The 115,343-nt window shown below is 61.8% G+C and carries 95 protein-coding genes (2 of these 95 only partly in view); 41 read left to right on the top strand and 54 right to left on the bottom strand.

Translation table 11 applies throughout. From position 1 onward, the window contains the following. The 3 genes in view from hpaD to hpaH are tightly spaced (each overlapping or abutting the next) and all read left to right on the top strand, a layout consistent with a single transcriptional unit that may run on beyond the window. Nucleotides 1-190, top strand: partial view of a 3,4-dihydroxyphenylacetate 2,3-dioxygenase gene (gene hpaD, locus VWZ81_RS19020; protein ID WP_416540817.1) — the final stretch only. It extends 794 nt beyond the left edge of the window; only the last 190 of its 984 coding nucleotides appear in the window; its start codon lies off the left edge, out of view; its stop codon occupies nt 188-190. Further along, the gene (locus tag VWZ81_RS19015) at nt 187-1,041 is read left to right on the top strand and encodes a fumarylacetoacetate hydrolase family protein (protein WP_416537620.1); all 855 of its coding nucleotides are present in this window, start codon (nt 187-189) and stop codon (nt 1,039-1,041) included. The genes hpaD and VWZ81_RS19015 overlap by 4 nt, the downstream gene beginning before the upstream one ends. Continuing rightward, nucleotides 1,038-1,838, top strand: coding sequence for a 2-oxo-hept-4-ene-1,7-dioate hydratase (gene hpaH, locus VWZ81_RS19010; protein ID WP_416543046.1), 801 nt, complete (start codon nt 1,038-1,040; stop codon nt 1,836-1,838). Before VWZ81_RS19015 ends, hpaH begins: the two co-directional genes overlap by 4 nt. Nucleotides 1,839-1,860: 22 nt before the next feature. Here hpaH and VWZ81_RS19005 read toward each other — a convergent pair whose 3' ends face one another. The 3 genes from VWZ81_RS19005 to VWZ81_RS18995 form a co-directional block, all read right to left on the bottom strand. Then, nucleotides 1,861-2,850, bottom strand: coding sequence for a Hint domain-containing protein (locus VWZ81_RS19005; protein ID WP_416543045.1), 990 nt, complete (start codon nt 2,848-2,850; stop codon nt 1,861-1,863). Beyond that, nucleotides 2,851-3,048, bottom strand: coding sequence for a hypothetical protein (locus VWZ81_RS19000; RefSeq protein ID WP_416543044.1), 198 nt, complete (start codon nt 3,046-3,048; stop codon nt 2,851-2,853). Between the two features lie 165 nt (nt 3,049-3,213). Then, the gene (locus tag VWZ81_RS18995; protein WP_416543043.1) at nt 3,214-4,128 is read right to left on the bottom strand and encodes a rhodanese-related sulfurtransferase; all 915 of its coding nucleotides are present in this window, start codon (nt 4,126-4,128) and stop codon (nt 3,214-3,216) included. A gap of 121 nt (nt 4,129-4,249) precedes the next feature. Here VWZ81_RS18995 and pncA point away from each other — a divergent pair, with 121 nt between their 5' ends. From pncA to pncB, 3 genes are all read left to right on the top strand, one after another. Then, entirely contained in the window at nt 4,250-4,855 is a 606-nt protein-coding gene (pncA, locus tag VWZ81_RS18990) for a bifunctional nicotinamidase/pyrazinamidase (protein WP_416540822.1), read from the top strand. A gap of 58 nt (nt 4,856-4,913) precedes the next feature. Continuing rightward, nucleotides 4,914-7,178, top strand: coding sequence for an ATP-binding protein (locus VWZ81_RS18985; RefSeq protein WP_416543042.1), 2,265 nt, complete (start codon nt 4,914-4,916; stop codon nt 7,176-7,178). 64 nt (nt 7,179-7,242) lie between these two features. After that, nucleotides 7,243-8,532, top strand: a complete 1,290-nt coding sequence (pncB, locus tag VWZ81_RS18980) for a nicotinate phosphoribosyltransferase (RefSeq protein WP_416543041.1) — start codon at nt 7,243-7,245, stop codon at nt 8,530-8,532. 126 nt (nt 8,533-8,658) lie between these two features. Here the strand turns inward: pncB and VWZ81_RS18975 are convergent, their stop codons facing one another. The 5 genes from VWZ81_RS18975 to VWZ81_RS18955 form a co-directional block, all read right to left on the bottom strand. Beyond that, on the bottom strand, nt 8,659-10,116 hold the full coding sequence (locus VWZ81_RS18975; protein WP_416543040.1) for an aldehyde dehydrogenase family protein: 1,458 nt from the start codon (nt 10,114-10,116) through the stop codon (nt 8,659-8,661). Then, complete coding sequence (locus VWZ81_RS18970) at nt 10,109-10,582, bottom strand: GNAT family N-acetyltransferase (RefSeq protein WP_260078801.1); 474 nt, start codon at nt 10,580-10,582, stop codon at nt 10,109-10,111. Before VWZ81_RS18970 ends, VWZ81_RS18975 begins: the two co-directional genes overlap by 8 nt. Then, complete coding sequence (locus VWZ81_RS18965; protein WP_416543039.1) at nt 10,579-12,186, bottom strand: ABC transporter ATP-binding protein; 1,608 nt, start codon at nt 12,184-12,186, stop codon at nt 10,579-10,581. The genes VWZ81_RS18970 and VWZ81_RS18965 overlap by 4 nt, the downstream gene beginning before the upstream one ends. Further along, nucleotides 12,183-12,998 (bottom strand): ABC transporter permease, encoded by an 816-nt coding sequence (locus tag VWZ81_RS18960; protein ID WP_340546385.1) that lies wholly within the window; start codon nt 12,996-12,998, stop codon nt 12,183-12,185. The genes VWZ81_RS18965 and VWZ81_RS18960 overlap by 4 nt, the downstream gene beginning before the upstream one ends. Nucleotides 12,999-13,119: 121 nt before the next feature. Then, nucleotides 13,120-14,067 carry an ABC transporter permease gene (locus tag VWZ81_RS18955; protein ID WP_416543038.1) on the bottom strand — a complete coding sequence of 316 codons (948 nt, stop codon included), beginning with the start codon at nt 14,065-14,067 and terminating at the stop codon, nt 13,120-13,122. A 195-nt stretch (nt 14,068-14,262) separates the two neighbouring features. Here VWZ81_RS18955 and VWZ81_RS18950 point away from each other — a divergent pair, with 195 nt between their 5' ends. Next, nucleotides 14,263-15,447 (top strand): acetoin utilization protein AcuC, encoded by a 1,185-nt coding sequence (locus VWZ81_RS18950; protein WP_416543037.1) that lies wholly within the window; start codon nt 14,263-14,265, stop codon nt 15,445-15,447. 71 nt (nt 15,448-15,518) lie between these two features. Here the strand turns inward: VWZ81_RS18950 and VWZ81_RS18945 are convergent, their stop codons facing one another. After that, nucleotides 15,519-16,997: an ABC transporter substrate-binding protein gene (locus tag VWZ81_RS18945; RefSeq protein ID WP_416537629.1), complete on the bottom strand. Its 1,479-nt coding sequence runs from the start codon at nt 16,995-16,997 to the stop codon at nt 15,519-15,521. A gap of 161 nt (nt 16,998-17,158) precedes the next feature. Here VWZ81_RS18945 and panB point away from each other — a divergent pair, with 161 nt between their 5' ends. The 3 genes from panB (at nt 17,159) to glpK (ending at nt 20,439) form a co-directional block, all read left to right on the top strand. Then, nucleotides 17,159-18,022, top strand: coding sequence for a 3-methyl-2-oxobutanoate hydroxymethyltransferase (panB, locus tag VWZ81_RS18940; RefSeq protein WP_416543036.1), 864 nt, complete (start codon nt 17,159-17,161; stop codon nt 18,020-18,022). A 7-nt stretch (nt 18,023-18,029) separates the two neighbouring features. Continuing rightward, complete coding sequence (panC, locus tag VWZ81_RS18935) at nt 18,030-18,887, top strand: pantoate--beta-alanine ligase (RefSeq protein ID WP_416543035.1); 858 nt, start codon at nt 18,030-18,032, stop codon at nt 18,885-18,887. Between the two features lie 67 nt (nt 18,888-18,954). Further along, nucleotides 18,955-20,439 carry a glycerol kinase GlpK gene (gene glpK / locus VWZ81_RS18930; RefSeq protein ID WP_340546391.1) on the top strand — a complete coding sequence of 495 codons (1,485 nt, stop codon included), beginning with the start codon at nt 18,955-18,957 and terminating at the stop codon, nt 20,437-20,439. Between the two features lie 99 nt (nt 20,440-20,538). Here the strand turns inward: glpK and VWZ81_RS18925 are convergent, their stop codons facing one another. The 11 genes from VWZ81_RS18925 to VWZ81_RS18875 all read right to left on the bottom strand — a co-directional run bounded on the left by VWZ81_RS18925 (nt 20,539) and on the right by VWZ81_RS18875 (nt 30,740). Continuing rightward, nucleotides 20,539-21,795, bottom strand: a complete 1,257-nt coding sequence (locus VWZ81_RS18925; RefSeq protein ID WP_416549263.1) for a flavin-dependent oxidoreductase — start codon at nt 21,793-21,795, stop codon at nt 20,539-20,541. Between the two features lie 108 nt (nt 21,796-21,903). Then, the gene (idi, locus tag VWZ81_RS18920) at nt 21,904-22,452 is read right to left on the bottom strand and encodes an isopentenyl-diphosphate Delta-isomerase (RefSeq protein WP_416538259.1); all 549 of its coding nucleotides are present in this window, start codon (nt 22,450-22,452) and stop codon (nt 21,904-21,906) included. Between the two features lie 231 nt (nt 22,453-22,683). Then, on the bottom strand, nt 22,684-23,148 hold the full coding sequence (locus tag VWZ81_RS18915; RefSeq protein WP_340546394.1) for a c-type cytochrome: 465 nt from the start codon (nt 23,146-23,148) through the stop codon (nt 22,684-22,686). 150 nt (nt 23,149-23,298) lie between these two features. Next, nucleotides 23,299-24,336, bottom strand: a complete 1,038-nt coding sequence (locus VWZ81_RS18910; protein ID WP_416543535.1) for a P1 family peptidase — start codon at nt 24,334-24,336, stop codon at nt 23,299-23,301. Between the two features lie 129 nt (nt 24,337-24,465). Beyond that, complete coding sequence (locus VWZ81_RS18905; protein ID WP_416543534.1) at nt 24,466-25,227, bottom strand: SDR family oxidoreductase; 762 nt, start codon at nt 25,225-25,227, stop codon at nt 24,466-24,468. Nucleotides 25,228-25,294: 67 nt separating this feature from the next. Then, nucleotides 25,295-25,714 (bottom strand): alternative ribosome rescue aminoacyl-tRNA hydrolase ArfB, encoded by a 420-nt coding sequence (arfB, locus tag VWZ81_RS18900; protein WP_416543533.1) that lies wholly within the window; start codon nt 25,712-25,714, stop codon nt 25,295-25,297. 326 nt (nt 25,715-26,040) lie between these two features. Continuing rightward, complete coding sequence (locus VWZ81_RS18895; RefSeq protein WP_416543532.1) at nt 26,041-26,673, bottom strand: queuosine precursor transporter; 633 nt, start codon at nt 26,671-26,673, stop codon at nt 26,041-26,043. A 133-nt stretch (nt 26,674-26,806) separates the two neighbouring features. Next, a complete protein-coding gene (locus VWZ81_RS18890) occupies nt 26,807-27,736 on the bottom strand; it encodes an esterase-like activity of phytase family protein (RefSeq protein ID WP_416534576.1) in 930 nt (309 codons plus the stop codon). Then, nucleotides 27,709-28,632, bottom strand: a complete 924-nt coding sequence (mepA, locus tag VWZ81_RS18885) for a penicillin-insensitive murein endopeptidase (RefSeq protein WP_416543531.1) — start codon at nt 28,630-28,632, stop codon at nt 27,709-27,711. The genes VWZ81_RS18890 and mepA overlap by 28 nt, the downstream gene beginning before the upstream one ends. Further along, nucleotides 28,629-30,050 (bottom strand): MFS transporter, encoded by a 1,422-nt coding sequence (locus VWZ81_RS18880; RefSeq protein WP_416543539.1) that lies wholly within the window; start codon nt 30,048-30,050, stop codon nt 28,629-28,631. The genes mepA and VWZ81_RS18880 overlap by 4 nt, the downstream gene beginning before the upstream one ends. Before the next feature lie 111 nt (nt 30,051-30,161). Beyond that, nucleotides 30,162-30,740: an acyl-CoA thioesterase gene (locus tag VWZ81_RS18875; protein ID WP_340546401.1), complete on the bottom strand. Its 579-nt coding sequence runs from the start codon at nt 30,738-30,740 to the stop codon at nt 30,162-30,164. Nucleotides 30,741-30,874: 134 nt separating this feature from the next. On the opposite strand from VWZ81_RS18875, the gene VWZ81_RS18870 reads away from it, so the two are divergent. From VWZ81_RS18870 to yaaA, 3 genes are all read left to right on the top strand, one after another. After that, nucleotides 30,875-31,162: a YggT family protein gene (locus tag VWZ81_RS18870; RefSeq protein WP_014873231.1), complete on the top strand. Its 288-nt coding sequence runs from the start codon at nt 30,875-30,877 to the stop codon at nt 31,160-31,162. A gap of 200 nt (nt 31,163-31,362) precedes the next feature. Next, a complete protein-coding gene (recQ, locus tag VWZ81_RS18865; RefSeq protein WP_416540838.1) occupies nt 31,363-33,477 on the top strand; it encodes a DNA helicase RecQ in 2,115 nt (704 codons plus the stop codon). A gap of 29 nt (nt 33,478-33,506) precedes the next feature. After that, nucleotides 33,507-34,271 carry a peroxide stress protein YaaA gene (gene yaaA / locus VWZ81_RS18860; RefSeq protein WP_416534572.1) on the top strand — a complete coding sequence of 255 codons (765 nt, stop codon included), beginning with the start codon at nt 33,507-33,509 and terminating at the stop codon, nt 34,269-34,271. Nucleotides 34,272-34,287: 16 nt separating this feature from the next. Here yaaA and VWZ81_RS18855 read toward each other — a convergent pair whose 3' ends face one another. Then, on the bottom strand, nt 34,288-36,618 hold the full coding sequence (locus tag VWZ81_RS18855) for a response regulator (protein ID WP_416543530.1): 2,331 nt from the start codon (nt 36,616-36,618) through the stop codon (nt 34,288-34,290). A gap of 307 nt (nt 36,619-36,925) precedes the next feature. On the opposite strand from VWZ81_RS18855, the gene VWZ81_RS18850 reads away from it, so the two are divergent. Beyond that, nucleotides 36,926-42,235, top strand: a complete 5,310-nt coding sequence (locus VWZ81_RS18850; protein WP_416543529.1) for an alpha-2-macroglobulin family protein — start codon at nt 36,926-36,928, stop codon at nt 42,233-42,235. A gap of 86 nt (nt 42,236-42,321) precedes the next feature. Next, nucleotides 42,322-44,319, top strand: coding sequence for a penicillin-binding protein 1C (gene pbpC / locus VWZ81_RS18845; RefSeq protein WP_416543538.1), 1,998 nt, complete (start codon nt 42,322-42,324; stop codon nt 44,317-44,319). A 31-nt stretch (nt 44,320-44,350) separates the two neighbouring features. Here the strand turns inward: pbpC and VWZ81_RS18840 are convergent, their stop codons facing one another. The 4 genes from VWZ81_RS18840 to VWZ81_RS18825 are packed head-to-tail and all read right to left on the bottom strand — an operon-like array spanning nt 44,351 to nt 51,248. Beyond that, nucleotides 44,351-46,411 carry a hypothetical protein gene (locus tag VWZ81_RS18840; protein WP_416543528.1) on the bottom strand — a complete coding sequence of 687 codons (2,061 nt, stop codon included), beginning with the start codon at nt 46,409-46,411 and terminating at the stop codon, nt 44,351-44,353. Between the two features lie 15 nt (nt 46,412-46,426). Then, entirely contained in the window at nt 46,427-49,321 is a 2,895-nt protein-coding gene (locus tag VWZ81_RS18835; protein ID WP_416543527.1) for a DUF4159 domain-containing protein, read from the bottom strand. Continuing rightward, nucleotides 49,318-50,244 (bottom strand): DUF58 domain-containing protein, encoded by a 927-nt coding sequence (locus tag VWZ81_RS18830; protein ID WP_416543526.1) that lies wholly within the window; start codon nt 50,242-50,244, stop codon nt 49,318-49,320. Before VWZ81_RS18830 ends, VWZ81_RS18835 begins: the two co-directional genes overlap by 4 nt. Continuing rightward, nucleotides 50,241-51,248, bottom strand: coding sequence for an AAA family ATPase (locus VWZ81_RS18825; RefSeq protein WP_416534565.1), 1,008 nt, complete (start codon nt 51,246-51,248; stop codon nt 50,241-50,243). The genes VWZ81_RS18830 and VWZ81_RS18825 overlap by 4 nt, the downstream gene beginning before the upstream one ends. A gap of 64 nt (nt 51,249-51,312) precedes the next feature. On the opposite strand from VWZ81_RS18825, the gene VWZ81_RS18820 reads away from it, so the two are divergent. The 3 genes from VWZ81_RS18820 to VWZ81_RS18810 all read left to right on the top strand — a co-directional run bounded on the left by VWZ81_RS18820 (nt 51,313) and on the right by VWZ81_RS18810 (nt 53,386). Beyond that, a complete protein-coding gene (locus VWZ81_RS18820) occupies nt 51,313-51,930 on the top strand; it encodes a DUF1285 domain-containing protein (RefSeq protein WP_416534564.1) in 618 nt (205 codons plus the stop codon). 278 nt (nt 51,931-52,208) lie between these two features. Further along, complete coding sequence (locus VWZ81_RS18815) at nt 52,209-52,961, top strand: hydroxypyruvate isomerase family protein (RefSeq protein WP_340546410.1); 753 nt, start codon at nt 52,209-52,211, stop codon at nt 52,959-52,961. Nucleotides 52,962-53,113: 152 nt separating this feature from the next. Then, nucleotides 53,114-53,386 (top strand): DUF2798 domain-containing protein, encoded by a 273-nt coding sequence (locus VWZ81_RS18810; protein WP_340546411.1) that lies wholly within the window; start codon nt 53,114-53,116, stop codon nt 53,384-53,386. A 203-nt stretch (nt 53,387-53,589) separates the two neighbouring features. On the opposite strand, the gene polA is transcribed toward VWZ81_RS18810, so the two are convergent. The 3 genes from polA to VWZ81_RS18795 form a co-directional block, all read right to left on the bottom strand. After that, on the bottom strand, nt 53,590-56,403 hold the full coding sequence (gene polA / locus VWZ81_RS18805) for a DNA polymerase I (RefSeq protein WP_416543525.1): 2,814 nt from the start codon (nt 56,401-56,403) through the stop codon (nt 53,590-53,592). Between the two features lie 97 nt (nt 56,404-56,500). Beyond that, nucleotides 56,501-58,552, bottom strand: a complete 2,052-nt coding sequence (locus VWZ81_RS18800) for an EAL domain-containing protein (RefSeq protein WP_416543524.1) — start codon at nt 58,550-58,552, stop codon at nt 56,501-56,503. A gap of 209 nt (nt 58,553-58,761) precedes the next feature. After that, nucleotides 58,762-58,944 carry a zinc-finger domain-containing protein gene (locus tag VWZ81_RS18795; protein ID WP_340546414.1) on the bottom strand — a complete coding sequence of 61 codons (183 nt, stop codon included), beginning with the start codon at nt 58,942-58,944 and terminating at the stop codon, nt 58,762-58,764. Between the two features lie 71 nt (nt 58,945-59,015). Here VWZ81_RS18795 and VWZ81_RS18790 point away from each other — a divergent pair, with 71 nt between their 5' ends. Beyond that, nucleotides 59,016-59,960, top strand: coding sequence for an ATP-binding cassette domain-containing protein (locus VWZ81_RS18790; RefSeq protein ID WP_416543523.1), 945 nt, complete (start codon nt 59,016-59,018; stop codon nt 59,958-59,960). A gap of 76 nt (nt 59,961-60,036) precedes the next feature. On the opposite strand, the gene VWZ81_RS18785 is transcribed toward VWZ81_RS18790, so the two are convergent. From VWZ81_RS18785 to VWZ81_RS18775, 3 genes are all read right to left on the bottom strand, one after another. Continuing rightward, on the bottom strand, nt 60,037-60,414 hold the full coding sequence (locus VWZ81_RS18785) for a hypothetical protein (protein ID WP_416534559.1): 378 nt from the start codon (nt 60,412-60,414) through the stop codon (nt 60,037-60,039). Between the two features lie 21 nt (nt 60,415-60,435). After that, the gene (locus VWZ81_RS18780; RefSeq protein WP_340546417.1) at nt 60,436-61,197 is read right to left on the bottom strand and encodes a DUF6478 family protein; all 762 of its coding nucleotides are present in this window, start codon (nt 61,195-61,197) and stop codon (nt 60,436-60,438) included. Nucleotides 61,198-61,386: 189 nt separating this feature from the next. Further along, complete coding sequence (locus tag VWZ81_RS18775) at nt 61,387-62,022, bottom strand: hypothetical protein (protein ID WP_416543522.1); 636 nt, start codon at nt 62,020-62,022, stop codon at nt 61,387-61,389. Nucleotides 62,023-62,378: 356 nt separating this feature from the next. Between VWZ81_RS18775 and VWZ81_RS18770 the strand changes: the two genes are divergently transcribed. The 4 genes from VWZ81_RS18770 (at nt 62,379) to VWZ81_RS18755 (ending at nt 68,784) form a co-directional block, all read left to right on the top strand. Then, complete coding sequence (locus VWZ81_RS18770; protein ID WP_416543521.1) at nt 62,379-65,507, top strand: ABC transporter transmembrane domain-containing protein; 3,129 nt, start codon at nt 62,379-62,381, stop codon at nt 65,505-65,507. Then, entirely contained in the window at nt 65,497-66,417 is a 921-nt protein-coding gene (locus tag VWZ81_RS18765; RefSeq protein WP_416543520.1) for a CPBP family intramembrane glutamic endopeptidase, read from the top strand. The genes VWZ81_RS18770 and VWZ81_RS18765 overlap by 11 nt, the downstream gene beginning before the upstream one ends. 62 nt (nt 66,418-66,479) lie before the next feature. Then, complete coding sequence (gene accD, locus VWZ81_RS18760) at nt 66,480-67,424, top strand: acetyl-CoA carboxylase, carboxyltransferase subunit beta (protein WP_340546421.1); 945 nt, start codon at nt 66,480-66,482, stop codon at nt 67,422-67,424. A 91-nt stretch (nt 67,425-67,515) separates the two neighbouring features. Then, nucleotides 67,516-68,784, top strand: a complete 1,269-nt coding sequence (locus VWZ81_RS18755) for a bifunctional folylpolyglutamate synthase/dihydrofolate synthase (RefSeq protein ID WP_416543519.1) — start codon at nt 67,516-67,518, stop codon at nt 68,782-68,784. A gap of 102 nt (nt 68,785-68,886) precedes the next feature. Here VWZ81_RS18755 and zapE read toward each other — a convergent pair whose 3' ends face one another. Next, on the bottom strand, nt 68,887-69,957 hold the full coding sequence (zapE, locus tag VWZ81_RS18750; RefSeq protein ID WP_416538278.1) for a cell division protein ZapE: 1,071 nt from the start codon (nt 69,955-69,957) through the stop codon (nt 68,887-68,889). A gap of 224 nt (nt 69,958-70,181) precedes the next feature. Here zapE and VWZ81_RS18745 point away from each other — a divergent pair, with 224 nt between their 5' ends. Then, nucleotides 70,182-71,423 (top strand): MFS transporter, encoded by a 1,242-nt coding sequence (locus VWZ81_RS18745; RefSeq protein ID WP_416543518.1) that lies wholly within the window; start codon nt 70,182-70,184, stop codon nt 71,421-71,423. Between the two features lie 17 nt (nt 71,424-71,440). On the opposite strand, the gene VWZ81_RS18740 is transcribed toward VWZ81_RS18745, so the two are convergent. From VWZ81_RS18740 to VWZ81_RS18710, 7 genes are all read right to left on the bottom strand, one after another. Continuing rightward, nucleotides 71,441-72,361 (bottom strand): ornithine cyclodeaminase family protein, encoded by a 921-nt coding sequence (locus tag VWZ81_RS18740; RefSeq protein WP_416543517.1) that lies wholly within the window; start codon nt 72,359-72,361, stop codon nt 71,441-71,443. Next, nucleotides 72,358-72,978, bottom strand: a complete 621-nt coding sequence (locus tag VWZ81_RS18735; RefSeq protein ID WP_416543516.1) for an HAD family hydrolase — start codon at nt 72,976-72,978, stop codon at nt 72,358-72,360. The genes VWZ81_RS18740 and VWZ81_RS18735 overlap by 4 nt, the downstream gene beginning before the upstream one ends. Nucleotides 72,979-72,990: 12 nt before the next feature. Then, a complete protein-coding gene (locus tag VWZ81_RS18730) occupies nt 72,991-73,956 on the bottom strand; it encodes a DMT family transporter (protein WP_340546427.1) in 966 nt (321 codons plus the stop codon). A gap of 82 nt (nt 73,957-74,038) precedes the next feature. Then, on the bottom strand, nt 74,039-74,494 hold the full coding sequence (locus tag VWZ81_RS18725; protein WP_340546428.1) for a YaiI/YqxD family protein: 456 nt from the start codon (nt 74,492-74,494) through the stop codon (nt 74,039-74,041). Continuing rightward, nucleotides 74,491-75,984: a Si-specific NAD(P)(+) transhydrogenase gene (sthA, locus tag VWZ81_RS18720; protein ID WP_416534551.1), complete on the bottom strand. Its 1,494-nt coding sequence runs from the start codon at nt 75,982-75,984 to the stop codon at nt 74,491-74,493. Before sthA ends, VWZ81_RS18725 begins: the two co-directional genes overlap by 4 nt. Nucleotides 75,985-75,987: 3 nt before the next feature. After that, nucleotides 75,988-76,821, bottom strand: a complete 834-nt coding sequence (fghA, locus tag VWZ81_RS18715) for an S-formylglutathione hydrolase (protein ID WP_340546430.1) — start codon at nt 76,819-76,821, stop codon at nt 75,988-75,990. 175 nt (nt 76,822-76,996) lie between these two features. Continuing rightward, the gene (locus tag VWZ81_RS18710; protein ID WP_416534550.1) at nt 76,997-77,935 is read right to left on the bottom strand and encodes an AEC family transporter; all 939 of its coding nucleotides are present in this window, start codon (nt 77,933-77,935) and stop codon (nt 76,997-76,999) included. Nucleotides 77,936-78,357: 422 nt separating this feature from the next. On the opposite strand from VWZ81_RS18710, the gene VWZ81_RS18705 reads away from it, so the two are divergent. Beyond that, on the top strand, nt 78,358-79,002 hold the full coding sequence (locus VWZ81_RS18705; protein ID WP_416543515.1) for a TetR/AcrR family transcriptional regulator: 645 nt from the start codon (nt 78,358-78,360) through the stop codon (nt 79,000-79,002). A gap of 31 nt (nt 79,003-79,033) precedes the next feature. Here the strand turns inward: VWZ81_RS18705 and VWZ81_RS18700 are convergent, their stop codons facing one another. Continuing rightward, nucleotides 79,034-79,582, bottom strand: coding sequence for a cytochrome c (locus VWZ81_RS18700; RefSeq protein ID WP_416543514.1), 549 nt, complete (start codon nt 79,580-79,582; stop codon nt 79,034-79,036). Nucleotides 79,583-79,745: 163 nt separating this feature from the next. On the opposite strand from VWZ81_RS18700, the gene VWZ81_RS18695 reads away from it, so the two are divergent. After that, nucleotides 79,746-80,447, top strand: coding sequence for an ArsR/SmtB family transcription factor (locus VWZ81_RS18695; RefSeq protein ID WP_340546434.1), 702 nt, complete (start codon nt 79,746-79,748; stop codon nt 80,445-80,447). 69 nt (nt 80,448-80,516) lie between these two features. Further along, on the top strand, nt 80,517-80,861 hold the full coding sequence (locus VWZ81_RS18690; protein WP_340546435.1) for a DUF2794 domain-containing protein: 345 nt from the start codon (nt 80,517-80,519) through the stop codon (nt 80,859-80,861). Between the two features lie 48 nt (nt 80,862-80,909). Here the strand turns inward: VWZ81_RS18690 and VWZ81_RS18685 are convergent, their stop codons facing one another. The 3 genes from VWZ81_RS18685 to VWZ81_RS18675 all read right to left on the bottom strand — a co-directional run bounded on the left by VWZ81_RS18685 (nt 80,910) and on the right by VWZ81_RS18675 (nt 83,884). Further along, complete coding sequence (locus VWZ81_RS18685; protein WP_416543513.1) at nt 80,910-81,758, bottom strand: C40 family peptidase; 849 nt, start codon at nt 81,756-81,758, stop codon at nt 80,910-80,912. A gap of 8 nt (nt 81,759-81,766) precedes the next feature. Then, the gene (locus tag VWZ81_RS18680) at nt 81,767-83,185 is read right to left on the bottom strand and encodes a leucyl aminopeptidase family protein (protein ID WP_416543512.1); all 1,419 of its coding nucleotides are present in this window, start codon (nt 83,183-83,185) and stop codon (nt 81,767-81,769) included. 294 nt (nt 83,186-83,479) lie between these two features. After that, nucleotides 83,480-83,884, bottom strand: a complete 405-nt coding sequence (locus VWZ81_RS18675) for a hypothetical protein (RefSeq protein WP_340546438.1) — start codon at nt 83,882-83,884, stop codon at nt 83,480-83,482. Nucleotides 83,885-84,014: 130 nt separating this feature from the next. Between VWZ81_RS18675 and VWZ81_RS18670 the strand changes: the two genes are divergently transcribed. Beyond that, nucleotides 84,015-84,665, top strand: coding sequence for a carbonic anhydrase (locus VWZ81_RS18670; protein WP_340546439.1), 651 nt, complete (start codon nt 84,015-84,017; stop codon nt 84,663-84,665). A 40-nt stretch (nt 84,666-84,705) separates the two neighbouring features. Here VWZ81_RS18670 and VWZ81_RS18665 read toward each other — a convergent pair whose 3' ends face one another. Next, entirely contained in the window at nt 84,706-85,863 is a 1,158-nt protein-coding gene (locus VWZ81_RS18665; protein ID WP_416543511.1) for a DUF3095 domain-containing protein, read from the bottom strand. Nucleotides 85,864-86,040: 177 nt separating this feature from the next. Here VWZ81_RS18665 and VWZ81_RS18660 point away from each other — a divergent pair, with 177 nt between their 5' ends. From VWZ81_RS18660 to VWZ81_RS18645, 4 genes are all read left to right on the top strand, one after another. Then, the gene (locus VWZ81_RS18660) at nt 86,041-87,219 is read left to right on the top strand and encodes an MFS transporter (RefSeq protein WP_416543510.1); all 1,179 of its coding nucleotides are present in this window, start codon (nt 86,041-86,043) and stop codon (nt 87,217-87,219) included. Between the two features lie 78 nt (nt 87,220-87,297). Further along, nucleotides 87,298-88,320: an aspartate-semialdehyde dehydrogenase gene (locus tag VWZ81_RS18655; protein ID WP_340546442.1), complete on the top strand. Its 1,023-nt coding sequence runs from the start codon at nt 87,298-87,300 to the stop codon at nt 88,318-88,320. 130 nt (nt 88,321-88,450) lie between these two features. Next, entirely contained in the window at nt 88,451-88,795 is a 345-nt protein-coding gene (locus VWZ81_RS18650) for a hypothetical protein (RefSeq protein ID WP_340546443.1), read from the top strand. A gap of 118 nt (nt 88,796-88,913) precedes the next feature. Next, nucleotides 88,914-90,587: a DUF4139 domain-containing protein gene (locus VWZ81_RS18645; RefSeq protein WP_416543509.1), complete on the top strand. Its 1,674-nt coding sequence runs from the start codon at nt 88,914-88,916 to the stop codon at nt 90,585-90,587. A 24-nt stretch (nt 90,588-90,611) separates the two neighbouring features. Here VWZ81_RS18645 and VWZ81_RS18640 read toward each other — a convergent pair whose 3' ends face one another. The 7 genes from VWZ81_RS18640 to VWZ81_RS18610 form a co-directional block, all read right to left on the bottom strand. Further along, a complete protein-coding gene (locus tag VWZ81_RS18640; protein ID WP_416543508.1) occupies nt 90,612-91,682 on the bottom strand; it encodes a branched-chain amino acid ABC transporter permease in 1,071 nt (356 codons plus the stop codon). Continuing rightward, complete coding sequence (locus tag VWZ81_RS18635) at nt 91,679-92,710, bottom strand: branched-chain amino acid ABC transporter permease (RefSeq protein WP_416534541.1); 1,032 nt, start codon at nt 92,708-92,710, stop codon at nt 91,679-91,681. Before VWZ81_RS18635 ends, VWZ81_RS18640 begins: the two co-directional genes overlap by 4 nt. Before the next feature lie 58 nt (nt 92,711-92,768). Beyond that, the gene (locus VWZ81_RS18630; protein ID WP_416534540.1) at nt 92,769-93,512 is read right to left on the bottom strand and encodes an ABC transporter ATP-binding protein; all 744 of its coding nucleotides are present in this window, start codon (nt 93,510-93,512) and stop codon (nt 92,769-92,771) included. Beyond that, nucleotides 93,505-94,281, bottom strand: a complete 777-nt coding sequence (locus VWZ81_RS18625) for an ABC transporter ATP-binding protein (protein ID WP_340546448.1) — start codon at nt 94,279-94,281, stop codon at nt 93,505-93,507. The genes VWZ81_RS18630 and VWZ81_RS18625 overlap by 8 nt, the downstream gene beginning before the upstream one ends. Nucleotides 94,282-94,394: 113 nt before the next feature. Further along, entirely contained in the window at nt 94,395-95,579 is a 1,185-nt protein-coding gene (locus VWZ81_RS18620; protein ID WP_340546449.1) for a substrate-binding domain-containing protein, read from the bottom strand. A gap of 142 nt (nt 95,580-95,721) precedes the next feature. Then, nucleotides 95,722-96,492, bottom strand: coding sequence for an HpcH/HpaI aldolase family protein (locus VWZ81_RS18615; RefSeq protein ID WP_416534539.1), 771 nt, complete (start codon nt 96,490-96,492; stop codon nt 95,722-95,724). Nucleotides 96,493-96,536: 44 nt separating this feature from the next. Next, nucleotides 96,537-97,955 (bottom strand): pyridoxal phosphate-dependent decarboxylase family protein, encoded by a 1,419-nt coding sequence (locus tag VWZ81_RS18610; RefSeq protein WP_416543507.1) that lies wholly within the window; start codon nt 97,953-97,955, stop codon nt 96,537-96,539. A gap of 229 nt (nt 97,956-98,184) precedes the next feature. On the opposite strand from VWZ81_RS18610, the gene hpaR reads away from it, so the two are divergent. Beyond that, the gene (gene hpaR / locus VWZ81_RS18605) at nt 98,185-98,619 is read left to right on the top strand and encodes a homoprotocatechuate degradation operon regulator HpaR (protein WP_340546452.1); all 435 of its coding nucleotides are present in this window, start codon (nt 98,185-98,187) and stop codon (nt 98,617-98,619) included. Between the two features lie 15 nt (nt 98,620-98,634). Here hpaR and VWZ81_RS18600 read toward each other — a convergent pair whose 3' ends face one another. Continuing rightward, nucleotides 98,635-99,909 carry a glycerate kinase type-2 family protein gene (locus VWZ81_RS18600; RefSeq protein WP_416543506.1) on the bottom strand — a complete coding sequence of 425 codons (1,275 nt, stop codon included), beginning with the start codon at nt 99,907-99,909 and terminating at the stop codon, nt 98,635-98,637. Next, on the bottom strand, nt 99,902-101,479 hold the full coding sequence (locus VWZ81_RS18595) for a sulfatase-like hydrolase/transferase (protein WP_416543505.1): 1,578 nt from the start codon (nt 101,477-101,479) through the stop codon (nt 99,902-99,904). Before VWZ81_RS18595 ends, VWZ81_RS18600 begins: the two co-directional genes overlap by 8 nt. A 186-nt stretch (nt 101,480-101,665) precedes the next feature. On the opposite strand from VWZ81_RS18595, the gene VWZ81_RS18590 reads away from it, so the two are divergent. The 7 genes from VWZ81_RS18590 to VWZ81_RS18560 all read left to right on the top strand — a co-directional run bounded on the left by VWZ81_RS18590 (nt 101,666) and on the right by VWZ81_RS18560 (nt 110,100). Next, nucleotides 101,666-102,493 carry a DeoR/GlpR family DNA-binding transcription regulator gene (locus VWZ81_RS18590; RefSeq protein ID WP_416543504.1) on the top strand — a complete coding sequence of 276 codons (828 nt, stop codon included), beginning with the start codon at nt 101,666-101,668 and terminating at the stop codon, nt 102,491-102,493. Nucleotides 102,494-102,603: 110 nt separating this feature from the next. Further along, on the top strand, nt 102,604-104,280 hold the full coding sequence (locus VWZ81_RS18585) for a Na/Pi cotransporter family protein (protein ID WP_416543503.1): 1,677 nt from the start codon (nt 102,604-102,606) through the stop codon (nt 104,278-104,280). 38 nt (nt 104,281-104,318) lie between these two features. After that, on the top strand, nt 104,319-105,158 hold the full coding sequence (locus tag VWZ81_RS18580; RefSeq protein WP_416534534.1) for a hypothetical protein: 840 nt from the start codon (nt 104,319-104,321) through the stop codon (nt 105,156-105,158). Between the two features lie 305 nt (nt 105,159-105,463). Next, the gene (locus tag VWZ81_RS18575) at nt 105,464-106,588 is read left to right on the top strand and encodes an extracellular solute-binding protein (RefSeq protein WP_340546458.1); all 1,125 of its coding nucleotides are present in this window, start codon (nt 105,464-105,466) and stop codon (nt 106,586-106,588) included. A 152-nt stretch (nt 106,589-106,740) separates the two neighbouring features. Then, nucleotides 106,741-107,853, top strand: a complete 1,113-nt coding sequence (locus VWZ81_RS18570) for an ABC transporter ATP-binding protein (RefSeq protein WP_340546459.1) — start codon at nt 106,741-106,743, stop codon at nt 107,851-107,853. 13 nt (nt 107,854-107,866) lie between these two features. Continuing rightward, nucleotides 107,867-108,787, top strand: coding sequence for an ABC transporter permease (locus VWZ81_RS18565; protein ID WP_416543502.1), 921 nt, complete (start codon nt 107,867-107,869; stop codon nt 108,785-108,787). Continuing rightward, entirely contained in the window at nt 108,784-110,100 is a 1,317-nt protein-coding gene (locus VWZ81_RS18560) for an ABC transporter permease (protein ID WP_416543501.1), read from the top strand. The genes VWZ81_RS18565 and VWZ81_RS18560 overlap by 4 nt, the downstream gene beginning before the upstream one ends. A gap of 174 nt (nt 110,101-110,274) precedes the next feature. On the opposite strand, the gene VWZ81_RS18555 is transcribed toward VWZ81_RS18560, so the two are convergent. After that, a complete protein-coding gene (locus VWZ81_RS18555; protein WP_416543500.1) occupies nt 110,275-113,685 on the bottom strand; it encodes a glycosyltransferase in 3,411 nt (1,136 codons plus the stop codon). Nucleotides 113,686-114,422: 737 nt separating this feature from the next. On the opposite strand from VWZ81_RS18555, the gene VWZ81_RS18550 reads away from it, so the two are divergent. Beyond that, nucleotides 114,423-115,343, top strand: partial view of a DUF3131 domain-containing protein gene (locus VWZ81_RS18550; RefSeq protein WP_416543499.1) — the beginning only. Its footprint extends 1,065 nt past the window's final position; only the first 921 of its 1,986 coding nucleotides appear in the window; its start codon is at nt 114,423-114,425; the stop codon falls past the right edge of the window.

Genomic DNA, 115,343 nt, shown 5'->3' with positions numbered 1-115,343 from the left:
AATCTACTGTTCCGATTATCAGACCGTTGATCCCGACCTCGAACCGATCAAATGGGACCTGAAGGATCCGCAGCGCCAGACGCTCTGGGGGGCGCCGGCCCCGGAAAGCTGGTTCAAACATGGCAGCCGTTTCACCGGGGTCACGCCAAAGGACTCCGATCTGCAAGCCAGCCCGATCATCGCGCCATGAAGTTTGCAAGTTACAGCGCAGCCGGGCAGGCTTTCTACGGGGCCGCAACCGATGACGGGATGATCGCGCTTAGCCCGGACTTCCCGCAATGGCCGACCCTGCTGGATGTGGTGCGCGCGGGCGGGCTGGATCAGCTGATGGTCGCGGCCGAGGGCAGATCCGTCACCCACACAGATGTGCAGTACGACATGGTGCTGCCCAATGCGCGGCGGATCCTCTGTGTCGGCGTCAACTTCCCGGATCGCAATGCCGAATACAAAGACGGCAGCGAGCAGCCGAAATACATGTCGCTGTTCCCCCGCTTTGCCAGTGGCTTCACTGGCCACAATCGCCCGCTCATCCGCCCCCCCGAAAGCCACATGCTTGATTATGAGGGCGAGGTGGCGATTGTCATCGGCAAAGGCGGGCGGCGCATCGCACCGGCCGACGCCTATGACCATATCGCCGCGCTCACCATCTGCAACGAAGGCACCATCCGCGACTGGGTGCGCCACGCGAAATTCAACGTCACCCAGGGCAAGAACTGGGACAACTCCGGTGCCATCGGCCCCTGGTTGGTGCCGTTCCGGGACCCGGCGCAGCTGGATGAGGCGCGCATCATCACCCGTGTGAACGGAGAGGTCAGGCAGGATGATGTCCTGTCGCGCATGATGCACCCGATCCGGCGGGAGATCGAATATATCTCCACCTTCATGACGCTTGAGCCGGGCGATATTATCGTGACCGGAACCCCCACCGGGTCCGGCGCACGGCTGGATCCGCCGCAGTTCCTGAAACCCGGCGATGTGGTTGAGATCGAGGTTTCCGGCATCGGCACGCTGCGCAACACGATCGAGGACGAAGCCCCATGACACCGCAGGATCACGCGAGGGCCGCAGAGGATCTCCTGCGGGCGGAGGCAACGGGACAGCAGATCGGCCTGCTCAGCAGACGCTATCCGCAGATGGATATGGACGATGCCTATGCAATCCAGAATGCGATCTGCGAAGCCAAGCTGGCGCAGGGGCACAACGTCGTCGGCTGGAAAATCGGCCTCACCTCCAAGGCGATGCAATACGCGCTGAACATCGATATACCCGACAGCGGTATCCTGTTTGACGACATGGTGTTTTCACATGGCACGACAGTTCCCGCCGGTCGTTTCATCCAGCCGCGGATCGAGGCGGAGATCGCCTTTGTCATGAAACACGCCCTCAGTGGCGGCGATATTACCCGTGCTGCGGTGCTTGCCGCCACCGACTATGTGGCACCCGCGCTGGAGATCCTCGACACGCGCATCGCGCGCAAGGACAGGGAAACCGGCCAAAGCCGCAACGTATTCGACACCATCAGCGACAATGCGGCTAACGCAGGTGTCGTACTGGGACCGCAGCGCCACGCGGTCGACGCCTTTGATCTGCGCTGGGTCGGGGCAATCACATCGCGCAATGGCGAGGTTGAGGAAACGGGGCTTGGTGCAGGCGTGCTTAATGATCCGGTCGAAAGCGTGGTCTGGCTGGCCCGCCGCATGGCGCAATATGGCCAGCGCATCGAACCCGGTCAGATCATCCTTTCCGGCAGCTTTATCCGCCCCGTCGAATGCCCCTCCGGCACTGCGATCAGGGCTGATTTCGGCCCCTTCGGCGCGGTGGAGATCACCTTCGCCTGAGACAACTTCACCTGTGCGATGCTTATGGCACTGCGACGGCGCCGCTTGCGAGAATGGGCTTGTTGTTTTTCAGATGCCGCGCCACCAACCGGCGTTGCTGTCTGCCACTGGGTATATGGCAGGCCGTGCGGCATGCGGCCTGCGGCGCAAGCAGCTCGGGAAACAGCAGGGTGACCTCTTCATAGGCCTCCGGCGTCAGCGCCTTCAGCGCTTCGGCACCGGTAAACAGGCTCTCGGTCGGGGCACCCTCGGCAAAAATCACCTCATGCCTGTCGAACAACAGGTGGAAATACTCCACCGGCTCGCAGGTCTGCTCGATATCAATACCAGGCAGCTCGGTCAGCCGCACGGCGGCGACCAGCACATCGGCGTCGGCAAACATCCGTTCGCTGATCTTTGACGACACCAACATGCGATGCTGCCGCGACACCAGAAGATCGCGCATCGGCAGACCATGCCCCAGCGCACCGGCGGTGATCCTGACCGGGCGCAGCTTGGGGTTGGCGCGCAGCGCATCCGCCCTCAGCGCGCGGCTCATCACCATACGCAGCGGCCGGTAGCTGCCATCAGCGACCAGCACGTGATCACCGGCGGTCAGGGAGTCGACAGCCACCCGACCCCGTTCGGTTTCGATCAGGGTGCCGCGGACAAAACAGGTGATCTCGGAATAATTCCAGCCCGTGGTGTGGCTCTGGTAACTGCCAAGCGTCGCACCAACGGTGAATTCAGAACCCGGGCCGGGGACAAAATACCAGCTGCCGCCGGTGTTGAAGAAATAGAAGGTCTCGACATGGGGGGTGCCGCCGGTGTCGGTAAAGGAGACGTCAATGGCGTAAGGCTCCCCTACAGATCCGCCGAAGGCGCCCCCGTTGATGCTGATGCTCTCGTTGCCGTCGGCACCGCCCTGATAGGCCCCGTCATCGTCATCCAGCGTCGCGGTATAGGATGTATTGTACTGGGCGTTGTAGCCAGCCGCGCTCCAATTGAAGGCTGTGACGGTATACTGTGGCATCTAGCTCTGCCCCTGCGATCCGCCATCGTCTTGCGACAGCGATTTGAACAGATGGCGCAGCCCTGCCGGATTGAGCTTGTACCGTATCGCCCCGGAGCCAAGCTCAGCCTCGGCCAACTGCCGCTCCGCTGCGTCCACCTCTGTGCCGCAGCGTGTTCTTAGATCGGAACAGAAGTCTTGGTTCTTGCGCGTCGCCATCACTCACCCGGCTCACTCTTTAATCATGGTTACCAATTACTTTAGGCGAGTGTGGCGTTTCGCCAAACAGTTTTTGCGCGACTCCACGCAGCGCCGCCGAAAAGGGGCCCGTAAATGCGCAGATCAGTGGCGATGTGATCGGTATCGCGGCGGCCGACGCTGGCCTCAGCGCAGCGGCAGATGGCCCAGGTGGTCGTCGCCGCGTTCCCGCGCCAGTCTCATCTGTTTCTGCCGCTCGCGGAACCGGGCCTTGTCGGCCGCAGAGGTCTCATTGATACAGAGATGGCAGGACACCCCCTGCTCAAAGGCCGGATTGGATTTGTCCTCTGGCAGAATGGGCCTGCGGCAGCCGTTGCACAGCTCATGCGGACCTTCCAGCAACCCATGTCCGACGGACACCCGGCTGTCAAAGACGAAACATTCGCCGGTCCAGCTGCTGTCTTCCTGCGGCATCTCCTCAAGATAGCGCAGGATACCACCTTTCAGGTGATAGACATCCTCCACGCCCTGACCAATCAGGAAGTTGGTGGATTTCTCGCAGCGGATGCCACCGGTGCAGAACATCGCAACACGCTTGTTGTGGAACCGGTCCTTGTTCTGTTCCCACCAGGCCGGAAATTCGCGGAAGCTCTCGGTCTTGGGGTCGATCGCGCCTTCGAAGGTACCGATGGCAACCTCGTAGTCATTGCGGGTGTCGATCACCACGACATCGTCCGAGCGGATCAGATCGTTCCAGTCTTCCGGCTCCACGTAATGGCCGACGCGGGCACGCGGGTCGATGTCCGGCTGGCCCATGGTGACGATCTCTTTCTTCAGCCGCACCTTCATCTTGCCAAAGGGGGGCTTGTCGCTGGTGGCTTCCTTCCATTCAAGATCGCTGCAACCGGGCAGCGCCTTGATATGGGCCAGCACCGCATCAATCCCGGCGCGCGGGCCAGCGATGGTGCCGTTGATGCCTTCCTGCGCCAGCAGCAATGAGCCCCTGACCCCCTGCGCCTCGCAAAGGGCCAGAAGCGCCGGTTTCAGAGCGGCGGGATCGTCGAAACGGGTGAAGTGGTAGAGAGCGGCAATCGTATACATGGCGCCGCTCTACACCAAGCAGGCAAGGCGCTGCAAGGTCGTGGAATGCCGCATCGCCGCAGCTTTGTTGACGGGTGGGCGCAGGGGGCGTACCCCTGTCAGGCAAGACGTGGAGAAACCGATGACCAAAGCCCTGATCGTGATTGATGTTCAGCTGGATTTCTGCCCTGGCGGTGCCCTGGCGGTGCCGGACGGGGATCAGGTCGTGGCGCCGATCAATGCGATGATGCCTGATTACGACGCAGTGCTGATGACACAGGACTGGCACCCGGCCGACCACAGTTCCTTTGCTTCGCAACACCGCGACGCTGCCGCCTATGACAGCATCGACATGCCCTATGGCCCGCAGGTGCTCTGGCCCGATCACTGCGTGATCGACAGCGCCGGGGCGCAGTTCCACCCGGATCTGGACCTGCGTGGCGACCTGATTCTGCGCAAGGGTTACCGCCGTCATATCGACAGCTATTCGGCGTTCTTTGAAAACGACCAGAGCACGCCCACCGGATTGCACGGCTATCTGCAGGACCGCGGCATCCGCGATCTGACGCTGGTCGGGCTTGCCACCGATTTTTGTGTCGCATTTTCGGCACTGGATGCCGCCCGTTTGGGCTACGACGTGACAGTGGATTTGACAGCCTGCCGCGCGATTGATCTGGATGGCTCTCTGACAACCGCAGTGACGCATATGCAATCGGCAGGCGTGCGGCTGGTTGGTGCCTTTGGGTAAGTTATTAACGAATTGACGATATTCAGAGACTCGTCGTCATCAGGGACCTTGCAAAGAGATGCCGCAGGCCGATGCGCTCAACACTGGGCCGCTAGAAACCTATAGCAGGCGATACAGCCAACGCGGGCTGCTCAACCGCTATGCGGATGGGCGGTGCCGGTATTTTGCGTTCCGCCAGCTGATCATGGCAGGGCTGTCGGCGCTGATCGGTCTGCTAATATCGCCAATGGCTGGTCTCTTGGTCTTTGTGGTCGCGTTTCTCGGCGACCTGGTTGATACGCTCTACCTTATGCGGGCAACGCCGATTGCGGATAATGCCCCCTATAAGCGCGTGCTGGCCATCAGCAGCCTCACCGCTGGGGTGCAGGCGGTTTCCCTCTCCTTTCTGGCCTGTTCACCATCGTATTTCATCCACGCGGAAAACCACCTGCATCAGGCCCATGCCACGCCGCTGTTCACCGTCGGTATCCTGGTCGGGGCCGCCATCAATGCCACGGTGATCCTGCCCTATCAGATCTCTGCCGGTATCGTGCGGCTGGTGGTCTATGCGCTGACACCTCTGGTCAGCATCGCGATTGAAACCCTTGCCGATCACAGCACTGCCGTGATCGAGGTGCAGTCCTTTCAATTCGCCGGTCTGGGCGTGCTCTATGTCAGCGTCTTCTTCTTCGTCAGCTTTATCGCGGGTCGCTACCACCGCAGCCGCAAAAACACCCTGGCGATGGCCCTGCAACATAAGCAGCTGGCCAAGATCAACGCCAAGCTACAGGCCCAGCAGCTGCAATCCCAACAGCTTGCTCTGGTGGCCGAGAATGCCAACGACAGCGTCTTCCTCATGGATCAGGAGGGGCGGATCACATGGGTCAATGAGGCGTTCACCCGGATCACCGGCTACCGCTACGATGAGGCGATCGGCAGGATGCCGGGTGAGCTGCTGAACGGTGAAGACACCGATATGGCGGTGGTCAAGGCACTGGAGAAGGGGCGCGCCACCGGCAAACCGTTTCGGCTTGAGATCTGCAATCGTCGCAAGGATGGTCAGCGTCTGTGGCTGGAGACCAATCAGGTGCCGATGCTGCGCGACGACGGGACGGTGGAGACCATCATTGCCGTCGAACGTGATATCACCGCCTCCAAACAATACGAACAGCAGCTGAAGGATGCCCGCATCGCCGCGGAAGAGGGCGCGCGGGTGAAATCCGAATTCCTCGCCACCATGAGCCATGAGATCCGCACCCCGATGAACGGGGTTATCGGGATGGCGCAGATGCTGGAACGGACCAATCTGGATGACGAGCAAAAGCTCTATGCCGATACGATCCTCGGCTCGGCCCGCACTCTTTTGTCGCTGATCAACGATGTGCTTGATCTCTCGAAGATGGACGCGGGCGAGGTCATCCTGAGCGAGGTTGATTTTGATCTGCGCGCCTGTTTCCAGCAGACCTTGAAGCTGTTTGAACCGCAGGCGCAGGAGAAGGGCATCAGCCTTGATCTCGATATCGCGCCGGACGTGCCCCGGCTGATCAATGGCGACGACCGGCGCCTGCGCCAGGTCTTGCTGAATCTGGTCGGCAATGCGGTGAAATTCACCGAGACCGGCGGCGTTCGCGTCGCGGTGACCACCACGCAGGCGGGCGACCGGCTGCGCCTGCGATTCTCGGTCACCGATACAGGCATCGGCATCGCCAAGGACAAGCAGGATCAGATCTTTGAACGCTTCTCTCAGGCCGATGCGGCGATCACGCGGCGGTTTGGCGGCACCGGTCTTGGCCTCACCATATCGCGCCTCCTGTGCGAGGCGATGGGCGGTGAGATCGACGTGACCTCTGACCTTGGCAAAGGGGCCTGTTTTTCCGTCCACCTGCGCATGCAGCCTGCCACTGGCTCCGCCCTGTCCGACACCGACGGCATCATCCCGCAGGAAGAAGGCTGTTTGCAGGGGATGCGTATCCTCGTCGCTGAGGACAACAGGATCAACCGCCTCCTGGTTGAGAAATACCTTCAGGACGAACCGGTTATGCTGGAATTTGCCGTGGATGGCGCCGAGGCGGTCGAGAAAACGCCGGAGTTTGATCCCGATGTCATTCTGATGGATATGTCGATGCCGGTGATGAACGGGCTGGAGGCCACCCGCATGATCCGCGAGATGGAGATCCGCCAGCCTGTCATTGCGGCACTGACGGCCAATGCCTTTGATTCCGATCGCGAGGCCTGCCTGTCCGCCGGCATGGATGATTTCCTCAGCAAGCCGATCAACCGCGATGACCTGCTTGCGGTTCTGTGCAAACACAGCCTTCCTCAGGGTCGTCGCGCAGCAGTCTGATTTCCTTTGCTCCTGGCTGCGGCCTGTTTTATCAACCATTGAAACACGATGGATGAGGCCGCCTGTGGACATTGCAACCCGCGTCTATAACCACAAGTGGAAGATCGATCCGATCGTGCGCTCGCTGATCGACACCGATTTTTACAAACTGCTGATGTGCCAGTCGGTGTATCGCAATCGCCGCGACACCAATGTCCGCTTCTCGCTGATCAACCGATCCAAACATATCCCGCTGGCCGATCTGATCGACGAAGGCGAGCTGCGCGAACAGCTCGACCACATCCGCTCGCTATCGCTGTCGCGTGGCGAAAGCACCTGGCTGCGCGGCAATACGTTCTACGGCAAGCGCCAGATGTTCCGCTCCGATTTCATGGAGTGGTTCGAGGGGTTGCGCCTGCCGCCCTATGAGCTGGAGCGCAAGGGCGACCAATACGAACTGACGTTTGAAGGCAAATGGCCCGAGGTCATGCTCTGGGAAATCCCGGCCCTGTCGGTCCTTATGGAACTGCGCAGCCGCGCGGTGATCAACAGCATGGGCCGGTTTGAACTCCAGGTGCTCTATGCCCGCGCCATGACCCGGGTCTGGGAAAAGATTGAACAGCTGCGTGACATAGACGGCCTCAGCATCGCCGATTTCGGCACCCGCCGCCGTCATGGGTTTCTCTGGCAGGACTGGTGCGTGCAGGCGATGATGGAGGGGCTGGGCGATAAATTCACCGGTACCTCGAACTGCCTGATTGCCATGCGCCGCGAGGTCGAGGCTATTGGCACCAACGCCCATGAGCTGCCGATGGTTTATTCCGCGCTGGCCGAAGATGATGCCGCACTTGCGCAGGCCCCCTATGATGTGCTGTCCGACTGGCATGACGAGCATGAAGGCAATCTGCGCATCATCCTGCCCGATACCTATGGCACCCGGGGTTTCCTGGATCGCGCGCCGGACTGGCTGGCGGGCTGGACCGGCATCCGTATCGACAGCGGCGATCCCGCAAGCGGCGCCGAAACCGCGATCCGCTGGTGGCAGGAGCGGGGCGAGGACCCGCAGGAAAAGCGGGTGATCTTCTCCGACGGGTTGGATGTTGCCAAGATCAAGGAACTGCATGCGCAGTTTTCAGGCCGCACCAAAGTGTCCTTTGGCTGGGGCACGCTGCTGACCAATGACTTCCGCGGGCTGGTGCCGGATGACGGCCTCGCGCCGTTCTCCCTGGTGTGCAAGGCGGTGTCGGCCAATGGCCGCCCCACCGTCAAACTCTCCGACAACCCGGAAAAGGCGATGGGCCCGCAGGCTGAAATCGACCGTTACAAGCGGGTGTTTGGTGTCGGTGAACAGCAAAGCCAGGCGGTAATAGTCTAGAAATACTTCGCCCATCTGGGGGCGTTGGGCGCGGATTTCCCAATAAGTTGCGGCAATAGATCTGCCCCAATGTTTCGCACGCGAAACAATGGGTGAGTCCTGCTGACCTTGATCGCGGGCGTCGGCCTAGCCGTGATAGGCCGCAACCGTTTTCAGCTGCGAAAACCCGTAGAGCGCCTCAAAGCCTTTTTCGCGGCCATGGCCCGATTTGCCCACCCCGCCAAAGGGCAGCTCAACCCCGCCACCGGCGCCATAGTTGTTGAGGAAGACCTGACCCGCGCGCAGGCGCTTGGCCAGCCGCATCTGGCGGGCGCCGTCGCGGGTCCAGATGCCCGCAACCAGCCCGTAGGCGGTGCTGTTGGCAATCCTGACCGCCTCTGCCTCATCCTCAAATGGGATCAGCACCTGCACCGGGCCGAATACCTCGTCCTGCGCCAGCGGATGATCCGCCGCAACATCTGCAAACAGGGTTGGGCGCACATAGGCGCCTTTGTCGCTGGCCGCCTCACTCAGCACACCCTGCGCCGCAATCGTGAGGTCGGCGCCCTGCGCCAGATAACCCTCGACGATCTCTTTCTGCCGGGCGGAAATCAGCGGTCCCAGACGCAGGTCGGACAGGGCCGGCCCCACGGTCAGCCGGCTGTAGGCCTCGGCCATGGCGGCGCGCACCTGATCGTAGACGCCCCGTTGCACCAGAATGCGCGAAGCGGCGGAACAGGTCTGGCCTGCGTTCTGGATCCCTGCGTTCACCAGAAACGGCAGGGCGGCCTCCAGATCGGCATCGTCAAACACCAGCTGCGGAGACTTCCCACCCAGTTCCAGCGTGACCGGCACCACATTGGCCCCTGCCGCCTGTTGCACCAGCGCGCCGGTTCTGACCGACCCGGTGAAGGAGATATGATCAACCCCCGGATGCCGCGCCAGCGCCGCGCCAGCCTCGGCACCGATGCCCGGAACCACGTTCAGCGCGCCTGCGGGCAGCCCGGCCTCCACCGCGATATGGGCAAAGGCGAGCGCGGTCAGGCAGGCTTCCTCGGCGGGTTTCAGGACGCAGGCATTGCCCATTGCCAGCGCGGCACCGACAGAACGGCCGATGATCTGCATCGGGTAGTTCCAGGGTACGATATGACCGGTGACCCCATGGGGTTCGCGCAGGGTGTAGACGGTATAACCGGCCTGATAGGGGATGGTCTCGCCATGCAGTTTGTCCGCCGCGCCGCCGTAGAATTCCAGATACCGCGCCAGCGCCACCGCATCCGCCCGCGCCTGTGTCAGTGGCTTGCCGACGTCCAGTGCCTCCAGCTGGGCGAGGGTCTCGCAGCGCTCCAGCACCATCTGGCCCATCCGGGTCAGAAGCCGCCCGCGTTCGGTGGCGGTCATCTCTCCCCAAACACCATTCAGAGCGGTGCGGGCAGCGGCAACCGCGGCGTCAATGTCGTGGGAGTCACCACGGGCAATCTGGCAGAGGATATTGCCATCAGACGGGTTCGTGAGGGGAAGCGTTCCGCCCCCGGCAGGGGCCTGCCAGCTGCCACCGATCAGGCAGAGTGCGGGATCAAACCAAAGCGGCGCTGCGTCAGTCATTCTGGGCTCCTGCGATGTGGAAACTGTAACTCTTGATCTGATGCTCGGTAAAAGGCGCGCCTTCACGCAGCTGCTCGACCCCCTTCACGGCGCTGAGACAGGTGCCCCAGAACGCCACCGCATTGGGCGAGCCTGCGGAAATGCCCATCCGCCAATACCCCGGGAATTCGGCAAAGATCAGGCTGGCCGCGGCATGGCCGTACCCCTGCCTGCGATAGGCCGGATCAATGGCAAATTCCGACAGTTCACGGCGATCATCGGGCAGGTTAAGTACGATGGCAAACCCGATGCGGTCCTGCTCCTGGCGGATCCAGAACGCCGTCACATCCTTGCGGTGCAGCATCTGGCCTGCGCGCTCACTGGGGTCGATCCGCAGGTCCGGGGCAATTTCGGAGTAGTAGCGGGTCAGCGCCGCTGCCAGCCGCGCCCGTTCGCGCGGCAGGATCAAGGTCAGTCTAAAGCTCATGCAGCCCCCGTTTTCAGATCGGGTAGCACCGGAGCGGCTGCGATCAGAGATGTCGTATATGGATGTTGCGGATTGGCAAACAGATCTTCTGTCCTGCCGTGTTCGACGATCTGACCCTTTTGCATGACCAGACAGCGGTCGGTCATGCTGCGCACCACATGCAGGTCATGGCTGATGAACAGATAGCTGAGCCCATAGGAGGTGCAGAGCTCTGCCAGAAGGTCAAGGATCTGCGCCCGCACGGAGACATCCAGCGCCGAGACCGCTTCGTCAAACAGGATCAGCTCCGGCCGGGTGATGAGCGCGCGCGCAATGGCGATACGCTGACGTTGGCCGCCGGAAAACTGGTGGATATAGCGGCCTGCGTCCTCGGGGTTGAGGCCAACGGCACTTAGTGCCTCAGCCACGCGATCGTCCCGGTCTCGCCCACTGGGGGCGTCTGGAACGCCGTGGAAGGGTTCGGTGATCAGCCGTGCGACGCGGTGGCGGGGGTTGAAACTGCCAAAGGGATCCTGGAACACCACCTGCATCTTGCGCCGCTGCTCGGCGCTCAACCCCCTGGGCGACAGCGGGGTGCCATCCAGCAGGATCTCGCCGCCTTGCAGCGGTTCCAGCCCCAGAATGGCGCGGGTCAGGGTGGATTTCCCGCAGCCGGATTCGCCCACCAGACCCAGCCGTTCGCCACGATGCAGGGCAAAGCTGACGTGATCCACCGCGCGCATATGGTCTGTTGGCGCAAACAGGCGTTTGCGTGGCAGGGGATAGTCGCGCACCGCGTCGCGCACCTCCAGAAGGGGGGTGTCCTGCGGGTCGGTATCCACCACCGGGGGCAGGGCGGCCTGATGGTTCGAGGCGGCAAAGAGTTTCTGCGTATAGGGATGACGGCGATTGGCAAGAAGCTGCGTCGTGCTGCCGGTCTCGACCACTTCGCCTTTTCGCATGACGACGATCTGGTCGGCCATATCAGCCACCACCGCCAGATCATGGGTGATGATGATCATCCCCATACCGTAGTCGCGCACCAGATCGCGCAGCAGGTCGAGGATCTGCGCCTGTGTTGTCACATCCAGCGCGGTTGTCGGCTCATCTGCGATCAGCAGCGTCGGCCGCATGGCGATGGCCATGGCGATAACCACGCGCTGGCGCTGGCCACCGGACAGCTCGTGCGGATAGCGGCTGAGCGGGAAGCGTTCGGCGGGCAGGCCCACCCGGTCCAGCAGGCTGCGCGCCTCTGCTTCGGCTTCGGCTTTGGTCACGCTGCTGTGTAGCAGGAGGGTTTCCATCACCTGATCGCCAATGCTCTGCACCGGGTTGAGCGCGGTCATCGGCTCCTGAAATACCATGCCGATCTTGCGCCCGCGCAGATCGCACATCTGCTCTTCGCTCAGCGCCAGCAGGTCCTGGCCCTCAAGGCTCAGATGCCCGGAGAGGCGGGTGCAATTGGGCAGAAGCCGCAGGATGGTCAGCGCGGTCAGGGATTTGCCGGACCCGCTTTCGCCGGTGATGGCTAGGATCTCGCCCGGATCTACCGACAGGGAGACATCACGCAGGATCGGGAAGGTCCCGATGGAGAGCGAGAGGTTGGTGATCTCAAGCAGGGTCACGCGCGACCTCCCTGCAATTTCGGGTCCAGCCAGTCGCGCAGCCCGTCCCCCATCAGGTTTAGCCCCAGAACGGTGAGGATGATCGCGCAGCCCGGCACCAGCGCCATATGGGGGGCGAGGCTGACCATGGTCTGCGCATCGGCCAGCATCCGGCCCCAGCTGGGCACCGGCGGTTGTGCGCCAAGGCCGACGTAGCTGAGCCCCGCCTCGGCCAGAATGCCAAGCGAGAACTGGATGGTGCCCTGCACGATCAGCAGGTTGGCGACATTGGGCAGGATATGTTCGGCTGAAATTCTGGTCGCGCCCTTGCCTGCGACGCGGGCGGCCAGAATGAACTCCCGCTGCCAGAGCGACAGCGCGGCGCCACGGGTGACGCGGGCAAAGACGGGGATGTTGAAAATACCGATGGCGATGATCGCATTGATCGCACCGGCGCCAAGGATGGCGGTGATCAGGATGGCGATCACCAGCGAGGGGAAGGCAAAGACCAGATCATTGGCCCGCATGATGCCTTCGTCCAGCCAGGAGCCGCGTTTGGCTGCCGCGGCGAGGCCAAGCGGCACGCCAAGCCCCATGCCGATGCCCACCGCCACCAGTGCCACAGCAATCGAGGTGCGTGCGCCAACCATGATCATCGACAGGATATCGCGGCCAAAGTGATCGGTGCCGAGCCAGTGTATGGCGTTTGGGGCTTGCAGCTTGGCGGGGATGTTCATCGCGGTGTGGTCGTAAGGCGTCCAGATGAACGACAGCAGTGCTGCCAGCAGAACCAGTGCGGAGAGGACACCACCAAGGATGAGACTACGGGTCATCGGGGGCCTCGCGTGTCGCGGAGTGGCTTGCGTCCGACCCTGGGTGGGTGCAAAGCGCCCTTCCGGGGGGAGGGTCGGGCGCTGCCCGGCTGTGCCGGGCATGTGCGGGACATGTGGTTTGTCATCCGCGCCCCCGCAGTCTTGGGTCGACCAGCGCATAGGTCAGATCGACAAGGAAATTCACCAGGATCACCGCAAAGACCAGAAGCATCACGACGCTTTCCACCACGATCAGATCGCGGGCAGAGATCGCCTGAAACACCAGCCGCCCCAGACCCGGCAGGTAGAACACCTGTTCAATGATGATCGCGCCGGCAAGGAGGAAGGAAAACTGCAACCCGATGATGGTCAGCACCGGGATCAGCGCATTGCGCAGCCCGTGACGCCACAGAGCCTGCCGCTGGCTCAACCCTTTGGCGCGGGCGGTACGGATGAAATCCTCGCCCAGAATATCCAAGAGAGCCGAGCGCATGACGCGGGCCAGAATAGCCGCCTGCGGCAGGGCCAGCGCAATGGCGGGCAGGGTGAGGGAATGCAGCGCGGCCAGTGGCCCGGCCTCCCAGCCGACAAACCCGCCGGCACTGAACCAGCGCAGATTGATGGCAAACACCAGCACCAGCATCATCGCAAACCAGAAGTTCGGGACAGCGACCCCCAGCTGGGTTGCGCCCATCACGGCAATATCCCCTGATTTGCCCCGGCGCGCGGCGGCATAGATGCCTGCGGGCAAGGCAATCAGTGTCGAGAGTGTCAGCGCATAGACCGCAAGCGGCAGCGAGACCCAGAGCCGATCCGCAACCATCCGGGCCACCGGTGTGCGATAGGTATAGGAGGTGCCGAAATCGCCCTGCAACATGCCGGTGAACCAGCTGATGTAGCGGGCGAATTTCCCCTCGTCCAAGCCCAGTTCGCTGCGCAGGGCAGCGATCGTGTCGGGCTGTGCGTTGATTCCCAGCATGAAGGAGGCCGGATCGCCCGGTGCAATCTCGATGACGAAGAAGATCACCCAAGAGGCGATGACAAGGCTGACGATCAGCGACAGCAGGCGTTTGGCGATATAGCGTCCCATTGGCGGCAGGTTAGGGGGGCGCTGGGCGGGGGTCCAGAGCGGGCGGGCATCGACCTTGATAAATCGTCAAAGGCATTGTTTTCCAGTTGTCTGGCAGGATCGCATTAGGCGAAGGCGTGCGGCTATCGCGCAGCTGTCGCGTCGGTTGCAGATACGGGGTTTGGCGGCGCGCGGTTCCGGGCTATCTCTGGTCGCATGACACCGAGAACCGCCGCCATTTCACTGTCTGATCCTGCTCGGACAAGGTCCGTTCCAAAGGCGCTGGAGGCGCCGGTTTTTATCGGCTCGGAGATTTACCGTGGTTCCAGCTACGGGCGTGCGCATCCGTTGCGGGTGCCGCGGGTCTCAACGGTGATGGATCTGACACGGGCGCTGGGCTGGCTGCCTGCGGCGCAGTATCAGATCTCTCCCCGGGCAAAGCCTGCTGCCCTTCGGCGCTGGCACAGCGCTGAGTATATCGCTGCGCTTCAGGCTGCCGAGCAGGCGCAGGCTGTCAGCGATGAGGTCAAGGCACGCCATCACATCGGCACCATTTCCAACCCGGTGTTCCCCGAGATTTTTCGCAGGCCGGCCACGGCTGCCGGCGGATCTATTCTGGCCGGTGAGCAGCTCGCACATGGTGGGGTGATCTACAATCCGGCCGGTGGCACCCATCACGGGATGCCGGATCGGGCGAATGGGTTCTGTTATCTGAACGACCCGGTGCTGGCGATGCTGTCACTGCGCCATCACGGTGCAGAGCGGATCGCCTATGTCGATATTGATGCCCATCATGCCGATGGGGTCGAGCATGGGTTTGCGGGGGATCCCGATGTGTTGATGATCTCCACCCATGAGGAGAACCTCTGGCCGAAGACTGGTCGGCTGGACGATGACGCAGGCGGAAACGCGCTGAATCTGCCGGTGCCGCGCGGGTTCAATGACAGCGAGATGGGCTATGTGCTGGAAGAGCTGATCCTGCCGGCGGTGGCGGATTTCGCGCCTGATGCGGTGGTCCTGCAATGCGGGGCGGATGCGGTCACCGAGGATCCTTTGGCGCATCTGGATCTGTCCAACAACGCGCATTGGTCGGTGGTGGCGGCGCTGCGCCCGCTTGCGCCGCGCTATCTGGTGCTGGGTGGCGGTGGCTATAATCCATGGTCCGTCGGGCGGCTGTGGACCGGGGTCTGGGCGGTGCTGAACGGGCATCAGATCCCCGAGCGTCTGCCACCGGCGGCCGAGGGGGTGCTGCGTGGGCTGGAGTTCAAGGGGCATCGTCTGGGGCGGAACCCGCCGGAGCATTGGTTCACCACGTTGCGCGATGAACCGCGTCCCGGCCCCGTGTGCGATCAGATCCGCGAGGCTGTGACGCTGCTGCGCAGGCGGCGGGGGCTGCGCTGAGGCCTGAGCAAACGGCAACAGCGCCCCGGTCTGGGGCGCTGTTATTCAGTCTCTAACACTGGGGGAATGGTCTATTTTGCCCAGCTGACCGCCGTCAGGTCGGTGGCCTGTGTGGGGGCATTTGCCCAGAGACCTTGCAGATCCGCCTTGGCCACGCTCAGCGATGCCAGCTGGAACAGGAAGCCATTCACATAGTCGTTTGCGATGATCTCCTGCGCCTGTTGCAGCATCTTTGTCCGGGTGTCGGGATCGGTGGTGCCCGAGAGATCCGTCATCAGCTGCTGGAAGGCGGCATTGTCATACTGGAAGTAGTAATCGGGGCGGGCATAGATGCCGATATCCATCGGCTCCGTGTGGCTGACGATGGAGAGGCCAAAGCTTTTGCCCCGGAACACGGTTTCCAGCCACTGCGCCCATTCCACATTGATGATCTCTGCGGTGATGCCGACCTCAGCCAGCTGGGCGGCGATGATTTCCCCGCCCCGGCGCGCATATGAGGGCGGCGGCAGGTGCAGCGTGGTGGTGAAGCCATCGGCCAGACCCGCCTCGGCCAGGAGGGCGCGGGATTTCTCCGGGTCATAGGCGCTGCTGCCGGTCAGATCGACATAGGCGGGGTGATGTGGTGCGAAATGGCTGCCAATCGGCGTGCCGTAGCCGAACATCGCACCATCAATGATGGCCTGACGGTCGATCGCATGGGCGACGGCGGCGCGGACCTTGGGATTGTCGAAGGGCGCCTGTTTGTTGTTGATCGAAAGGATTGTCTCGCCCTCGGTGGAGCCGACAAGCACCTGAAACCGCGGGTCGGCCTCAAACTGGGGCAGGTTTTCCGGCGCGGGGAAACTGGAGAAGGCATCGACATCTTCGGCCATCATCGCCGCAAAGGCCGCCGTGGGGTCGGAGATGAATTTGAAGGTTGCTCCGTCCAGCATGGCGGGCGTGCCCCAGTAATCCGGGTTGCGCACAAGATCTATCCGGTCGCCCTGAACCCAGCCATCAAAGGCAAAAGCCCCGGTGCCGACGGGCATGGTCTTGATGCTCTCGATGCTTTCGGGGGCCACGATGACGGCATCGCCCCATGCAAGGTTGAACAGCATCATACCGTTGGGCTGCGACAGGGTCAGCCTGACGGTGAGCGGATCGACCACATCAACACTGGCGATATCTGCAAACAGCGCTTTCTGGGCATTTGTGCTATCCTCGGCGCGGGCGCGATCAAGGCTGAATTTCACATCCTCGGCGTCCATCGTGGAGCCATCGTGAAAGCGGACGTCCTTGTGCAGAGAGAAGGTGTAGGTCAGCCCATCCTCGGAGATTTCCCAGCTCTCGGCGAGACCGGGTACAACCGAGCCATCGCCCATGAAGCGGGTGAGCCCTTCAAAGACGTTGGAATAGAGCACCTGATCAATGGCCCCGGCGGCCGCGCTGGTGGGGTCCAGATGCGGTGGTTCCAGTTGTAGGGCCACGGTGACGGTCTCTCGCGCCGCAGCCGCCCCCGCCAGAATGGACAGTGCGGAACTGGCAGCAAACAGGAATGGCAATCGTGTCATTGGTGGTCTCTCCCTCTGGGTGGTGGCCGCATTTTGTGACCTTTCGGAAAACTGTTCCGCGTTTTCCGTCAGGTAATCAAGGTTAGCGGGACATTTCGCCCCCTAGAAGCGCGCAGCGTAAATTGCTAGCGGTGCGCAATGCGAACGGAGAGGACAGCATCATGAGTGCAACGGCCCGCAAAATGGCTCCCAATGCCGAGGATATCCGCGCCCGCAAAGGCGGCACCCCGCTGGTGAGCCTCACGGCCTATACCACGCCGATGGCGCAGCTGATGGACGCGCATTGCGATTTTGTGCTGGTCGGCGACAGCGTTGGCATGGTGCTGCACGGTTTGCCCTCGACGCTTGGCGTCACGATGGAGATGATGATCCTGCACGGGCAGGCGGTGGCGCGCGGATTGAAACAGGCGATGATGGTCATCGACATGCCCTTTGCCAGCTATGAGGAAGGTCCGCAGCAGGCGTTTCGCAATGCCGCAAAGCTGATGGCTGAAACCGGCGCCGGGGCGGTCAAGCTGGAGGGCGGTGTCGAGATGGCCGAGACCATCCGCTTTCTCGTGAAGCGCGGCATCCCGGTGATGGCGCATATCGGCCTCACGCCGCAGTCGATCAACACGCTGGGGGGCTACAAGGTGCAGGGCCGCGACGCGCAGGCCGATGCCGTGCTGGCGGATGCTCATGCGGTGGCGGATGCAGGGGCGTTTTCCGTGGTGCTGGAAAAGGTGCCGCAGGGGCTGGCCGATCGGATCACCGCTGAGGTGGCGATTCCGACCATCGGTATCGGGGCCAGTGCCGACTGTGACGGTCAGATTCTGGTTGTCGATGACATGCTGGGATTCTTTACCGCCTTTAAGCCCAAATTCGTGAAACGTTATGCCGATCTCGGCCCCTTGGCAGAGGCGGCGATTTCCGAGTATGCAGCCGAGGTGCGCGCGCGGAGCTTCCCGGCGGCCGAACATGTATTTGCAGACCAGGCCCCGGCACCGACGACGGCGGCACCGGCCAAGGCCCCGCAAAAGGACTGATCCCATCATGACTGCTCCGATCCTACGCCGCCTGAGCGAATTGCGTGCGCTGCATTCCGACTGGCGCCGTGAGGGCGCGCGTATCGGCCTGGTGCCCACCATGGGGGCGCTGCACGACGGTCATCTGTCACTGGTGGCGGCGGCCAAGGCGGCTTGTGACCGGGTGATCGTCACCATTTTTGTGAACCCCAAACAGTTCAACAATGCCGAGGATCTGGCCAAATATCCGCGCACTGAACTGACCGACGCGGAGAAACTGGCGCCCTACGGGGTAGATGCCATCTATGTGCCCGACCCGGATCAGATCTACCCCGAAGGCTATGCGACCACGGTGTCGGTGGCGGGGCTGACCGATGTGCTGGAGGGCGAGTTTCGTCCGGGTCATTTTGACGGGGTGGCGACGGTGGTGGCGAAGCTGTTTCTGCAAAGCGGCGCCGATCAGGCATTTTTCGGCGAGAAGGATTATCAGCAGCTGATGGTGGTCACCCGTATGGCGCGGGATCTGGATATTCCGATCACCGTGCAGGGCTGTGCCACGGTGCGCGAAGCCTCCGGGCTGGCGATGTCCTCGCGCAATATGCGCCTGTCAGCCGAGGCGCTGGGCAAGGCGGGGCAGCTTTATCCGGTGCTTAGCGAACTGGCCGGGCAGCTGCGCGGTGGGGCCGAGTTTGGCGCGCTTGTCGAGAGCGCGCGTGCGCGACTGGCCGCGGCCGGTTTTGGCGAGATCGAATATCTGGACCTGCGCTGTGCCGAGACGCTGGCCCCGCTTGTCCGCCCCGACCGCCCGGCCCGGCTGCTGGCGGCTGCCTGGCTGGATGGCATCCGGTTGATCGACAATATCGCGGTTGATCAACTAAATGATTAGTAGGGGCTGGTAGCGGTCGCAGTTTTACGTCTAATCTCTGCTCCAAACGACCCAGGGGAGGGGCAAGATGACGTATATTCTGGCGATTGATCAGGGCACGACCTCGACCAGAGCGATCCTGTTCGATGATAAGATGCAGGCGGTGGGATCCGCGCAGCAGGAATTCCCGCAGCATTTTCCGCAGGCCGGCTGGGTCGAGCATGATCCGGAGGATCTGTGGAGCACGACGCTGGATGTCTGTCGGCAGGTGATGCAGGCGCAGGACGTCAAGGCGGCGGATATTGCCGGCATCGGCATCACCAACCAGCGCGAAACCACGGTGGTCTGGGATCGCCACAGCGGCAAGGCGGTCCACAATGCCATTGTCTGGCAGGACCGCCGCACCAGCGCCATCTGCGAAGAGCTGCGCGCCGCGGGCCACGAGGACAGCGTGCGCCAGAAAACCGGGCTGCTGCTGGATCCCTATTTCTCGGGCACCAAGCTGAAGTGGATTCTGGACACTGTTCCAGATGCCCGCGCCCGGGCCGAGGCGGGAGATCTGCTGTTTGGCACTGTCGACAGCTTTCTGATCTGGCGGCTGACCGGTGGCGCCTCCCATGTGACCGATGCGACCAATGCGGCGCGGACGCTGATGTATGATATCCGCAAGGGGCGCTGGAGCAGCGAGATCTGCGGCTTTCTCGGGGTGCCGCGCGGGATGTTGCCGGAGGTCAAGGATTGTGCCGCAGATTTCGGCACCACCAAGGCAGAGTTCCTCGGCGGCGAGATCGCCATTTTGGGGGTTGCCGGCGATCAGCAGGCGGCCACCATCGGGCAGGCCTGTTTCCAGCCGGGGATGATGAAATCGACCTATGGCACGGGCTGTTTTGCGCTGCTGAACACCGGTGATACGCCGGTTGTGTCGCAGAACCGGATGCTGACCACCATTGCCTATCAGCTGGACGGCGCGCCGACCTATGCGCTGGAGGGGTCCATTTTCATCGCCGGTGCGGCGGTGCAATGGCTGCGCGACGGTCTGGGCATTATCGGCTCGGCCCAGGAGAGCGGTGCGTTGGCGCGCAATGCCGATCCCGGTCAGGACGTCATTCTGGTGCCGGCCTTTACCGGGCTTGGTGCGCCTTATTGGAAACCCGATTGCCGGGGTGGGATGTTCGGTCTGACCCGCAGCTCGGGGCCTGCGGAATTTGCCCGCGCGGCGTTGCAGAGCGTGGCCTATCAGACCCGTGACCTCTGGGAGGCGATGCGGGCGGATTGGCAAGGCGAGAGTCTGGTCACCCTGCGGGTGGATGGCGGCATGAGTGCCAGCAACTGGACCATGCAGAGCCTGGCGGATCTGTTGGGGGCGGCTGTGGATCGGCCGGTGATGCAGGAAACCACCGCGCTTGGGGCCGCCTGGCTGGCGGGGATGCGGGCCGGTGTCTATCCCGATCAGGCCGGGTTTGCCGAGACCTGGGCGCTGGATCAGCAATTCACCCCGGCGATGGATGAAGACCGGCGCAGCGCCGCCTATGGGCGCTGGAAACGCGCGGTTGAGGCAGTGATCGGCGTCTGACATTGCCGCAGGCGGGCGCTCCCGCCTGTTCCGTCACAGTCGTGGACTGTGTCTGCCCAGTTGGGGGTGGCGCCGCGCGATGCGCGGCGCCCGGTCGCCTCAGTTGATGCGGGTGCCTGCGGGTATGGTGCGGGGGCGGGCGTTCAGCTCTTCGATCGAAAACCCGGCGATGGATTTGTATTTCGCGGCATGGGCGGCGAGCTGATCCTGCGGGATCACGTCGTTGATGTCGGTGAACTCCCCGCCGCAGAGATCCTCGACCTGTTGCAACACGCCGTCGGGGCCTCCCCCTGCGCGGTTGGCCATGCCAACGGCGGTGGTGACGGGACGCAGGGCGTTTTCGTAGCGGGTGAGGGCCTCAGGTGTTGCGCCATGGGTCAGCATCTGGGCGCCAATCACGCGGGCGTCGACAATGGCCTGGCTGGCGCCGTTAGACCCGACCGGATAGGTCGGATGTGCGGCGTCGCCCATCAGGCTGACCGGACCATCCTGCCAGCATGGTAGCGGGTCGCGGTCCACCATTGGATATTCATAGACGGTTTCAGCTCCGGTGATCAGCGCGGGCACGTCGATCCAGTCAAAGCGCCAATCGGCAAAATCCGGCAGAATGTCATCTATGTCGGCAGCGCGGTTCCAGCTTTCCTTGTTCCGGGGCACACCGGGATCGAATTGTTTCTCTGCGATCCAGTTGATTACCGCCTTGCCGTCGGCGTCGGGCGCGCTGATCGGATAGGCCACCAGCCGCAGGTGGTTATGGCCGATCATTGCCATGGCCGCGCCGCCGTGGAAGGCCGGGGCCTGTGTGGTGGCGCGCCACAGGATGCGACCGTTCCAGATCGGTGCGCCCTCACCCGGATACATCTGCGCGCGGATGGCGGAATGGATGCCGTCGGCGCCGATCAGGAGATTGCCCTGCGCGCCGCGCCCGCCGTCCAGATGCAGGGTGACGCCGAGATCTGTGAGCTCATATCCCGCCGCCCGCGCGCCGGTGGTGAGGACGCTGTCGCCCGCGCGGGCGAGGAGCGCGTGATAGAGCATCATCTGCAAGGCGCCGCGATGGACGGAAAACTGCGGCCAGCTGTAGCCCGCCGCCTGGCCGCGCGGCTCCTCCCAGATGGTGTTGCCCAGTTTGGAATAAAATCCCAGCTGCCGTGTGCGGACGCCGATGGCGGAGAGCTCGGCCTCCAACCCCAGATCGAAGAGCTCGCGCACCGCATTGGGTTGCAGATTGATGCCGACGCCCATCGGTTTCAGCGTTTCGGTGGCCTCGTAGATGTGGAAGGGCACACCCAGCTCGTGCAGGGTGAGGCCAAGTGTGAGCCCCGCGATCCCGGCCCCCGCAATCATCACTGTCATCTGGCCTGTCCTCTTGTGCGCTGTCGAAATGCCGATATTAGAATCACGGCACCCGCATCGGGGCAAGGGGGGCAGATGCCTTGGTTAGAGCCTGATAGCCGCGGATGGTCAGCTGTCCTCGCTGCTGCCGAGGCTGAGGTCGGGGCCGAAGATCACGTCGGAATAGCTGTTGAGGTAGATCTTGAGCCAGGGTGTGAAGCGATCCGGGTGGCGCTTCACCTCGGCCAGAAGGTCGTGGTAATCGACCCAGCGGGTCTCCATCACCTCGTCCGGGTTGGGGGTGAGCTGCGGCGCGCGGTGGGCATGGGCGAGAAAGACATCAACCACCTCATGTTCGATCAGCCCGTTGCCGACATCGGCGCGGTATTCGAGGTGATGGCGAAACTCGGGGTAGAGGCCGGTGATGCCCAACTCCTCCTGCATCCGGCGGACCGCGCAGGCGGAGGAGGATTCATCCCATTGCGGATGGGTGCAGCAGGTGTTCGCCCACAGACCGGGGGTATGGTATTTGCCCAGAGCGCGGCGCTGCATCAGGATTTCGCCGCCCTTGACCACAAAGACCGAAACGGCCTTGTGCTTCAGCCCCTGTTCATGGGCAGCCAGCTTTTCAACCGGCGTCAGGGTGCCATTCACCCAGGCGGGGATCAGGTGGGTCATTGCAGGAGCTCGCAAGGATTGTGCAAGGGGCTGGGCTGTGCGGCCATCGGGCAGATATGGTTGTCATCGGGTGGAGGTCAATCCCGCAACCAAGGCTGGCCAGAGTTGCGGGTGCGTGGTTGCGGGTGCCGACGCGGAACGGTCAATATCCCAGCAGAAAACGAAAGGCAATTGTGCGAAAAGCCGCGGCCAGGGGCGCGCGGCTTTTGCTGTCGTGTCAGGGGACCGGGATCAGTTGGTCGCGGTCTCATCTGTGGTGGCGTCTGCGTCGCCTTCGGCGGCATCAGCGGGGCCATGCATCGCGAGGAAGGCATAGATGTCTTCGGCGCCTTTCTTCAGGCGGAAGGACATTTTGGATTTCGCTTTGGAATCATCCAGATAATCGCGCAGGAAAGCCTTGGGATCGGCGGTATAGGCGGCGAAGCTCTCTTCGTCCCATACCAGCCCCTGTTCGCCTGCGGCCACCATGTCGTCGCCGTATTTGTAGCCGTCCGCGGTGCCGGCGGTGCGGCCGACGACGCCCCAGAGGTTCGGGCCGGTTTTGCCGCCCTTGATGATCACGTCACCGCTGTCCGAGACAACCATGTGGCAGGATTTGCACTTGTTGAAGCCCGTTTCGCCCTTGTCGGCGTCGCCTTCGGCAAAGGCAGGGGCTGCAATCAGGCCAAGGGCCGCTACAGCAGTCAGAAGTTTCATGTCGCTTGCTCCAAAATTGAGTTGGCTCGATCAATACGCGCCGGATCTGCAGGAAAGTCAAACGGGCGTATTGCCGCGTTGGCTCTCGGTCGGGCGCTGCGACCGTTCACCTGTGTCAGATCGCGCCGAGGTCAAGGGGAGGCCGTGGCGTCACATGTCCTGCCAAGAGGGCAGCAGATCGCCGGGTTCGGCATGCGCGAGCGCGGCAGCGCGGGCGATGGCGCGACTGAGGCAGAGGGCGGCGGTATGTCCGATGGCGCCCAGATCAGCGCCCAGATCACCGTCGCTGATGGTCTTTGCCGGATCTGCGGTGCTGACCGCAAAAACCAGATCGCCGTCGCCGGGGGAATGTGCCGGTACGATGGCGCGTCCGATGCCGTCATGGGCGGCAATGGCGAGCCGCTGGCATTGCGATTTGCTCAGCGCCGCGTCGGTCGCGACAATGGCAATGGTGGTATTGCTGCCCTCGGTCGGCAGTTCGGTGCCCTGCGCCAGCGCCTGCATGGCGGCGATCTTGAGGCTCGGGGCGGGGGTGGTGAAGCCGGTGGTGGGATCGACGCCTGCACCGCCGAACTCCCCGTCAATTTCATAGGGAGCGGCCCAGAAATGGCGGTCTCCCGGTGTGGTGACCGAACCGAGCGGATTGGCCGCGACCAGCGCACCGACGGTGGTGCCGTCCGGCAGGACAAAGGAGGCCGATCCGAGCCCACCCTTGAGTCGTGCCGCAAGTGCTCCGGTGCCCGCCCCGACGGTGCCAAGGGCAAAGCCGTGATCAGCCGCTTCATAGGCGGCGCGACCGAGGGCGGCATAGGGGTTTTCCGACCAGTCCTTATCGCCGCCGTTCAGGAGGTCAAAGAGGATCGCACCCGGTACGATCGGCACGCGCGCAGGCCCCACGGCAAAGCCCCGCCCGGCGGCGCGCAGCCCTGCGACCACGCCGGAGCAGGCATCCAGCCCGAAGGCGGAGCCGCCGGAGAGCACCAGCGCATCAATCTGAGCGACGGATTTGTCCGGTGCCAGCAGATCGGTTTCGCGGGTGCCCGGCGCGCCGCCCATCACATGCACCCCGGCCGTAAAGGGCCGATCGGCGGTCAGCACGGTGGTGCCGGATTTCAGCCGCCGGTCTTGGGCATTGCCAACCTTGAGGCCGGGAACGTCGGTGATCAGGTTGCGCGGGCCGGGTTTCATCGGGTGTCTCCTGTTGGGGCGGGCATCTGGGGCAGATTATGGCAGGGGCGCGCTGGCGCGCGCGGCCTCCGGCGGGAGTATTTCTGGAAAGATGACATGCGGGTCGGATATTTGGTCGGGCTTGGGCGGTCAGATACAGCGCCCGCCGTCGACCTCCAGCGCGACGCCGGTCACCATGCTGGCCTCATCCGAGCAGAGGTAGCAGGCGGCATTGCCCATATCCTCCGGGGTGGAAAAGCGGCCGATTGGAATGGTGGAGAGGAATTTGGCGCGGATTTCCGGCGTATCCTCTCCCATGAAGGTTTTCAGCAGCGGAGTTTCGCCCGCGACCGGGTTGATCGCATTGACCCGCACCCCGGCGGCGGCAAGCTCAACCGCCATGGTGCGGGTTGCGGTGATCATCCAGCCCTTGGAGGCGTTGTACCAGTTGAGATTGGGACGGGGTGAGATGCCGGCGGTGGAGGCGACATTCAGGATGGCGCCGGAGTGGCGCGCCTTCATATGCGGCACCAATGCGCGGGCGGTCAGGTAGACGGATTTCATATTGACGGCAAAGACGCGGTCGAAATCCTCTTCGCTGACGTTTTCAAGCGGCGTCGGCAGGTGGCTGACACCAGCGTTGTTGACCAGAATATCGACCTGTCCGAATTGATCCAGCGCCGTGGCCGCCATCTGATCGACCGAGGCGCGGTCGGAGACATCGACGGTCTGGGCAAATGCCCGATCTGTGCCATGGCTGTTGCGGGCCTGTTCTGCGGCCTGTGCGGCGGCGTCGGCGTTGATATCGGCAATCATCACCCGCGCGCCCTCCTGCAGGAATTTGGTGACGATGCCGGCGCCAAAGCCTGACGCCCCGCCGGTTACAATGGCGCATTTCCCTGCCAGCCGCATATGTTCTCTCCCCGAATTGACTCGGCGGCAGCTTGGCGGAGACCGGGGAGCAGCGCAATCGCCTGTCTCAGTCTGGGTCGATCTTACCGCGCGTCGCCTTGATGTCGCCGCGCTGGCGTTTGGCCTCCAGACGGCGGCGTACCGAGCCGCGGGTGGGTTTGGTGGCAATGCGGCGTTTGGGGGCAATCAGGGCCTGGCGGATCAGTTCGGCCAGGCGTTCGCGCACCAGATCACGGTTGCGCTGCTGCGAGCGGGTTTCGTCGCATTGCAGGATGATCGCGCCATCCTTGGTCCAGCGGCGGCCGGCCAGCCGTTTCAGGCGCGATTTCACCGCCGGGCTGAGCGCCGGGGAGCGTGCGGCCTCGAACCGCAGTTCGACGGCGGAGGAGACCTTGTTCACGTTCTGCCCGCCGGGACCTGAGGCGCGCATAAAGCTTTCGGTCAATTCCCAGTCCTGTAGGGCGATGGTGTCGGTAATGTGCAACATGGGCGAACCATAATCTGCCGTATCGCCAAGGTCCAAGCGAAAGCCGTGGCTGGGAGGTCACCGGAGGGCATCGCGTGACGCAAAAAGGGCCGCCCCGACGGAGGCGGCCCTTTCCGAAAGTCTGTAAGAGCAAAGGCAGGTTAGGGTCTGAAACCCAGCCGGATGGCGACTGCCAGAGAGGGCTGCCTCAGAGGGCCGCCGCTCCGGTTGTTGCTACGCCTTGCTCCAATACCTTTCTTGACACTGGATCACCTCCTTTTCTCTCTGTTTCCGCTGTCTTGGATGGTGGCACGGAACCGGAAGATCTCCAAATAAAAAGACGGCTGTCAGTTAACGCTGGCCTGCGACCGTGTAAGACGTGCCACGATCAGGCGGAAGGGGACGAGCGCCAGCAGCGCCAGTGCCACTTTCACGCCCCAGTCGGCAACAGCAAGCGAGACCCAGAGCGGGGCGACGGGGCCAGTGCCGAGGATCGGCAGCATTTCACCGGCCCAGCTGACATCATTGCCGGGTTCCAGCCAGACCAGAGCGCCGGAAAAGGCGATGCTGAAGAACAGCGCGGTGTCGACCGTGGCGCCGATCAAGGTCGAGGCCAGCGGTGCCCGCCACCAGGCGCCATTGCGCAGGGCGGCAAAGATCGAGACGTCCAGCAGCTGTGCTGTGAGGAAGGCAAGGCCGGAGGCGATGGCGATGCGCAGGGTCACGAGGGGGCCGAATTCGCCCATGATCTGGGTGCCGATCAGCGAGCAGATGACGCCAACGACAAAACCGGCCAGCACCACCTTGCGAGCGGGTCTGGTGCCATAGACGCGGTTGGTCACATCGGTCACGAGGAAGGCGATGGGATAGGTGAAGGCGCCCCAGGTCAGCCATTGGCCGAACAGGAATTGCACCAGGATGTTGGAGGCCACAACAACAGCGGCCATGGCAAGAATGCCAGGAAGGTAAGAGCGTGTCATTTTGCAGTCCGTTTTTTAGACAAGGTCGCGGAGACTTGTTTCGCCGATGCGAAAGATCAGGCCCAATAGCGGAAAAGCCCCTGTTTGGGCAAGAGATTTGTCAGGTATTGCCTGCTGTCGCACCGGTGGTGGCCTAATCGGGCAGCCGGTATTCCACCAGTTCGGTGCGTTGCAGCGATTTGAAGTTGTCGTCGGAGACCATGGTGGCGCGCAGCGCGCCGCTGCTGTCGCGCCAGATCGAGACGCCCTCCAGATTGTCGTGCAGACCGAGACCGGTTTGCAGCAATGTGACCTCGCCGCTGATGCCATCGGCGGTGATGTCCCAGCGCCGCAGGCGGCTGCGAAAGCCGATGAAGCCAAAGTCGCGTTCCAGGAGGTAGAAGCGGCCGTCAGGGCCGAAATCGGCGCCCACAGGGAGGAATTTTCCCCGGCTCGGCAGATCAAAGGGACGGTCCCAGCGGCTGCCATTCCACCGCCAGACGGGGATATCTCCCGCCTCGGTCAGGGCGCGTTCCGGCAGCGTGTAGAGATGGCCCTTGCCGTCGATGGCGAGGGCCTCCAGCGCCTTGTTCAGGGGCAGGCGGCGAAAGGCCTTTGGGCGGGGCAGCACCTCGGCGCGACTGTCACCCCGGCGGTGCCGGGCCACGCGCGAGACGCCTTCAAAGGAGATGAAGAGGGTGCCGTCACGCGCGATGGCGAGGCCTTCTGCGTCGACGATCCGCCCGCGCAGGATCGCGCCGTCTGATGCGCGCAGCTTATGGGCCTCGGTCGGTGTGATGGCCTCGATGGGGTGCAGTGCCGCGGTTCCGCGCTGAATGCGGGCGGTGACGATGGTGGCCCGATCGCTGACCACGGTCATCTGCGCCCCGTCCGGCGACAGCGACAGGGCGGAGAACCCGCCGAACCATTTGGCCGGGTGGGTCCAGCGATAGGCCGCGATGAACTGCGCCCCGCCCGGCTGTGCGGCCGAGGCGACGGGCCGATAGGCCAGCAGCGCCGTCAGAGAGATGGTCAGCGCCGCTGCCAGCCCGAGGCTCAGTTTGATTGCAGAACGGCGGCGCATTGCTGAGGCAGGTCCGAAAGAGTGTATTCACGCCGGGGTTTGGGCGGCGGCGCATTGGGGTCGCGCGGTTTTGGCGGCGGCGGATTCAGGATGTCCTTCACCCACTGGCGCGCGTCATCGCAGCCGTCGCCGCGCGGGGGCGGATCCTGATCGACACAGCCGCGCGCGCCGGCCGGGCATTTCAGCCGGACGTGGAAGTGGTAGTGATGGCCATACCAGGGCCGGACCTTGCGCAGCCAGTCGCGGTTGCCCTTCTCGTCGTTGCACATCTGGACCTTGGCGCCGGGGAAAACAAAGATCCGCGCCACGCGGTCATCCTTGGCGGCGGCGCGCAGGATGGCGTGGTGCTGGGGTGACCAGCTGGAATTGGTGTAGGCACCATTGGCCCGGCGCAGGGAGATCGAGGAGATTTTCTCGCGTTCGTCGACGGAGAGGTCGAGGCGCTTGGCCGGCAGCATCCAGATATCGGCGTCCAGACCCACCTGATGACTGCGGTGCCCGGACAGCATCGGGCCGCCGCGCGGCTGGCTGATATCGCCGACATAGAGCCCGTTCCAGCCGCTCTGGCGGGCGGCAACGTGGCTCAGATCCTTGATAAAGTCGATGGTTTCGGGATGGCCCCAGTTGCGGTTGCGCGACAGGCGCATCGCCTGCCAGGTCGGGCCGGTCTGGGGCAGCTGTTCTGCCCCGGCCACGCAGCCCTTGGCGTAGGAGCCATGCGGTGCGGGTTTCTGCGCGGAGCCTGCGCGTTTGGCACCGAACAGCTGCTTTGCGGGTACGTCCGAGTTTGCAGAGCGGCTGACCACCGGATTGGCGGAGGGTGATCGGCTGTCCCCGGCGGGGGCGCAGGCTGTCAACAGGAGGGCGGTGAGGGTGATGTATCGACTGAACTTCAACTCTGGTCTCCTTCTGCATTGACCCAGCGCAGAACGATGAGCCCGATAATGAACAATAGAATAACCGGTGCAATGCCGAGGCGGGCACTGCCGGTGAGCGTGGTGGCTATTCCGATCAGGGCCGGTGCCAGAAAGGCTGTGGCGCGACCCGAAAGGCCATAAAGACCGAAGGCCTCGGTCGCGTTCTCGGGCGTGGTGTGGCGGACCATGAGGCTGCGGCTGGCGGCCTGAAGGATACCACCAAAGCCACCGATCAGCACACCGCAGGCAAAGAAGACGGCGTCAGGCAGGCCGGAGCCTTCGGAGAGAGAGAGGCCAAAGAACTGGTCGCGGGACATGTTGACGACCAGGAAACAGACGGTTGTCAGGATCAGAATTGCGGTGGTGATGACCGGTTTCGGGCCAAAGCGGCGATCTGCCAGCCCGCCGAGCCAGCTGAACAGCGCCGAGGAAATCACGGCGATGATGCCGAAGACGCCGATCAGGGTGATTTCCCAGCCCAGCACCAGCCGCGCGTAAATTCCGCCAAAGGCATAAAGCCCGTTCAGCGCATCCCGGTAGAGCATCGAGGAGATCAGATAGCCGGTCAGGCTGGCGCGATGGCGCAGACTGCGGACGGCGCGACCAACGGAACGGATGGCATCGCCAAACCGCCCGCGCGCGCCGGTGATGGCATCGTCGCGCACCCAGCGGAAATAGGGGATGATAAAGAGCGCAAACCAGATCGCTGTCAGCGGACCTGCGGCGCGGGTGCCTTCGCGGGTCTCCGCATCCAGCCCCAGAATGGGATCAATCCCGATCAGGGTTTTGCCATTCCCCTGTTCGACGAACAATGTGAGCATCAGGAAAAGCGCGATCACCCCGCCAAGGTATCCGATAGCAAAGCCGGTGCCTGAGATGGTGCCGACGTCTTCCTTGTTGCCGAGAGAGGGCAGCTGCGCATTGACAAAGATCAGCGCAAATTCCGCGCCGATAAAGCCGAAGCCAAAGCTGATGAGCATCCACCAGAGGTTTGATCCGTCTGGGTCCATGAACCACAGGCCCCAGGCGCCGGTCACATACATCAGCGAAAACATCATGATCCAGGGCATTTTGCGCCCGGAGATATCCGCAAGCGCGCCCAGAAACGGCCCGCCAAGGCCGATCATCAGGCCGGTGATGGTGAGGCACATCGACCAGACCGTCTGCGCCTGCGCCTTTGCCGCCTCATCCGCGAGACCCTGGGTCAGGTAATACTCGGCGGCAACGGCTGCGAAGAAGGGCGCAAAGACAAAGGTGACCAGCAGCGTGTGATAGGGCTGACTGGCCCAGTCAAAGGCCCACCAGCCCCAGATGCGCTTGCGCATGGATATCTGCGTCATGCCTCGTCGTCCCTCGCCCGATGCCTGTCGTGGTCTTTTGTCGTTACCTTTTGGTATGACAGGCCGGTATGGGGTTAGGCAAGCGTGTCCTGCGTTGAGCTGTGGTAGATCGCGCTGGTCCTTCGTACAGCCGTATGCTGTGCGGCCGGATGCTGCGGCGGGCCGACCCTAGCCGTTTTGGAGGGTTTCGGGCGCCGCAGGGGCTGGATCCGCCATCATCGGTGGCCAGGGGCGGCCTGCGTCCGCCTCGCACCAGGCCTTGATCCAGGCGGGCATCTCCGGGGCGAGGCTGTCGGTGCGACCGATGGTTTTGAGCACCTCCTGCGGTGCGACGATCCCCTTGGCATCGGTGATGGCGGTGCGCAGCATCACGTGGCTGGCGCAGTCGCCGTTGGATTTCCACATGGATTGTTCCAGATAGATGAAGCGATCGTCCCAGGCCACTGCCCGGCTGCGCATCTCGAACCGTTCAAAGCCGCGGATGCGGCGGCGAAACCGCACCGTGGTGCCCGCAACCGTCATGCCCCAGCGACGGCTGCGCAGGGCACCGATCAGGCCGACACGCTGGGCCAGCATGGTACGGCCCAGATCATAGAGCGTCATCGCACGGCCGTTGTTGAGCTCCATCCAGATATCCAGATCCCAGGGCCAGCAGATGTGGCGGGAAACATGGGTGTCGGTCAGATCCAGCGGCGGCATCCGGCGGGCAACCAGCAGATCCTTGATCAGGCGGACGATGGGAAACATGGGCGCGCTCTCCTGTGTGATGTGCCCGTGTTGCCATCTGTTTACAGCGCGTCAACCGCAACCTCGCGGCAGTCTTGCGATTTTGCGCGGGCGCGCTTACCTGTGGACAGGCTCCAAAAAGGGAAATCAAAGAGATGCTGTCGCTGTTTCAAATTCTGATGCTGATCCTGGACATCGTCTGGTTCTTCATCATTGCCCATGTGATCATGAGCTGGCTGATCAATTTTCAGGTTCTGAACCTCAATCAGCAATTTGTGGCGCAGGTCTGGTATGGTCTGAACCGCTTGTTAGAGCCGCTTTATGCGCCAGTGCGCCGCATTTTGCCCAATATGCAGGGCCTTGATCTGGCGCCGCTGGTGGTGCTGATCGCCGTTTATGCGCTGCGGATTATTCTGACCAACAATATCGCCATGTTCTATTGACCCAATGGGCCGAGGCGCGGCGATCGCTCTGATCGCGGCGCGGCGATTGATGCGGATGGACCGCCCAGGCATCGGCCTGCGGCGGTCTTTTCGGTGCCACTTGTCTGACGGTCGGGGGTGCGCACCCTTGTGGGTCGAATCCCGTTGTGGGATTGTAGCTGCCAAGACGAGCAGAACACAAAACGAGGCCCCCAGCCCCCATGTCCGCATTGCAGCCGGAAATGACCGCTCCGACCGGGGCGACCTCCACTGGCACATCCGTCACCGCTGCCTGTGCTACTGGCGCGACGCCGCTGTTGCGGGAAATCTTTGGCTTTGACGGGTTTCGCCCGGGGCAGGAGGAGATCGTCGACGCCGTGACCGCCGGTGAAAATGTGCTGGCGATCATGCCAACCGGCGGCGGCAAATCCCTGTGCTTCCAACTGCCTGCTCTGCTGCGTGAGGGGGTCACGGTGGTGATCTCGCCGCTGATTGCATTGATGCGCGATCAGGTGCGGGCGTTGCAGGAGGTTGGCGTGACCGCCGGGGCGCTCACCTCGGGCAATACCGACGAAGAAACCGAGGCGGTCTGGCAGTCCATCGAGGAGGGGCGGCTAAAGCTTCTGTATATGGCGCCGGAACGGCTGGCCTCCGGGGCGGCGATGGGGATGCTGCGGCGGATCGGTGTCAGCCTCATCGCGGTGGATGAGGCGCATTGCGTCAGCCAGTGGGGCCATGATTTCCGCCCCGATTACCTGCGGATTGGTGAATTGCGGCGGGCGCTGGACGTGCCGCTGGCGGCCTTTACCGCGACCGCAGATCAGGAAACCCGCGAAGAGATTGTCGAGAAGCTGTTTGATGGTGTCGCACCGCGCAGTTTCCTGCGCGGCTTTGACCGGCCCAATATCCATCTTGCCTTTGCCACCAAAGACAGCCCGCGCCGTCAGATACTCGAGTTTGCGGCCGCCCGAAAAGGTCAATCCGGCATCGTCTATTGTGGGACACGTGCCAAGACCGAAGCGCTGGCGGCGGGGCTGCGCGAGGCGGGCCACGCCGCCTGTTATTATCACGGTGGCATGGACGCCGAGGACCGGCGCGGGGTGGAGACGCGCTTTGCCCGCGAGGACGGTCTGATCGTTGTGGCCACGGTGGCCTTCGGCATGGGGATCGACAAGCCCGATATTCGCTGGGTCGCCCATGCGGATCTGCCCAAATCCATCGAGGCCTATTATCAGGAAATCGGACGCGGTGGCCGCGACGGCGCGCCTGCCGAGACGCTGACGCTGTTCGGGCCGGAAGATATTCGACTGCGTCGCAGTCAGATCGACGAGGGTCTGGCGCCGCCGGACCGCCGCAGTGCAGACCATGCCCGGCTGAATGCGCTGCTCGGACTGGCCGAAGCGCTGAAATGCCGCCGCCAGACCCTGCTGGCCTATTTCGGCGAGGCGGCTGAGCCCTGCGGCAACTGTGATCTCTGCGACCAGCCGGTGGATGTGTTCGACGGCACCACGGCGGTGCGCAAGGCGCTGTCGGCGATCCTGCGAACGAACGAGACCTATGGATCGGGACATCTGATCGACATTCTGGTGGGCAATGCGACCGACCGGGTGCGTGACAAGCGGCATGACGATCTGTCGGTCTTTGGCTGTGGCAAGGAATATGGCAAGCGACAGTGGCAGGCGGTGTTCCGGCAGATGATGGGGCATGATCTGGTGCGCCCCGATCCCGAACGCCATGGCGCGCTGCGGATGACCGAGGCGGCGCTGCCGGTTCTGCGCGGTGAACAGGACATTGCGCTGCGCCGCGACACCATCAGCTCTGCCAAGCGCAGCCCTGCGGTAAAGGCGCTGGTGTCGGATGAGGACGCGCCGCTGTTGTCGGCACTGAAAGCCAAGCGGCGCGCGCTGGCCGAGGCGCAGAAAGTGCCGGCTTATGTTATCTTTGCGGATCGCACGCTGATCGAGATGGCCGAAACCCGGCCCGATACGCTGGATAAAATGGCGCGGATCGGCGGTGTCGGGGCGAAGAAACTGGAGCGGTATGGCAGCGATTTCCTGTCGGTGATCACCGGCGAGAGCGCGGCGCTGCACCCGATGCGGCGCAAGCTGGCCGGGCGCGATGCCGGATCGGTTTATGATGCGTTGATGGCTGTGCAGGCGGAGCTGGCGCGGGGCAGCGACGGAACCGAGAAACCGCTGAGCTGTTCTGCGGCGCAGCTGGCGAAGCTGGCGCAGGTCCGTCCGCAGACTGAAATCGCCATCACAAGGCTGTTAGGCGAGCGCCGCGCGGAACGTTTTGCAGCGGCGTTTCTGGACGTCTTGCGCGGCGCGGGCTAGGTCTTGTCCAGAACAGATGGGGGCAGAATATGCTGGTAGTGACTTCTCCGGCCAAAAAGCTGGACTGGAGCGAACGCGACGTTGAGATGACATGGCCCGCCATGCACGACGCGGCGGTGGATTTGGCATCCGTGGCGCGCGATCTGTCGGTCGCCGAGCTGATGAAGCTGATGCATATCAGCGAGGATCTGGGAAAGCTGAACTACGAGAGATTTCAGAGCTTTACCGCCGATCCGGGCAGCGATGCCACGCGCCCGGCCGCGCTGGCCTTTGCGGGTGACACCTATCAGGGGCTGGAGGCGGGATCTCTGGACGCGGAGGAAATGGCCTGGGCGCAGGACCATTTCCGCATTCTGTCGGGCCTTTACGGGCTGCTGCGGCCGCTGGATGCGATGCAGGCCTACCGGCTGGAGATGGGATCGCGGCTGAAGACGGCAAAGGGCAAGAATCTCTATGACTACTGGGGGCGGGACATCTCTGATGCGCTGAATGCCCAAGGTGAGGCCGTGGGCAGCGATGTGCTGGTGAACTGCGCCAGCCAGGAGTATTTCGGCGCGGTTGATCGCGAAGCGCTGGCGCTGCGGGTCGTGACGCCTGTTTTCATGGAAGACAAGAACGGCACGCCCAAGGTGGTGAGCTTTTACGCCAAGCGGGCGCGGGGCGCGATGGCGCGCTACATCATTCAGAACCGGCTAAGCGATCCTGCGGCGTTGCTGGATTTTGACAGCGGCGGCTATCGCTACATGCCGGAGATGTCGGAGCCGGATCAGCCGGTGTTCCTGCGCGCGGGCTGAGCGGGGCCGGTGCAGATCAGGCGGCGCCGGTCTGGGTGAGGTCGTCATCCGCCAGCGGCGCCGCCTCGGCAGGCAGATAGGCGTGAATACGTTCGTGGATCAGCGCCTTGCGCAGGGGTTTGGTCAGGTAGTGATCCAGACCTGCGGCGAGAATCCCGTCTGAATCGCCGGCCATGGCATGGGCCGTGAGGGCGACAACCGGCGTGTAGATGCCGGTGCCGTGTTCCAGCGCGCGGATTTTCTGCGTTGCCTCCTTGCCGTCCATCACCGGCATCGAGATATCCATGAAAATCAGGTCAGGCTGGAAGGACTGATAGGCCTCCACCGCCTCAATCCCGTTGCTGGCAAATTGCAGATCTATGTTCAGATCTTTCACCATTTTGCGGAACACAAGCTGGTTGGTCCGGTTGTCTTCTGCTGCCAGAATCCGCATCAGCCGGGGCGTCGGGGTGGCATCGACCGCCGCGGCGATCGGGGCCGGCGCCAGGGTCGGCGCCACGGTCGGGGAGTGCGCCGGAGCCGTTGGCTGCGCTGACGGCAGCGGTGTGGCCACCGTGTCGAGCACCTGCGGTGTGGCTGCAACCGGCTCAACCATATCTGCGGCACGCGCCGCTGATCCACGCTTGGGCAGGTCGACAAGCCGCTGGAACAGCTCGTCCCGCTGGATCGGTTTCAGCAGCACGCTGTCTGTCACGGATTGGACAACCGCGTTGCTGGCTGCTGTGGGGTCGCTGCTGAGCATGAGGATCGGCACACTGGCAAAGGAGCCGGAGCGCAGTTTGCGGGCCAGTTCGACCCCATCCTGATCGGGCAGTTGCTCATCGCAGATGACCAGATCGACGTCCTCAGGCATCTGGGCAATTGCGGTGGTGCCATTGTCAAAGACCGTCACATCCAGCCCCAGCGTCGCCAGCTGTTTGCTGAGCACGTCGCGCATGACCGATTGGGACTCGATAACCACGACCTGACACAGCCCCTTGGGCAGCGTCGGGATGCTGGTTGAAGCGCCCTCTGCCAGTGGCAGCTCCATGCGGAAACCGAAACAGGACCCCTTGCCCTCCTCGCTTTCGACCCAGATTTCGCCGCCCATCAGTTCAATCAGCCGCTTTGAGATCGCAAGGCCAAGGCCGGTGCCCTCAAACTGGCGATTGCGCTCATCCTCGACCTGATTGAATTCGCCAAAGATGTCCTGCACCTTCTCTGCGGGGATACCGATGCCGGTGTCTTCGATGGTGACATGGATCGAACAGATCTTGTCGTCAGCATTGGAGATGCCGGTGATTTGCAGGGCAACATGACCTTCTGAGGTGAATTTCACCGCGTTGCCGACAAGATTGGTGAGCACCTGGCGAATGCGTCCTGGATCCCCGACGAAGCTGGTCGGAAGGAACAGATCGTAGTCCAGCAGCAGTGTCAGACCCTTGTCCCGTGCCGTGGGCTGAAGCAGCATCAGCACCTCATGCACACTGCGCTCCAGATCAAAGGGTTCAGGGTGCAGCTGCAGTTTCTGCGCCTCGATCTTGGAATAGTCGAGCACGTCATTGATGATGACCAAAAGCGCTTCGCCGGAGTTTTTGATCGTGTTGGCGTAGAGCTGTTGTTCCTCGTTCAGATTGGTGTCGCTGAGCAGCTCGGCCATGCCGACAACACCGTTCATCGGGGTGCGAATCTCATGGGACATATTGGCCAGGAAGGCGGATTTGGCACGATTTGCGGCCTCGGCCCGCTCGCGGGCGGCCTCAAGCTCCTCCTCGTATTGGACGGTGGAGGTGATATCGAGCGCCAGGCTGACCATATCGCCGCCATGGCCGCGCTGATCCAGCAGTCGCAGGTAGCGGTCGTCCCACATCCGTACGACCACAGGTTCGGGGGAGGGCGACAGCCAGCGCTCCGACATCTGGGCGCGCCAGTGATCGGGATCCTGTTCTCCGGTGTTCACCAGCCCCTCATCGGTGAGAATCTGCAGGATCCGTACGTAGGAGACGCCAGGCGCCACTTCCTCCAGCCCGTCGAACAGGTCGAGATAGGCGCCATTGGCGCCGATCAGTTTGCTGTCGGCATCAAAGAAGGCAAAGCCGTCCTGAAAGGCCTGGATGGAATGCCAAAGCCGTCGCTCGGCGCGCTCAACCTTTTCGTTGGCGGTGGACAGGTCCGATTTCACCTTGGCGTTTTCGTCGCGCACCGTCGCGACCTCGGCCTGGGTGACGCCGATCTGGCGGGTCAGTGCCAGCGCATGGCGCCCGAGTTTGCGGTTGGCTGCCGAAAGTTCCGCCTGCTTCAATTCAAGCAGGCGCTCCGCCGCGAGACGCGCGCGTCGTTCTTCCGTCAATCTGTCAGCAAGGTTCATCCCTGCGAACTCCACATAAAACCAACACGACCTGTCTGCCCTACTTTGGCGGGCAGAGATTAAATTGAGATTAGTTCATCTGTTACGTTGCGATATCTTGCTATGGCGTTAACCCCGTGCCAGCCTCTTGGCAGGTCTGGAGGGTTCTATTGTGCGTGTGCCTGTTTCATTTGTTGTACTTTTGTGCGGTTGGCTTGTTCAGCCATTAGTTGTTTTCGCTGATTCAATTTTTCCGGAAACGCGCTATGTCATTCAGCGCGACACCGATCATTTCGGGGCCGATCTTGGGCCGCTTTTTGACACCGATATGCGCAGTTGCGCGCGGGCTTGTTCGGCACAGGCCGATTGTGTCGGGTTTGCCTTCAACAGCCGATCAAACGCCTGTTTCCCAAAATCGGCGATGGATCAGCCGTCGCCCTATGACGGGGCGTTTTCAGCGCATAAGCTTCTCGCCGGTGCGGCAGAGAAGCAGGCGGCCAAACAGCGCGCCGCGGCCTTGCAGGGGCTGGAGGTTGCGGATCTAGCTGCGGTGTCCAAACAGGCAGAAAACCTTGGCCTGCGCTTTCCAACGGGTGGATCCAGCGTTGAGGATCTGATTGCTGCGGCGCAGGGGGCGCCGTCGGCAGCGGCGCTGCGGTGGGTTGCCGAGGCTGTGGTGCTGAGCGATCGCGGCGATCTGTGGCTGGACTATGCCCGCAGGCTGCTGCGTCAGGAACTCAACGGATCCGCTCAACGCCGCGCCCATGAAGAGGCCTTTGCCGCGGCGCTCAATGCCTATCTGCGCAGTTCGCAGCCGGCGGCGCAGGCGGCCGGATTGATCACCGCCGCAGAGGCGTTGGAACAGCTGGGGCGGGGACGTGCCGCGCTGGCGGTTCTGCGGCTGGCGGCAGATCGTGACACCAGCGCGAAACTGTCACTGCGTCTGGATGAGGCAATTGCCAAATATGGATTTCGTGTCACCGGGAGCCGGGTTGAGAGCGACAGCGCATCGCCCCGCATTTGTGTCGAATTTTCTGAAGATTTGGTACGCAGCGGGATCGACTACAGCGACTTTGTAAAACTTGCCGATCCGCGTCTGGTTGCCGAGTCGACCGCGCGCGAGCTGTGTATTGACGGTGTGGAGCATGGCACCCGCTACCGGGTGATGCTGCGGCGCGGGCTGCCGGCGGCAACCGGCGAGACATTGGCCAAGGATGTAACGCTGACCCACTACGTGCGGGATCGCGCCCCCAACGTGCGTTTCTCCGGGCGGTCCTATGTGCTGCCCAAGGGAGATCAGGTGGCGGTGCCGGTTGAGACGGTAAACGCGACCACGCTCGATCTGCGCCTGCGCCGTGTGAGCGATCGCAACCTGCTGCGAACCCTACAGGAGGATTATTTTGCCCGGCCGCTGTCGCAGTGGCAGGATGAACATTTCGCCAGCGATATTGCCGAGGAAATCTGGACCGGCACCGCGGAGGTCCAGCAGGATCTGAACCAATTGGTGACCACACGGCTGCCGCTTGATGAGGCGCTGGCGGATCAGCCGGTAGGTCTTTATGCGCTGAGCGCGCAGGTTCCCGGGGCCGATCCCTATGAGGCGCCTGCGGCAACCCAATGGTTCGTGCTGACCGATCTGGGTTTGAGCACCATGCTGGGCAGTGATGGGCTGCATGTGCAGGTACAGGGACTGGCAGATGCCGCGCCGCGCGCGGGCGTTCGTTTGCAGCTGATCTCCAATGCCAACGCGGTGCTGGGGACGGCAGTCAGCGACGCTGACGGCTATGCCCGTTTCGACGCGGGGTTGACCCGTGGAGAGGGGGCATCGGCTCCGGCTGTCATCATGGCGCTGAGCGGCGAGGAGGACGCGGCGGAGGTCGATTTTGCCTTTCTCTCATTGCGGGACGCCGCCTTTGATCTGTCGGACCGGGGGGTGGAGGGGCGTCTGGCGCCGGGTCCGATTGACGTGTTCCTGACCACTGATCGGGGGGCTTATCGTGCGGGTGAGGTGATTCATGCGACCGCCCTTGCCCGTGATCCGAGGGCCGAGGCGCTTCCGGGCGTGCCCTTGATCGCGGTTCTGAACCGCCCGGACGGGGTCGAATACGCCCGGGTGGTTTCCGATCAGGGGGTGCTGGGCGGCCATGTGTTCCGCCTGCCGATTGGCGATACGGCACCGCGCGGAACCTGGCGGTTGTCGATCCTGTCGGACCCCGAAGCCCCGGCGCTGGCCAGCAGGCAAATTCTGGTCGAGGATTTTCTGCCTGAACGCATTGATTTCACGCAAGAGCTGGCGGCAGGAGCCGACCAAGGTCTGCGTCCGGGCACAAGCGCCCCCTTGCGGATCGAAGCGCGGTATCTGTTTGGTGCCCCGGGCCGCGACCTGACTATCGAGGGCGAGGTGACCCTGCGCCCGGCGGAACAGGTGAGCGGTTGGACGGGCTATCGCTTTGGTCGCCATGACGAGGTCGTCGCGCCGCAGAGCCGCTATTTCGGCGGGATGAGCACCGATGCCTCGGGTCTGGGCGTGGTTACCGTGACACTGCCGGAGATTGACGCGCCGGGTCAGCCTCTGATTGCGGAGGTGACCACCCGGCTGGCCGATGGGGGCGCGCGACCCGTCGAACGGCAGATGACTGTGCCCATGCAGCCTGACGGGCCGGTGATTGGTATCAAGCCGCTTTTTGAAGAGGTCGTCGCAGAGGGCGATGCGGCGCGGTTTTCGCTGATTGCGCTGGCCCCGGACGGTAGCACGCGGGATATGCCGGTCACATGGAGTTTGAACCGGGTGGAAACCCGCTACCAGTGGTATCAGCTCTACGGCAACTGGAACTGGGAGCCGACCACCCGGCGCAGCCGGATCGCGACGGGTGAGGCAACCCTGAGCGCAGCGGCACCTCTGGTGCTGGAGCAGCCGGTAGACTGGGGCCGGTATGAGCTGGTGATCGAACATCGGGGCACGCCCTATGTGGCGGCTTCGACCGATTTCTATGCAGGGTGGTATGTGCCTGACGAGGGGGCGGATACGCCCGACCAGCTGGACGTCTTTCTTGATCGCGACAGTTACCAGCCCGGCGATACAGCGCGGTTGCGGCTGGTCACCCGCGCGGCTGGCACGGCTCTGGTTTCGGTGATGTCGAACCGGTTGATCAGCCGCCAGATGGTCGAGGTTCCCGCCGGGGAGACGGTGATTCCACTGGCAGTTGGTGCCGACTGGGGCAGCGGGGCATATGTCTCGGCGATGGTGGTGCAGCCGCTTGCTGGCAAAGCGGATCAGACCCCGACCCGCGCATTGGGGCTTGCCCATGCTCGCGTCATTCGCCCGGGCCAGGCGCTGGAGGTAACCTTGGACCTCCCCGAGGTGGCCCGCCCCCGCCGGACACAGCTGGCCCGCGTCGAGGTCGCGGGGGCCGCTCCCGGTGAAGAGGTCTGGCTGACGCTGGCGGCGGTTGATCTTGGGATATTGAACCTCACCGGGTTTCAGAGCCCGGACCCCCTGGCGCATTACTATGGCCAGCGGCGGCTCGGGATGGAGCTGCGGGATCTCTACGGTCGCCTGATCGAGAGTGGCAACGGCGCCTTGGGCCGGGTGCGCTCCGGCGGCGATGCTGGGGCGGGGATGCGACTGCAGTCGCCGCCACCGACGCAGGATCTGATGGCGGTGTTTTCCGGTCCGGTGAAGGTCAACGCCGATGGAACGGCCGAGGTGCCGATCGCGCTGCCAGCGTTTAACGGCACGGTTCGGGTGATGGCTGTCGCCTGGTCGCAAGATGCGGTTGGACAGGCGGAGCGGGACATGGTGGTGCGCGATCCGATCGTGGTGAGCGCCAATGCCCCGCGTTTTCTGGCGCCCGGAGACAGCAGCCGGGTTCTTGTGGAGCTCACTCATGCAGATGGGCTCGCAGGCCGACTGAGCCTTGCGGCGCGGGTCCTTGGCGGCGGGCTTGAGATCGGGACATTGCCGAAAGTCCTGGAGCTGGCCGATGGCGCAGATACCACCCTGATGCTGCCGGTCGAAGCGCTGGCTGTCGGAGATCCGGAGATTGAGCTCGCCGTGACGACACCGGAGGGCGAAACGCTGATCCAGACGCTGCGCCTGCCGGTGCGGGCCAATGATCCGATGGTTGCCACGACCAGACGGTTCAGGCTGGCGGCGGGGGATAGTTTTCTGTTCTCATCTGACGTCTTTACCGGGCTGCGACCGGGCGGCGCGCGGGCAGTGATGTCCGCGGGGCCGCTGGCGCGGTTCGACGTGCCGGGTCTGCTGACGGGCCTCGACCTCTACCCCTATGGCTGTACCGAGCAGATCACATCCCGGGCGCTGCCCTTGCTGTATCTGTCGTCGGTGGCACAGGCTGCCGGGTTGGGTGACGGGCCGCAGGTTGCCGCCCGGATTGACAGCGCCATTCAGCAGGTGCTGTCGCGGCAGGCCAGCAATGGCGGTTTTGGTCTGTGGCGCGCCGAAAGCGGTGATTTCTGGCTGGATGCTTATGCCAGCGATTTTCTGAGCCGCGCGCGTGTGCAGGGCTATCAGGTCGCTGACACCCGGTTCCGGCAGGCCTTGGACAACCTGCGCAACCGGGTGAATTATGCCCCCGATTTCGAGAATGGAGGTGAGGACATCGCCTATGCGCTGCTGGTGCTGGCGCGCGAGGGGGAGGCGGCGATGGGCGATCTGCGCTATTACGCCGACGTTAAGGCTGCGGATTTCGCCACACCCCTGGCCGTTGCCCAGATCGGGGCGGCGCTGGCGGCCTATGGCGATCAGCGCCGGGCCGATCAGATGTTTGCCCGGGCGGCCTCTATGTTGCAGGGGGATGATCCCGATCCGACCCTGTGGCGCGCCGACTATGGCAGCCAGCGCCGCGATCAGGCCGGTGTTCTGGCCCTGGCCAGCGAGGCCGGTTCGCAGGCGGTGGACAGCCGTCGTCTGAGCGCGGGCCTGACAGCCGATGGCCGGCTGCTGTCCACGCAGGAAAGCGCCTGGACGCTGATGGCGGCTCATGCGCTGATCGAGGGCGGTGGTGGCTCCGGTCTGTTGGTCAATGGACAGGCGACGGACGGGCCATTTGTTGAGGTCTTGGATGGAGATCAGGATCGCGATCCGATGGCGCTGACGGCGGCCTCGGGCAAGGAGGTCGATATCACCCTCACCACCCTTGGCGTTCCGCTGGTGGCGGCGCCGGCAGGGGGAACTGGTTACAGCATCGAGCGGAGCTATTACACACTGGAGGGCGAGGCACTGGCTCCGGATCAGTTCACGGTTGGCGACCGCTTTGTCACCGTGCTGCGGGTGGTCCCGTTTGAGCCGGGTGGCGCGCGGTTGATGATCAATGATCCGCTGCCTGCGGGGCTGGAGATTGATAATCCCAGCCTGCTGCGATCCGGTGATCTGAGCGGGCTAGACTGGCTGACGCTGAGCGACGCGCGACATGCAGAATTCCGTGCGGACCGGTTTCTGGCGGCTGTCGATCTGCGGAGGGGCCGCGACGACGAGGCCGGGGCGCCGGTGACGCTGGCCTATGTGGCGCGGGCGGTGACGCCCGGTCTGTTCCACCACCCGGCGGCGTCGGTTGAGGATATGTACCGGCCCGCCAGCCGGGCCCGCACCGGCACCGGGCGCGTGCAGGTCCGGTGATCCGCGCGCCAAAGATGCGGTTACGGGCGCGCTCCTCCTGGCGGCTGCTGGGAGGGGCGGCTGCCCTATGCGTGACCATTGCTGCGATGGGATTGGGGGTCGAGACCTGGATCGCCCGAACGCCGATGCCCGCAACACTGGCGGAGACAGCCACCGAGGTGCGCGACCGAAACGGCCAGTTGCTGCGGGCCTATCCGGTTGCCGATGGGATCTGGCGGATGGCGGTGCGGCCGGATCAGGTCGACGCGGGCTATCGCGCGATGTTGCTGCGCTATGAGGACAAGCGGTTCTACGACCATGGCGGCGTTGATGCGCTTGCTCTGCTGCGGGCGGCGGCGCAGGCGGTGTGGCAGCGGCGTGTGGTCTCGGGTGGCTCGACACTGACGATGCAGGTGGCGCGGCTGCTGGAGGATGGCAGCACCGGGCGCTGGGCAGGAAAACTGCGCCAGATTCGGCTGGCGCTGGCGCTGGAGCGGCGCCTGACCAAGGCGCAGATCCTTGAGCTGTATCTGGTTCACGCGCCCTTTGGTGGCAATCTGGAAGGCGTGCGGGCGGCGAGCTATGCCTGGTTCGGCAAGGAGCCGTCGCGGTTGTCTCCGGCGGAGGCGGCGCTGCTGGTCGCCTTGCCGCAGGCACCGGAGGCGCGCCGCCCGGATCGCGCTCCGAAACCTGCAGAGATGGCCCGCAACCGGGTATTGGCGCGGATGGCAGCCGCAGGCGTCTTGCCGGTGGAGGCGGCCGAGGCTGCGCAGCGGGCGCGGATCCCCCGGCAAATGCGCCCCTTCCCTCAGATGGCCGCGCATCTGGCGGATCGCGTGATAGCCGAGACGCCGGAGCTTGCGCGGATTGATCTGACGGTGGAGGCCGGATTACAGCACCGGCTGGCGCGGCTGTTGGCGCAGACCGTCGCGCGGCAGGACGCCCGGCTGTCGGCGGCGGTGCTGGTGGCCGATCACCAGAGCGGCGAGATCCTCGCCTCGGTCGGCTCAGCCGGATATCAGGATGATCTGCGACAGGGGTTTGTGGATATGACGCGCGCGGCGCGTTCGCCGGGGTCCACGCTGAAACCGCTGGTCTATGGTCTTGCCTTTGATCAGGGGCTGGCGCACCCGGAAACCATGATCCACGACGGGCCTATTGATATCGACGGGTATGCGCCACAGAATTTTGACGGAGGTTATCGCGGCGACCTGCGGATGCGGCGTGCGCTGCAGTTATCGCTGAATACGCCGGTAATACGGGTGATGCAGGCGCTGGGTCCGGCGCGGTTGATGTCAGCCCTGCGTCGCGGTGGCGCGCGACCGCAACTGCCCGGCGGCAAGCCGGGACTGGCGGTGGCGCTGGGCGGGGTGGGCCTGTCGCTGCATGATCTGATGCAGGTCTATGCCGGGCTGGCGGCGGGCGGGCAGGGGCCTCGGTTGCGGGTGCGTATGGAGGCGTCGTTTGAACGGATGCCACGCCTGTTGAGCGAGGTCTCAGCCTGGCATCTCACCGATGTTCTGCGCGATGTGCCGCCGCCAGCAGGTGCGCCTGCTGGCGTGCTGGCCTATAAGACAGGGACGTCCTACGGGCACCGCGACACCTGGGCGATTGGCTGGGATGGTCGCCATGTGGTTGGCGTCTGGCTTGGCCGGGCCGATGGCACGCCGGTGCCGGGCGCCTTTGGCGCGGAGCTGGCGGCCCCACTGTTGTTTGAGGCCTTCGGGCGGCTCGGGACCGGTTTTGCACCGCTCCCTCCGGCGCCTCGCTCGGCGTTGCGGGTGGCCACTTCGGAGCTGCCGCTGCCCTTGCAGCGCTTTGACGGCGGTCGGGCGAGTGGCCAGCCCGCTGACGCGGTGCAGCTGGCGTTTCCACCGGACGGTGCGGCGCTGATGCTGGCAGAGGATGGACAGGTCACGCTGCGGATCAAAGGCGGCGAGGCGCCGTTTCTGGTGCTGGCCAATCAAAAGCCGGTGGTGACCGGCGCCCGCCGCCGCAGCATTGATCTGCCGGGGATGGAGCGCGGATTTTCAACACTGGTGGTGGTTGATCGCAATGGTCGCTCCGATCAGGCCCGTGTGCGGATCACCCGCCCAGGTGAGTAGCGCAGATCCGGCACCCCGCAAAGGCTGATGGTCACCGCCGCCCTTCGCGCAGCCAGCCTGCGAGAATCGCCGCGCTGGCCAGCAGCAGCACCAGCCAAGCGGGAAGCAGCGGCGTCTGGTTGACCGAGACGGTGCGATAGGCGTCGCGCGGGGTCAGTCCGATCCAGCCACGTCCAGCGGCAACGCGTCCGTCGCGCACATCGCGCAGGCTCGGGATACCGTCGTGCAGCGCGCGCACGCCGCCACGGGTCTGGGCCACGGCGGCGGCCATGATATCGCCGGTGGCAATGGTCTGTTCAAATTCACGCGGCGCCGCAGGGCCGAGGCCGATGACGGTGGACTGGCTGCCTTCTTCCAGTCGGTAAAGACCGGGTTCCGGCCCCTCGTAGCGGCCTTCCCAGCGGCCGGGCGCGGTTTGGGTCATCGTGACGGTGACTGTGCTGCCATCGGGATTTGTGACCGTGACATCGCCGACATCTTCGCCCAGGCTGCGGCGCTGGATGCGCATACGCTGCCCGGTTGCCTCGGCTGACAGGACGTCCTCTTCCAGCTCGGGCTCTTTCATCATCCAATGGGCAAGGCGCCGCAGCAGCTCAAGCTGCGGGCCGCCGCCTTCGTATCCCCGGCTCCAGAGCCAGGCATGATCGGAGGCCAGCAGCGCCACGCGCCCCTCGCCGACCCGGTTCAGAACCAGCAGCGGGCGGTCATCCAGGCCGCTCATCAGGACATTGCCCTGGGGGACGTCGACTTCGATCTGCCGCAGCCAGCGGCCCCAGTCGGAGGCGCCGGTGAGATCGGCGGTAACCGGGTGGCGCTGGCCCAGATCGGTGATTTCCGGGCGATAGGCGCGCTCCAGCACCCGCGCCGAGGGGCTGGCAGGCAGGATGCTGGCCAGCGGAGAACGATAGATGCTGTCGGCGCTGGCAAAATCCGGCCCCGCCGCCACCAGAACCGCGCCGCCGCGTTCAACATAATCGGCCACATTGTCGAGGTAGATCGCCGGCAGGATGCCGCGCCGCTTGTAGCGATCAAAGATGATCAGATCGAAATCATTGATCTTTTCCAGAAACAGCTCCCGCGTTGGAAAGGCAATCAGCGACAGCTCATCGACCGGTACCCCGTCCTGTTTTTCCGGTGGGCGCAGAATGGTGAAATGCACCAGATCCACCGCGCTGTCGGATTTCAGCAGATTGCGCCAGGTGCGCCCGCCCGGATGCGGCTCGCCCGAGACCAGCAGCACGCGCAACCGATCGCGCACCCCGTTGATCTGGACCAGCGCGGCGTTGTTGCGATCGGTCAGCTCGCCCTCGGCGGTGGGGACGGTGAACTGGATCACGTTGCGCCCCCCATGTGGCAGGGTCAGTGGCAGGTCAAAATCGACACCGACAGGCAGGTTGAAGCGCTGCGGTTCGGCGCCGCCGATGGAAATCGCCAGCTCTGCCAGATTGCCGGTTGCGGGGGCCTCGCCCTGATCCTCGATCCTGAGGGTCAGGGTCACGGGTTCACCGATGATGGCAAAGCTGGGGGCGTTCTTGACGATCAGCCGCCGGTCCCAATCGCTGGGGCGACCGGTCAGCAGCAGATGCAGCGGGGCAGGCAGGGCCGGGGTCTGCGCAATGTCATGGATCTGGCCATCGCTGAGCGCGATCATCCCGGCAACCCGACCGCGCGGCACATTGGCAAGCGCCTCGGCCAGTGCGCCCATCAGCAGGGTGCCACTGTTGTCGCTGCTGCCATCACGCGGCGGGACGCTGTCGACGGCAATCCAGCGAACCTCGGTGTTCGGGCGCTGACTGAGGGCGGTCTCCAATGCGGCACGGGCGGCCCCTGTCTGGTCGGGGCGGTCGGACAGGGCCTGGCTGGCGGTCTTATCCTCAAGCACCAGAACGATGTCACTGAGCGCGGCGCGGTCTTCGATCTGGTACACCGGGCCGCTGAGGGCCGCGATCAGCACCAGAGCGGCGAGCGCACGCATCGGCCATCCCGCAAGGCGTTTCCAGACCGCCAGAGCCAGCACCGCAACCGACAGCGCCGCAAGCAGGCCGATCAGCGGCCAGGGGACCAGTGGGTCAAAGAGGATGGTCTGTGTCATCTGTCCAGCCTCATGTCATTGCCCCAGCCGATCGAGCAGGGCGGGGACATGCACCTGATCGGATTTGTAGTTGCCAGTGAGTACATGCATGACCAGATTGACCCCAAAGCGGTAGGCCAATTCGCGCTGACGCTCGCCGGTATAGCCGCGCCCCACTGGCAGCAGAGGGCGGCCGTTGTCATCCACGGCCCAGGCGGAGGCCCAGTCGTTGCCGCCGATGACAACCGGTGTGACACCATCATTGAGGTTGCGGAAGGGGATGCCTTCCACCTGCTGGGCATCGGCGGGCGCGGCTTCGACCCAGAGCGTGCCGCGGCTGTGGCGTCCGGGGAAATCCTGTAGCAGATAGAAGGCGCGGGTCAGCACATGATCTGCGGGCAGCGGTTCCAGTGGCGGCACGTCCAGCCGCAGGGCCAGTTGTTGCAGGCGCCGCCCTGCCGGGCTGCTGGCACCGGCGCGGGTCAGGTCGGCGTCGCGGGTGTCAAAGAGGATCATCCCGCCGGTGCGCAGATAGGTGTTGAGCCGGTCGTAGGCCGCACCCGAGGGCAGTGGCTGATTGGCGGTCACCGGCCAGTAGAGCAGCGGGTAGAACGCCAGCTCGTCGCGCTCCAGATCAACGCCGGCGGGGGGAGAGGGTTCAACCGATGTGCGGAATCGCAATGTGTTGGACAGCCCTTGCAAGCCGTCGCGCGCCAGCTGGTCAATCTGCGGGTTGCCGGTCAGCACATGGGCCAGCGTCAGCTCGGCCGCGCGGTCTGCGGCGAGGGCGTCTGCTGCGGGATCGGATGCGTCGGACCGGGCCGCGCTGTCGGTTTGCTCGATCACCAAGGCGTTGCCCTGGGCGTGGCTGCGCAGGTCGCTGCCGGAGCCGGTGGCCCAGATACAGGTGGCGAGGACCAGGGCCGATGCGAGGTTTTGCGCCTTGGGTGCGGTCGGTCGTGTCCGACGCGTCAGTAATCCCGACAGCAGCAGCGCGGCGATCACGTCGAGCGCCAGCAGCAGCAGGGAGAGGCTGATCAGGATGCCGCCAAGCGGGCGCTCCGGCGTGCCACCATAGCCAAGGATTGGCAGCCCGACGGGCCAGCCAATTGGCGTCAGCTGATCCTCGGCCCGCATGACATTGCGGGCAATCCGCCGATCTCCGTTCTGGTACAGCCCGGGTTGCAGGCCGGGGCCGGTCAGGGCGGCAACCAGATCAGGCCCTGCGACACCGGGCAGGGCATCGGCATCCGACAGGTCACCAAAGCCATCGAGCACCTGAAGCGGCGCCCATGTGGTGCCCTCCAGATCCTTAGCCTCGGCCGGTTTGGCACCGGAGGAAACCGCCAGCCGCTCCATCATCTGCACAAATAGGCCCGAGAGCGGCAGGGTGCTCCATTCCGCATTGGCGGTGACATGGAAGAGCACGATCTGACCATTGCCGAGCGGTTTGCGTGTCACCAGCGGCGTCCCATCGGAGAGTTCCGCAATCACCCGCTCCGCAAGGCTGGGATCGGGTTGTGCGACCACCTGTGAACTGACGGTGACGTCCTCGGGGATGGTCAGCCCGAAGAAAGGAGAGCCTTCGGCAAAGGTGGCCAGCGTCTTGGGCTCGCCCCAGCTCATGGCGCCGCCAATGCTGCGGCCTCCGATCCGCAGACGCACCGGCAGCAGCGGCTCTTCGTCGGTGCGGGCGGTATCGCTGGCGGCCAGCCGGGGACCGGCAAACCGCAGGAGCAATCCGCCTTCGTTGACCCAGTCCACCACCGCTGCCTCCTGATCGGGGGGCAGACGTGCGGTATCGGCCAGGACGATCACATCCGGGTTGGCAGGCAAGAGATCGTTCAGCCCGCCTTCCAGCAGGTCTGCGTTTGGCGCCAGCGCCTTGCGCAGATAGTGCAGGGGCGACAGCAGGGCGAGGCCTTCGTTGCCGCTCTGGCTGGAGATCAGCGCCACCTCGCGGCGGCGCAGACCGTCATCGGTAAGCGATATAGCCCCTGCGCTGCGGTGACCCTGCAGTTCGAAGAGCCGGATACGTGCGCGCAGCTCAGCGGGCAGGGACAGGCGGGCGGTGGCCTCAAGCCCGTTGGCGGCAGCGGTATCTGTATCGGCAAAATCCACCGTCGCCGCGCCCAGAGTCCGCATGGTGCCGCCCGGATCCGGCCCACGGGCAAGCACGGTGACGGTCTGGTCACTGCCGGGGGTGATCTGGGTGTGGTTGCGAGTGACCGTGATTTCCATCGCGCCGTCGACATAGACCACCGGACGCAGGGCCAGCCTTGGGGTGGGATGTTGATAGACGGTCAACTCGCCGCGCTGGCGCAGCGTCGCCATCAACGCATCGCGACCCGGATAGTCCAAGCCGTCACTGAACCACAGGCTGTCAAAGCCCCCGTCAACTGCTGCTATCTGCGCCTGTGCCGTCGTGAGCTGGTCTTGCGAGGGTTGCCAGGCCTGTGGCGTTTCGCCGATCAGCTGTCGGCGCCAGCTGACTGCGCTTTGGAATTGCGGGGGCTGAGGTGCGGTGAGCCGCAGTACGGCTACGGGTCGATTGGCGCGTCCAGCCTCGGCCAGGAGGCGGTCGATCTCCTCGCGGGTGCGCTCCCATTCCGGGGCGCCGGCCCAGCTGCCATCAAGCACCACCAGCAGCGGGCCGCGGCCCGAGGGTGCGGTGCTTGGGTTGAGCACAGGCCCGGCCAGACCAACGATGGCCGCTGCCACCGCCATCAGCCGCAGTAAGAGCAGCCACCAGGGGGTCCGATCCGAAAGACTGTCATCGTCGCGCAACCCCAGCAGCAGTGTGACCGCCGGAAACAGGCGTTTGCGCGGGGCAGGCGGGACTGCCCGCAGAAGCAGCCAGAGCAACGGCAGTGCCAGGAGTGCCAGAAGCAACCAGGGGGCCGTGAAGCCGATGCCCGCAATCGTTGTCATGTGCCGGATCTTTCCATGGCATGGTACAGCCACATCAGGGCCGCCTGTGCGCTGTCGCCGGTGTGATGGGTGCCGAGGCGCCAGCCTGCCACGCGGCAGAGGTGTTCCAACGCGTCGCGCCGTTCGGCCAGGCGATCAAGGTAGCGTTGCCTAAGCGCGCCTGCCTTCAGGGTTTCGTGCCGCAGACCGCCGCCGATGCTTTCGAATATCGTGCGCCCGTCAAAGGGGAACTCCTCCTCTGCCGGATCAAGCACCTGCATCAGCACGCCGTGCACGCCGCGATCCGCGGCCTTGGCCAGCGCCTGTTCCAGTGGCGCGAAGGGGCCCAGAAAATCCGACAGGAACAGAACCCGCGCGTTGGGTTGCATGGCGCGATCTTCCGGCGGGGCATAATCCGTGGCGTCGTCCCTGCTCAGATACTCGGCCAGTCGCAGGATCTGGGCATTGCCGCGCCGGGGTGGCAGATGCCCACCGGTCAGACCGACCCGTTCGCCGCCACGTAGCATCATCACCGACGTCGCCAGCCCCAATAGCCGCGCCCGGTCAATTTTCTGCGGCAGGGCATTGCCGGAGGCAAAGCGCATCGACGCCCCCTGATCGACCCAGAGATGCACCGTCTGCGCAATCTGCCATTCCCGCTCGCGTACGAATTGCTGATCGCCCTTGGCCGAGCGCCGGTGGTCGATCATGCGGCGGCTGTCACCGGCCTGAACCGGGCGATATTGCCAGAAATCATCGCCCAGCCCGGCACGGCGGCGACCGTGTTCGCCAATCAGCACAGATCCGGCCAGTTGTTGCGCCTGCACCAGGAGCGGCGGAAACCGGCTGGCGGCGCTTTCGGCGCGGTGGCGGAGATCCGCCGCTGCCGGCTGGAGCGCGCTGCCGGTCGGCCGGGCCGGCTGAAGGGCGCGCGGCTGTGTCACGCGGCGACACCGGGCCGGGCCATCGCCTCGGCTGTGCTTGTGATAAGAGCGCTCAGGTTCTCGCCACGGGCACGCGCGGCGAAGTTCAGCGCCATCCGGTGGCTGAGTACGGGCTGGGCCATATCCAGCACGTCGTCGGCATTGGGAGCGAGGCGCCCCTCGAGCAGGGCGCGGGCGCGCACCGCCAGCATCAGCGCCTGAGCAGCCCGTGGTCCGGGCCCCCAGGCAACGGTTTGCTGCACCTGTTCGGAGGCCGCCGGATCATCCGGGCGGAAGGCGCGCACGAGGTCGAGAATCAGTTCGACCACGCCGTCACCGACGGGCATCCTGCGCAGCAGAGTCTGCGCGGCCATCAGTTCATCGGCGGTGAAGACCTGGTAGGCGCTGCCTTCCTCAACCCCAGTTGTGGCCAGCAGGATATCGCGTTCGGTCTGCCGCGTCGGATAGGGGACATCAATCTGGAACAGGAAACGGTCCAGCTGGGCTTCGGGCAGCGGATAGGTGCCCTCCTGTTCGATGGGGTTCTGGGTGGCCAGCACGTGGAAGGGCATCCCCAGCGGTCGGTCGGCGCCCGCCACGGTCACCATACGCTCCTGCATCGCCTGCAGCAGTGCCGATTGTGTTCGTGGGCTGGCGCGGTTGATCTCATCGGCCATCAGCAGCTGGCAGAACACCGGCCCCGGCACAAAGCGAAAGGCGCGGCTGCCATCGCTGGCGGTGTCCAGGACCTCGGAGCCCAGAATATCGGCAGGCATCAGGTCCGGGGTGAACTGCACCCGGTTGCCGGCCAGCCCCATAACGGTGGACAGGGTTTCGACCAGCCGGGTCTTGCCCAGCCCGGGCAGGCCGATTAACAGCCCATGACCACCGCACAGCAGCGTGCTCAGAGTGAGATCAACCACTCTTTCCTGACCGATAAAGCGCCGGGTGATAGAGGATCTGGCCTGTGTCAGCTTGTCTTCAAGCGCTTCAATCTCGGCCAGCAGATCGTCGGGTTCGGACATGACTTTCCCTTCACGGCGAATATATAGTGTTACTGTATCGCGTTGAGAGAAAATGGCAAAAGCAATGAGCGGACAAAATCCCGTGACTTCCGGCAGCAAATCCCCTGAAACAGGATCAGAACCGCCCAGTGCCGAGGGGCTGGCGGCCGCTGCCAAGACGGCGAGCAAAGGCGGGTTGCCGCCGGTACATCTGTGGAATCCGCCGTTTTGCGGCGATCTGGACATGCGGATCGCCCGTGATGGCACCTGGTTCTACCTTGGCACGCCGATTGGCCGGTTTGAACTGGTGAAGCTGTTTTCCTCCATTCTGAAGCTGGAAGACGGCAAATACTTTCTGGTGACCCCGGTCGAGAAAGTGGGCATCACGGTCGAGGATGCGCCTTTCGTTGCGGTGGATTTCGAGGTCGAGGGCGACGGCGCCGCGCAGATTCTGCGGTTCGAGACACATGTCGGCGACAGGGTCGAAGCCGGGCCTGCGCATAAGATTCGTGTGGTAAGAGACGATGCAACCGGCGAGCCCTCGCCCTATGTGATGGTGCGCGCCGGGCTGGAGGCCTTGATTGATCGCAAGAGCTTTTATCGGCTGGTCGAGCTGGGATGCCACCGGGACGGCTGGTTCGGGCTGTGGTCGGGCGGCGAGTTTTTTGGGATGATCCCGTCGGCTGATTTGCCGGAGGGCTGACCACGCCGCATCCGACCCGGCGCTCGTCGGCAGGGGTTTGCCGGTGGCAAAGGGCAGCGGCAGGAAGTCGCTGACCCGCTTGAGTATATTGTTAAATTACCGAAAATTCTTGTGAAAACCCGCTCAAAATCGGCGGAGATATGGGGCAGATTGGGGGCGTGCAAAAACGGGCCGATCAATGGCGCAACCGGCGGGGGCCGGGACGAGCCTTTGGTGACTTTTGCCCGGAGCATGTCTGTTTGGCCGCCAATCGGGGGTGGCTCCAAAGGAGGTTTTCGATGCCGAAGTTTGCGGCCAATATTTCATTGCTGTTTGCCGAATTGCCCTATCTGGATCGTTTTCCGGCGGCGGCGCGGGCCGGATTTGAGGCGGTGGAAATCCTGTTTCCCTATGAGCTGGCTGCGAAGGAAACCCAGCGCGCCCTGCTGGCCAATGGTCTGGAACTGCTGCTGATCAATGCGCCGCCGCCAAATTATACCGGCGGGATGCCGGGCTATGCCGCGCTGCCGATGGGGTCGGATCGCTTTCAGCGCGATATTCGGCGGGTGCTGCGCTATGCGGAGGTGTTGCGGCCCGGAATGATCCACATCATGGCCGGCTACGCAAAAGGGGATGTCGCCAAGGAAACGCTGATCCGCAATCTGCAATGGGCGGCCGACTATGCGCCGGGCCAGCAGTTCACCATCGAGCCGCTGAACAGCGGTGATCAGCCGGGGTATTTTCTGGATGACTACAATCTCGCCGTAGAGGTGCTGGAGGCGGTGGATCGCAAGAACGTGGGACTGCAATACGACGCCTACCATGCGCAGTTGATCCACGGCGATGCGGTGAAGGTCTGGGAGGCCTTTGGTAACCGGGCTGTCCATGTACAGATCGGTGCGGCGCCGGGGCGTTGCGAACCGGGAACCGGGCCAGTCGATTTTGAGCAGCTGTTCGCGGCCATCGACGAGAGCGGCTATGGTGGTTGGGTCAGCGCGGAATACACCCCCAGTACCAAGCGGACAGAGGACAGTCTGGCCTGGATGGGGTGAGAGCGGGCCGAACCCTGTGAGGGGGGCTGGCGGACCCTGAGGCTTGGGGAGGGCTGCGGCCAAACGTCCAGCGGGACAGAAATACATATTCGTGAATTGAAATATGACTGAGCGCTGGGCATAAGGCAGTAAGTCGTGATCTGGAGACCTCCATGCTGCCTGCGCGTTTTGCCCCCATCCTATTTGGTCTGATTCTGTCGGGTATCATGTCGTGTATCGTCACCGGGGTGGCCACGCTGAAGGCGGTGGGCCTGAGTTCCGAAGCGCCGGGACTTTGGATGGCTGCCTGGAGTTTTGGCTGGCCGGTGGCCTTTGGCGTGGTGCTGGTTGTTGCACCCGCCGTGCGCCGCATGGTGGCATGGATGGTGAAGCCGCCGCAGGAAGCCAGCAAGGGTACGGTTTCCTCTCCCCGGCAGGATCGCTGAGCGAAGCCCCTCCGACAATGTCCTGACCGAGCAAGCGCCCCCGCCCGTCATCACAGCATCATGGATGCTATTCTTCCCGTTGGGCCGGGCGCCATGCCTAAGGCATGGCGTGCCGCTGAAATGCGAGGCGGGCGTCCGATCCGATCCGCTTCGGTCAGGTTTTGAAAGCGGCCCGGATCTTTGGCATCAAGCCTCGGCCAAAGCTAGTGAGCTTCGGCCCAGTTCCGCCCTTTGCCTGCGTCGACTACCAGCTTCACGTCGAGATGCACGGCCGGATCTGCGGCGGTTTCCATCACCCTGCGCGCGGTTTCGATGGTGTCGTCGACAGCGGCCTCGGGCACTTCGAACAGCAATTCGTCATGCACCTGTAGCAGCATCCGCGCGGGCAGATGGGCGATTGCGGCGGGCATACGGATCATGGCGCGGCGGATCACATCCGCAGCCGTGCCCTGTATCGGTGCATTGATCGCTGCGCGTTTGGCAAAACCTGCACGTGGTCCCTTGGCGGAGATTTCCGGAGTATGGATCTTGCGCCCGAACAGGGTCTGGACATGGCCGTGTTCCTTGGCAAAGGCGACGGTGTCATCCATGTAGCGGCGAATGCCGGGGAACCGCTCGAAATAGCGATCGATGAAGCCCTGCGCCTCGGCGCGCGGGATGCGCAGGTTGCGGGCCAGACCAAAGCCGGAGATCCCGTAAATCACGCCAAAGTTGATCGCTTTGGCCTGACGGCGGATTTCGGGGGTCATTTCATCCAGCGGCACGTTGAACATCTCGGACGCGGTGAGCGCATGGATGTCCTGACCTTCTGCAAAGGCCTGCTTCAGCGTATCGATCCCGGCGACATGGGCCAGGATGCGCAATTCGATCTGGCTGTAGTCAAGCGACAGCAGGACATTGCCATGCTCGGGCACGAAGGCTTCGCGGATGCGGCGCCCTTCCTCGGACCGGACCGGGATATTCTGGAGGTTGGGATCGGTTGAAGCCAGGCGGCCAGTGTTGGCACCGGTCTGCACATAGGAGGTGTGCACGCGCCCGGTTTCCGCATTTATGTGATCCTGAAGCGCGTCGGTATAGGTCGATTTGAGCTTGCTCAGCTGGCGCCAATCCAGCACCAGACCAGGCAGGGCGTGTTCCGTCGCGAGATCCTCCAGGATATCGGCACCGGTGGCATAGGCGCCGGTCTTGCCCTTTTTACCGCCTTCCAGACCGAGTTTGTCAAACAGGATTTCCCCCAGCTGCTTGGGGGATCCGACGTTGAATTCCTGGCCTGCCAACTGGTGAATTTCCGCCTCCAGCCCGGCCATTTTCTGGGCAAAGGCGTTCGACATGCGGGACAGCGTATCACGATCGACCTTGATGCCTTCGCGCTCCATCCGGGCGAGCACCGGCACCAGCGGGCGTTCCAGCGTTTCATAGACCGTGGTGACCGCTGACCGGTGCAATTGCGGTTTGAACAGCTGCCAGAGGCGCAGGGTGATATCGGCGTCTTCCGCGGCATAGGCGACCGCATCGGCAATGGGCACACGGTCGAAGGTGATCGCGGATTTTCCACTGCCCAGCAGCGGTTTGATCGGGATCGGCGTGTGGTTCAGGTAACGCTCTGACAGCGTGTCCATACCGTGCCCGTGCTGACCTGCGTGCATGGCATAAGACATCAGCATTGTATCGTCGATCGGCGCCACATCAATGCCACGGCGGGCAAAGATCTTGGCGTCATATTTCATGTTCTGGCCGATCTTGAGGATGCTGTCGTCCTCAAGCACCGGTTTCAGCAGATCGAGCGCCTCCTGCAAAGGCATCTGCCCCTCCGCCAGCTCGTCCGAGCCAAACAGATCGTCGCTATTGCCGGATTTATGGGTGAGCGGGATATAGCAGGCGGTCCCCGGCTCCACGCAGAGTGAAATGCCAACCAGATCCACCACCATTTCATCAAAGCCGGTGGTTTCCGTATCAACAGCGACCCAGCCGCGTTCGCGGATCCGGGCAATCCACCTCTTTAACGCCTCGGCATCGCGGATGCATTCATATGACGCGCTGTCAAACGGCAGGTCGGTTACGGTCGGAGCGTCCGTTGCCGCGGTATCTTTGGCCGGGGCGTCCGTGATTGTGGGTGGCTCCTTACCAAGCTGGTCCGCGATGCGTTTGGACAGGGTGCGGAATTCCATTTCGGCGAGGAAGGCCAGCAGGTGATCGGCGTCCGGATCGCGCACCTCTAGGTCATCCAGAGTGAAATCCAGCGTCATGTTGCTGTCCAGCTGAACCAGTCTCTTGGACAGTTCGATCTGCTCGCGATTTTCGATCAGGGTCTGTCGGCGCTTGGGTTGTTTGATCTCTTCGGCGCGGTCCAGCAGCTCTTCCAGGGAGCCGTATTCGTTGATCAGGAGTGCGGCGGTCTTGATCCCGATCCCGGGTGCGCCGGGCACATTGTCGACCGAGTCGCCCGCCAGCGCCTGCACGTCCACTACACGGTCCGGGCCAACCCCGAATTTCTCGACAACGCCATCGCTGTCGATCCGCCTGTTTTTCATCACATCCAGCATTTCAACACCGCCACCGACGAGCTGCATCAGATCCTTGTCGGAGGAGATGATGGTCACGCGGCCACCGGCGTCGCGGGCCTGGCAGGCGAGGGTGGCGATGATGTCATCGGCCTCGAACCCCTCCTGTTCCTTGCAGGCGATGTTGAAGGCTTCGGTCGCGATGCGGGTCAATGGAATCTGCGGCCGCAGATCCTCGGGCATGGCCTCGCGGTTGGCTTTGTATTGATCATAGAGATCGTTGCGGAAGGTATGCGACCCCTTGTCAAAGATCACCGCAACATGGGTTGGTGCATCGGGACCACCATTGCCCTCAACATAGCGCTGAAGCATGTTGCAGAAACCGGCAACCGCCCCGATTGGCAGGCCGTCGGACTTGCGGGTGAGGGGCGGCAGCGCGTGGTATGCGCGGAAAATGAATGCCGATCCGTCGATCAGGTGCAGATGGCAGCCCTTGCCAAAAGATGCGGTGGTCATGGCCGATGCTCCGGGTGTTGCGCGTTGGCCCCCGTTATCGGTGATCAGCGGAGGGAGAGCAATTGCCCATTCTCGGCCTTTGTGATGTCGGCTGGCGTCAGGCTGTTTTTGCCTGTTTGTTCGCCTCGACGATCAGGCGCATTTCGTCCCGTGCCATTGGTCGGCCAAAGTAAAACCCCTGTACGGAGGCGCATTTCTCGGTGCGCAGGAACTGCAATTCATCCTCTACCTCGACACCCTCGGCCAGGACCGGGATATTGAGTGCAGCGCCCAGGAGCAGGGTGGATCGGACAATTGCCGCCCGTTGATCGTTTTTGTGGACGTCCTGTACGAAGCTGCGGTCGATCTTGATCTTGTCAAAGGGGAAGGTTTGCAGCATCGCGAGCGACGAGTAGCCGGTGCCAAAATCATCCATGGCGATCCGCAGGCCCATGTTTTTCAGCTGTTGCATGACCTTCAGGGTATGGACCTGATCGTCGATAATGCTGGCCTCGGTGATTTCCAGTTCCAGACGTTCAGCAGCAAGGCCGGTTTCCAGCAGGATGTCGGAGACATGTTCGACGAAAGAGGGCTGCATCAGCTGCTGTGGCGCCACGTTGACCGCGATGTTGAAATGCTCGGGCCAACCACTTGCCTCACGGCAGGCCGTGCGCAGAACCCAAAGGCCGATTTCGCGGATCAGCCCGGTTTCCTCGGCGATGGGAATGAAGGTGTCGGGGGGAATGCGGCCTTTTTCCGGGTGGTTCCAGCGCAGGAGAACCTCGAACCCGATGGGAGCGAGAGAGCGCAGATCGTTCTGCAGCTGATAGGCCAGTTCGAACTGATTGCCCGCGATGCAGGCCTGCCGCAGATCGTTGACCAGTTCCAGACGGTCGCGGTTGTGTTTTTCCATCTGCGCATTGAACAGGCATATGTGCCGGTCTGCGTCCGATTTGGCACGATACATGGCCACATCCGACTTGTGCAGCAGATCGCGCAGGTCGCGGCCGTCTTCCAGGCTGGTGGCAACACCGATGGCGACACCGACGATCGCCGATGTGTTGTCAAAATCCACCGGCTCGACGGTCAAGGCGTGCAGCCGCTCGGCAAAGGCCATGACCTGATCGACCCGGCGAAACCCTTGCTTTAGAGCGACAAATTCGTCGCCGCCGACGCGCGCGATATATTCATCTTTCTCCAGAACGCTATTCAGCCGGTCGGCCACGGTCATCAGAACAGCATCCCCGGCTGCGTGACCATAAAGATCGTTGATTTCCTTAAACAGATTGAGATCAAGGGTCAGCACGGCAACGCGTTCGGTCTCGTCGCGCGCCAGCAAGTCGGTCAGACTGGCCATCTTGCGCGTCAGGGACATCCGGTTGGGCAGTCCGGTCAGGGGATCGTGCAGGGCGGCGTGCTGCAGCTGGTCGCGGGCCTCGCTTTCGACGTTTGTTTCGATGCTGAGCGCCGCAAAGCCGATCACCAGGATGATCGTCATCGTACCCAGAACAAACAGGCCAAGTGTCGCATCCGAGATCACCTCGGGCGGGACGGAATACAGTGGGCTGAGCTGTACGGTGATGGCCGACATGCCGGTGAAGTGCATCGTACAGATCGTCAGCGTCATCAGGGCGACGGCAACAAGCCAATGCCGTCCGGTGTTGAACCGGGTGAGATACTGGTAGGTCGCCATTCCGAACACCGTGCCCAGCAGAATGGATGATATGAGCGGTGTGGTCTGCCAGACGATCTCTCCTGGCAGCAGATAGCCGCTCATCCCGAGATAATGCATGGTCGAGACGCTGAGGCCAAACATCGCGCCGCTGGCCGCAACGCGGTAATTGGTCGAATGTGCAATGGCGTAGACACCGTTTGACATCAGCATACCGACAACGGCTGCACCCAGGGACAGTGCCGTGATCAGCGGATCATATCCGTGGACATATCCGGGATCAAAAGCAAGCATGGCGATGAAATGGGTGGTCCACACGGTGCCGCCGCTGATCAGGCTGGTCAGCACCAGCTGGACGATTTTGCGATTACCGACGGTCTGACCGAGCCGCTGTGTCATCAGGACGGAAAGACAGGAACCGATGACGCAGACAAGCGCAGCCACGGTCACAAGGCCGAGGCTGTGTTCTTGCGTAATGCATTGAACGACGCTGAACATCACAGTCTCCGGTAGCAGCAGATATACCTTCTATCCTGTGCATCATCATCGTAAAGAATCCGCTACCGCGACCGGATCGACGCCGTCTTGATCACTAAAATTCGCCTCAACCTCGTCGCACTTTTCACGAGCTGGCGCAGGTGTTGGCATAAACGCAAAACGCCGCCCGTTCCGGCGGCGTTTCCAATCTTGTGATTTTTTTCAGGCGGTTACGCCTGGTTCTGTGCTGCATCCTTATGGACAAACTTGCAGTCGCAATAGGGGCATTCGACAAAGCCTTCGGCTTCGGGGATTTGCAGGTAGACCCGCGGATGTCCCAGCGCACCTTCGCTGCCGTCGCAGGCGACGCGGTAGCTGTCCACGATCTTGGTTTCCGGCGCTTCGATGGTCATCTCTGGCGGTCCTCTTGGTTATCGTTTAGGGGCTTTTATGAGCCAAGGGAAAACCGGGGGCAAGAGCCGCGATGACAGAGGACGCAATCCGTATTGAAGGTTTGCAAAAAACCTACAAGGGCCGCAGGGGGCAACCCGCGAAAGCCGCGCTGAAAGGTGTGGATCTGAGCATTCCGCGTGGCTCTGTGTTTGGTCTTCTTGGTCCCAACGGTGCCGGCAAATCCACGATGATCAACATCCTGGCCGGGTTGGTTCTGAAAACCGCAGGCAAGGTCACGATCTGGGGCTTTGACCAGGATGAAAATCCGCGTCAGTCCCGGGCGGCTATCGGGGTGATGCCGCAGGAGCTGAATCTTGATCCGTTTTTCAGTCCACGTGGCGCCTTGGAAGTGCAGGCCGGGCTGTATGGTGTGCCAAAATCCGAGCGGCGCAGCGATGAGATCCTGCGTATGGTCGGGCTTGAGGACAAGGCACATGCCTATGCGCGAACCCTGTCCGGTGGAATGCAGCGGCGGCTGTTGCTGGGCAAGGCGCTGGTGCATCATCCGAATATTCTGGTGCTGGATGAGCCGACAGCAGGCGTGGATATCGAATTGCGCCAGATGCTGTGGGAGAACATCCGCAAGCTGAACGCGCAGGGCATGACAATCATCCTGACGACCCATTACCTCGAAGAGGCCGAGGAAATGTGTGATGAGATCGCAATCATCAACCAGGGCGAGCTGGTTGCCCGCGACACCACCGCAAATCTGCTGGGGCGTCTGGACGCCAAGGCGATGGTGGTGCATCCGGCGGCGGCGGTGACGGAACTGCCAGCCGGTAAGGGGATCACATCGGAGTTGCGCGGCGATGGGGCAGTGATCCTGCGCTATCATGGCAACGCAACCAGCGCCGAGGAGGTGCTCTCAGCGGTGCGCGCCGCAGGGATCTCCATCCGCGATGTGAAGACCGAGGAGGCGGATCTGGAAGACGTGTTCCTGGCGCTGACGACGTCGCGCAGCAGAGACGCGTGTTAAAGCAGTCGCGCTGTTGGCTGCAGGCAACGGGGCTCGTGTTAGAGACGATAAGTTAGCCCAGCCCGGCGTGACGCGGTTATTGCGTTTCGACGCAGTGGCGGCGAAAGGCGCGTTTCAGCATGTCCAGTTCGGCGCGCAAAAGCTCGACCTCGACCCGCAGGTCATCGCCCGTGAGTTCACCGCAGATCAGGGTGAAATCGCCGAGTTTGACATCGCTCTTGAGGTCGTAGATCACAAAACTCTGCACCCCGTCGGCGATCGCTTCGGTTGGGATCGGGATTGTCAGCGACCATTCGCCTGCGGTGTCGCTTTCGGTCAGGGCAACATCGCGAACCGGGCGATCCAGGTGCCGGACCTCAATCAGCGGGGCGGAGGCGCTGTGACCGGACCCCGTGATCCGGCCTTCCCAGAGCCCCTCGCGAAAACGAATTTTGGTCAATGTCAGTTGGCTCATGTCCGGCCTTTCGAATGTGGGTTACAGGCTGGCGCGGCGACTGCGCGACAGAGTGACATCGCGCAGGGTCACCTGGTTCATTTCCGGGGCTTCAAAGATCAGCTCCAGCCAAAGCCGCTCGACCCGTTTTTCGTTCAACTCAGCATAGGCTAGGTCGTATTCCACATGGGTGCGCTTGTCGCCCATCGGCAGTTCCCGCACCATCTGTTCGGTATTCGGGCCATGTTTGATATTGAGCCGGGCAAAGATCTCGATCGGTTTTTCCGTCTCAAGCGTGCAGTCCACCCGCAGCAGATGGTCACGGTTCAGCCCTGCGGTGACGTCTTGCGGCAACTCGATGACCAGTGACAGGAACGAGCCGTCAAACCCGAACACATCCAGACGCACACCATAAGGGGCGAGGTCTTCCTCGCGGTTGTTGCGCAGCTGGCGCAGGGTGAGTTCGGAAACGGTGCAGTCGTGAAACAGCTCCACCTCTCCGCCGAGCCGTGTTTTGCTGGCGACGGCCGAGGCACCGGGAACCGGCAGCGGGCCACGCCACAGTTCGGGCCGCCAGCCCCAGTCGGTGCCGTGAGGGCGGGGAAAAGCGTTCGAGCCCACCTGCGGCAGCGCCAGCCGACCTTCGGCGATGTGAATGAGCCGGTCCAGATGCAGGCGCAGGGTTCGGGCGCGATTGCGTTGTTCCCTCAGACGGCTGAGGGGCATTTTCGACGCCTGCTGTGCAAGCCGACGCCAACGCCTGAGAACGCGCGCGAACAGCAGTTTTTCTATTGTCCTGCCCATTGGCTCAATATCCTGTCCTGCGAGTCATGCTTTTCGGCGATGCGGCAAAGCAGCAGCGTTTCATTGTTTTCTTCGACCCTAGCCAAAGCGGTGACCGCTGACAAACTCGGAAGCGGAAATCCGTTTGGATGGTTGGTGCTTGGCAGCTCCCGTCGCCGTGTCATCGCGCCCGCCGGTCTGGCGTGGATATCACCGGGAGATACCATCGGTAGCGGGATCAAGATCGGCAGTCACCGATGCTTCGAGCGTTTTTGCGGTCAGTTCGTTCAGCAATTGTGCGCCGCGTCGACCAAGGTTGCGGCTGCCGCTGGGCGCGTAGAGCGCAACGGCCACCAGTTGGTCGTTCAGCACGAAGGCGCCGCGCCAGTGCACGGGGCTGGCGCCACGAGCGCGGTGGTCCGGCATGTTCAGCTTGACCAGCGGCAGCATCATGTCGTTGCGCTCAGCCACCAGCCGGGCGCCGGGTGCTGTCTTTAACAGATCAGCGCTGGTCAATGCCGCATCCGCTGGGCCAGCGGGTCCGACAGCGACGGTGATCAAGGCGCGGTTGCGACTGGCGGGGCCTGGACGCAGACTGGAACAGGGAACGACGATGGCAAACCCACCTTCGGCGCGATGGCCCGTCATGCGGGGATCGATGCAGAAGCCGGCTGGTGGCACCAGATGAATGGTGTCACTGGCAAAGCTCATCCGGGTGATATCCCCGGGCTGCGGCTCAGTCGTGGCCCCCACCAGCGAGAGACCTGAATCGGCGGTGCAGGCGGCCAGAGCGGCGGCGGCAAGCAGGGTCAGAGCACGCCGATACAGTCGGTGGCAGCCGGTCACCTGCAACGTCGTGCGTGCGCCATCGCAAAGCCACTGTGCAATCGCGGTAGAAAAGCAACAACCGGATAGCCGGGGTTGAGCGGACCGATACCCGTTTTCCGTTTGTGCCTCTGACTGCGTTCCATCAGAAATAGATACTATTTTTCCGTCGCTTATGATGGTCACGGTGGTCTCTGCCTGTCGTTGTCTTGCTCGATTCCGGAATAGTCCGGGGGCGCCTCTGTCGCAAGCAGCCCACGCAAAAGTCGGCCGGGTGTTGCCTTGTAATGTCAGGGGGCAGTGATTAGGGTCTGACCGCTGCAGAGCCAGCAGGCGATTTCGCGCTGACACCTTCCGACACGTAAGAGGAGCAGGGGATGCAATCCACCCTGTTTTCATTCATCTGGACCTATTCACGGCGCCAGCAGATAGGTCTGTTGGCGCTGACTATGGTCACATTCCCCTTTCTCTACGCTGCGTTGGAACTGCCCAAGCGGATCATCAATGACGCCATCGGCGCACCGATGGATCAGGTTGAGGTACTGGGCCAGGAGATTGGCCAGGTCGATTACCTGCTGCTGCTCTGTTTTGGGTTCCTTGCTGCGGTTCTGATCAGCGGGTTGCTGAAGATGCGTCTCAATACCATGAAGGGGGTTGTGGCGGAGCGACTGCTGCGACGTCTGCGCTATACGCTGATCAACCGGATGATGCGCTTTCCCACGCCCTATTTCCGCACCACGAGCCAGGGTGAACTTGTGTCGATGATCACCTCGGAGTCGGAGCCGATGGGCGGGCTGATGGGGGATGCCGTCGCCCAGCCGGTGTTTCAGGCCGGGCAGATGCTGACGATCGTCGTGTTCCTGTTCATGCAGAGTCTGTGGTTCGGTCTCGCGTCCATCGCATTGATCCCGCTACAGGCCTGGCTCATCCCGATGCTGCAACGGCAGATCAACCTGCTGAACAAGGATCGTATCCAGGAGGTGCGGGCTTTCTCGGCCGAGATCGGTGAAACGGCGGCCGGGATCAGCGATCTGCGGATCAATGGCGGACGACGCTACCGGCTGGCGCAGATTTCGACGCGTTTGGGGCGACTGTTCGATATTCGGCGACGCATCTACAGCAAGAAATACTTCATGAAGTTCCTCAACAACATGATCGGCCATCTGACGCCTTTTGTGTTCTATTCCGCCGGAGGGGTGCTGGCGATCCGCGGCGATATCACAGTGGGCGCTCTGGTGGCGGCGCTGGCAGCTTATAAGGACCTTTCCGCGCCGTGGCGGGAGTTGCTGACCTATTATAATCAGGTGCAGGACATGAGCCTGCGCTGGTCGATCATGACCGATCGTTTCTCGCCCAAGGGGATGATCCCGGAGACGCTGATCGACGGTGTGCCCGCCGATATTCCCCATCTGCGCGGGGAGATTGAGCTGCGCAATGTTTCGGTGAAGGACGCCGATGGCAATATGGTGCTTGAAGATCTGTCGCTGACCATTCCCGCCGGGGGACGTGTCGCGATCCAGAGCGGCAGCGAGGCCGAGCGCGCAGCTTTTGCCGCATTGCTGACGCGTGAGGTGATGCCGTTTCGAGGTACGGTGACCATTGCAGGCCATCGGCTGGATCAGCTGCACCAAGGCGTGATCGCGACGCGCGTCGGCTATGCCTATTCGCGGCCCTACCTATTTGACGGATCGCTCGGGGACAATGTGCTGATGCCGCTGCGTGATCAACCTCACATGCCAGCCCACACCGAGGCGCGCGGCAAAAACCGGGCGCTGACCGAAGCCTGCCGTGCGGGTAACAGCCCCGACCCGCTGACGGCGGATTGGATCAATCCGGCGCTGGCCGGGCTCGGATCGGAAAGCGAGCTGCGCGATTGGTGGTTCCAGCTGGTTGAGGCGATGGGCATTGATGAGCAGCTGTTTCGACGCACCCTGCACACGCGTTTTCAGATCGGACCGCATCTGGGGCTGGTCCAGCAGATCATCGGGTTGCGAGCTCTGGTTGCTGAACGGCTGGAGCGTGCCGGGCTGTCTGACGTCGTGCACCGTTTCGACCCGGACAGTTTCAACCCGGCGGTGCCGCTGGGCGGCAATATCCTGTTTGCCGCGCCCACGCGCGCCATCGCCCCGGAAGAGCTGATTGCCGAAGATGGGCCGATTATCAGTGCGCTGCGTGACAATGGCTTGCAGCAGGATGTGATCGCTTTTGGCCTCGGGGTTATGGAAACACTGCGGCAGACCTTTGGTCTGGCTGATACCGACCATCCGCTGTTCAAGCGGCTGGGGCTGGACGAGGCGCTCTATCAACGTATCGCTGAGGTTGCCGACCGGCAGAAGACACTGGGTGTGCCGGGATTGCGGGAGGATGAGCGGGGTCTGCTTGCATCGGTTCCGTTTCTGATTTCCGAAGAGCAGATCGGCACCGCGTTCCCGGAACGCTTCAAGCAGCAGATCCTGACGATGCGGCGTGATATGGCGCAGACCCTGCAGGCGCAATTGGGCGATCTCTTTATTTCGATCTCGCCCGACGCCTATCTTCCGCGTCTCACCGTGTTGGAGAATCTTCTATACGGGCGGCTGTCGCTGGGCGCGGGAGCAAAGGCGAAACAGGTTGAGGATCTGGTCGCCGACGTGCTGGAGGAACACGGGCTGCGCAAGCGGCTGGCGCTTATTCTCTATGATCTGCCGGCAGGTCTGGGCGGCGCGGCGCTGGAGCCGGTGTTTCAGGAGCGCGCGGCCTTTACCCGTGCAGCGATCAAACGGCCTGATGTCCTGATCCTGGATCGCGCGCTGGCGAGTCATGACAGCGCCAGTCGGCTGAAATCACGCGAGCGCCTTGCTGAGCTGATGCCAAATACCACGATGCTGTTTCTGGAAGATCAATTCAATCACCCCGAACGCTATGATATTTTTGTGAAAATTCAGAACGGGCGCATCGACGGGGTGGAAGGCGGATTGACCGACCCGATGGAGAATGCCGCGCGAAACGACCTTGGCAAACGGCTGGAGCTTATTCAAAGCACAGATCTGTTCTCGAAACTGGATGCGCGGAACCAGCGTCTGTTGGCCTTCTCGGCGCGCTGGCATGATGTGGCCAAGGGCGATTACGTGTTCCGATTTGGAGAGAGCGGCGATGCGGTGTTTCTCTGTCTGACCGGTACAGCGGAACTGTACTGGCCCGATCGAACGCCGGAGACCACGCCGATTTCCCGGGTTGAGCCGGGGCGGTTGATCGGTGATCTGGCTGTTATCCTGCGCGACACACGGCAATTGGACCTGATTGCGGTGGAAGATTGCCGTTTTCTCAGGATTGGCGCCGAAGAGTACCGTGCCGTGATCGAGGCGGATGCGGGCGTGGCCGTGCAGCTGCTCGAAACGGTCTCACGGCATCTGGTGCAGGTTGCGGGTGTTGTCCGCGCGGCGGATCAGAACGTTGCAGGCAGCCAAGCACCAGCGGCGGCTGCGACCAATACACTTGCGGAGGAGCATAGCGGCAATGTCCATTGATCCCACAATGGCGGCCTATGCTGCCCATGCGCAACTGGTCGATCCGGCCCGGCGCAGCCCGCAGATCTGGCGGCTGCTGCTTGGTATGCTGCTCGTGGCAGTACTCAGCTACGCGATGACCAATGTCGCTGTCCAGCTGCTGATTGCTGTCGCGCCGGGTGATTGGGTGAGTGATTTGCCGACGGGGGGCTCGCCTGTAGCCATGCTGGTGCTGCTGGGCAGCTTCTTACCCGTGACCGTGGCTGTTGCCTGCGTGCTGCGCCTGTTGCACCGACGCGGCCTGACCAGCCTGATCGGCCCGATACCGCAGACCTTGCGACAGTTCTGCCGGACCGGCGTTCGACTGATGGTCCTGATGATGGGGCTTGCCGTTCTGTGGTTGGTCCTGCCGGGCGGGCTGGACGGCGGTGTGATGTCGGATCTGGTGCCGAACCTGCCACCAGCGCAATGGCTGCTGTTGCTACCATTCGCGCTGATGGCGATATTCGTGCAGGTCAGCGCCGAGGAAATCCTGTTCCGGGGGTATCTCCAGCAGGCGCTTGCGGCGCGGTTTTCTCATCCGCTGGTCTGGCTTCTGGTGCCGTCGATCCTCTTTGCTGCTGGTCATTATGTGCCGGCCGATGCCGGGGGGAATGCGCCCTTCATTGCGCTCTGGGCGGGGGCGTTTGGACTGCTGATGGCGGATCTGACCGCCCGGGCGGGCACGCTAGGCCCCGCAATCGCAGTACATTTTGCCAATAATATCATTGCTATCCTCTTGTTCGGATCGCCCACCAGCCTGTCGGGATTGGCGCTATATCTGGTCCCGTTTGAGCTGTCGGATCCCGTTGTCATGCGGCAAATGCTCTGGCTGGATCTCGCGGTTGTGGGCTTCTGCTGGTTGGTTGCGCGGCTTGCCATCCGGCGCTGATTGCATTTAGACGCGCGGGGCCTTATTTGAAGGTCCAAACCGCCCCTACAAAGGCATGGCTTATGAACTGGATCACCAACTACGTCCGGCCGCGGATCAATTCGATCTTCTCGCGCCGCGAAGTTCCCGAGAACCTTTGGCGCAAATGCGACGAATGCGGCACCATGCTGTTTCACCGCGAGCTGAGCGACAATCTGAATGTCTGCAACAATTGCGGACACCACATGCACATCACGCCACGCGACCGGTTTCTGGCGCTGTTTGATGGCGGTGTCTTCACCGAAGTCAAAGTGCCTGAACCTCTGGCCGACCCGCTCAAGTTCCGTGATCAGAAACGTTATCCCGACCGGATGAAAGCGGCGCAGAAGAAGACCGCGGAGAAAGAGGCGATGCTGGTGGCTGCCGGTGAAATCGGTCGGACGCCGATCATCGCTGCGGCACAGGATTTCTCCTTCATGGGCGGCTCCATGGGCATGTTCGTAGGCAATGCGATCATCGCGGCCGCTCAGGAAGCCGTGAAGCTGAAACGCCCGCTGGTGCTATTCTCCGCCGCCGGAGGCGCACGCATGCAGGAGGGCATCCTGTCGCTGATGCAGATGCCGCGGACCACCGTTGCGGTGCAGATGCTGAAAGAGGCGGGCCTGCCCTATATCGTCGTGCTGACCCATCCGACGACCGGTGGTGTGACAGCCTCTTACGCGATGCTGGGGGATGTACATATCTCCGAACCCAATGCGCTGATCTGTTTTGCTGGCCCCCGGGTGATCGAACAGACCATTCGCGAGAAACTGCCTGAGGGCTTTCAGCGCGCCGAATACCTTCTGGATCACGGCATGTTGGACCGGGTGACCCCGCGCACAGAGATGCGTGACGAGCTGATCACCATCACCCGCATGCTGCTGGGCCTGCCGCCGCAGATTGTCGGCGACCTGCCCGCCCCGGATGCCAGCGAGCAGGCCGGGAACGACACCAAGGGTGCCGCAGATGCACCGGCCTCAGGCGGCTGATCCTGATAATCTCTGATGTTGCGGCCCGCTCGTTCTTCGGGTGGGCCGTTTGCATATCTTACCGCCTGTACCAACGCCAGTGAGCTGTAGAATGACCCAGACCTCCGACGCGATCCTTGCCCGCATGATGGCGCTGCATCCCAAGATCATCGACCTGACGCTGGACCGGGTCTGGCGGCTGCTGGAAGCGCTGGACAATCCGCAGGACAAGCTGCCGCCGGTGATCCATCTGGCCGGCACCAATGGCAAGGGCTCGACCCAGGCGATGATCCGGGCCGGGCTGGAGGGGATGGGAAAGAGCGTTCATGCCTATACCTCGCCGCATCTGGCGCGCTTTCATGAGCGGATCCGGCTGGCCGGAGAGCTGATCTCCGAGCCGCATCTGAGTGAGGTTCTGGATGAGTGCTACGCCAGGAACGGCGGCGAGAACATTACCTATTTCGAGATAACAACGGTGGCGGGGATTCTCGCCTTTTCCCGCAGGCCTGCCGACTACACGCTGCTGGAAGTGGGTCTTGGCGGGCGTCTGGATGCGACCAATGTGATCACCCCGGCGCTCAGCGTGATCACCCCGGTTTCGATCGACCATGAACAGTTCTTGGGCAACACGCTGGCGAAGATCGCAGGCGAAAAGGCGGGCATCATCAAGCGCGGGGTACCGATTGTGGTTGGCCCGCAGCCCGAGGAGGCCATGGAGGTGATCGAGGCCACCGCCGCCCGTCTTGGCGCGCCGCTGATCGCCTATGGCCAGCACTGGCATGTCTGGGAAGAGCGCGGGCGGCTGGTGTTTCAGGACGAGAACGGCCTGCTGGATTTGCCGCTGCCGGTCCTGCTTGGCGCGCATCAGGTCCAGAACGCCGGCGCCGCACTGGCGGCGCTGCGCCATCTGGGCGCCGATGAGGCGGCTTGCGAGGCGGCGATGGCGAACGCCGAATGGCCCGCCCGGATGCAACGGCTCAAAACCGGCCCGCTGATCGAGGCCGCGCCGGAGGCCGAACTCTGGCTGGACGGCGGTCATAACGCCGCGGCGGGCGTGGCGCTGGCGGATGTGCTGGCCAAGCTGCCGGAGCGCCCCACGCATCTGATCTGCGGTATGCTGAACACCAAGGACGTGCGCGGCTACATGGCACCACTGGCACCGCATGTGGCGAGTCTCACCGCGATTTCGATCCCCGATGAGGTGAACACGCTGAGCGCCGGGGAGACCGAGGTCGCGGCCAAATCCGTGGGTATCGAGGCAGGCACGGCAGACAGCACTATGGCAGCGCTGGAGGCGATTGTCGCCAAGGACCCGCAGGCACGAGTGCTGATCTGCGGCTCGCTCTATCTGGCCGGTCACATTCTGCGCGAAAACGGCTGACGACTTACGGCGCCGGTGATCGGTGCTGCCCGTCATCTTTCCAATAATACTCCGGGGGTGAGAAAGCCGTGCTTTCGAGGGGGCAGCGCCCCCTTGTTGCTCTCAGCCCTCGCGTCCCCAGTCCCGGTCCTGCATCTCACGCAGCCGGGAGGCTGTGCGCTCGAATTCAAATGTGCCTTCCCCCTCGACATAGAGCATCTCCGGCTCCGCAGCGGCTGAGCAGATGAGGCGCACCCCTGCCTCGTAAAGCGCATCAATCAGTGTCACAAAACGCTTGGCTTCATTGAAGTTGTTGCGGCTGAGACGGGGAATATCCTCAAGCACCAGAACCTTGACCACCTCGGCGATGGCCAGGTAGTCGCCGGGACCCAGCATTTTGCCGCAGAGATCATAAAATCCGGCCCGAGCGACACCGTTGCGGAAGGCAGGCAGCGTTACGTCTCGCCCTTTGACCTCTAGCGTCAGGGGAAGGGCCGGGCCGCCGGAGAGATCCTCCCAGATTTCGCGAATCTTGGCGTTTGCCTCGGCATTCACTGGCGAGAAATAGACCTGCGCTCCAGTCAGACGATCCTGACGATAATCGACCGGGCTGACCATTTCATGGACCTGCATCTGCTGCTTGATCAGGTCGATGAAGGGCAGGAACAGCTGCCGGTTCAACCCGTTCTTATAGAGATCATCCGGCACCCGGTTTGACGTTGTGATCACCGTAACACCGGCGGCGAACAGCGCCTCGAACAGGCGGCCGACAATCATTGCATCGGTGATATCGGTGATCTGCATCTCGTCGAAGGCCAGCAGCCGGACCGACCCCGCCACCTCTGCCGCAACGGGTGCCAGCGCGTCTTCGACCCCCTGCTGGCGCGCTTCGTGCATTTTGCCGTGGATTTCCTGCATGAAGGCGTGAAAGTGCACGCGCCGCGATGGAACGTCATCAAGGCTGTCGACAAACAGATCCATGAGCATCGACTTGCCCCGTCCGACCCCACCCCAGAGATAAAGGCCCTTCACCGCCTGATAGCTGGCCTTGCGAAAGAGGCCGCGTTTCACCGGCGGGGCTTTCAGGCCCGCGGCGATGCGGTCGAAATGGGGAAGCACGGCCTCCTGCGCAGGGTCGGGCTTCAACATGCCTGCGTCGATTTTCTGCTGATAAAGCGCGGTCAGATGGGTCATGTCGGAAGGGATAGCCTGAGGGCCTTCGGATGGAAAGATATCTCAGCCTATCGCGGTTTTGCAGCTGCAAGGACAGATGCGGGCGGTCGCGAAGTCTCTGTGGAAAAGGGCAGGCTGTAATACATCAAATATTCTTGCCTATAGGCGCAAAAATCCTGATTTGACCGACCCTGTTTTTTCCGTACCGTCGCCTGACCGGAGCCCCTCCGGCAAGGAGAGTGATCATGACCCGCCCCGCACCGCTGTTTACCCCCGTCCTGATTGTTGGCTGCATCATCATTATGGCAAGCTTTGCGGTGCGTGCGTCTTTTGGCGTCTTTCAGATCCCGATTGCCGAGGAATTCGGCTGGTTGCGGTCCGAATTTTCGCTGGCGATTGCCATCCAGAATCTGGCCTGGGGCATCGGGCAGCCGATTTTCGGCGCCATCGCAGAGAAGATCGGCGACCGCAAGGCGATCATCATCGGCGCGCTGGTCTATGCAGCCGGTCTGGTGCTCAGCGCCTTCGCAACCACGCCGTTTGAGATGCAGGCTTATGAATGGCTGGTGGGTTTCGGCATAGCCGGAACCGGGTTTGGTGTCGTGCTGGCCGTGGTTGGCCGGGCCAGTTCGGATGAGAACCGGTCAATGTCTCTCGCAATTGTCACTGCCGCTGGCTCTGCCGGGCAGATTTTCGGCGCGCCGACTGCCGAATGGATGCTGACGTTTTTGAGCTGGCAGAGCGTTTTTCTGGTGTTTGCGGGCGTTGTTCTGGCGCTGATCGCGACCCTGCCCCTGATGCGCGCACCGGAAGCGGCCTCCAAGGCGGAGCTGGAAGAGAGCATGGGGGCAATCCTGGTAAAGGCGTTCAAGGATCCGTCCTATACGCTGATTTTCCTCGGCTTTTTCAGCTGCGGCTATCAGCTGGCCTTTGTCACGGCGCATTTCCCTGCGTTTGTGACAGAGATGTGCGGCCCGATCCTGCCGGGAGGTGCGCTTTATTCGGTGGGGATTACCTCAACCTCGACATTGGGGGCGGTTGCGATATCGCTGATCGGCGCGGCCAATGTCGGGGGAACCCTGCTCGCCGGTTGGCTTGGCAACCGGTATTCCAAGAAATACCTGCTGGCGGCGATCTATACCGGCCGCACGATTGCGGCGGCGGCCTTTATCCTGGTGCCGATCACGCCGGTTTCGGTCATCATTTTTTCCATCGTGATGGGGTCGCTGTGGCTGGCGACGGTGCCGCTGACCTCCGGTCTTGTCGCGCATCTCTACGGGCTGCGTTACATGGGCACGCTTTATGGGATCGTGTTCTTCAGTCACCAACTGGGTAGTTTTCTGGGCGTGTGGCTGGGGGGGCGGATGTATGACATCTACGGAGATTACACGCTGGTCTGGTGGATCGGTGTCGGGATCGGCGCGTTCAGCGCCATTGTGCACCTGCCCATTCGCGAACACCCGCGGGCCCGGATGGCCGCTGCCTGAGGGCTGCGACCTGGGGGTTAGCTCCCTCCTTGCCAGCGGTCCAGAATGTGGCGGCTGGTGATCAGATCCATATGTGCGCCGCCCCCGTTTTTGAACAGGGTGATCTTGGTAGGGTCGAATTCGGGAAAGCGCTCCAGATCGTAGAAGTCCGCCAGGATTTCGTTGCGGCGGATCACGCCGTCGGCCAGCGGAATCTTGAACTCCCCAATGTGATCGATGGTGGTGTCAAAGCTGTCACAATAGATCTCGGCGCGTTGCAGAGCGGTATCATCCGCCTCGCGCATATCTGGGCGGTAGGCGCCGATCAGATTGAGATGCTGGCCGGGGTGCAACCAGTCCCCATGGATGATAGGCGTCGACGACATGGTGCAGGTCACGATGATATCCGCCGCCCGCACAGCAGTTTCCAGATCGGGTGCTGTTTTCGTATGGGGGTAGCGGTGTGCCAGCGCCTCGGCCTTTGCCAACGTACGATTCCAGATGCGGATCTGAGCTTTGGGGTAGGCGGTGCCAAAGGCCTCTATCAGCGAGGCCCCGACTGTACCGGCCCCAACGATCAGGATCTCCCGGCTGTCTGGATTGGCCAAGCGGAGCGCCCCCAGCAGGCTGTCACCCGCCGTTTTCCATTTGGTCACCAGATGGAAGTCGATCAGCGCCTCCAGCATCCCGTGTTGATCGTCGTAGAGGCACACCGCACCATTGACCATCGGCTGGCCGCAATCCGGGTTGCCGGGAAAGATCGTCGCGCTTTTCACCGCAAGACCAAGCCCATCAATCCACGCAGCGCGGTTCAGCAGCGTGTCCTTGCCCCGGTAGAGGAAACTATCGGTGACCACAGCCTTTGGCAGCCGGTGTCCTGCGGCGAGGGCATCACAGAACGATCGCCAGTCCAGATTGGCTTCGCCCTGGTCGAATGGGATTTGCAGGATCGCGCTCATTGGGCCTCCTCCGGCGACAGCAGTCCCTCTGTCACCAGGCGATCAGCCCAGGTCTGGGGATGGGTAAAGAGATGCGTCTGCCAGCCGCGTTCGGCGGCAGCCTCGATGTTTTCGGGGCGGTCGTCGGTGAACAGGAGACGCTCAGACGGTACGCCGGTATCCTGTTCAAGCTGGGCGTAAATCTCTGGCTCAGGTTTGATCGTGCGTAGATGGCCGGAGACAAATGCTTTGTCGAACTCGTCGAAGAACGGGTAGGTGGTTCTGGCCAGTTCAAAGGTGCCAATCCCAAAATTCGTGAGCGCAAAGACCGGCACAGCGCGTCGGCGCAGAGCGCGCATCAGGCGAACGGAGTGAGGAATCGCAGGGCTGGCCATCTGGAGCCAGCTGTCGTGCCAATGGCGAATCTCCTCGGCCCATTCGGGATGCTGATCGGCCAGCGCATAGACGGCGCCCTTGAAATCGTCGCCCCGGTCTATGCCCAGGTTCATTTCATGCAGGTCGACCTCGCGAAACAGCGCTTCGCGTCGCTCCTTGCCGATCTTGGCATCGTAGAAGCGTTCAGGCTCCCATTCGATCAGCACGCGGCCGATGTCAAAAACGACGGCTTGGATGGTCATCTTCAGGCTCTCCTATCCGGTCGAACGCGGTCGTGGGCGAGGGGCCGGGCGACTGCGGCGGGTTTCGCGCCAGACTGAAACAAGACCGGCGCCAATGATCAAGGTCGATCCGATCCAGACCGGGCCGTCTGGCCATTCGTCAAAGACTAATACGCCCCAAACCACGGCCATCGGCATGGCGATATATTCAAACGGAGCAACCAGACCAGCCTCGCACTGGCGATAGGCCTGGCTGACCAGATAACCGCCGACGGAGCCGGCTAGCCCCACGGTCAGAAACAGGAGCCAATCCTGAGAGGCAGGCCAGATCCAGGCGCGCAGGATGAACTGCAGACCAGCGCTGTCGGAGGTGGCGAAGCGCCCGTCACCGGCTAGCAGCCCGACAAGGGAGCTGACCAGCAGAAACCCAAGCGTCGGGTAGAAGGACAGTGTCGCCGCCTTGTCCGAACCGCCAGCCCGGCGGGTCAGGACATGCAGCGTGGCATAGCCGCAGGCACCGAGAAACGGCAGGATTGCAGCAGGCTGAAAGGTGCCGGGACCCGGGCGCATGATCATCAGAATACCGACAAAACCGATGGCAACCGCCATCCAGCGCCAAGGGCCAACCCGCTCTTTCAGAAACAGGACTGACAGGCTGGTGACAACCAGCGGCGTGGCAAAGGCAATCGCCACCGCTTCGGCGATGGGCATGATCGCGAGACCGGTAAAGAAACAGAGATTGGCAAATAGCACCGCGAGGCTGCGCAGCAGATGCAGACGGGGTTGCCGCGTGCGCAGAATGCCATAGCCGCCTTCCAGAGGGATGATCAGCGCCAGCAAGACGAACATGGCCACGACGGAGCGGAACATCACCACCTGATATAGCGGGTAATCGCCGGACAGGAATTTGAAGATGACGTCTATGATGGAGAAACAGATCGCGGCCCCGACTGCCGCAAGGACGCCAAGAATGGGGAGGCCTGCCTGTTGCTGCGTCACATCTGCTCTCCCCCTCGGTGATTGGTGCAATCAGTGACGCAACGATGGGCAAAGGGCAAGAGCAGGGGGCGACCGGACCGGTTCAGGTGGCGCTTGCGGCGCGGATCTCACGCTCGAGCGCGTCGAGAAAGCGGGATCGGTCGGCTTTGGTAAAGCCTTTGCCGCTGCCCCCGGCACCAAGCGGATTGGCGGCGCGCAGATCTGCCATCAGATCGCGCATCGCCAGTTGTTGGCCGATATTGGCCTCTGTGAAGCGTTCCCCATTGTGCCGCAACACCCGGGCGCCGGCCTCGATACATTTTGCGGCCAGCGGAATATCTCCGGTGACCACGACATCGCCGTTTCCGCAACGCTCGGCGATCCACATGTCGGCTACATCGGCGCCTTCAGATACGATCACGGTCTCTACCAGCGGGTTCTGCGAGGGGCGCAGCCCACCGTTTGAGACAACATACATCGTGACCTTGTGGCGGGTTGCCACGCGCTCTGCCTCGGCTTTGACGGGGCAGGCATCGGCGTCGATATAGAGCGCCATCACTCAGCGGCCTTGGTGGGTTTTACCTTGGCGGCGGGTTTCGCCTTGGCGGCGGTCTTGGAGGTCTCGGGGCCGGTCTTCTTCACCTTGAACTCCTCCGGGATCGGCATTCGGTTGAACGCGTCAAGGCCCGCAATCTTATAGGCCTCGGCCAGGGTCGGATAGTTGAAGGTGTTCTGGACGAAGTAATCCACCGTGCCTTTGAGGTTGAGCACCGCCTGGGCGATATGGATCAGTTCGGTTGCGCCTTCGCCGACAATCTGAACCCCGAGCACTCGGCGCGTCTTGAGAGAGAACAGCATCTTCAGCATGCCGTGTTCCAGCCCCATGATATGACCGCGAGAGGTTTCGCGGAAGCGCGCGATGCCGATTTCGTAGTGGATGCCACGTTCCTGGAGTTCTTCCTCCGACATGCCGCAGGTTGACATCTCAGGCACCGAATAGATGCCATAGGGGAACCACGGGCTTTCGGGCAGGGTCGGTGTTTCCAGCGCGTGACAGGCTGCAACCCGCCCCTGCTGCAATGAGGTCGACGCCAGGGAGGGGTGGCCGATCACATCGCCGGTGGCATAGATATGCGGCACGGCGGTCTGATAGGATTTGCGATCAACACTGAGACGGCCGCGGTGATCCGTTTCCAGACCAACAGCCTCAAGGTTCAGCGCCTCGGTATTGCCCATGCGACCAGCGGCGAACAGCAGCATGTCGCCGCGTACATGACGTCCGTTCTCCAGGCTCACCTCGATATGGCTGCCTTCGTCCTCGATCTTGGTGATGGCAGAGCCGAGACGCAAATCGACGCCGTTCTCGCGGATCTGGTGAGTGAAATCCTGAATCAATGTGCTGTCGATGAAGTCGAGGAAGGTGTCGCGCGGCTCGATCAGGGTCACACGGACATCAAGGGCAGAGAACATGGTGGCATATTCGACGCCGATCACCCCGGCTCCGACCACGACCAGCGAACGCGGGATTTCCTCCATTTCGAGGAACTCATCGCCGTCGACGACGGTTTTGCCGTTGAATGGTACATACTCCGGGCGATAGGTGCGCGTGCCGGTGGCAATCAGGAATTTCTCGCCGGTGACACGGGTGGTATCGCCTGCCTCGGTAGCGACTTCGACCTCGTTCGGGCCGACAAAACGCGCAAGGCCGGCCAGGACCTCGACGTGGTTTCGGTTGAACTGATGTTCCAGCACGTCGACCTCATGGTCGAGGGTCATGTGCAGGCGGGCCTTGAGATCCTCGGCCTGGATCTGATCCTTCACCCGATAGGCGCGGCCATAGAAACTGCGCTCGCGCCAGCCAGAGAGGTTCAGCACGGTCTCTCGCAGGGTTTTGGACGGGACGGTGCCGGTATGCACCGAGACACCGCCCAGACGATCCTTGCGGTCGATGACCAATACGCGGCGGTGCAGTTTGCCTGCCTGAATCGCTGCGGTGCGCCCGGAGGGGCCGGATCCGATAATGATGAGGTCGTAGTTGAAATCTGCCATGTATCAGCCCCGGTAGAGCGCTTCGGCATGGAAGGACACATGGTCCTCCATGAAGGTAGAGACGAAGAAATAGCTGTGGTCATATCCCGGCTGCATCCGCAGGACGGCCTGCTGGCGGCGGGCCGCCGCAGCCTCGGCCAGAGCCTCCGGTTTCAACAGGTCGAGGAATTGATCGGATGTGCCGGTGTCGATCAGGATTGGCCCGTCAAAGCCGCTCTCCTGCATCATCAGGGTGGCGTCGTGGCGCGCCCATGCGGCTTCGTCAGTGCCCAGATAGGCCGTCAGCTGCTTGCGGCCCCAGTCACTGGCCGAGGGGTTGCAGATCGGCGCGAAGGCCGACACCGACCGGAACCGGCCCGGCAGGTTCATCGCCATCGTCAGCGCGCCATGTCCGCCCATGGAATGGCCGGTGATCGACTGGCGGTCCATATCCAGTGCAAACTGCTCAGCCAGCAGGGCAGGCAGCTCCTCGGTGACGTAATCCCACATCCGGAAATGCGGCGCCCAGGGATCCTGGGTGGCGTTCACGTAGAAACCAGCCCCCTGTCCCAGATCATAGGCCTCGTCATCCGCAACCCCGTCGCCGCGCGGGGAGGTGTCCGGAAACACGATGGCGATCCCCTGTTCCGCGCACCAGGCCTGCGCGCCTGCCTTGGTCATGGCGTTTTCGTGGGTGCAGGTCAGCCCGGACAGATACCACAGCAGCGGAACCGGCCCATCGGCGACTTCCTCCGGCAGGAACAGCCCAAAGGTCATGTCGCAATTGGTGCTGCTGCTGGCATGGCGATAGACGCCTTGCACGCCTCCGAAGGCGGCATTTTCCGAGACGGTTTCCATGGGGCGACTCCTTTGTTCTATGTTGCTCTATCGCTACCTGTGGTCAGCCATAGGGTCCAGTGACTGCGCGTCTGTGGTCCCTGTTTTTGCGACATATCATTGCAAAAACCTGAAGACTGCGGACGCCGATGGCCGCGATTGATGCCAATATCGCCAGGTCAGCGGCCGGATCGGCTCAGGGCTGCGTCAATACCGAGACCCCAGCGATCACCAAGGGCAGTGTCAGGATCGAGAGTGTCGTCGATAGCAGGATGGCGGCTGAGGCCCGGTGCGGGGCGACCCCATAGTGTTGCGCCAGCATGTAGACGTTTCCGGCCACCGGCAGCGCTGCGGCGGCGATGGCGACACCGGCGGCATAGGGATCCACAGGCACCAGCACCAGCACGCAGAGCGCCACTGCGGCCGGGTGCAATACCAGCTTGGCGAAGCTGAGCCAGCTGGCAATCTGCACCCGTTCGGCAGATTTCGAGGCCAGAGACGCGCCGATCGCAAAGAGCGCGCCGGGCGTTGCGGCATCGCCCAGCAAGGCAAGAAACGCATTCGCAGGGGTCGGTATCGGCAGCGCGAGCGCCGACCAGATCAGACCTGCGCAGATCGACAGGATCATCGGGTTTCGCAGCAACCCACGACCAACCAGCCCCAGCGTGGCGCCGCTAAGGCCGCTGCCGCGCCCCAGGTTGATCAGGACGACGATCAGAGAGGAAAACACCACCAGATCGACGCTGAGAACCAGCATCATCGGCCCTACCGAGGCCGGGCCGAACAAGATGATCATCATTGGCAGGCCGAGAAATCCAACGTTGCCGATGGCCGCGCATTGCGCCTCTACTGCGGCGGTTTGCATGTCGAGGCGACGCAGCGCAGCCACCAGCGTGGTGACCCCATAAACTACCGATGTGCCCAACAGATACCCGAGCACCAGCCGGGGATCGAAGATCTCCGAAAAAGACAGATTGGCGGCAAATCGGAAGATCATTGCCGAAAGTGGGAAATAGAAGACGAACTTTGTGAGGCTGGCGGTGGCCTCTTCCGAGAAAAAGCGGCTGCGACCGGCCCAATATCCAAGACCGATGATCGCAAAAAACGGGAGTGTTCTCAGAAATATGTCGAGCATTGTGGGAATTGGTAACCTAATTTGACCAACTCGGGAAGAGCGTTTCTCACCCCGCGCGGGGCTCCCGCCCGTCATCGGATCTCGGGTGAGGTCCTCTTCCCGTTGGGCCGGGCATCGCTGACGCGCTGGCACCTATCCGTTGGCCCCCATGGCGCAACCGCAGAGCCGCCGCCATAAGCGGTTCCGGTGTGTTTCCATCCGCGCGTTTGCCTATGTCGACAAACACGTTAAGCTGATGTCATGAGTTGGACAGATCGTCGGCGCAGGCGTTTTTTTGTTCGCCGCGCAGGGCTCTGGCTCATAGACTATCACGACGCCGCAACCGTTTGTGAGGTCACGCTTGACCTTGCCGCAGAATGCCTAGATTGGGCCTGCAACCCGCGATATCCGATCACTGTGTCGCCCCTTGACCGAGAGTATTGATGAACCAGCCAACCGCTATTCCCCGCAAGGGTCGCAAATATGATCAGGTGCTCCTCGGTGCGCGGGATGTGTTTATGGCCCATGGGTTTGAGGGCGCCAGCGTGGATGATATTGCCCGACAAGCCGGGGTCTCGAAGGCAACGCTCTACAGCTACTTTCCGGACAAGCGGCTGTTGTTCATGGAAGTTGCCCGGCACGGTTGCGCGCGTCAGGCTGACACAGCGGTCAGCATTGGCGCGGGTTGCTGTGACCCTGAGATCGCGCTGCGTGAGGCGGGGCACCACGTTCTGTCGGTGATCCTGTCGGAGTTTGGCGTGAAGATGTTTCGCATCTGCGTTGCCGAGGCGGACAGGTTTCCGGATCTGGGACGCCGCTTCTACGAAAGCGGACCGGCAACCATCCGGGCGCAGCTGCGCGAGTATCTGGCAGAAGCGACCGCACGGGGCGAGCTGCGGATCGAGGATCTGGATCTGGCGGCTGATCAGTTTGCGGAACTGTGTCGCGCAGATATGTTCCTTAGGCTGCTTTTCAACATCGACGCCGATATCGGCGATGACGAGCGTGAGCGTGTGGTTGAGGCCGCGATCAAGACGTTTCTTGCCCGCTACGGGGTCGCTGGTACGGCAGGCAACAGTGCTCGCTGATCGGCCATCGGGTCGACCCGGCTAGGGCAGCTCAGTGAGTGGTGAATTCGCGCGGTGTCTCACGGTAGATCTGGTGACAGTTGTGACAGGCGGATAGCAGGCGGGGCAGGCTGCGTTTCAACCCGGCCGCCGAGCGGGTATTCAGTGCGCGTGCCGCGCGTTCGGCAGACTCCGCATGGCGTTTGAAATCAGCCCAGTTTGCCCAGATCCCGCCGCGTGCATGGGATGACAGATCGGTGACATCCTGGCGGAATTCGCGCGGAATGCGGCGCGTCGACCGGATCAGAGCGCGTCGGGCCGCGCGCGCGGCACCGCGATCGAATGCGATGTAGTCGCGGGTCATCGCTGCAAGATCCTGAACGGCCGTTTTTTGACCACCCATCAGAGCGATACGTTGGGCAACGTGTTTGTTGGTCGGTTGAGGATCGGCATCGACCTTGTCGGCCAGCAGCAGAAGTGAGGCGATCAACAGCGCGCTGCCCATGAGAAGGCAGAGGCCCCCCAGACCACGCCAGTGCTCGTCGGCTCGGGTCTGAACCCGGTCAGGTCGATGGCGTCGTTGTTTGGGGTCATGCTGCATGGTCTCTTGGCTCCAGATCCTGATCAGGCGCGATGCAAAAAAACTATGTGGTTGAGGTTAGATCCCGGTTAATGATGGGATAGACAGGCTGGCTAGAACCCTTCGGCGATGGTCGAAGGGTTTGTACTAGGCGTAATCGCGGGCGGCGGGTTATCGTCTGACCATGAGCACTCCTCGATTTGATATTCTGGGCCAGGCGCTTTCCGATGCCAGCCGCACCCGTATGTTATGCGAGCTGCTGGACGGTCGGTCCTACACCAATAAGGAGCTGGCGGCGGCGGCAGGTGTCACCGCGCCGACAGCAACAGCGCATCTGCAGCTGCTGCAATCCGCAGGCCTGGTCGTTGCTGAAAAGCGAGGGCGCTGCGTTTTTCACAGGTTGGCCAGCGCCGAGGTGGCACAGACCCTTGAGCAACTGGCTGCGATTGCGCCGTCGGATCATCTGCATCGTGCGCAGCAGCGAAAGGCGGGTGTCCTGGCACCATTGCGCAGTTGCTACGACCACTTTGCCGGTCCATTGGCGGTGGCGATGACCCGGCGGTTTCTCGATCTTGGAATTCTGGTCGAGCGCAACGGCGGGTTCGAAGTGATTCCGGCAGCAGAATGGGACCGGCTGGGAGTGACCCTGCCGACACGACCTTCACGGCAAGCCTTTGCGAAGCCCTGCATGGACTGGACGGAGCGGCGCCTTCATATCTCGGGCGAATTGGGGCGTCAGCTGTTGTCTCACGCGCTGACTTCGGGCTGGGTCAAGCGTCAGCCGGTCAAACGGGGGCTGCTGCTGACCGCCCCGGGACGTGCGGCTTTTGAGCAGACCATCGGTCTGGACACACGCTCTGTTCTGCCCGAGCTTTCGCCTTCCTGAGGACGCCAGCTGCGCCGCAAGGTGGCAATAATGCTTGATTTGCTGTCTGTTTGGCGCAACGCTGTCATTATGAGCTTTGACCAAGTGCAGCCCTTCTCATCGTTTTCCGGCCCGCAGCAGGTTGCCTTTCACCGGACCGAACTCTCGGTGATCCTGTCGTTGTATGGCCGTATGGTTGCAGCCGGGGAATGGCGGGACTACGGCATTTCGACCCTTCGGGATCTGGCCGTTTTCTCGGTGTTCCGGCGCACCGCTGAGCACCCTCTTTATCGTATCGAGAAACGTCCCAAGCTGCGTAATAGGCAGGGGCAATATGCGGTTGTCGGTATGGATGGGCAGATTCTGAAGCGCGGCCATGATCTCAAATCCGTGCTGCGTGTGCTCGAACGCAAGCTCATCCGATCCGTGACCTGACCGCCGATTGCGGCGCTGCCTGATGATCCGGGCCGCGAAGAAGCGGCTTCAGAGGTCTGGGCGCCGGTGACGAGTGATCGGTCCATCGCCCTGCACCATGATCCGCTCCACCGCATCCGCCACCGGCTCCAGTGCAACCGCCATATGATGGGCGTTTGCATGGATCATGGTTTCGTGGTCCTGCATCAGGGCGACATGGCCCTTCCAGAACAGGAGATCGCCGCGTCTGAGATCACTGGGAACCGCTGTGTTGCCGAGCGATATGTCCTGGCCCATTTCATTTTCCTGCTGGTCGCTGTCACCGGGGCAGGTGACCCCGCAGGCCAGCATCGCCGCCTGGACCAGACCCGAGCAGTCGATCCCCCAGCGGCTGTTTCCGCCCCATAGATAAGGCGTGCCGAGAAAGAGCTGTGCAACCGCGACCGGATCGGTTTCGGGCACTGAAACCGGCCGCAGATGAGACGCGGGGATGAACCCCAGATTGGTTTCCGCAAATCGATCTGTGAAAGCTAGGACGCTCACCCTGCTGCCGTGGCTGAGACTGCAGAGGTCGGCGGATTTCATATCTGCGGCGCTATAGGCATGTGTTGCCGGTGTGCAGACCCGATGGGTTGCGGGGGCGGCATCGGTTGCGAGGGCTGTGGCCGGAATATAGCCGACATAGTCATCAGCCACAGCCTGCACGAACGCCCATCCATCGCGCTCTTCGTAGATCGTGATCTCGGCGCCAAGCAGCAGTTGACGGTCGCGCGGCCCGTCCGGGCGCCGTAACAGGTTTACCACGGGCAAACGAATACAGGCGGGTTGTCCTGTCACTGCCGTGCGGTCGGGCGAGTGCTGCGCCAGATGTGCAGCGATCACGCGGTCATTGGCCGGGGTGCGGCGGGGATCGGTCATCCGGTGCCTCAGAGGTTCAGCATGGTTGGCAACGCATCGAGCAGGGCCCGAGCGCCCTGCAATGCGCCGCCCTTTGGCCGGGCCGGGGCGGCGGTCGGCGTCCAGCCATAGATGTCGAAATGGATATACCGGCTGCCGCCGGCAAAGCGGCGCAGGAACAGAGCCGCGGTGATGGATCCGGCAAAGCCGCCGCTTGGCGCGTTGTCCAGATCAGCGATCAGCGGTTCAATCATGGTCTCATAGGGCGCGTGAAAAGGCATCCTCCAGACCGGATCGGCTGAGGCAGCGGCGGCCGCGCTGAGCGCATCGGCATCGCTATCGCTATCGGTGTAAAACGGCGCCAGATCCGGACCGACCGCCACACGCGCCGCGCCCGTCAGCGTGGCCATGGAGATTAGCAGATCCGGGGCGTCTTCCGCCGCGTAGGACAGGGCATCGGCCAGGACCAGCCGACCTTCGGCATCGGTGTTGTTGATTTCGACGGTCAGACCGTTGCGCGCGGTGAGTACATCACCGGGGCGAAAGGCATTCGCCGAAACGCTGTTCTCAACCGCTGGGATCAGGACGCGGAGCTGCAAAGACAATTGCAGCGCCATGATCATCTCTGCGAGCCCCAGGACATTGGCGGCACCTCCCATATCCTTTTTCATCAGGGCCATGCTGCTGCCGGGTTTGAGATTGAGGCCGCCGGTGTCAAAACAGACGCCCTTGCCTACAAGGGTGAGCTTCGGGCCAGTATTGCCCCAGCGCATATCCAGCAGGCGGGGGCGACGATCCGAAGCGCGGCCAACGGTGTGGATCATGGGAAAGTTCTGCGTCAGAAGATCTTCATCGGCGACAACGTCAAGGGCGGCGCCATATCGATCCGCCAGCGCCTGTGTTGCCTCCTGCAAATCCTGCGGCCCCATGTCAGAGGCGGGCGTATTGATCAAGTCGCGAGTCAGATATTCCCCGGCCGCGCAGGCCTCGATCCGGGCTGCATCGACGCCCTCGGGTGCGATCAGATGGGTTTCGGAGACGCGCCCGGATTTATACCGATCAAACCTATATTGGGCGAGCAGCCAACCTAGGCACTCAGCCGGGCGATCCTCCTCGGCGATCCCTTCGACCAGGCGATAGGTTGCTCCGGGCAGCGCAGAGAGGGCGCCGGCCAGAATGAACCTGCCCCTCGCGCGGTCCTTGGCGGTGCCGTATCCCACCAACACCTGTCTGGGCGCACCGTCGCGATCCGGAATGACGAGCACCTGCCCGATGGCGCCGCGAAACCCATTGGTGCGGGCCCAGTTACTGGTCTCGCTCGGCGCATTGGCAAGCCAGTCTTCGCACTTGTCCTGATCCAGCACATGCAGATCGAGGCTGGCCGTCGCCGGGTCGGCGAAGGCCGGGCGCGCAAGGCGGCTGATGGCGGATGGCTTGGCAGAGGGCATGACAGGATACTCCGGGACCGGGGGGCGATTTCATGGTCAGAGTATCTGTCACAGCGCCGTCTGCAAGCCCTGCTGATTGTCGGTCAACATGTGGTTTCAACAGGTTGCATCCGTCACGGCCGCAGGCGCAACGCCAATAAGGGCCCCGCTAAGAGCCCGGACGCATAACCTGCGTCGCTACGAAATTGCCATTTGGTTGGCATCAAGCCTTGGTCTGACAGTTGGAGACCGGCTCCATCGGCGGCAGATCCGCTGTCAGATATATCCGAGCAAGTGTCCCCCCAGGATCACTTGTCAGACCGAAAGGTCCTGTTGCTCCCATACAGCGGTCAGGGATCGCTCGCCGATCCGCATCAGCCGGAACAGGGTCGCCGAAACTGCTGCAAAATCGTTTATGTCGATCGCGCCGGTCACGTCACGGGCAACCCGTGCCATTGCTGTCATGCCAATCTGATCGGCGATAGCGATCAGGGAACGCGCACTTTTGCGTAGGTTTGGCAAATCGTTCTGGCGCCAGAGACGTTCGCAATGAGACAGCCGCACGGCGAGTTCCTCGATCGCGCGACAAACCACATCTTCTGCCCCGGCTTCGCCGAGTTGCGTATAGAGATCCGACAGTTTGTCGGAGTCTAGGCGCACATTTTCTTTGTGTACTACAGTGAGTATTTGAGCCACCACATTAAACCCCAATTTATTCATGCCCCCACGGCACGGGCCAAACTTGCGCCTTAGAAGTTGTCAAAAGGTTTCCAGCCGGATGACCAAATCTCTCGAATTTGCTAACAATCCTTGGTAACAGACCTGCCAGAGGTCAATCGAGGAACGACACATGCAATTTGCCAAACCCCTGCCGAGCTATCTGGTGACGCGCTATCATGGGTGGAAAGCCACGACCTATAGCGAAAATCAAGGCTGGTACCGGCGGCTCGCCAGCGAAGGGCAGCGCCCGCGCGCGATGGTTATTTCCTGCTGCGACAGTCGGGTTCATGTCACCTCGATTTTCGGTGCCGATCAGGGCGAGTTCTTCATTCACCGCAATATTGCGAATCTGGTGCCGCCTTATCAGCCTGACGGCGATCACCATGGCACCAGCGCGACCGTTGAATACGCTGTTACCGTTCTGAAGGTGGCACATCTGATTGTGTTGGGGCATTCACAATGCGGTGGTGTGCAGGGATGTATCGACATGTGCAAGGGCCATGCACCAGCGCTGGATGCCAAGGAGAGCTTTGTCGGGCGTTGGATGGATATCCTGAAGCCGAAGTTTCCGCTGGTCGAAGATATCGAGGATACCGACGCGCAGGCGCGTCAGTTTGAACGGCAGGCGGTGGTTGCATCGCTCGAAAACCTGATGACCTTCCCCTTCATTGATAGCGCCGTGCGGGATGGAACATTGAGCCTGCATGGCCTTTGGACCGATATCGGCGAGGGTGGTCTGGAGTGTTATGAGCCGCGCAGCGGCAAGTTCCAGCCGGTCTGATCGGGGGCTCTCGCCAACGCAAAACGGTCCCGATCAGACCTCAGGCCGCCGCCGGATTTGAAGCGGCGGCCATTCTCAGCGCTGCCTGCGTATAGCCGCCCGCGGCCCCGTCGATGAAATGGACGTGATCGTCGCGCATCGCCGACGGTACGATGCAGGTTACCAGCGCTTCGTCCTGCTCATGCACGCCATAGCGCACCTGCCCTGCTGCCGCGGCTTTCTCCAGGATATGCGTGATCTCGTCGCGCACCTCTGCCGGACAGTCGAGTGTCAGTTTCAGGCCATCGTCGAATTTTCGAAAATCCGCGTTGGCGACGAGCATTCTGCGGTAATGCTGGGCATCAAAGCCACCAATCGGACGCTTGCGGGTGAGCGCATAGGCCGCAAAGACCGTCTGAACAAACAACTGCAGCTTTCGCAAAATCAACGCGGTTTTCCCGCGTGACATCTTTGCCTCCAGCGTCAGACCCGGCGGGGGGAAGCTGAAGCTTGGCCCGCCCTCCGGCACCGGATGACCATGGCGCTGCAACTTGTCTGCAACTGCGAGAACATCGCTGGCGATTTTGGCAAAATCCCTGGCTGAGGCCCGACTATGGGGCTGCACCACGACCGAGAGGATCATCCCGTTGCGAGCCGGTATCGTATTCCAGCGGCAGGACAGGCCTGTCAGATCCGGCGGATCGGGCAGCGGTGCGGGGTGCACTTCGAAACCTCCCAGCTTCATCTGCCGTTCCGCCCAGTTGAGGCCACCACCGGCAAACATTGCGTAGTCGGCCGCGTCTGAGACGGCATAGCGGGCAACGGCGACATCCAGGCCTTCGGCTCTGATCCAGGACACCGGCAGCAATGCGGCGCGCAGCTCGATGTCGAATTCCGCGCTGGTCCAGCTGCGCAGCCGCGCCAGCGTGTCGCGCGCGATATCGGCGTGTTCAGGGGCCACTGCAAAGGAGGCGCCGTCGCCGCCAAAGACATAGGGAAACGGCGTGCCTCCTAGGGCGTTGATCATCGCGGCAATCGCCGAGGCGCCGATGGTGTTTACCGTCTTGTAGCGCCCGGTCGCGATCAGATCGGTGGAATTGACGATATCGCAGCAGCCGACCATCCAGTCCCTCGGCAGCGGCGTAAAGGCACCAGAACGGGTCAGACCGGCAAAGTCGCGGCTGGGCGCTAGGCTTTGGTAGAAACCATCCTGTGTCATCTGCGATCCGTTCATCCTGTTGACACCATAGCCTAGCGCGACAGCAGCACACGACCAATCACGGCTAAGTGGTTTCGCACTCTTGTGAATTGGTGCGAAATCGCCACTGTGGACGGATTACGATTGCTGGTCTTGGCTGCTTGCCGGGGCAGACATCTCATTCCGGGGGGGACCAACATGCAGGCCGGGCTGGTCATATTATGTCTGGGCTATGTGCTCAGTCAGTTTTTTCGCGCATTCCTGGCGGTGCTCAGCTCCGCCTTGCAAAACGATCTGGGAGCCACGCCCGAGGATCTCGCCTTTGCCTCAGGGCTCTGGTTCCTGACCTTTGCGGCGATGCAACTGCCGGTCGGCTGGGCGCTGGATCGTGTCGGACCAAGCCGGACCGCTGCGGCACTGCTGCTGCTTGGCGGTGGCGGCGGAACGCTGGTCTTTGCGCTGGCGGCTCAGCCCTCACATATCAGCCTTGCGATGGTCCTGATCGGGATCGGCTGTTCTCCAGTGCTCATGGCGTCCTATTACATATTCGCACGCGAATATCCGCCACGCCGTTTTGCGACACTGGCGGCCGTGATGCTCGGGGTGGGCTCGCTGGGTAATCTGGTCGCGTCCTATCCAACGGCGCTGGCGGTTGAGGTCTTGGGATGGCGGGGCACGCTGTTCGGGCTTGCAGGGATCTCTACCGCAGTCGCACTGGGCATCGCGCTGACGGTAAAGGATCCGGCGCGGGTCGAGGCGGGCGAGGGGGCCAAAGGGTCTGTTGTCGATATTCTGCGCCTGCCGGTCCTCTGGCCGATATTCATCATGATGTTCGTGGCCTACGCCCCCTCTGCGGCCTTGCGGGGGCTGTGGATCGGACCCTATCTGAGCGATGTTTTTGGACTGGGGCGGGAGGCGGTCGGGTTGGCCAGCCTGGTGATGGGGGTCGCGATGATCCTTGGCACCTTTGCCTATGGTCCGATGGACCGGCTGCTGGGAACCCGCAAGGGGGTCGTGCTTGGCGGCAATCTGCTTGCCTGTGTCGCGCTGGGGGCCTTGATGCTGTGGGTGGATGGTCCCGTGTCGCTGGTGGTGGCGCTGATGGCGGCCGTTGGCTTCTTTGGCGCTGCGTTTCCGGTGATCCTGGCGCAGGGGCGTGCCTTTGTGCCGCCGCATCTGGTGGGTCGCGGTGTGACCATGCTCAACTTCTTTGGCATCGGCGGGGTGGGAATCATGCAGTTTGCCAGTGGGCGCCTGCATGCGGAAACGTCCGGTGCGGACCTTTCCTTGCCCTATTTGGCTATTTTCGGTTTCCTGCTCGCCTTTTTGCTGGCCGGATGCGCAATATATCTGCTCAGCCCAGACAGCTTGGATTGATCTAGCCTTTCCTAGCGCGGGCTTTCCCGATAAGACACCGCAGCCGGTCACGAGGCCGGACACAATTGGAGACACAAAATGGGTTATCGCGTCGTTATCGCGGGCGCCACGGGCAACGTGGGCCGTGAAATGCTGAACATTCTGGCTGAACGCCAGTTTCCTGTGGATGAGATTGCAGTTCTGGCGAGCCGCAAATCCCTCGGCACCGAAGTCACATTCGGCGACAAAACACTGAAGACCCAAGATCTCGACACCTTTGATTTCAGCGGCTGGGATATGGCGCTGTTTGCCATCGGGTCCGACGCGACCAAGAAATACGCGCCCAAGGCCGCTGGCGCCGGTTGCGTGGTTATCGATAACTCGTCGCTTTATCGTTATGATCACGATGTGCCGCTGATTGTTCCTGAGGTGAACCCGCAGGCGGTGCATGGCTATGCCAAAAAGAACATCATCGCGAACCCCAACTGCTCGACCGCACAGATGGTTGTCGCGCTGAAGCCGCTGCATGATCGCGCCAAGATCAAGCGCGTTGTGGTCTCCACCTATCAGTCGGTTTCCGGCTCCGGCAAGGAAGCGATTGATGAGCTGTGGGATCAGACCAAAGCAGTCTACAATCCGACACAGGATGTTCCGCCCTCTGTCTATACCAAGCAGATCGCTTTCAACGTGATCCCGCATATCGACGTCTTTCTTGATGATGGTTCCACCAAGGAAGAGTGGAAGATGGTTGCGGAGACCAAGAAGATCGTCGATCCGTCGATCAAGGTCACGGCGACATGCGTCCGCGTGCCGGTCTTTGTCGGCCACTCCGAATCCATCAACATCGAGTTCGAAGACTTCCTGGACGAAGATGAAGCCCGCGATATTCTGCGCGAAGCGCCGGGCATTATGGTGATCGATAAGCGCGAAGACGGCGGCTATGTGACGCCGGTCGAATGCGTCGGCGACTTCGCAACCTTTATCAGCCGGATCCGCCAGGACTCGACCATTGATAACGGCATCAACCTGTGGTGCGTCAGCGACAACCTGCGCAAGGGCGCTGCCCTGAACGCTGTCCAGATCGCAGAGCTTCTGGGGCGTGAAGTTCTAAAAAAAGGTTAAAAACCTATCCATTCAGAGAGGGGGCTGTCTCGAAAGAGACGGCCCCTTTACCGTTTGTACAACTGTTCTTGCCAGCCTTTATCCCACTAGTCTGATGGGAGTTGGATGAAGGTAACTTGGGGGTAAGACCATGATGGGAAAAACACCGACGCAGGCGCAGACACATGAGACTGTAATCAGCTCGGGGGAAACGGCTTGGGCCACAGCACGCAACGGTTCGCGCCTAGATGCCGAAATGGCGGCGCAGCTGCGGATGGTTTTGAGCGAGAGCTTTCGCACAGCAAAGAACTGGCTGGATCTGATCCGGGCTCTGCGCAGCAAGGGATTTTATCTGGAGCGCAGTGACGGGCGGACCCGTCTTCGCGATGCGCATAGCCACGTCGAAATCTGTACCTGCCGGTTTCTTGGGTTTCCTGGGAAAGAGCTGGAGGCGCGATTTGGGGCTCCATTGCCGGACAACATAAGCCAAGCCTGAGCAAGCACTGGCAGTTTGCGTCATGATGGGATGCAACGGCTGGTAACATCTCGCAACGATACGTAGATTTGATCACAGGCGGGCCGCTTGTCCGCGATTTGATCAATCGAGAGATATCATGCGACCTGTTCATTCAGTTTTTGCCATTCTTGCGGCTGCCACCGGCACAATCAGCATTGCCACATCCGCAGTTGCGGATGTGTTCCCTGTTTCTAGCCAGGTTTCCGCGGTAACGCTTTATCCGGGGCTTGCCCAAATCACCCGCACCGCGGCGGTGGACCTGCCTGTCGGGCGGCACCAGCTGATCCTGCAAAACGTGCCACAAAGCGCGCAGACCGCCAGCCTGCAGGTGCAGATCGCGGGCGGGCGCCGTATCAGCACCCTAATGCGAGAGGAGTCCGTGCCCCCTCAGGACGTGGCGACACCTGAGATTGACGCTGCTGAGGCACGTATCCGTCAGATCGAAGAACAGATCGCAGCCGTGACGGATGAAGCCGAACGTGCCCGAGCCACGGCCCGAGCCGCGCAGAGTTCAATCCAATTCCTTGAACAACTTGGCGGTAATGATGGTCTGGCGGGGGCGGATGCCTCAGCGCTGGCGGATATCGCGGTGATGATCTCAAACCGGGCTACTGCAAGCCATCGTGAGATTATTGATGCAGAGGCCGAGGCCCGCGCCAAGGAACAAGCTCTGACAGCACTCCAGGACGAATTGAAGGAGGCCCGCGCAGCACTCGCCGCCATCGCGCTGGAGGATGAGGACCGGCTCTTCATTGAGGTGGAAGTCGACGTTGCGGAGGCTGGGGGCGCCGAGGTTACACTCACCTATCTGACAGCTGGAGCGGGACATATAGGGTGGTCTCCCCATTATGAGCTGCATCTTGCGACAGGTGATGTGGCGGAGCTGACTCTGGCGCGCAGCGTGATGCTGGCGCAGGATACGGGCGAGAGCTGGCAGGACATTGCGCTGACGCTGTCGACGGCGGAACCGCTGGGGCAATCAGCGCCATCGCGCCTGTTCCCACAGCTGCGTCGGATCGAGAAACCGATGCCCGTCCCAACGCCTAAGCAGCGGCTGTCATCTGATATGGAATTGCAGCTTGCCAACGAACCGATAATCGAAGCGGCTGTGTTGGTTGATGAGCTACTTCCGCAATGGAGCGTCGACACGGGCGGCGTTGCGGCTGTCTATGGGTTTGGTGAGCCGGTCTCCATTGCCTCGGGTGCGGATGCGTTGCGGCTAGAAATGGACAGTGTCACCGCAAGCGCCGAGTTGAGAGCACAGGCGGTGCCACTGCGCAAAGAGGTCGCTTATCGCGTGGTGCGTTTCGCAAACGAATTTGGCGAGCAGTTGCTGCCTGCGACGGAGGCTGCGCATTTTTTGGACGGGAAGCTGGTCGCCGTTGCAGATTTTCCGGGCCTGGCACCTGGGGCAGAGGCAGACATCGGGTTTGGGCCGATCAAGGGGCTAACCCTGCGCCGCGATGTTCTGGATCAGAGCGAAGGTGAACAGGGGCTGATTTCGCGCAATGCGGAACAGTTTAGCCGGGTTGAGATCGAGATCGAGAACCTGACTGACCAGCCCTGGCCTTTGCGGGTTCTTGACCGTGTTCCATACTCCCAGCAGGACGACCTTAAGATACGCTGGTCTGCGCGCCCTGCGCCGACGGAAGAAAACGTCGAGAAACAGCGCGGGATATTGGCCTGGGACATGGAGATCGCTCAGGGCGCGCGTGAAGTGATCCAGATCGAGACAGAGCTGAGCTGGCCTGAAGATCAAATTCTGCGCTAGCCCTGCCGCCTGCCGGTCTCGGCGCTAGCGTTGCCCGCGCAGGCGGCCCACCACGCCGCTAGGGAAGAAGTAGACGCTAAGAATGAAAAGGACACCCAGCCACAATAGCCACCTGTCCGGGCTCAGGAGTTCGGGCAGCAACGGCAACCCTTCGGTCATGCCGGAAAGCACGCCCATCAGGTTTTGCAGGTAATTCTGCGCAAGTACAAAAACGGTCGCACCAACCGCCGCACCGTAGATCGTGCCCATACCACCGATGACGACCATCAGCAGGATATCAATCATGATGGTCATCGACAGGGTGGTGTCTGGTCCCACGTAACGTAGCCAGATCGCATAGAGAGAGCCGGACAGCGCAGCAATCGCCGCCGAGAGACAGGTGGCCGTGACGCGGTAATAAACAACGCGGTAGCCGATCGCCTCCGCCCGGAAATCATTCTCGCGGACGGCCTGCAAAACGCGACCGAACGGTGAGTTCACGATGCGCAGCAGGGCCAGAAACAGCAGCGCGCTGCCTGCGAAAATCAGGTAGTAGGTGAGCAGTCGTCCGTTGAGTTTGACGCCGAACAGTTCACCGCCAAACAGCTCCGTGCCAAATTTGAACGCAGGTCCCAACTCGCGCGGGGTCTTGAACGTCAGACCGTCTTCGCCGCCGGTCAGACCAGAGAGCTGGCTGACAAGGACGGCAACGGCGGAGGCAACCGCAAGCGTGATCATCGCAAAGAAGATGGCCCGCACCCGCAATGAAAACAGGCCAATCAACAGCGCCAGCCCAGCGGCGAGACCAGCACCGGTGAGAGAGCCGACCAGAAGCGCATCGAATCCGCGCCCCATGTGGGTGGAGGCCAGTGCCACACCATAGGCGCCCATGCCAAAGAACATCGTGTGGGCAAAGCTGACGATGCCGCCGTAGCCCAGCAGCAGATCATAGCTCGCCACCAGCACCACGAATATGCAGATGCGTGCAGCCGTATCCACTGTCCGCACGCCCGGAAACAGGAAGGGTGCGAAGGCAAGGCAAATCAGAATGACAGCCAGCAACAGGGCCAGAATGCGAGAGCGGGGCAGGTCGCCAGACAGAAGGATGTGCATCATTTTGCCTTTACCACCGGGATCATGCCCATCGGGCGCCACATCAGGATTGCGACCATCAGGGCGATATTGGAAACAAGGGCCAGTTTCGGCTCTACGAAGGCGACATAGTTCTGCAACAGCCCGACCAGCAGCGCACCGATGAAGCAGCCTTCAACCGATCCGAGACCGCCGATGATCACCACAATGAAGATCAGGATCATCGCCTGATTGCCCATATGGGCGGTGATAACTTCCTGATAGAGGCCCCACATCACACCTCCCAGGCCCGCAAGGGCTGAACCTGCGATGAACACGCCGACGAAGACGAGGCGCAGGCGATATCCGAGCGCGGCGACCATCTCGCCATTCTGTACGCCTGCGCGCACGATCAACCCGATCTTGGTCCGGCGCAGCACGAAGCGCATGGCAGCAAAGACCGCAAGGCCGACGGCGACGGTAACAAGACGGTACTTCTCGATAGCGGCGTCGCCGAGGGTCAGCGCCCCCTTCAGCGCCTCGGGACGTGTGAAGTAGATTTCTTCCGGCCCCCAAAGGACGATGATCAGCTGTTCGGCAATGATCAGCCCACCCATGGTGACCAGGATCTGGCTCAGATGATTGCCATAGACGGGTTTGACGATCACCCGTTCGAATGCCCAGCCCATGAGGGCGGTCGCCGCCATTGCGGCGAGAACGGCGGCGAGAATGGCCAGCAGGTTCAATGCCAGCGACGGCGCATTGGTCAGCTGGCCCAGTGTCAGCAAAACCGAAATTCCGATGAAGGCTCCAACAGAAACGAAGGCGCCATGGCCGAAGTTGATGACATCCATCAGCCCGAAAACAAGCGTCAGCCCGGAGGCCATGAGGAAGATCATCATTCCCATGGCCAGCCCGGAAACCGTCAGGGTCATCCAGCTTGCAGGGTTCTGCACGGCGATAAAACCGGCGATAGCCAACAGTGGAACCAGCAGCAGCGGTGCGTAGGGGGCCAGTCGGTCGCGGAGCGACGATTGAGCCATCGTTGGCGCGTGTTCGGGGGCGGCGGTCATCTGTTGATCTCCTGCCGGATAAGGCAATGGCGGGGTCTGTCTTGAACATCGGGCATGTTCAATGCGCCTCCATGCTGAGGCCCATCAGCCGCTCCTGCAAAGCGGTGTCGCCTGCCAATTCAGCCATTGCGCCTGACCAGATGACACGGCCGTCGTCCATAACGCTGGCGGTGTCGCCAAGCGCCTTGGCGACTGCAAAATTCTGTTCGACCATCAGGATCGATGCACCCTGATCTTTCAGGTCCTTGATCGCGCGTGCCATGGTGGAGATGATCGCCGGGGCCAGGCCTTTTGTCGGTTCGTCGATCAGGTATAGCTTGCGTTCTTCGATCATGGCGCGGGCAATTGACAGCATCTGTTTTTGCCCGCCGGAGAGATTTCCGGCTTCGGATTTCCAAAAGGTCTTCAGCGGCGGAAAGGCCTGAAAGATCCAGTCGAGCCGCGCCGTATCAATCGGGCCGGAAACCGCGGCGAGGACCATGTTTTCTTCAACAGTCAGATCGGCAAAGATCCCCATATCCTCGGGGACGAAGCCGATGCCCGCGCGGGCAATGCTGGCGGTGGGCGTCTGGGTGATGTCGGCTCCATCGAACAGGATGCGGCCACGATGGGTTCGCCAATGGCCGATAATGCTGCGTAGGGTCGTTGTTTTGCCGACACCGTTGCGCCCCAGCAGCATGGTGACACCGCCGCGCGGAACATCGAGGTCGACCCCCTGAAGAATATGGTACTGGGCGATCTTGGTATGGATCTCCTCAATCCGCAGAAGAGGAGGGGGGGCGGTCCGGTCGAGGTCAGACATGATCAAGGATCCCCTCCAGCCCACGGCCCATATAGGCCTCCTGCACCACGTCGGAGGCCATCACCTCCGTCGGAAGGCCATCGGCAGCCAGCGCGCCATTGTGCAGAACGATAATGCGGTCGGCTAGGGTTCGGATCACATCCATCTTATGCTCGACCAACAAGATGGTGCGGTCGGTCTGGCTTTTCAGATCCGCGATGAGATCGAGCACGACCGGCGCTTCGTCCACGCTCATCCCGGCTGTCGGCTCGTCAAACATATAGACAAGAGGATCGAGCGCGATCAGCAGAGCGACTTCCAGCTTGCGCTGATTGCCATGGGACAGCTCCGAAACCATCTGCTGACGCTCGTCCAGCAGGCGGACCTGGGCGAGAATTCTTTCGGCCTGATCAATCAGATCGGTGTGGCCTGTGACCATCGACCAAAGATTGAAGCCGCGCGCAGCCTTGGCCTGCACCACCAGCCGGACGTTTTCCAGCACAGTAAGGTCGGGAAACAGATTGGTCATCTGGAATGCGCGACCGATGCCTGCTTTGGTGCGGGCTGATACGGACTGCGTGCTGATGTCCCGCCCCATCAGCGTGACGCGACCGGCGCTGGCGGGAATCTGTCCTGAAATCAGGTTGAAATAAGTGGTCTTCCCGGCGCCATTGGGGCCGACAATGGCCGTGAGTTCGCCCGGATGAAAGTCACAAGTCACCGCATCGACGGCCACATGCCCGCCAAAGCGTACGGTGAGATCGCTGGTGGACAGTAGAGGGGCGGGCATGGGTGCATCCATCTGAAACGGGGGAGTGGCCGGGTGATCGCGGCGGGCCGCGAAATCCTATGCGACGTGCCGGGCCCGGTGGCGGTCGCCCCGGACCCGGTCGCGTTGTGTGATCAGTTGCGGATCGGAATCGGCAGATCGTCGATGCTCAGCTCGCGAACCAGTTCCGGGATCGCCCATTCGACATCGTCGTCGACACGTAGTTTGAAGTGATACATGGATTGCAGCGCCTGATGATCCTCGGCCCGGAATTTCATGGTGCCCTTCGGGGTTTGCCATTCCATGCCTTCCATCGCCGCAATCAACGCCTCGGTGTCGGTGGATCCGGCCTTCTTGATCGCTTCCACGGCGGCGATGCCAGCGGCCATTCCGCCCGCGGTGAAGAAATCGGGCGGGCTGTCGAACCGTTCAAAATGGGTCTTCACCAGCCAGTCGTTCACCGGATTGTCAGGCAGTTCGTAGTAGTAATACGTGCCACCTTCCATACCTGCGAAATCCTTGAACCCTTTCAGGGCGGCGAGGATGTTTCCAACGCCGGCAAATTCGATCCCGAAACGACCGGGATCCATTGCATTGATCTTGGCCCATGGATTGCCACCACCGGCCCAGATGATGAAAAGCTTCTTCTCGCCCTCGAGATCTTTCATCGCGTTGAAAATGCGCTCGCCCGCAGCGGTAAAGTCGGTGGTGTCGGTTGGGGCGAATTCCTCATGGACAATTTGGTGGCCCTGAGCGGCCAGGGCTTCGCGGAAGGCTGCGATACCGTCGCGGCCAAAGGCATAGTCCTGTGCCAGCGTCGCGATATGCACATTTTCACCGGCCAGGGCGATGGCGCTGGCCACCGCATCCTGCGAGGAATTGCGCGAGGTGCGGAAAATGTAACGGTTCCAATTCGCGCCCGTGATGGAATCGGCAACCGCCGGCTCCACGATCAGCAGTTTTTCGTATTCTTCGGCAACCGGCAGCATCGCCAGCGCAACGCCGGAGCTGACCGGCCCGATGGCCAAATCGACCTCGTCGTCGCCGTAGGCTTCTTCCAGAAGTGCCTTGCCATTCTCAGGCTTGAGCTGGGTGTCCTTTTCGATCACGACGATCTTTTCGCCGTTGATTTCCATAGTGCCGCCGGTGGCATATTCCAGACCCAGCATCAGCCCGTCATGGGATTGTTTCGCATAGGCCTCGAACGGGCCAGTCTTGCCGTAGACATGGGCGATTTTGATATCTGCAAAGGCGGCGGTGGCCAGCGCAGAGGTCAGCGTCAGTGCGGAGACCATCCCCGCAGCAAATGTGCGTTTCATCCTGTAGCTCCCTCGTGGCGCGCCAAGATGTTTGGCGCGGTCTCGCTCCTGTGGTGGCAGGCTAGCGGCGGGGTGTCAAACCGGTCAATTGCGCGGAAATACGTATTTTTTGGTCTCATTTTGTGAACGTGGCGTTCGGCGTCTATTTCGCAGACCATTCAGTGGCGAGGGCGCGGGCGTTATTGGCCAAGACCATCACGTCAATCCCAACTGCAAGGAACTGCGCGCCCATATCCAGATAGGCCTGTGTCGCCTCGGGGGCAGTGCCCAGAATGCCAGGCGCCCTTCCGGCAGCCTTGATCCGGGTCATGGCATCGGCGATCACTGCTCTGACCTCCGGGTGGGCGGAGTTGCCCTGATGTCCCATGTCAGTGGACAGGTCGGCAGGTCCTATAAAAATCCCGTCGACACCTTCGACCTCCAGAATGTCGTCGAGATTTTCGATGCCTTTACGGTTTTCGACCTGCAACAGGAGGCAGATTTCCTGATCGGCGGTTCGAGTATAGTCGCTGACAGAGCCGAACATCGACGCCCGCGCCGCAGTTGCGCCCACGCCACGGGTGCCGGTGGGCGGATAGTGGCAGGCTCGGACCAGCTCTCTGGCCTGTTCGGCAGTTTCGACGATAGGTATCAGGACCGTTTGCGCACCGGCGTCTAGAACCTGTTTGATAATCCATGTCTCTCCAACCGGAACGCGCACGACGGGATGACTCTTGGAGGCAGCCAGAGCCATCAGCTGATCACGAATGGACCGGATGTCGTTTGGCGCATGTTCACCGTCGATCACCAGCCAATCGAAGCCACAGGTTCCCATTACTTCGGCTACGGCACCCTCACCAAAGCTCATCCAGCACCCAATCTGGCGATCGCCCCGCGATAGAGCCTGTTTGAAGGTGTTTGTGGTGGCGGGCATTGGCAAATCTCCTGTTTGGGTCGGGTGGCGCGGGTTTGTTCTGGTCACCGGGCTTTCAGGGCGCGCGCAATCTCGGTAATAACCTCATGGGCCAGCATAACATCAGCTTCGGTTGTCTCAAACTGGCCAGCCTGGAACCGGATAACCAGCGCGCCGTCGACGCGGGTCTGGGTCAGATAGATACGACCATCGTCATTGATCGCGTTCACCAGTTGTAGATTGAGCTCATCCAGATCTTTAGCGCCCTGCGGGGCATAGCGGAACGACCAAAGCGACCACATTGGTGGTGTCACAATCTCGAAATCAGGCTCTAACTTGAGCTTATCGTGCAGCTGGTTGGACCAGATGATGTGGTTGCGCAGGCGCTGGCGCAGACCCTCCAGCCCGTAGGTGCGGATCAGGAACCAGATTTTCAGGGCCCGGAACCGGCGGCCCAGCGGAACCGACCATTCGGAATAGTTGATGATGCCGTCATGGCCGTGGGTCTTGAGGTATTCCGGACTGATGGCGAGGGTTTGCACCAGATCGTCCGGGTTCCTCACAAAATGGGCGGAGCAGTCGAACTGCACGCCCAGCCATTTGTGCGGGTTGAAGACGATGCTGTCGGCGCGTTCGACGCCGGGCCAGTAGTGGCGGTATTCCGGGCAGATCATGGCAGAGCCGGCCCAAGCGGCGTCCACATGGGTGTAAAGGCCGTATTTTTCGGCGACGTTCAGCACCTGATCCACCGGATCGGTGGCACCAACGCCGGTGCCGCCCACGCAGAGAATGACGCCCGCTGGCTGGTGACCCGCTGCGAGGTCGGATTGGATCGCCGCCTCCAGCGCGTCCGGGTCCATCCCGCGCCAATCGCCCTTGATGGGGATGCGGATCAGGTTCTGCTGGCCGATGCCCGCGACCCAGATAGCGCGGTCGATGGAGGTGTGGACCTCAGATGAACAGTAAATCCGGAGTGGCTTTTGGGCGAACAGGCCCTGCTGGTTGCCCTGCCAGTTCAGCGCCTTTTCCCGCATGATCAGGACGGCGGCAAGGGTGGCCGAGGAAGCGGAGTCCTGGATGACGCCCTGGAACTGGTCGGGCAGGTCCAGCGCCTGGCGCAGCCAGTCCATCATGCGCGTTTCCATCTCAGTTGCTGCCGGCGAGGTCTGCCACAGCATGCATTGCGGAGCGATGGCGGAGGCGAGGAACTCCGCCAGCACCGAGGGCGCGGCGGCGTTGGAGGTGAAATAGGCAAAGAAGCGCGGGTGCTGCCAATGGGTGATGCCGGGCATCACGATGTCTTCAAAATCGCGGAAGATCACCTCCATCCCCTCGCCATCCTCGGGCGGGGTTTGGGGCAGGGCGCTCAGCACCTCGCCGGGAGCCGTCTGCGCTCGCACCGGGCGGTCGCCGACGGTCAGGTGATAGTCCTGTGCCCAGTCCGCAACCTTGCTGCCCCAGTGAGAAAAATCATTCCAGTTCATCGTGTCGTCCTTGGGCTTAGCATCCGGCTACCTTAGATGAGCATATAATTAACATGTGCATTAATACCTGTCCACATGCTCAATCGTATCCGATGTCAGAGATCCGCTCAGCGTCATTCCGCCAATACAGGTATAGACCCGGTCGATTTGGATTGCCCAGCAACGTAAGTGCTAGTCACGCCGGGTACTGAGGATTTGCCTTTGCGCCCCTAGACAGCGATAATCTGGCATGACCAAGCAGTTACCAAGCACAGACCGATCCTTGCCCATTGCCCTGCTGCGCGCGCGTGAGCGCGTGATGGGCCCTATTCGCGCGTTGCTGAGCGACGCGGGGCTGACCGAACAGCAATGGCGCGTGTTGCGGGTCGTTCAGGAAACAGGTGACATTGATCCGACGCAGATTTCCGAGCGCGCGTGCCTGCTGCTTCCAAGCTTGACCCGCATCCTGCAGAAGCTGGAGGATAAGGGGCTGATCCAACGGGCAAAGGATCAGATGGATCGCCGCCGCCAGATTGTCAGTATTACCGAAGCGGGCGAACAGGTGATTGACGACAACTTGCAGGCCAGTCTCGCCGTGATCGAACGGACCCGCGCGCAGATGGGGAATGAGCGTTATGAGGCGCTTCTGGATCTGCTGAACGAACTGCACCAGCTGGAAGAGTAGCCGCAACAGGTGTCCCTAACGGGCGGGCAGAAGCATGATCTGAATATCCGCCACATTGGTGCCGGTTCCGCCGGTTACAAACAGATCATCCGCAAATCTGAGCGCCCGGTTGCTGTCGTTGTTCCTGAGCAAGGCCATCGGGTCGCCCCCCTTGTCCAGAATGCGCTGCCACGTGCCCCCATCGACAATGCCTCCTGCCGCATCCGTCGGACCGTCCCGCCCATCGGTGCCCGCTGACAGGAAAGCCCAGCTTCCGCTCAGCGTTTGTCGGCCTAAGCGCGCCACATGGAGCGCCAGTTCCTGATTGCGTCCACCGCGGCCAGTTCCGGTCAGGTTTACCGTTGTTTCCCCGCCGAAGATCAGCGCGACCAGTTGGTTTGAAACCCGTGCCTGGGCTGCGGAGATAATCCGTGCCGCGGCGGCCTCCACATCTCCGGTCAGGGCATAATCAACGATATCGGCAGACCAGCCCTTGCGTGCGGCCAGTTCCTTCATGGCGATCAGGCTGTGACGGTTAGACCCGATCAGATGTGCAGTGACGGACCCTTTATCAAAGAGGGTTTGTGCAGGGTCATCCTGTGCGGACAAATGGGCCTGAACAGCGCCCGGAAGCGAGGCCCAAAGGTCATGCGCTACAAGACAGTCGCGCGCCATGGTGCGCGATCCCAGCGGTGCCACCGTCGGACCCGAGGCTATCGCGCGCAGATCATCACCGATCACATCCGACAGAATATAGCTGAAGACCGGTGCGGGGTAGGCGGAGCGCAGGAGGCCACCTCCCTTCAGCTCAGAGAGTTGCTGACGGATCAGATTCATCTGCATGATGTCCAGTCCGGCTCCCAAAAGGAGATCGGTGACTGCGGTTTTATGGGCAAGTGTAAGCCCTGCAGCCGGCGCCACGGCGAGGGCAGAACCACCACCGGAAATCAGCGCCACCACACTGTCATTGGCAGTCAGGTCGCCGACGGCCTGACGCAGGACGGCGCCAGCCGCGAGGCTCATGTCATTGGGCACCGGATGGTCACCGGCCAGGACACTGGCTCCGGGGATCTCGGCAAGGTTTTCCGGGTTGGTGACGGCGACCGCCCTGTCGGATGGCGGGAGCATCCGCATGGCCTGTCGCATCATGGGAACGGCGGCCTTCCCCAGTGCGATAAGGATCAGGCGTCCGCCGGGGCGCGGCAGGGGTGGGGGATGCTGTCGCAAGCTTTCCGCCAAGGCCATGGCAGGGTCGGCTCGGGCGATGGCGGCGGCAAACAGATCGCCGAGGGTGCTTCGCAGGTCAGCCATGCTGGACACCGGGAGTATTCGTTGGCCTGTGGCGGGCCTGCCTGCGCGGCCCATGCGGCGTAATGGTGTCGAGAGACAGGGTGTGGTCCATGTTGCGCATCCGGTGCCGCAGCATTTGGCGGGTGAGACGGGCCAGATCGCCCTGGTGTTCGGGGTGTTCCGCGACATTGACCTTTTCGCCCTCGGCGGTGTGGTCAAACAGCAGTGGCGGCAGGTCAGCGGCAAATTCAACCAATGTAAACCGCGCGTCCCGTAGAATAGCGAGGCAGGAATTGCTGGCATCGGTTCCCAGATGGTGTTGCCAGATACTGGGGCGTTCTGGCACGCCAAAGTCCAGTTCCGAATAGCTGTAGCTGCGCCAGTCGTCTGGTGTTTCCCCGGAAACCAGTGGGAGCAAAGACCGCCCATCCATTGAGTTGGGGACCGCCTGACCGACCCAGTCGAGAATAGTCGGGGCCAGGTCGATCGACTCCGTGATGTCTTGCACGACCGCTCCGGCGCGTATGGCGTTGCCCGGTTGGCGAATGATCAACGGGGTATGATAGGCGGCATCATAGACAGAGAATTTGCCCCAGCTGTGCCGGTCACCCAGCATTTCCCCATGATCGGCGCTGAGCACGACAAGTGTATTCTCCAATTGGTCGCTGTCCTGCAGATACTGCATGACCCGGCCAATATGAGCGTCGACTTCGCTGGCGAGGCCTAGGTAGATCGCCCGCAGCGTCTGGATTACTGGGTCGCTGGGGTCCAGATCCGGAAAACCCTCGACAAAGGAGGCGGGAGACGCAGCGCGGGTGGTCGGGTCGAAAAACGGATGGACCGCGCGTTCGTCCTCTACAGTGGCGAGGCGCTGCGGCAGCGGCAGGCTGGCGGGATCGTACATCCGGTTGTAAGGCGCAGGCGCGACCAGCGGCGGATGCGGGCGGATATAGGTGAGATGTGCGAACCAGTTCTGATCGCGGTAGCCAGGCATTGTCGCCAGAAACCGGTCGGTGAGAAAGGCGGTATCGCTATCTTCGGCCCGGTACACAGCGGGGTCGTTCAGTCTAGGAGCGCCCCCGGTTGGCGAAACCGGTTTGTAGATGTCCCAGTAGCGATCGAAGGTATAGCCCTTGTTCAGCAGATGCGCGCGCCATGGATGCGACATCTCCATCCGCATTTCCAGCATCTCGTGGAAACCGGCCATCGGGTATTCGTAGGTCTGCATCGCCGGGTCGCCGGGGTGGTAGATGCGCGGGTCATGCGAGGTGTCGGTATAGCCAAACAGCATCGGCAGATAACCCGCCTTGCGCATCTCAGACGCGAGGTTTGGTGTGTCATGCCGGAGCGGTGTCCCGTTGCGAACGGATCGGTGGTTCATCGCATACTGGCCAGTCAGGATCGAGGCCCGCGACGGTCCGCAGGGATTCACGACCGTATAGTTCCTCTGGAAAGTAACGGCATCCGCCATCAAGGCGCGCAGGTTTGGCAGCGCTACGTGCTCGGCCAGGGCTCCAAACAGGCAATCCGCCCGCATCTGATCGATCAGGATAAACAGGACATTCCTGCGCTGGTCTGAAGCTTGGCTCATGTGGAATTTCCTTGCCGCAATTGCGGCCAGATAAGCCTGAAATCACGAGTATGGCAAAGGGTTTCCCTGCCATCACATTGTTGAATTTGACCGTTTGTGTGGAATTTTGTGTTTTTATGTTTGATTTTTTCGGCATCCCTGTGGTTCACTCTCCAGCGAAATCTCACTCCTTGCCAAGGCTGCCTATTGCCCGAAGACCAGAAAATCTCGCACCGCGAATTGGAGCTGCTGGAGGCCTTGCGCCGTCTGGGCGGATCGGCACGCAGCGGCGAGCTGGCCAAGGTTCTGAAGGTGTCGGAGGAAACCGTGCGTCGGACCATCAAGGCGCTTGCGAAACAGGGACTAGTGCAGCGAGTGCACGGAGGCGCCTACCTGGCGGGACCAGATGCGGCGGATAGTTTCTTCCGACGGATCTCGAAATATACGGCGGAAAAGCAAAGCATCGCTGCCAGGGCACTGGACCACGTTACCGACGGGATGGCGGTTTTTCTCGATGTCGGCTCCACCACCGCTTTTGTCGCCAAGGCGCTGCGTAGCCGCGCCGGTCTGACGGTGGTCACGAATTCCATTGGTGTGGCGCAGACGCTGGCCAATCATAACGGCAACAGGGTGCATTTCCTCGGCGGCGAAATACAGAGCAACGAACGCGGTACATTTGGACATGTCGCTGAACAGCAGGTCCAGGAGTTCGCGCTGGATGTGGCGGTGTTGTCGGCAGATGCGTTTTCTGCCAAACACGGCGCGCTTTACCAAAGTGCGACAGAAGCACAGCTGGCAGCTGTGGTGGCGCAGGTTGCCGAATGGACCATGCTGGTGGTCGCGCACCCGAAATTCGAAGGCACTGCGCCGCATCGCGGTCCGCAACCGGAACTGCTGGACCTGTTGTTGACCGATATCATGCCTGCCCGCAAATACCGCCGTGCATTGGAACTCTGGGAAATTGACCTTGAACTGGCGCCTGGTTCGAACAGCCCGGAAACAGAAGGGGGCGAGAGCAAGATCAGGAAGGGATAACCTGATTGGCGAAAGCGCCCGGAGGGCTGCGCAGCTGGGGTTTCCCATCGCGCCAAGAAAAGAGCGGTAACGTCACGACGCTGCCCAACAAAAGGACAAGACATAACTCTATGGCCATATTGAGCTTTCTGACCAGCCTTGCCGGTGCCGTCATGTTGCTGCTGTTTGCGGTACGGATGGTGCGGACCGGTATTGAACGCAGCTACGGCGCGACGTTCCAGCGGCTATTGACCGGGCAGCGCAGCCTTGTGCAGGCCAGCTTCGTGGGGATTGGCATGGCCATCGTTCTGCAAAGCTCTGCCGCGGTTGCCCTGCTGACCTCGGGATTTGCGGCAAGCGGTTTGCTGTCCTTTGCCTCTGGTCTGGCGATTGTTCTGGGTGGCGACCTTGGATCGGCGCTTATCATTCAGCTCTTGTCGTTCCAGCTCGACTGGCTGGTGCCCGTGCTGCTGGCTGTCGGTGGCTATCTTTTCGTCAAGGTCGAGGCGAAGAAGGCCCGGCAAATGGGGCGCATTCTGATGGGGATCGCCTTTATTCTGATTTCGCTGCGGTTCCTGCGCGAGGCTATGGACCCCATCCGGGAGAGCGCGTTCCTACCGGCAATCGCGGAATATCTCGCCCGGGATTACATCACGGCGTTTCTCGTGGGCGCTGCGCTGGCGTTTGTCATGCACTCTTCGGTGGCGGCCATCCTCATGTGCGTCACCCTCGTTCAGATCGATGCGATCCCTTTCGCGGCCGGGTTGTCCCTGGTCCTGGGGGCCAATTTCGGCTCGGCCTTCATTCCGGTCTGGCTGAGCCGAGGGATGCCTGCGCCAGGGCGGCGTGTGCCGCTTGCGAATTTGGGACTGCGTGGAACCTGGGCAGTGATCTGCGTCTTTGGCGCCAATATCGCTTTGCGGGCGGGTGTTCTGGGCGCACCTGAGGGCGGCCAGATGCTGGTCTATGCGCATCTTCTGTTCAACACATCGCTGTTGATCCTGGCGCTGCCGTTCTGCGGAATGCTGCATAGTGTCATGACCAGCCTGATACCAAACCCGACCCCTCTGCAGGGCAACACGCACGGGCTGCCGGTGAGCGTATTGAACACAGATGATTACCGGCAACCCAATCAGGCGATCAGCAGCCTGAAACGCGAACTGCTGCGGATGTCGGATCTGGTCGGTGCGATGTTCCGACCAATTCCCGATCTTTATCAGCACGGCGACCGTGCCCAGATCAAGGCGGTGCAGGCTCTGGATCGGGAAGTGAACAGCTGCCTGTCGGGTATCCGAAGCTACGTGGCTGGCATGCCAAGCGAAGGGTTCGGCAAAGAAAATGCCAAGGTTGCCCGAGATCTGGTTGAATATGCCATCCGGCTGGAGACGGCCGGCGACGTGGTGGATGAACGGCTCGCCGTCCTAGCTGCGTCCATGCACAAGAAGGGGGTGCGGTTCTCAAAAGAAGGCTGGGCAGAAATCACCCGTATGCACGAGGTGATCGTCGCCAATATGCAGCTTGCATCGAATGTGCTGATCTCGGACGACCTGGAAAGCGCACGCTTGCTGAGCCTTGAGAAAACCGAGGTCAAGCGGATGGAACGTGACAGCCGTAAGCGCCATCTGCGCCGATTGCAGCGCGGCGCCGCGGAAAGTTTCGAGAGCTCGGATATCCATCTCGAGACATTGCGCGCGCTGCGGGAATTCAACAGCCATATCGCCGCCATCGCCTATCCGATCCTATACCGCAACGGGCAGCTGCTGGAGACCCGTTTGATCCAGGATATGCCTGCGGACGAAATGGACTGATGTGTGTTCTGGAGCCCCGCTAGCTGTGAAAGCCTGATATGACGCCATTTGTGATTGCCATCATTCTGTCGGCCGCGTTGCTGCACGCGATCTGGAATGCCATTGTAAAGACGGCGATCGACAGGACCACGACGCTGGGTCTGGTGGCTTTGGGGCACGTCATCCCCGGGGCGGTCATGGTGGCCACGCTACCTTTGCCGGATGTGGCAAGCCTGCCCTACATCGGCGTGTCGACGGTGGTGCATTTTGGGTATTTCTACATGCTCGGTCGCGCGTATCATCACGGCGACCTGAGCGTCGTCTATCCCATTGCACGTGGCATTGTCCCAGCGTTGGTTTCGCTCTGGGCGATGATCTTTGTCGGGGAAATCCTGCCGGTGCAGGCCTGGGTGGGAATCGCGCTCATTGCTGGGGGGATTCAGCTTAGCAGTTGGAAGGCGCTGCGATCAGGGGTCGGGCAGAGCGCTTTGTGGTACGCGCTGGGCACCGGTTTTTTCATCTCACTATATTCGCTGGTTGACGGCATTGGCGTGCGTCTGTCTGGCAACACGGTCAGCTACTGGGCTTGGGGCGCGTTTCTCCATGTCTTTGTCGCGGCGTTTGTTCTTCTGCGGAAACGTGCAACACTGCCCGATGTGCCTGTCGGGGTCTGGGCTTTGGGGATCGCCGGCGGTCTGGTATCTATGTGCGCCTACGGGTTGGTTCTCTTTGCCAAGAACTTTGCGCCGCTGGGGGCTGTATCTGCCCTGCGGGAAACGTCGGTTATCTTTGCCGCGCTGATCGGGTTTCTGATCCTGAAAGAGGGCAACTGGAAACGGCGTCTTGGGGCGGCTGTGCTCATGGCGGCGGGGGTAGCGCTCATCGGCATGGCGGTTTGAGGGTTTCGGCGATTTTGTGAACACTTCCACAGTGTTGCATCGTTGACGTGAGAGGCGCCAAAGGCGCAGACTGACTGCGGTGGAACCATGTGGGAGTCGGCGTCTTCGCTGACAAACGCGCATAAGTTTCGTTCCGAATGTCTAGGGATGGAACTGAAACTGGCACCATAGATACGCCTGTAGGGCCTCTTCTGGCCTTATCGAATTCTGAATCTGTCACTGTAGCAATCGGAGTGTGTTTCGCAGAGTTCCACTACCAAAAAAGAAAAACAAAAGACCAACAGATCCATAGGGAGAAAAAGAATATGACTGCAAAGTCCAATGTAACCCGCCGCTCGATTCTGAAGAGCGCTGGTGCGGCAGCCCTGGCAGCGCCGCTCTATTCCAAGAGCGCACTGGCCTCCTCCGGCGAGATCAACATTCTGATGTGGTCCGACTATCTGCCACCTGAGTTCATCGCCGGGTTCGAGGGTAAGACCGGGATCAAGGTGAACTACACAGGTATCGGGTCGAACGAAGAAATCATCAACAAGATGAAAGCCACGAAGGGGCAAGGCTTCGACATCGTTTCGCCAACCAACAACCGCTCCTTGCAATGGGGGCCACTGGAACTTCTGAAGCCGTTTGATCTCAATAAGGTAAATGTTGACGCGGTGAACCCGGCGATGGCGAAGATTGGTACAGATGCCTGGAACTTTGGCGACAATGGCGCCCATTGGCTGCCGCATATCTGGGGCACTGAGGGAATTGCCTACCGGACTGACAAGTGGCTGCCATCCGGCGATGCGCCGTCTTACGGCGATGTCTGGAGTGAAGAGAACGCAGGCAAGACCATGGGCCGTGCCCATTCCATGATGCTGGGTGCGGGGCTCTACATGGAGGCCGCCGGCGAAATGGAACCTGGCTCGATCTGGGCGGCGTATGAAGATGAAGACACCATGCGCAAGGTCTGGGGCCAGGTCACCGACTGGTGTGTGGCGCGCAAAAACCGGATCAAGCTGATCTGGAACGATGCGGATACCCAGAAAAACGGCCTGCTGAACGAAGGTGTCGTTGTCGGGCAGACCTGGGATGGACCGCCGCTTGCGCTGAAATCCGCAGGTGAGCCTGTTCATTATCAGGCACCGGTCGAGGGGGCGATGGCCTGGGTTGACGGCATGTCGATGCCAGTCGGCGCCCAGAACGAAGAGCAGGTCTATGCCTTTATCGACTATGCTTACCAGCAGGAACCTGCGGGCAAGGCAATCGACAGCCATGGGTACAATTCGCCCGTGCTGAAAGCGGATGATTACTCCGGCGATGTCTATAAGAAGAACTTTGCCGAAGCCTATCCCGGCAACAGCCTTGCCAATCTCAACCCATGGCCAGCTGAAGCCCCCTGGTACGCAGACGTACGGACCGAATTCGTCAACAAGTTCAAGAGCGCCTGATCACCTGATCGGGCAAGTACATCTGGCTCCCGTTTCGGCGGGGGCCAGCCACACGCCTGAGGGCGTAAATTCAACATATCATCAACCGGATGCTATCTGCATCGGCCGGGGGTTCGCCTCCGAACGAACGGTTGCACCGAGGGAGAGGCCACATGAGTGCTGGGGTAGGCGTAGATCTTGAAAACCTCTGGATCCGCTTTGGAGATTTCGTCGCCGTGCGCGACGCAAATGTCAAAATCAACGGAGGCGATTTCTTTTCGTTCCTGGGCCCGTCTGGCTGTGGCAAGACGACAATCTTGCGCGCGGTTTCCGGTTTCCTGGAGCCAAGCGAAGGGAACGTCTTGATTGGCGGCAACAACATGCGCGGGATTGGCCCGAACAAGCGCCCGACCGCGCTGATCTTTCAGAACCTTGCGCTGTTCCCGCTGATGAAGGTTTGGGAAAACATCACCTTCTCCATGGAGATCAACGGCGCGTCGGCAAAGGATCGGCGCAAGCGCGCGGATGAGCTTCTGGACATGATTGCACTGCCGGGGCAGGGGGACAAACTGCCGTCGGAACTGTCTGGCGGTCAGCGTCAGCGGGTTGCCATCGCGCGCGCGCTCTGCGCTGAGCCGGATGTGCTCCTGCTGGATGAACCGCTGTCGGCACTTGATCTGAAGCTGCGTCAGCACATGCGGACCGAACTGCGCGAAATTCAGCAGCGGGTCGGCATTACGTTTATCTATATCACCCACGATCAGGGCGAGGCGCTGACCATGTCCGACAATATCGCCGTCATGCGCGCCGGCGTGATCGACCAGATCGGCAACGGCAAGGCGGTCTATAACGATCCTGCAACGGCCTTTGCCGCATCCTTTGTCGGGGAGAACAACGTGTTCCGCGGCAAGGTGAAGCGGGTAATGGGGAATGAAGCGCTCATAGCGACGAACCGGTCCGGTAATCTTGTCGCGCGGATATCTTCTGCCAATCAGGGGAAGATGAAAGAGGGCGATGATGCGATGATGTTTATTCGCCCCGAAGCTTTTGCCTTGGCGCCGCAAGGGGCCACCGGTGATCATTTTGTGACCGCCAAGGTCAACCACGAGGAATTTGAAGGCAATGCCTTCAACATCTTCATGGAGGGAGACGGCGGTAAGGAGCTGAAGGTTTCCATCCCGAACCTTGGTCAGTCGTTCGACGATCACACAGGTCAAAACATCACCCTGGAATACGAGACGAAGAATGCCGTCGTCGTGCCCGCGGGTGAGCTGGCCGCAGAATAAGGAGGGCCAGATCATGCCAAGATTCCTGAGGGAATTCTTTAATCGCAACGGCTACGGACTGGGTTCGTTGATGCTTGGTCTCGTCCTGTTTTGGACTATCGGCCTCATCATTCTGCCGCAGCTGTCGATGCTCGACTTTTCATTCCGACCGAACCTGCCTCCACCAGAGATCGGCGGGCCAAAGGACGTCTATACGCTGGAGAACTACAAATATCTGGTCTTTGGCCCCGAGGGCGGTAGCCAAGACTACAATGCAGTTGATCTGCGGGTATTCTTCCGCACGCTCGTCGCTGCGGTCTGTGTCACGGTGTTCAACCTGATCCTTTGCTATCCGATCGCCTATTATCTCGCGCAGACCAAGGGCAATCACATCCGTATTTTTGCCCTGATGCTGATCATCCCCTATTGGATCAATGAAATCCTGCGGGCCTTTGCCCTGCGCATCATTTTCGGGGAAAGCGGTGTTCTGAACACGGCCCTCGTCGGGATGGGGTTTTTCGATACGCCGTTTGATTTCATTCGCAATGATATCGCGCTCTATGCAGGGCTTGGCTATGCCTACATCCTGTTGATGATCTTTCCGATCTATAACGTGATTGAAAGCCTGGATCGCAACCAGATCGAGGCCGCTCGAGACATGGGGGCCAGCTGGGCCAAGATCCACCAACGTGTTGTAATCCCCTATGCCAAACCAGGTATCAGCTCGGGGTGCACCATGGTGTTCATGCTCTCGGCGGGCGCTCTGGCGGCGCCGCAGATCCTGGGTGGCCCCTCGTCCTTGTGGTTCACGCAGTTGATCTACCAGCAGTTCAATGACAACTCCGACTGGCCGCAGGGTGCTGCCTATGCGGTGGTACTGCTTGTGACCTGTATCCTGTTGGTTCTGGCCGTCATGCGCCTGTTCAAGGTGAATATGGGAGATATCGGCAAATGAAGAATTTCTCCTTTCTGCGCCTGAGCGTCTGGTTCTATCTGGCGATATTCTTCGCCTATCTTCTGGGGCCGCTGGTGATCATGTCGGTTACCGCCTTCAACTCGCCGGGCTTTCCGCAAGCCACGCCATGGGAGTGCCTGACATTCGAATGGTTCTCTGCCCTGTTCCAGGACGAGCGCATTCTGAATGGCATCTGGAATTCTATTCTGGTGGGCGCGGGCACGGTGGTGTTGTCGGTGGCAATGGGTCTGGCGGGCGCTTTGATGCTAACGCAGATCTGGCCGAAGCTCCGGGCGACCTATTACACCGTCATCATCGCACCGATCCTGATACCGGGCGTGGTGATCGGTATTTCGACTCTGGTGTTCTGGGATCGTATCAACCGTATGGTTGGTCTGGGGGCGGATAGTTTCCTGTCCAATGGGCTGTTCCTGACCATCATCGGCCAATCCACCTTCATCGCCAGCTATTGTATGCTGGTGCTGGTGGCGCGTCTGCAGCGTTACGACATCGCGCTGACTGAGGCGGCGCTTGATCTGGGGGCGACCCATGCGCAGGCGTTCCGCAAGGTTCTGTTGCCATTCATGAAACCGGCAATTGCGTCGGCGGCGGTTCTTGCCTTCCTTGCTAGTTTTGAGAACTACAACACCACTACTTTCACCTTCGGCGAATACCCGACCCTGACAATCGAACTGGCGCAAAAGGTGCGCTACGGTATCACTCCGGCGATCTCTGCTCTGGCATTTATCATCGTTGTGCTGACGGTTTTTGCGGCGCTGTTCAACGAGGCAACAATCCGTCGGCGTGAGTTGGTCGCGGCGGCCCGCAAGGACGCGACGGTGGAAGAGCTGGAAAGTGGCCGACTTCGGCTGCCGGGGTTCCTCAGTTCGAACTGGGCGGCTGTTGGGCTAGTTGGGGTTGCCTGCTTCACCATTGTGATTGTCGGCACGGCGACTGTTTACAGCCCAGCTCAATGTATCGCCGAAGTGAAGGAGCAGAAACGTCTGGAAACCGAGCTGCGTATTCAGGAATTGCGTCAGCGCCGTGCCGAAGACGCTGCTCGCCGAGCAGCTGAAGAAGCCGAAAACGGGAGCTCTGATGCTGGAGGCGCAACATCTGAGCCATCTGGCAGCGGTGGTAATAGCTCTGGGTTTGGGGGGGTATTTGACCCCAATGCTTTGGGTGGCGGAGACAGCGCTGCCCCTGAAGGCGAAGACGAAAGCTCGGCACCGGCAAGCGGCGGAAACTCCGCCTTCGGTGGCGCGTTCGATCCCAATGCGCTCTCGGGTGAAAGCACGTCTGACGGCAACTGAGCAACTCTGCGTGTAATACTACAAAGCCCTGCCCAAGGTTCTCTCTTGGGCAGGGCTTATTTCATGCCAGACCAGTCCAGGCTGGTGACAGATCAATCTGGTTCCTCGAACCCGTGAGAGGGGTAGGCCGCGATTTGCCCGATTCCGCAGGCCGGTTGTCATGCGGTCCGCAGGTCAGCTGAGATGCGCCCGGGCTGCAACTGTTGGCCGGACCGGCGCCTGAACGGATCCAAATCGACGTAGTTTGTGCCACCCCGTCAACCGCCCTGTCAGGATCCGCCACAGCGAGCGATAGACATTGATGATCAGCAATTGGCGATAAATGAAGCGGTTCAACAGCAACAGCAGCACCATGGCACGCGGGGTCGATGGCTCGGACCGTACGGCATAATCAGCCATGATCATTTCCAGCAGCGGTAGCGCAAGGAAAATGGCGAGCACGGCATAATCACGAACGGTGAAGGCGTCAAAGGTGGTGCCGTCAAAGCTGGACACGAACCGCACCAACATGAGCACCAGCAACAGGTCGATAATCGGGCCAAGAAGCGGCATGATCACTCCGAAGACAACCAGATCCGTAAGCCCGACCAAGCCGACAGCATGGCCCTGACGGATGGTGCCGCGATGTTTCCATGCGGATTGCAGGATCCCGATCGACCAGCGCATCCGCTGTTTCATCAGCGTTCCGACGGATGCGGGCGCCTCGGTGTAGGCATATGCACGCTCCGCGGCACGGACCTCATACCCCTTTTCGAGGAGTGAGATGGTCAGATCGGTGTCTTCTGCCAGCGTCTGGCTGCTGTAGTAGCCACATTTGCGCACGGCGTCGGTTCGCCAGGCGCCAAATGCACCGGGTACAACCATGATCGCATTGATCGTTTCATAGGCGCGGCGGTCGATGTTCTGGGCGACCGTATACTCAAGCTTTTCCAGCTTTGTCAGAAGGTTGTTAGAGTTGCCGACCATGATTTTGCCAGCCACTGCACCAACGTTGGGGTTGCGCAAGGGCTGCATCAGACGGCGGATAGCATCCGGCGCGACGATGGTATCGGCATCAATCGCAACGACAAAGTCGGTGGTGACATGCGAGAAGGCGAGATTGGATGCTTTCCACTTGCCGCCATTGGGCTGACGCAGGATCTGTACCTTCGGGTTGCCTTTGTAGGTCTTTGTCACCAGCTCATAGGTGGAGTCCGTTGACCCGTCATCCACCACCAGCACTGATAGGTTGGGGTAGTCTGACTCCAGCACGCTGTAGATCGTCTTCAGGATGCTATTCTCTTCGTTATAGGCTGGGATCACCACCGTCACCGGGGCGGAAAAATCACCTGTCCGGTGGCGTAGATCCATGCGGTCCGCACGGCGGGACCGGATCGCCATTATGAACAGGACAAGAGCGCGGATGACCCCGAGAAGCACGGCAAATGGAACCACAAATGCCACCCACGTGGCGCTGTTGCCCACACCTGTAAAGGCCAGCGCTTCGAAGGGTTCAAGGCTGGCGACCTGCCGCGTCTCGTAGGGGCTTCCAAACCCCGCCATTGCCTGTTCCAGCGTCAGAAACTGATAGCCGCGCGCTTTCAGCTCGGGCAGCAACAGGCGTAGAGCGCTGATGGTACTGCTGCGCGGACCTCCGCCATCGTGCATGAGCAGCACCTGACCGCTGCCGTCCAAGGCTCCCAGAGTGTAGTCTACCAGTTGCTTCGGGCTCAGGCTGCGCCAATCCGGTGGCACGATATCGGCACCCAGGAGGTGATAACGTTGATCGATAATGGTCTTCAGCCGCCGCGCCAGATCGCCCTCCAGCGGTCCGGGACCACGCATATAGGGCGCGCGGAAAACAACTGGTGTGCGGCCGGTCAGCCAGGAAAAGATCCTTGACTGCAAAGCCAGTTCAACCTGCACCCGCGCAGGGGAGGCGCGATTGAGCTGCGGGTGAGAGAAGGTGTGCAGCCCGAAGTCGAATTCGGCTTCGGCGAGTGCGTTGACGACGTTCTTTTGCTCAAACATCTGATTGCCGACCATGAAGAACGTCGCAGGGACGTTGGCGGCATTCAGGATATCGAGGATCTCCTGCGTGTGGTCCTGCGACGGCCCGTCATCAAAGGTCAGGAGAATGGATTTGTCTGGCAAGACCCCGTAGCGGTCCGCGATGACCGGCAAGGGCAGCGGATCGGTGATCGCATCGGTGACCATGAGCGTTTCGGAATCGCGGGTCACGTGGCGACGGCCGACGACTTCGGTTTCGCTGAACCGCAGAAATGGGCCGGTGCCACGATACGAGACAAAGCTGTTCAGATCGATATCACGCAATGTGGCAAAGGCTTCGTCCGACAGGATATCTTCCTGGGCGAGCAGAGGCCAAATGGAGGGATCCTCTTGCCCCAGCCCCCAGATCGCAACACCGTCGATGCCAGCTTCTGCGACACTCAGCAACTGGCTGTAGTGGCTTACGGCATCCAGATACCAGATCATGTTTCGCTCGCCACCAGCGTCCATATAGGAGATCAGCCCGTGACCTTTTTCGGGTGCATAGCCCGCGAAGGCGCCATATTGGTCGGCCTGGGACATTGCATCTGCATAGCTGATAAACTCCGGCGCACTCGTGCCAGTGGTCCAGTGCACACCACCAGCCGCGAGACCAATCACCAGTTTATCCTGTGGGATAGTGGTGCGCGCACGTTCGAGAACGGACTGGAACCAATCAAGCGGAGCTGGCGATTCTTCGTAGATCCCGAGACGGTAGCTGTTCTGAATGGCGGGCAGGATCACCCGCTCGGGCAATGCGCTGCCATAGCCAAGGGTTTCGATCTGGTCTGGCGCGATAACTGCACAGGTTTCCAGGTTTGCTGCCGCGAAGTCCCCTTTCACACCATCGAGATGGAGTAGAGCCTTTTGCAGGTTTTGCACCTCAAGCCGACGCATATCAAAACACAGACCGGACCACCCCTGCCGCGCCGCAAGCGCTGCGGTATTAGACCAGTGACCAGACGCCTCGCTGCTGAGCGCGCTGGCCTGCACATGGATCAGCGGCTGGATCGGACTATCGCCAAAAGGATTGGTCCGCACGACATAGGGCGTACTAAAATCCTGATTGCCGGACTGCAACCAGTCGACACCTTTGTCGCTGATGATCAGCCATTCGGGGACAAACACATTGATCGTGTTGCAGGTCCGTTGAACGGAGTTGGAAACGTCTTCGAGGTCCGCCGTTACAAAAGCGTATACTTTCGAGGGGTTATTGCTCGCACTGCGTGCCGTGCCTGTTTGGGTTTCGCAGGAACTGCCGCCCGCAATATCCGCGCTGGCGTAATCGCGGTCGAGCTGATCATTGCCCCCATCGCCTTCCAGATTGTCACTCTGCGGCAGGAAACGGCGCCAATCTTGGCTGATGTTATCCGCAGGCGCGCTGTTCTGAAACAATGGTCGCGCCAATTTGAACTCGGTGATCACATTCTGTGTCACGGCAATGATCATCGCCGCCGCCAGGGCGAGCGCAATCACAAACAACAGGACCGCCAGAAACGGCCGGGTTGCGTTGCCAGCTTTGAAGATCTGCTTCTCGGCGTCGGTCGAAAGAGCCATCTCGGCCGGCAGAATCTCAGTCGGAAATGTCTTGTGACGACGCGTTGAAGCAGCAGGAGCCTTTGCTCTGCTTTTCTTTGGACCTGGCGTCGGCCGATTATCAGTCGTCGTGTACATCACTTGCCAACCCGTTCAAATAACGTGTTACTTTTTCAATTACTCGTTTGGGGGGCAGGCGATTTTCGCCAGTCGTGCTTTCGCGCGAACCATTTCGATTCCGCGTCCGCTAATTAAGTTTTTAACAAAGTCCTAACGATAATTCAAGATGGGCATCGCGGCTCGTTCAAGTTATGGTAAACAGCGCCGAAACCAGAAAGTTGGACAGGGTAATGCGGTGGAAACGTCGTGAGTTTCTGGGGTTGGCCTCAGGTGGCCTGATAGGTGCAGCATGGCCGGCTGAAGCGCAGACAGATCACGCAGAGGGAATTCGGGCGTTTTCCATACTGCTGACAGGTGTGCATCCATCCCTGCCTGAGAACGCACTTGGCTCGCTGATCTTTGCGTTCCTGTCGCAAGGCGTTGCTTTGGCGGTTGAAGTTGAGTTCGATGACTTCGCCAGACACAGCCCGGATGCCGTTCATCCGGTCTTGTCGATGCTGAGTGACACGGCATCCAAAAACCGGACATTCGTCGAGATTGTCCCTGCCACGCGCGATCTCATGCAGAAGACGGGATATTTCAAGGCACGAGCACTCTGGAGCCTGCGATCACAGATTGATCGGCTTTTGCCGGGGTCGATGGCGGCGGCGGCCCAGCCTGCGCATTTTTCGACCGTATCCACAAATGGCATGGAGGGCGACCTGAGGCAGGATGGCTTGCGGACCGGAGGGTGCACGACCGTGATATACGATGCGGTTGCTGATGCCGAACGCGAGGCGTTGCTTGGGCCGGCCGCAGTTCTGATGTTACCTCTTAAGGCGCGTCTTGATCTGAGATCAGCCCAGCAGAAGATGACATCCGGGCTTTTCTCCCAATTGGGGGACGGGACGGTGCTGGCTATTGATGTGGCGGAACTGCCGATTGATCCGGCACGCGCTTATGAGGTCGGTCAACGTATCGCCGCGAGTGTCAATCGCGCGCGCCTTTCAGGGTATCTTCTGTCGGTCCTGCCGCGAGAACTTTACAAACGGTGTTGTGCTTTCCTGCCAAACCACTCCCGGCACTATGTCATTCTGCCCGAGTTCCCTGAGAGTGGGGAAGGCTATGACGCGTTACTGGGCCAGGCGCGGGCACGTCTCGGCGTCGACTGTGTGACTCTGGTGCGCGGCGGGGAGCGTCGCGCGGATGGTGCTTTGTTGTTGGAGACCCGTGACGGGGAGCAGCGTCGTCTGGGAGCGCCGGGCCTGGGGCCTGACGGCGAACCGGTGGAAGGCCCGCTCTTCCTTGCCGATGAGGTTGCGCCGCAGCGGGGAGACGTGCGGCATCCGGATGCTGTCTTAGTTCATAAGGTTGACGCTGTTGGCAAGCTCGCCGCCAAGATTCCGGCCGCGAATGGGATCTGCCTTAATTATCCTACAGGAATTGTTGACCCGGCGCATGAGTTGCTGCTGGAGGCGCGAGAGGCACTGCGCAGTACTGATTTGGCGCCGGAGTCGCCTGTGTTTAATGAGGCCATGATGGCCGACGCACAACTGGCCTACAGCTATCTGGAACAGGCA

It is taken from the genome of Phaeobacter sp. JH20_34, assembly GCF_048056095.1.
Taxonomy (GTDB): Bacteria; Pseudomonadota; Alphaproteobacteria; order Rhodobacterales; family Rhodobacteraceae; genus Phaeobacter; species Phaeobacter bryozoorum.
The sequence above is the reverse complement of the archived record's forward strand: the minus strand, read 5'-3'. Positions and strand labels throughout refer to the sequence as shown.

Excerpts from the sequence above, each read along its gene's own strand:
- VWZ81_RS18595 (WP_416543505.1), bottom strand. The coding sequence starts at position 101,479 with ATGAGCCAAGCTTCAGACCAGCGCAGGAATGTCCTGTTTATCCTGATC.
- VWZ81_RS19015 (WP_416537620.1), top strand. The coding sequence starts at position 187 with ATGAAGTTTGCAAGTTACAGCGCAGCCGGGCAGGCTTTCTACGGGGCC.
- VWZ81_RS18615 (WP_416534539.1), bottom strand. The coding sequence starts at position 96,492 with ATGCCCGCCACCACAAACACCTTCAAACAGGCTCTATCGCGGGGCGAT.
- VWZ81_RS18560 (WP_416543501.1), top strand. The coding sequence starts at position 108,784 with ATGAAGAATTTCTCCTTTCTGCGCCTGAGCGTCTGGTTCTATCTGGCG.
- recQ (WP_416540838.1), top strand. The coding sequence starts at position 31,363 with ATGTCCGCATTGCAGCCGGAAATGACCGCTCCGACCGGGGCGACCTCC.
- VWZ81_RS18575 (WP_340546458.1), top strand. The coding sequence starts at position 105,464 with ATGACTGCAAAGTCCAATGTAACCCGCCGCTCGATTCTGAAGAGCGCT.
- VWZ81_RS18695 (WP_340546434.1), top strand. The coding sequence starts at position 79,746 with ATGAGCACTCCTCGATTTGATATTCTGGGCCAGGCGCTTTCCGATGCC.
- zapE (WP_416538278.1), bottom strand. The coding sequence starts at position 69,957 with ATGACCCATCTGACCGCGCTTTATCAGCAGAAAATCGACGCAGGCATG.
- VWZ81_RS18650 (WP_340546443.1), top strand. The coding sequence starts at position 88,451 with ATGATGGGAAAAACACCGACGCAGGCGCAGACACATGAGACTGTAATC.
- VWZ81_RS18565 (WP_416543502.1), top strand. The coding sequence starts at position 107,867 with ATGCCAAGATTCCTGAGGGAATTCTTTAATCGCAACGGCTACGGACTG.
- VWZ81_RS18955 (WP_416543038.1), bottom strand. The coding sequence starts at position 14,067 with ATGGGACGCTATATCGCCAAACGCCTGCTGTCGCTGATCGTCAGCCTT.
- VWZ81_RS18905 (WP_416543534.1), bottom strand. The coding sequence starts at position 25,227 with ATGCGGCTGGCAGGGAAATGCGCCATTGTAACCGGCGGGGCGTCAGGC.
- polA (WP_416543525.1), bottom strand. The coding sequence starts at position 56,403 with ATGACCACCGCATCTTTTGGCAAGGGCTGCCATCTGCACCTGATCGAC.
- VWZ81_RS18635 (WP_416534541.1), bottom strand. The coding sequence starts at position 92,710 with ATGACCGCCGCCCCCGAACACGCGCCAACGATGGCTCAATCGTCGCTC.
- panB (WP_416543036.1), top strand. The coding sequence starts at position 17,159 with ATGAGTGCAACGGCCCGCAAAATGGCTCCCAATGCCGAGGATATCCGC.
- VWZ81_RS18915 (WP_340546394.1), bottom strand. The coding sequence starts at position 23,148 with ATGAAACTTCTGACTGCTGTAGCGGCCCTTGGCCTGATTGCAGCCCCT.
- VWZ81_RS18870 (WP_014873231.1), top strand. The coding sequence starts at position 30,875 with ATGCTGTCGCTGTTTCAAATTCTGATGCTGATCCTGGACATCGTCTGG.
- VWZ81_RS18570 (WP_340546459.1), top strand. The coding sequence starts at position 106,741 with ATGAGTGCTGGGGTAGGCGTAGATCTTGAAAACCTCTGGATCCGCTTT.
- VWZ81_RS18765 (WP_416543520.1), top strand. The coding sequence starts at position 65,497 with ATGTCCATTGATCCCACAATGGCGGCCTATGCTGCCCATGCGCAACTG.
- VWZ81_RS18740 (WP_416543517.1), bottom strand. The coding sequence starts at position 72,361 with ATGAGCGCGATCCTGCAAATCCCATTCGACCAGGGCGAAGCCAATCTG.
- glpK (WP_340546391.1), top strand. The coding sequence starts at position 18,955 with ATGACGTATATTCTGGCGATTGATCAGGGCACGACCTCGACCAGAGCG.
- yaaA (WP_416534572.1), top strand. The coding sequence starts at position 33,507 with ATGCTGGTAGTGACTTCTCCGGCCAAAAAGCTGGACTGGAGCGAACGC.
- VWZ81_RS18640 (WP_416543508.1), bottom strand. The coding sequence starts at position 91,682 with ATGATGCACATCCTTCTGTCTGGCGACCTGCCCCGCTCTCGCATTCTG.
- VWZ81_RS18795 (WP_340546414.1), bottom strand. The coding sequence starts at position 58,944 with ATGACCATCGAAGCGCCGGAAACCAAGATCGTGGACAGCTACCGCGTC.
- VWZ81_RS18815 (WP_340546410.1), top strand. The coding sequence starts at position 52,209 with ATGCCGAAGTTTGCGGCCAATATTTCATTGCTGTTTGCCGAATTGCCC.
- VWZ81_RS18840 (WP_416543528.1), bottom strand. The coding sequence starts at position 46,411 with ATGACACAGACCATCCTCTTTGACCCACTGGTCCCCTGGCCGCTGATC.
- VWZ81_RS19000 (WP_416543044.1), bottom strand. The coding sequence starts at position 3,048 with ATGGCGACGCGCAAGAACCAAGACTTCTGTTCCGATCTAAGAACACGC.
- VWZ81_RS18800 (WP_416543524.1), bottom strand. The coding sequence starts at position 58,552 with ATGTTCAGCGTCGTTCAATGCATTACGCAAGAACACAGCCTCGGCCTT.
- sthA (WP_416534551.1), bottom strand. The coding sequence starts at position 75,984 with ATGGCAGATTTCAACTACGACCTCATCATTATCGGATCCGGCCCCTCC.
- VWZ81_RS18600 (WP_416543506.1), bottom strand. The coding sequence starts at position 99,909 with ATGGCTGACCTGCGAAGCACCCTCGGCGATCTGTTTGCCGCCGCCATC.
- VWZ81_RS18625 (WP_340546448.1), bottom strand. The coding sequence starts at position 94,281 with ATGCCCGCCCCTCTACTGTCCACCAGCGATCTCACCGTACGCTTTGGC.
- VWZ81_RS18970 (WP_260078801.1), bottom strand. The coding sequence starts at position 10,582 with ATGAGCTTTAGACTGACCTTGATCCTGCCGCGCGAACGGGCGCGGCTG.
- VWZ81_RS18610 (WP_416543507.1), bottom strand. The coding sequence starts at position 97,955 with ATGAACTGGAATGATTTTTCTCACTGGGGCAGCAAGGTTGCGGACTGG.
- VWZ81_RS18645 (WP_416543509.1), top strand. The coding sequence starts at position 88,914 with ATGCGACCTGTTCATTCAGTTTTTGCCATTCTTGCGGCTGCCACCGGC.
- VWZ81_RS18585 (WP_416543503.1), top strand. The coding sequence starts at position 102,604 with ATGGCCATATTGAGCTTTCTGACCAGCCTTGCCGGTGCCGTCATGTTG.
- VWZ81_RS18690 (WP_340546435.1), top strand. The coding sequence starts at position 80,517 with ATGAGCTTTGACCAAGTGCAGCCCTTCTCATCGTTTTCCGGCCCGCAG.
- VWZ81_RS18780 (WP_340546417.1), bottom strand. The coding sequence starts at position 61,197 with ATGGGCAGGACAATAGAAAAACTGCTGTTCGCGCGCGTTCTCAGGCGT.
- panC (WP_416543035.1), top strand. The coding sequence starts at position 18,030 with ATGACTGCTCCGATCCTACGCCGCCTGAGCGAATTGCGTGCGCTGCAT.
- VWZ81_RS18785 (WP_416534559.1), bottom strand. The coding sequence starts at position 60,414 with ATGAGCCAACTGACATTGACCAAAATTCGTTTTCGCGAGGGGCTCTGG.
- VWZ81_RS18580 (WP_416534534.1), top strand. The coding sequence starts at position 104,319 with ATGACGCCATTTGTGATTGCCATCATTCTGTCGGCCGCGTTGCTGCAC.
- VWZ81_RS18810 (WP_340546411.1), top strand. The coding sequence starts at position 53,114 with ATGCTGCCTGCGCGTTTTGCCCCCATCCTATTTGGTCTGATTCTGTCG.
- VWZ81_RS18895 (WP_416543532.1), bottom strand. The coding sequence starts at position 26,673 with ATGACACGCTCTTACCTTCCTGGCATTCTTGCCATGGCCGCTGTTGTT.
- VWZ81_RS18660 (WP_416543510.1), top strand. The coding sequence starts at position 86,041 with ATGCAGGCCGGGCTGGTCATATTATGTCTGGGCTATGTGCTCAGTCAG.
- VWZ81_RS18700 (WP_416543514.1), bottom strand. The coding sequence starts at position 79,582 with ATGCAGCATGACCCCAAACAACGACGCCATCGACCTGACCGGGTTCAG.
- VWZ81_RS18620 (WP_340546449.1), bottom strand. The coding sequence starts at position 95,579 with ATGAAACGCACATTTGCTGCGGGGATGGTCTCCGCACTGACGCTGACC.
- VWZ81_RS18675 (WP_340546438.1), bottom strand. The coding sequence starts at position 83,884 with ATGAATAAATTGGGGTTTAATGTGGTGGCTCAAATACTCACTGTAGTA.
- VWZ81_RS18790 (WP_416543523.1), top strand. The coding sequence starts at position 59,016 with ATGACAGAGGACGCAATCCGTATTGAAGGTTTGCAAAAAACCTACAAG.
- VWZ81_RS18755 (WP_416543519.1), top strand. The coding sequence starts at position 67,516 with ATGACCCAGACCTCCGACGCGATCCTTGCCCGCATGATGGCGCTGCAT.
- VWZ81_RS18925 (WP_416549263.1), bottom strand. The coding sequence starts at position 21,795 with ATGACAGTGATGATTGCGGGGGCCGGGATCGCGGGGCTCACACTTGGC.
- hpaH (WP_416543046.1), top strand. The coding sequence starts at position 1,038 with ATGACACCGCAGGATCACGCGAGGGCCGCAGAGGATCTCCTGCGGGCG.
- VWZ81_RS18960 (WP_340546385.1), bottom strand. The coding sequence starts at position 12,998 with ATGACCCGTAGTCTCATCCTTGGTGGTGTCCTCTCCGCACTGGTTCTG.
- VWZ81_RS18555 (WP_416543500.1), bottom strand. The coding sequence starts at position 113,685 with ATGGCTCTTTCGACCGACGCCGAGAAGCAGATCTTCAAAGCTGGCAAC.
- VWZ81_RS18685 (WP_416543513.1), bottom strand. The coding sequence starts at position 81,758 with ATGACCGATCCCCGCCGCACCCCGGCCAATGACCGCGTGATCGCTGCA.
- VWZ81_RS18855 (WP_416543530.1), bottom strand. The coding sequence starts at position 36,618 with ATGAACCTTGCTGACAGATTGACGGAAGAACGACGCGCGCGTCTCGCG.
- pbpC (WP_416543538.1), top strand. The coding sequence starts at position 42,322 with ATGGGATTGGGGGTCGAGACCTGGATCGCCCGAACGCCGATGCCCGCA.
- VWZ81_RS18655 (WP_340546442.1), top strand. The coding sequence starts at position 87,298 with ATGGGTTATCGCGTCGTTATCGCGGGCGCCACGGGCAACGTGGGCCGT.
- hpaR (WP_340546452.1), top strand. The coding sequence starts at position 98,185 with ATGACCAAGCAGTTACCAAGCACAGACCGATCCTTGCCCATTGCCCTG.
- VWZ81_RS19005 (WP_416543045.1), bottom strand. The coding sequence starts at position 2,850 with ATGCCACAGTATACCGTCACAGCCTTCAATTGGAGCGCGGCTGGCTAC.
- VWZ81_RS18850 (WP_416543529.1), top strand. The coding sequence starts at position 36,926 with ATGCGCAGTTGCGCGCGGGCTTGTTCGGCACAGGCCGATTGTGTCGGG.
- VWZ81_RS18665 (WP_416543511.1), bottom strand. The coding sequence starts at position 85,863 with ATGACACAGGATGGTTTCTACCAAAGCCTAGCGCCCAGCCGCGACTTT.
- VWZ81_RS18735 (WP_416543516.1), bottom strand. The coding sequence starts at position 72,978 with ATGACCATCCAAGCCGTCGTTTTTGACATCGGCCGCGTGCTGATCGAA.
- pncA (WP_416540822.1), top strand. The coding sequence starts at position 4,250 with ATGACCAAAGCCCTGATCGTGATTGATGTTCAGCTGGATTTCTGCCCT.
- VWZ81_RS18745 (WP_416543518.1), top strand. The coding sequence starts at position 70,182 with ATGACCCGCCCCGCACCGCTGTTTACCCCCGTCCTGATTGTTGGCTGC.
- VWZ81_RS18630 (WP_416534540.1), bottom strand. The coding sequence starts at position 93,512 with ATGTCTGACCTCGACCGGACCGCCCCCCCTCCTCTTCTGCGGATTGAG.
- VWZ81_RS18835 (WP_416543527.1), bottom strand. The coding sequence starts at position 49,321 with ATGACAACGATTGCGGGCATCGGCTTCACGGCCCCCTGGTTGCTTCTG.
- VWZ81_RS18770 (WP_416543521.1), top strand. The coding sequence starts at position 62,379 with ATGCAATCCACCCTGTTTTCATTCATCTGGACCTATTCACGGCGCCAG.
- VWZ81_RS18975 (WP_416543040.1), bottom strand. The coding sequence starts at position 10,116 with ATGACTGACGCAGCGCCGCTTTGGTTTGATCCCGCACTCTGCCTGATC.
- VWZ81_RS18985 (WP_416543042.1), top strand. The coding sequence starts at position 4,914 with ATGCCGCAGGCCGATGCGCTCAACACTGGGCCGCTAGAAACCTATAGC.
- VWZ81_RS18670 (WP_340546439.1), top strand. The coding sequence starts at position 84,015 with ATGCAATTTGCCAAACCCCTGCCGAGCTATCTGGTGACGCGCTATCAT.
- VWZ81_RS18890 (WP_416534576.1), bottom strand. The coding sequence starts at position 27,736 with ATGCGCCGCCGTTCTGCAATCAAACTGAGCCTCGGGCTGGCAGCGGCG.
- accD (WP_340546421.1), top strand. The coding sequence starts at position 66,480 with ATGAACTGGATCACCAACTACGTCCGGCCGCGGATCAATTCGATCTTC.
- VWZ81_RS18995 (WP_416543043.1), bottom strand. The coding sequence starts at position 4,128 with ATGTATACGATTGCCGCTCTCTACCACTTCACCCGTTTCGACGATCCC.
- VWZ81_RS18945 (WP_416537629.1), bottom strand. The coding sequence starts at position 16,997 with ATGACACGATTGCCATTCCTGTTTGCTGCCAGTTCCGCACTGTCCATT.
- VWZ81_RS18705 (WP_416543515.1), top strand. The coding sequence starts at position 78,358 with ATGAACCAGCCAACCGCTATTCCCCGCAAGGGTCGCAAATATGATCAG.
- arfB (WP_416543533.1), bottom strand. The coding sequence starts at position 25,714 with ATGTTGCACATTACCGACACCATCGCCCTACAGGACTGGGAATTGACC.
- VWZ81_RS18910 (WP_416543535.1), bottom strand. The coding sequence starts at position 24,336 with ATGAAACCCGGCCCGCGCAACCTGATCACCGACGTTCCCGGCCTCAAG.
- VWZ81_RS18680 (WP_416543512.1), bottom strand. The coding sequence starts at position 83,185 with ATGCCCTCTGCCAAGCCATCCGCCATCAGCCGCCTTGCGCGCCCGGCC.
- fghA (WP_340546430.1), bottom strand. The coding sequence starts at position 76,821 with ATGGAAACCGTCTCGGAAAATGCCGCCTTCGGAGGCGTGCAAGGCGTC.
- idi (WP_416538259.1), bottom strand. The coding sequence starts at position 22,452 with ATGACCCACCTGATCCCCGCCTGGGTGAATGGCACCCTGACGCCGGTT.
- VWZ81_RS18950 (WP_416543037.1), top strand. The coding sequence starts at position 14,263 with ATGACACCGAGAACCGCCGCCATTTCACTGTCTGATCCTGCTCGGACA.
- VWZ81_RS18825 (WP_416534565.1), bottom strand. The coding sequence starts at position 51,248 with ATGTCCGAACCCGACGATCTGCTGGCCGAGATTGAAGCGCTTGAAGAC.
- VWZ81_RS18710 (WP_416534550.1), bottom strand. The coding sequence starts at position 77,935 with ATGCTCGACATATTTCTGAGAACACTCCCGTTTTTTGCGATCATCGGT.
- VWZ81_RS18875 (WP_340546401.1), bottom strand. The coding sequence starts at position 30,740 with ATGTTTCCCATCGTCCGCCTGATCAAGGATCTGCTGGTTGCCCGCCGG.
- VWZ81_RS18820 (WP_416534564.1), top strand. The coding sequence starts at position 51,313 with ATGAGCGGACAAAATCCCGTGACTTCCGGCAGCAAATCCCCTGAAACA.